This is a genomic window from Escherichia sp. WS338 (assembly GCF_046486405.1).
GTDB lineage: Bacteria > Pseudomonadota > Gammaproteobacteria > Enterobacterales > Enterobacteriaceae > Escherichia > Escherichia coli.
Genome location: NZ_JBJQLL010000009.1, coordinates 57,672 through 173,014, shown reverse-complemented (window position 1 = coordinate 173,014; position 115,343 = coordinate 57,672). Strand labels below are relative to the sequence as shown.

Annotated in this window: 111 protein-coding genes, 2 tRNA genes, 1 other RNA gene, 3 pseudogenes and 1 other annotated feature (2 of these 118 cut by a window edge); of the genes and pseudogenes, 56 read left to right on the top strand and 61 right to left on the bottom strand. The window is 50.1% G+C overall.

All coding sequences use genetic code 11. The features are described 5' to 3' along the window. Window positions 1-454 carry the end of a catabolic alanine racemase DadX gene (dadX, locus tag ACJHWT_RS11075; protein ID WP_000197840.1) on the top strand. The gene continues 617 nt to the left of window position 1, outside the view, so the window shows 454 of its 1,071 coding nt (coding positions 618-1,071); the start codon falls outside the window, past its left edge; it ends in the stop codon at window positions 452-454. A 56-nt stretch (window positions 455-510) separates the two neighbouring features. Here the strand turns inward: dadX and ACJHWT_RS11070 are convergent, their stop codons facing one another. Together ACJHWT_RS11070 and ldcA are read right to left on the bottom strand one after the other, a co-directional pair. Next, complete coding sequence (locus ACJHWT_RS11070) at window positions 511-2,247, bottom strand: potassium/proton antiporter (protein ID WP_000340206.1); 1,737 nt, start codon at window positions 2,245-2,247, stop codon at window positions 511-513. A gap of 94 nt (window positions 2,248-2,341) precedes the next feature. Then, window positions 2,342-3,256: a muramoyltetrapeptide carboxypeptidase gene (gene ldcA, locus ACJHWT_RS11065; protein ID WP_000051557.1), complete on the bottom strand. Its 915-nt coding sequence runs from the start codon at window positions 3,254-3,256 to the stop codon at window positions 2,342-2,344. A 99-nt stretch (window positions 3,257-3,355) separates the two neighbouring features. Here ldcA and emtA point away from each other — a divergent pair, with 99 nt between their 5' ends. Next, the gene (emtA, locus tag ACJHWT_RS11060) at window positions 3,356-3,967 is read left to right on the top strand and encodes a membrane-bound lytic murein transglycosylase EmtA (protein ID WP_001295616.1); all 612 of its coding nucleotides are present in this window, start codon (window positions 3,356-3,358) and stop codon (window positions 3,965-3,967) included. Between the two features lies 1 nt (window position 3,968). Here emtA and ACJHWT_RS11055 read toward each other — a convergent pair whose 3' ends face one another. Further along, window positions 3,969-4,703 (bottom strand): flagellar brake protein, encoded by a 735-nt coding sequence (locus ACJHWT_RS11055; protein WP_000020137.1) that lies wholly within the window; start codon window positions 4,701-4,703, stop codon window positions 3,969-3,971. A 200-nt stretch (window positions 4,704-4,903) separates the two neighbouring features. Between ACJHWT_RS11055 and ACJHWT_RS11050 the strand changes: the two genes are divergently transcribed. Beyond that, a complete protein-coding gene (locus tag ACJHWT_RS11050) occupies window positions 4,904-5,158 on the top strand; it encodes a GlsB/YeaQ/YmgE family stress response membrane protein (protein WP_000511315.1) in 255 nt (84 codons plus the stop codon). A gap of 49 nt (window positions 5,159-5,207) precedes the next feature. Here ACJHWT_RS11050 and ACJHWT_RS11045 read toward each other — a convergent pair whose 3' ends face one another. The 10 genes from ACJHWT_RS11045 to dhaK all read right to left on the bottom strand — a co-directional run bounded on the left by ACJHWT_RS11045 (window position 5,208) and on the right by dhaK (window position 17,131). Then, complete coding sequence (locus ACJHWT_RS11045; protein ID WP_001308595.1) at window positions 5,208-7,178, bottom strand: TonB-dependent receptor plug domain-containing protein; 1,971 nt, start codon at window positions 7,176-7,178, stop codon at window positions 5,208-5,210. Between the two features lie 25 nt (window positions 7,179-7,203). Further along, complete coding sequence (gene modD, locus ACJHWT_RS11040) at window positions 7,204-8,058, bottom strand: ModD protein (RefSeq protein WP_000576828.1); 855 nt, start codon at window positions 8,056-8,058, stop codon at window positions 7,204-7,206. Further along, entirely contained in the window at window positions 8,055-8,867 is an 813-nt protein-coding gene (locus ACJHWT_RS11035) for a class I SAM-dependent methyltransferase (RefSeq protein ID WP_000904015.1), read from the bottom strand. Before ACJHWT_RS11035 ends, modD begins: the two co-directional genes overlap by 4 nt. A gap of 9 nt (window positions 8,868-8,876) precedes the next feature. Further along, window positions 8,877-9,635 carry an ABC transporter ATP-binding protein gene (locus ACJHWT_RS11030; RefSeq protein ID WP_000173318.1) on the bottom strand — a complete coding sequence of 253 codons (759 nt, stop codon included), beginning with the start codon at window positions 9,633-9,635 and terminating at the stop codon, window positions 8,877-8,879. Then, window positions 9,632-10,612: a FecCD family ABC transporter permease gene (locus tag ACJHWT_RS11025; RefSeq protein WP_001261264.1), complete on the bottom strand. Its 981-nt coding sequence runs from the start codon at window positions 10,610-10,612 to the stop codon at window positions 9,632-9,634. The genes ACJHWT_RS11030 and ACJHWT_RS11025 overlap by 4 nt, the downstream gene beginning before the upstream one ends. Then, window positions 10,612-11,634 (bottom strand): iron ABC transporter substrate-binding protein, encoded by a 1,023-nt coding sequence (locus ACJHWT_RS11020; RefSeq protein WP_000060151.1) that lies wholly within the window; start codon window positions 11,632-11,634, stop codon window positions 10,612-10,614. The genes ACJHWT_RS11025 and ACJHWT_RS11020 overlap by 1 nt, the downstream gene beginning before the upstream one ends. Window positions 11,635-11,970: 336 nt before the next feature. Next, window positions 11,971-13,668: an alpha,alpha-trehalase gene (gene treA / locus ACJHWT_RS11015; protein ID WP_000841695.1), complete on the bottom strand. Its 1,698-nt coding sequence runs from the start codon at window positions 13,666-13,668 to the stop codon at window positions 11,971-11,973. A 320-nt stretch (window positions 13,669-13,988) separates the two neighbouring features. After that, window positions 13,989-15,407 (bottom strand): dihydroxyacetone kinase phosphoryl donor subunit DhaM, encoded by a 1,419-nt coding sequence (gene dhaM / locus ACJHWT_RS11010; protein WP_001317779.1) that lies wholly within the window; start codon window positions 15,405-15,407, stop codon window positions 13,989-13,991. A gap of 10 nt (window positions 15,408-15,417) precedes the next feature. Beyond that, window positions 15,418-16,050, bottom strand: a complete 633-nt coding sequence (dhaL, locus tag ACJHWT_RS11005) for a dihydroxyacetone kinase subunit DhaL (RefSeq protein WP_001317780.1) — start codon at window positions 16,048-16,050, stop codon at window positions 15,418-15,420. A 10-nt stretch (window positions 16,051-16,060) separates the two neighbouring features. Beyond that, the gene (gene dhaK / locus ACJHWT_RS11000) at window positions 16,061-17,131 is read right to left on the bottom strand and encodes a dihydroxyacetone kinase subunit DhaK (RefSeq protein ID WP_000733697.1); all 1,071 of its coding nucleotides are present in this window, start codon (window positions 17,129-17,131) and stop codon (window positions 16,061-16,063) included. Window positions 17,132-17,358: 227 nt separating this feature from the next. On the opposite strand from dhaK, the gene dhaR reads away from it, so the two are divergent. Further along, window positions 17,359-19,278, top strand: coding sequence for a dihydroxyacetone kinase operon transcriptional regulator DhaR (dhaR, locus tag ACJHWT_RS10995; RefSeq protein WP_000092838.1), 1,920 nt, complete (start codon window positions 17,359-17,361; stop codon window positions 19,276-19,278). 36 nt (window positions 19,279-19,314) lie between these two features. On the opposite strand, the gene ACJHWT_RS10990 is transcribed toward dhaR, so the two are convergent. From ACJHWT_RS10990 to pth, 3 genes are all read right to left on the bottom strand, one after another. Then, window positions 19,315-19,491 (bottom strand): hypothetical protein, encoded by a 177-nt coding sequence (locus ACJHWT_RS10990; protein WP_001311636.1) that lies wholly within the window; start codon window positions 19,489-19,491, stop codon window positions 19,315-19,317. A 191-nt stretch (window positions 19,492-19,682) separates the two neighbouring features. Further along, window positions 19,683-20,774: a redox-regulated ATPase YchF gene (gene ychF / locus ACJHWT_RS10985; RefSeq protein ID WP_000505872.1), complete on the bottom strand. Its 1,092-nt coding sequence runs from the start codon at window positions 20,772-20,774 to the stop codon at window positions 19,683-19,685. A gap of 116 nt (window positions 20,775-20,890) precedes the next feature. Continuing rightward, the gene (gene pth, locus ACJHWT_RS10980; protein WP_000152933.1) at window positions 20,891-21,475 is read right to left on the bottom strand and encodes an aminoacyl-tRNA hydrolase; all 585 of its coding nucleotides are present in this window, start codon (window positions 21,473-21,475) and stop codon (window positions 20,891-20,893) included. Between the two features lie 277 nt (window positions 21,476-21,752). On the opposite strand from pth, the gene ychH reads away from it, so the two are divergent. Next, on the top strand, window positions 21,753-22,031 hold the full coding sequence (gene ychH, locus ACJHWT_RS10975; RefSeq protein WP_000823885.1) for a stress-induced protein YchH: 279 nt from the start codon (window positions 21,753-21,755) through the stop codon (window positions 22,029-22,031). 54 nt (window positions 22,032-22,085) lie between these two features. On the opposite strand, the gene dauA is transcribed toward ychH, so the two are convergent. The 4 genes from dauA to lolB all read right to left on the bottom strand — a co-directional run bounded on the left by dauA (window position 22,086) and on the right by lolB (window position 26,462). Continuing rightward, entirely contained in the window at window positions 22,086-23,765 is a 1,680-nt protein-coding gene (dauA, locus tag ACJHWT_RS10970; protein ID WP_001033342.1) for a C4-dicarboxylic acid transporter DauA, read from the bottom strand. A gap of 124 nt (window positions 23,766-23,889) precedes the next feature. Further along, window positions 23,890-24,837: a ribose-phosphate diphosphokinase gene (gene prs, locus ACJHWT_RS10965; protein WP_001298109.1), complete on the bottom strand. Its 948-nt coding sequence runs from the start codon at window positions 24,835-24,837 to the stop codon at window positions 23,890-23,892. A gap of 150 nt (window positions 24,838-24,987) precedes the next feature. Further along, window positions 24,988-25,839 carry a 4-(cytidine 5'-diphospho)-2-C-methyl-D-erythritol kinase gene (gene ispE / locus ACJHWT_RS10960; RefSeq protein WP_001260346.1) on the bottom strand — a complete coding sequence of 284 codons (852 nt, stop codon included), beginning with the start codon at window positions 25,837-25,839 and terminating at the stop codon, window positions 24,988-24,990. Continuing rightward, the gene (lolB, locus tag ACJHWT_RS10955) at window positions 25,839-26,462 is read right to left on the bottom strand and encodes a lipoprotein insertase outer membrane protein LolB (RefSeq protein ID WP_001130698.1); all 624 of its coding nucleotides are present in this window, start codon (window positions 26,460-26,462) and stop codon (window positions 25,839-25,841) included. The genes ispE and lolB overlap by 1 nt, the downstream gene beginning before the upstream one ends. 213 nt (window positions 26,463-26,675) lie before the next feature. Here lolB and hemA point away from each other — a divergent pair, with 213 nt between their 5' ends. The 6 genes and pseudogenes from hemA (at window position 26,676) to kdsA (ending at window position 31,981) form a co-directional block, all read left to right on the top strand. Next, complete coding sequence (gene hemA, locus ACJHWT_RS10950; RefSeq protein ID WP_000173201.1) at window positions 26,676-27,932, top strand: glutamyl-tRNA reductase; 1,257 nt, start codon at window positions 26,676-26,678, stop codon at window positions 27,930-27,932. Window positions 27,933-27,973: 41 nt separating this feature from the next. Then, window positions 27,974-29,056: a peptide chain release factor 1 gene (prfA, locus tag ACJHWT_RS10945; protein ID WP_000804726.1), complete on the top strand. Its 1,083-nt coding sequence runs from the start codon at window positions 27,974-27,976 to the stop codon at window positions 29,054-29,056. Further along, window positions 29,056-29,889 carry a peptide chain release factor N(5)-glutamine methyltransferase gene (prmC, locus tag ACJHWT_RS10940; RefSeq protein WP_000456463.1) on the top strand — a complete coding sequence of 278 codons (834 nt, stop codon included), beginning with the start codon at window positions 29,056-29,058 and terminating at the stop codon, window positions 29,887-29,889. The genes prfA and prmC overlap by 1 nt, the downstream gene beginning before the upstream one ends. Continuing rightward, a complete protein-coding gene (gene sirB2, locus ACJHWT_RS10935; protein WP_000200378.1) occupies window positions 29,886-30,278 on the top strand; it encodes an invasion regulator SirB2 in 393 nt (130 codons plus the stop codon). Before prmC ends, sirB2 begins: the two co-directional genes overlap by 4 nt. A gap of 3 nt (window positions 30,279-30,281) precedes the next feature. Then, window positions 30,282-31,091: pseudogene (gene sirB1 / locus ACJHWT_RS10930) on the top strand (invasion regulator SirB1). Between the two features lie 35 nt (window positions 31,092-31,126). Then, window positions 31,127-31,981 (top strand): 3-deoxy-8-phosphooctulonate synthase, encoded by an 855-nt coding sequence (gene kdsA, locus ACJHWT_RS10925; protein ID WP_000811065.1) that lies wholly within the window; start codon window positions 31,127-31,129, stop codon window positions 31,979-31,981. Window positions 31,982-32,129: 148 nt separating this feature from the next. Here kdsA and ACJHWT_RS10920 read toward each other — a convergent pair whose 3' ends face one another. Both ACJHWT_RS10920 and chaA read right to left on the bottom strand, forming a co-directional pair. Continuing rightward, window positions 32,130-32,237: a type I toxin-antitoxin system toxin Ldr family protein gene (locus ACJHWT_RS10920; RefSeq protein ID WP_000170956.1), complete on the bottom strand. Its 108-nt coding sequence runs from the start codon at window positions 32,235-32,237 to the stop codon at window positions 32,130-32,132. 405 nt (window positions 32,238-32,642) lie between these two features. Further along, entirely contained in the window at window positions 32,643-33,743 is a 1,101-nt protein-coding gene (gene chaA, locus ACJHWT_RS10915; protein ID WP_410232331.1) for a sodium-potassium/proton antiporter ChaA, read from the bottom strand. 269 nt (window positions 33,744-34,012) lie between these two features. Between chaA and chaB the strand changes: the two genes are divergently transcribed. Next, window positions 34,013-34,243 carry a putative cation transport regulator ChaB gene (gene chaB / locus ACJHWT_RS10910; RefSeq protein ID WP_001146444.1) on the top strand — a complete coding sequence of 77 codons (231 nt, stop codon included), beginning with the start codon at window positions 34,013-34,015 and terminating at the stop codon, window positions 34,241-34,243. Window positions 34,244-34,400: 157 nt separating this feature from the next. Next, window positions 34,401-35,096: a glutathione-specific gamma-glutamylcyclotransferase gene (chaC, locus tag ACJHWT_RS10905; protein WP_001317784.1), complete on the top strand. Its 696-nt coding sequence runs from the start codon at window positions 34,401-34,403 to the stop codon at window positions 35,094-35,096. A gap of 43 nt (window positions 35,097-35,139) precedes the next feature. On the opposite strand, the gene ychN is transcribed toward chaC, so the two are convergent. Further along, window positions 35,140-35,493: a DsrE/F sulfur relay family protein YchN gene (gene ychN, locus ACJHWT_RS10900; RefSeq protein ID WP_001169669.1), complete on the bottom strand. Its 354-nt coding sequence runs from the start codon at window positions 35,491-35,493 to the stop codon at window positions 35,140-35,142. Between the two features lie 185 nt (window positions 35,494-35,678). On the opposite strand from ychN, the gene ychO reads away from it, so the two are divergent. Next, on the top strand, window positions 35,679-37,073 hold the full coding sequence (gene ychO, locus ACJHWT_RS10895) for an inverse autotransporter invasin YchO (RefSeq protein WP_024186174.1): 1,395 nt from the start codon (window positions 35,679-35,681) through the stop codon (window positions 37,071-37,073). Here ychO and narL read toward each other — a convergent pair whose 3' ends face one another. Both narL and narX read right to left on the bottom strand, forming a co-directional pair. Then, the gene (gene narL, locus ACJHWT_RS10890; protein ID WP_000070491.1) at window positions 37,074-37,724 is read right to left on the bottom strand and encodes a two-component system response regulator NarL; all 651 of its coding nucleotides are present in this window, start codon (window positions 37,722-37,724) and stop codon (window positions 37,074-37,076) included. After that, window positions 37,717-39,513, bottom strand: coding sequence for a nitrate/nitrite two-component system sensor histidine kinase NarX (gene narX, locus ACJHWT_RS10885; protein ID WP_000918078.1), 1,797 nt, complete (start codon window positions 39,511-39,513; stop codon window positions 37,717-37,719). The genes narL and narX overlap by 8 nt, the downstream gene beginning before the upstream one ends. A gap of 338 nt (window positions 39,514-39,851) precedes the next feature. Here narX and narK point away from each other — a divergent pair, with 338 nt between their 5' ends. From narK to narI, 5 genes are all read left to right on the top strand, one after another. Next, complete coding sequence (gene narK, locus ACJHWT_RS10880) at window positions 39,852-41,243, top strand: nitrate transporter NarK (RefSeq protein ID WP_000019827.1); 1,392 nt, start codon at window positions 39,852-39,854, stop codon at window positions 41,241-41,243. A 392-nt stretch (window positions 41,244-41,635) separates the two neighbouring features. Continuing rightward, a complete protein-coding gene (locus ACJHWT_RS10875) occupies window positions 41,636-45,379 on the top strand; it encodes a nitrate reductase subunit alpha (protein ID WP_000032919.1) in 3,744 nt (1,247 codons plus the stop codon). Continuing rightward, window positions 45,376-46,914, top strand: coding sequence for a nitrate reductase subunit beta (gene narH / locus ACJHWT_RS10870; protein ID WP_000702650.1), 1,539 nt, complete (start codon window positions 45,376-45,378; stop codon window positions 46,912-46,914). The genes ACJHWT_RS10875 and narH overlap by 4 nt, the downstream gene beginning before the upstream one ends. Continuing rightward, on the top strand, window positions 46,911-47,621 hold the full coding sequence (narJ, locus tag ACJHWT_RS10865; RefSeq protein WP_000571684.1) for a nitrate reductase molybdenum cofactor assembly chaperone: 711 nt from the start codon (window positions 46,911-46,913) through the stop codon (window positions 47,619-47,621). The genes narH and narJ overlap by 4 nt, the downstream gene beginning before the upstream one ends. Beyond that, window positions 47,621-48,298, top strand: coding sequence for a respiratory nitrate reductase subunit gamma (narI, locus tag ACJHWT_RS10860; RefSeq protein ID WP_001160110.1), 678 nt, complete (start codon window positions 47,621-47,623; stop codon window positions 48,296-48,298). Before narJ ends, narI begins: the two co-directional genes overlap by 1 nt. Before the next feature lie 183 nt (window positions 48,299-48,481). Here the strand turns inward: narI and ACJHWT_RS10855 are convergent. The 5 genes from ACJHWT_RS10855 to ACJHWT_RS10835 all read right to left on the bottom strand — a co-directional run bounded on the left by ACJHWT_RS10855 (window position 48,482) and on the right by ACJHWT_RS10835 (window position 50,373). Continuing rightward, a non-coding RNA gene (locus tag ACJHWT_RS10855) (RtT sRNA) lies at window positions 48,482-48,612 on the bottom strand. Between the two features lie 47 nt (window positions 48,613-48,659). Continuing rightward, window positions 48,660-48,744, bottom strand: a tRNA-Tyr gene (locus tag ACJHWT_RS10850). A gap of 34 nt (window positions 48,745-48,778) precedes the next feature. Next, window positions 48,779-48,863 (bottom strand) — tRNA-Tyr (locus ACJHWT_RS10845). Window positions 48,864-49,022: 159 nt separating this feature from the next. After that, on the bottom strand, window positions 49,023-49,865 hold the full coding sequence (purU, locus tag ACJHWT_RS10840) for a formyltetrahydrofolate deformylase (protein ID WP_000555858.1): 843 nt from the start codon (window positions 49,863-49,865) through the stop codon (window positions 49,023-49,025). A gap of 49 nt (window positions 49,866-49,914) precedes the next feature. After that, window positions 49,915-50,373, bottom strand: a complete 459-nt coding sequence (locus tag ACJHWT_RS10835) for a YchJ family protein (protein WP_001317785.1) — start codon at window positions 50,371-50,373, stop codon at window positions 49,915-49,917. Window positions 50,374-50,485: 112 nt separating this feature from the next. Between ACJHWT_RS10835 and rssA the strand changes: the two genes are divergently transcribed. The 3 genes from rssA (at window position 50,486) to galU (ending at window position 53,606) form a co-directional block, all read left to right on the top strand. Continuing rightward, window positions 50,486-51,391 (top strand): patatin-like phospholipase RssA, encoded by a 906-nt coding sequence (rssA, locus tag ACJHWT_RS10830; protein ID WP_001226476.1) that lies wholly within the window; start codon window positions 50,486-50,488, stop codon window positions 51,389-51,391. Window positions 51,392-51,482: 91 nt separating this feature from the next. After that, on the top strand, window positions 51,483-52,496 hold the full coding sequence (rssB, locus tag ACJHWT_RS10825) for a two-component system response regulator RssB (protein ID WP_000193447.1): 1,014 nt from the start codon (window positions 51,483-51,485) through the stop codon (window positions 52,494-52,496). 201 nt (window positions 52,497-52,697) lie between these two features. Next, the gene (gene galU, locus ACJHWT_RS10820; RefSeq protein WP_000718995.1) at window positions 52,698-53,606 is read left to right on the top strand and encodes a UTP--glucose-1-phosphate uridylyltransferase GalU; all 909 of its coding nucleotides are present in this window, start codon (window positions 52,698-52,700) and stop codon (window positions 53,604-53,606) included. A 144-nt stretch (window positions 53,607-53,750) separates the two neighbouring features. Here the strand turns inward: galU and hns are convergent, their stop codons facing one another. Beyond that, on the bottom strand, window positions 53,751-54,164 hold the full coding sequence (gene hns / locus ACJHWT_RS10815) for a histone-like nucleoid-structuring protein H-NS (RefSeq protein ID WP_001287378.1): 414 nt from the start codon (window positions 54,162-54,164) through the stop codon (window positions 53,751-53,753). 603 nt (window positions 54,165-54,767) lie between these two features. Between hns and tdk the strand changes: the two genes are divergently transcribed. Next, window positions 54,768-55,385, top strand: coding sequence for a thymidine kinase (gene tdk / locus ACJHWT_RS10810; RefSeq protein ID WP_000068076.1), 618 nt, complete (start codon window positions 54,768-54,770; stop codon window positions 55,383-55,385). A gap of 301 nt (window positions 55,386-55,686) precedes the next feature. On the opposite strand, the gene adhE is transcribed toward tdk, so the two are convergent. Then, a complete protein-coding gene (gene adhE / locus ACJHWT_RS10805; RefSeq protein WP_000301651.1) occupies window positions 55,687-58,362 on the bottom strand; it encodes a bifunctional acetaldehyde-CoA/alcohol dehydrogenase in 2,676 nt (891 codons plus the stop codon). Between the two features lie 392 nt (window positions 58,363-58,754). Here adhE and ychE (ACJHWT_RS10800) point away from each other — a divergent pair, with 392 nt between their 5' ends. Together ychE (ACJHWT_RS10800) and ychE (ACJHWT_RS10795) are read left to right on the top strand one after the other, a co-directional pair. Beyond that, window positions 58,755-58,808 (top strand): protein YchT, encoded by a 54-nt coding sequence (gene ychE / locus ACJHWT_RS10800; RefSeq protein ID WP_211180492.1) that lies wholly within the window; start codon window positions 58,755-58,757, stop codon window positions 58,806-58,808. 30 nt (window positions 58,809-58,838) lie between these two features. Further along, window positions 58,839-59,486, top strand: a complete 648-nt coding sequence (ychE, locus tag ACJHWT_RS10795; RefSeq protein WP_000616774.1) for an NAAT family transporter YchE — start codon at window positions 58,839-58,841, stop codon at window positions 59,484-59,486. Window positions 59,487-59,643: 157 nt separating this feature from the next. On the opposite strand, the gene ACJHWT_RS10790 is transcribed toward ychE (ACJHWT_RS10795), so the two are convergent. After that, window positions 59,644-59,940: a hypothetical protein gene (locus tag ACJHWT_RS10790; RefSeq protein WP_410232330.1), complete on the bottom strand. Its 297-nt coding sequence runs from the start codon at window positions 59,938-59,940 to the stop codon at window positions 59,644-59,646. A 283-nt stretch (window positions 59,941-60,223) separates the two neighbouring features. Between ACJHWT_RS10790 and oppA the strand changes: the two genes are divergently transcribed. From oppA to oppF, 5 genes are all read left to right on the top strand, one after another. Continuing rightward, window positions 60,224-61,855 (top strand): oligopeptide ABC transporter substrate-binding protein OppA, encoded by a 1,632-nt coding sequence (oppA, locus tag ACJHWT_RS10785; RefSeq protein ID WP_001317786.1) that lies wholly within the window; start codon window positions 60,224-60,226, stop codon window positions 61,853-61,855. Between the two features lie 85 nt (window positions 61,856-61,940). Beyond that, complete coding sequence (gene oppB, locus ACJHWT_RS10780) at window positions 61,941-62,861, top strand: oligopeptide ABC transporter permease OppB (protein ID WP_000911112.1); 921 nt, start codon at window positions 61,941-61,943, stop codon at window positions 62,859-62,861. 14 nt (window positions 62,862-62,875) lie between these two features. Then, window positions 62,876-63,784, top strand: a complete 909-nt coding sequence (gene oppC / locus ACJHWT_RS10775) for an oligopeptide ABC transporter permease OppC (RefSeq protein WP_000979661.1) — start codon at window positions 62,876-62,878, stop codon at window positions 63,782-63,784. A gap of 11 nt (window positions 63,785-63,795) precedes the next feature. Next, the gene (oppD, locus tag ACJHWT_RS10770) at window positions 63,796-64,809 is read left to right on the top strand and encodes a murein tripeptide/oligopeptide ABC transporter ATP-binding protein OppD (protein WP_000110961.1); all 1,014 of its coding nucleotides are present in this window, start codon (window positions 63,796-63,798) and stop codon (window positions 64,807-64,809) included. After that, window positions 64,806-65,810, top strand: coding sequence for a murein tripeptide/oligopeptide ABC transporter ATP-binding protein OppF (gene oppF, locus ACJHWT_RS10765; protein WP_000994905.1), 1,005 nt, complete (start codon window positions 64,806-64,808; stop codon window positions 65,808-65,810). The genes oppD and oppF overlap by 4 nt, the downstream gene beginning before the upstream one ends. Before the next feature lie 52 nt (window positions 65,811-65,862). On the opposite strand, the gene ACJHWT_RS10760 is transcribed toward oppF, so the two are convergent. After that, window positions 65,863-66,192, bottom strand: coding sequence for an HI1450 family dsDNA-mimic protein (locus tag ACJHWT_RS10760; protein ID WP_000366959.1), 330 nt, complete (start codon window positions 66,190-66,192; stop codon window positions 65,863-65,865). A gap of 34 nt (window positions 66,193-66,226) precedes the next feature. Then, a complete protein-coding gene (cls, locus tag ACJHWT_RS10755; protein ID WP_000214516.1) occupies window positions 66,227-67,687 on the bottom strand; it encodes a cardiolipin synthase in 1,461 nt (486 codons plus the stop codon). A 142-nt stretch (window positions 67,688-67,829) separates the two neighbouring features. Here cls and ACJHWT_RS10750 point away from each other — a divergent pair, with 142 nt between their 5' ends. Next, window positions 67,830-68,003 carry a YciY family protein gene (locus tag ACJHWT_RS10750; RefSeq protein ID WP_001309467.1) on the top strand — a complete coding sequence of 58 codons (174 nt, stop codon included), beginning with the start codon at window positions 67,830-67,832 and terminating at the stop codon, window positions 68,001-68,003. Window positions 68,004-68,057: 54 nt separating this feature from the next. Here the strand turns inward: ACJHWT_RS10750 and kch are convergent, their stop codons facing one another. Together kch and ACJHWT_RS10740 are read right to left on the bottom strand one after the other, a co-directional pair. Continuing rightward, window positions 68,058-69,311, bottom strand: a complete 1,254-nt coding sequence (kch, locus tag ACJHWT_RS10745; RefSeq protein WP_000020078.1) for a voltage-gated potassium channel protein — start codon at window positions 69,309-69,311, stop codon at window positions 68,058-68,060. 300 nt (window positions 69,312-69,611) lie between these two features. Continuing rightward, complete coding sequence (locus ACJHWT_RS10740) at window positions 69,612-69,908, bottom strand: YciI family protein (RefSeq protein ID WP_065203369.1); 297 nt, start codon at window positions 69,906-69,908, stop codon at window positions 69,612-69,614. A 223-nt stretch (window positions 69,909-70,131) separates the two neighbouring features. Between ACJHWT_RS10740 and tonB the strand changes: the two genes are divergently transcribed. Continuing rightward, on the top strand, window positions 70,132-70,851 hold the full coding sequence (tonB, locus tag ACJHWT_RS10735) for a TonB system transport protein TonB (RefSeq protein WP_000171276.1): 720 nt from the start codon (window positions 70,132-70,134) through the stop codon (window positions 70,849-70,851). Window positions 70,852-70,890: 39 nt separating this feature from the next. Here tonB and yciA read toward each other — a convergent pair whose 3' ends face one another. The 4 genes and pseudogenes from yciA to ACJHWT_RS10715 all read right to left on the bottom strand — a co-directional run. Further along, complete coding sequence (gene yciA, locus ACJHWT_RS10730; protein ID WP_000108160.1) at window positions 70,891-71,289, bottom strand: acyl-CoA thioester hydrolase YciA; 399 nt, start codon at window positions 71,287-71,289, stop codon at window positions 70,891-70,893. A gap of 104 nt (window positions 71,290-71,393) precedes the next feature. Next, a complete protein-coding gene (locus ACJHWT_RS10725) occupies window positions 71,394-71,933 on the bottom strand; it encodes a septation protein A (RefSeq protein ID WP_334281824.1) in 540 nt (179 codons plus the stop codon). Window positions 71,934-71,962: 29 nt separating this feature from the next. Next, window positions 71,963-72,706 carry a YciC family protein gene (locus tag ACJHWT_RS10720; protein WP_000028546.1) on the bottom strand — a complete coding sequence of 248 codons (744 nt, stop codon included), beginning with the start codon at window positions 72,704-72,706 and terminating at the stop codon, window positions 71,963-71,965. A 27-nt stretch (window positions 72,707-72,733) separates the two neighbouring features. Beyond that, window positions 72,734-72,823 (bottom strand): annotated as a pseudogene (locus ACJHWT_RS10715) (YkgJ family cysteine cluster protein); the annotation flags it as partial. A 239-nt stretch (window positions 72,824-73,062) separates the two neighbouring features. On the opposite strand from ACJHWT_RS10715, the gene ompW reads away from it, so the two are divergent. Beyond that, window positions 73,063-73,701, top strand: a complete 639-nt coding sequence (gene ompW / locus ACJHWT_RS10710; RefSeq protein ID WP_000737231.1) for an outer membrane protein OmpW — start codon at window positions 73,063-73,065, stop codon at window positions 73,699-73,701. Window positions 73,702-73,759: 58 nt separating this feature from the next. On the opposite strand, the gene ACJHWT_RS10705 is transcribed toward ompW, so the two are convergent. The 9 genes and pseudogenes from ACJHWT_RS10705 to trpL all read right to left on the bottom strand — a co-directional run bounded on the left by ACJHWT_RS10705 (window position 73,760) and on the right by trpL (window position 82,123). Further along, complete coding sequence (locus ACJHWT_RS10705; protein ID WP_001079498.1) at window positions 73,760-74,266, bottom strand: ferritin-like domain-containing protein; 507 nt, start codon at window positions 74,264-74,266, stop codon at window positions 73,760-73,762. A 45-nt stretch (window positions 74,267-74,311) separates the two neighbouring features. Next, window positions 74,312-74,811 (bottom strand): annotated as a pseudogene (locus tag ACJHWT_RS10700) (ferritin-like domain-containing protein). 85 nt (window positions 74,812-74,896) lie between these two features. Continuing rightward, on the bottom strand, window positions 74,897-75,076 hold the full coding sequence (locus ACJHWT_RS10695) for a general stress protein (protein ID WP_000807651.1): 180 nt from the start codon (window positions 75,074-75,076) through the stop codon (window positions 74,897-74,899). Window positions 75,077-75,456: 380 nt separating this feature from the next. Then, complete coding sequence (gene trpA, locus ACJHWT_RS10690; protein ID WP_000443063.1) at window positions 75,457-76,263, bottom strand: tryptophan synthase subunit alpha; 807 nt, start codon at window positions 76,261-76,263, stop codon at window positions 75,457-75,459. Next, a complete protein-coding gene (gene trpB, locus ACJHWT_RS10685; RefSeq protein WP_000209512.1) occupies window positions 76,263-77,456 on the bottom strand; it encodes a tryptophan synthase subunit beta in 1,194 nt (397 codons plus the stop codon). Before trpB ends, trpA begins: the two co-directional genes overlap by 1 nt. 11 nt (window positions 77,457-77,467) lie before the next feature. Then, the gene (gene trpCF / locus ACJHWT_RS10680) at window positions 77,468-78,829 is read right to left on the bottom strand and encodes a bifunctional indole-3-glycerol-phosphate synthase TrpC/phosphoribosylanthranilate isomerase TrpF (RefSeq protein WP_000983884.1); all 1,362 of its coding nucleotides are present in this window, start codon (window positions 78,827-78,829) and stop codon (window positions 77,468-77,470) included. Beyond that, window positions 78,830-80,425 carry a bifunctional anthranilate synthase glutamate amidotransferase component TrpG/anthranilate phosphoribosyltransferase TrpD gene (gene trpD / locus ACJHWT_RS10675; RefSeq protein ID WP_000763547.1) on the bottom strand — a complete coding sequence of 532 codons (1,596 nt, stop codon included), beginning with the start codon at window positions 80,423-80,425 and terminating at the stop codon, window positions 78,830-78,832. It abuts the gene before it with no gap. Then, window positions 80,425-81,987, bottom strand: coding sequence for an anthranilate synthase component I (trpE, locus tag ACJHWT_RS10670; protein WP_001194623.1), 1,563 nt, complete (start codon window positions 81,985-81,987; stop codon window positions 80,425-80,427). The genes trpD and trpE overlap by 1 nt, the downstream gene beginning before the upstream one ends. A gap of 21 nt (window positions 81,988-82,008) precedes the next feature. Next, window positions 82,009-82,102 (bottom strand) — a sequence feature (Trp leader region). Next, window positions 82,079-82,123 (bottom strand): trp operon leader peptide, encoded by a 45-nt coding sequence (trpL, locus tag ACJHWT_RS10665; protein WP_001700591.1) that lies wholly within the window; start codon window positions 82,121-82,123, stop codon window positions 82,079-82,081. (Overlaps the previous feature by 24 nt.) A gap of 137 nt (window positions 82,124-82,260) precedes the next feature. On the opposite strand from trpL, the gene rnm reads away from it, so the two are divergent. The 6 genes from rnm (at window position 82,261) to ACJHWT_RS10635 (ending at window position 88,258) form a co-directional block, all read left to right on the top strand. Next, the gene (gene rnm, locus ACJHWT_RS10660; RefSeq protein ID WP_001285692.1) at window positions 82,261-83,142 is read left to right on the top strand and encodes an RNase RNM; all 882 of its coding nucleotides are present in this window, start codon (window positions 82,261-82,263) and stop codon (window positions 83,140-83,142) included. After that, window positions 83,139-83,759 carry an L-threonylcarbamoyladenylate synthase gene (locus ACJHWT_RS10655; protein WP_001295575.1) on the top strand — a complete coding sequence of 207 codons (621 nt, stop codon included), beginning with the start codon at window positions 83,139-83,141 and terminating at the stop codon, window positions 83,757-83,759. Before rnm ends, ACJHWT_RS10655 begins: the two co-directional genes overlap by 4 nt. Window positions 83,760-83,786: 27 nt before the next feature. After that, the gene (locus ACJHWT_RS10650) at window positions 83,787-85,682 is read left to right on the top strand and encodes a DUF2207 domain-containing protein (protein ID WP_001317787.1); all 1,896 of its coding nucleotides are present in this window, start codon (window positions 83,787-83,789) and stop codon (window positions 85,680-85,682) included. A 210-nt stretch (window positions 85,683-85,892) separates the two neighbouring features. Continuing rightward, complete coding sequence (gene rluB, locus ACJHWT_RS10645; protein ID WP_001291206.1) at window positions 85,893-86,768, top strand: 23S rRNA pseudouridine(2605) synthase RluB; 876 nt, start codon at window positions 85,893-85,895, stop codon at window positions 86,766-86,768. Window positions 86,769-86,937: 169 nt separating this feature from the next. Then, window positions 86,938-87,939: a hypothetical protein gene (locus ACJHWT_RS10640; RefSeq protein WP_001317788.1), complete on the top strand. Its 1,002-nt coding sequence runs from the start codon at window positions 86,938-86,940 to the stop codon at window positions 87,937-87,939. Between the two features lie 10 nt (window positions 87,940-87,949). Beyond that, window positions 87,950-88,258, top strand: a complete 309-nt coding sequence (locus ACJHWT_RS10635) for a hypothetical protein (RefSeq protein WP_001000713.1) — start codon at window positions 87,950-87,952, stop codon at window positions 88,256-88,258. A 51-nt stretch (window positions 88,259-88,309) separates the two neighbouring features. On the opposite strand, the gene cobO is transcribed toward ACJHWT_RS10635, so the two are convergent. Both cobO and ACJHWT_RS10625 read right to left on the bottom strand, forming a co-directional pair. After that, window positions 88,310-88,900, bottom strand: a complete 591-nt coding sequence (gene cobO / locus ACJHWT_RS10630) for a cob(I)yrinic acid a,c-diamide adenosyltransferase (protein ID WP_001278883.1) — start codon at window positions 88,898-88,900, stop codon at window positions 88,310-88,312. After that, complete coding sequence (locus ACJHWT_RS10625; protein ID WP_000559276.1) at window positions 88,897-89,655, bottom strand: YciK family oxidoreductase; 759 nt, start codon at window positions 89,653-89,655, stop codon at window positions 88,897-88,899. Before ACJHWT_RS10625 ends, cobO begins: the two co-directional genes overlap by 4 nt. A gap of 219 nt (window positions 89,656-89,874) precedes the next feature. On the opposite strand from ACJHWT_RS10625, the gene sohB reads away from it, so the two are divergent. Further along, window positions 89,875-90,924 carry a protease SohB gene (gene sohB / locus ACJHWT_RS10620; protein WP_000422061.1) on the top strand — a complete coding sequence of 350 codons (1,050 nt, stop codon included), beginning with the start codon at window positions 89,875-89,877 and terminating at the stop codon, window positions 90,922-90,924. 35 nt (window positions 90,925-90,959) lie between these two features. Here the strand turns inward: sohB and ACJHWT_RS10615 are convergent, their stop codons facing one another. Continuing rightward, on the bottom strand, window positions 90,960-91,211 hold the full coding sequence (locus ACJHWT_RS10615; protein ID WP_001031530.1) for a YciN family protein: 252 nt from the start codon (window positions 91,209-91,211) through the stop codon (window positions 90,960-90,962). A 379-nt stretch (window positions 91,212-91,590) separates the two neighbouring features. Between ACJHWT_RS10615 and topA the strand changes: the two genes are divergently transcribed. The 6 genes from topA to acnA all read left to right on the top strand — a co-directional run bounded on the left by topA (window position 91,591) and on the right by acnA (window position 99,035). After that, window positions 91,591-94,188 (top strand): type I DNA topoisomerase, encoded by a 2,598-nt coding sequence (gene topA, locus ACJHWT_RS10610; RefSeq protein WP_001309471.1) that lies wholly within the window; start codon window positions 91,591-91,593, stop codon window positions 94,186-94,188. A gap of 209 nt (window positions 94,189-94,397) precedes the next feature. Further along, a complete protein-coding gene (gene cysB / locus ACJHWT_RS10605) occupies window positions 94,398-95,372 on the top strand; it encodes an HTH-type transcriptional regulator CysB (protein WP_000776253.1) in 975 nt (324 codons plus the stop codon). Between the two features lie 318 nt (window positions 95,373-95,690). Continuing rightward, window positions 95,691-95,831 (top strand): YmiA family putative membrane protein, encoded by a 141-nt coding sequence (locus ACJHWT_RS10600; protein WP_001300896.1) that lies wholly within the window; start codon window positions 95,691-95,693, stop codon window positions 95,829-95,831. 2 nt (window positions 95,832-95,833) lie between these two features. After that, window positions 95,834-96,001 carry a protein YciX gene (gene yciX, locus ACJHWT_RS10595; RefSeq protein WP_001563178.1) on the top strand — a complete coding sequence of 56 codons (168 nt, stop codon included), beginning with the start codon at window positions 95,834-95,836 and terminating at the stop codon, window positions 95,999-96,001. Between the two features lie 113 nt (window positions 96,002-96,114). Further along, complete coding sequence (ymiC, locus tag ACJHWT_RS10590) at window positions 96,115-96,210, top strand: small membrane protein YmiC (protein ID WP_001310756.1); 96 nt, start codon at window positions 96,115-96,117, stop codon at window positions 96,208-96,210. A gap of 149 nt (window positions 96,211-96,359) precedes the next feature. Beyond that, window positions 96,360-99,035, top strand: a complete 2,676-nt coding sequence (gene acnA / locus ACJHWT_RS10585; RefSeq protein ID WP_000099551.1) for an aconitate hydratase AcnA — start codon at window positions 96,360-96,362, stop codon at window positions 99,033-99,035. Window positions 99,036-99,098: 63 nt separating this feature from the next. On the opposite strand, the gene ribA is transcribed toward acnA, so the two are convergent. Continuing rightward, entirely contained in the window at window positions 99,099-99,689 is a 591-nt protein-coding gene (gene ribA, locus ACJHWT_RS10580) for a GTP cyclohydrolase II (protein ID WP_001176295.1), read from the bottom strand. Between the two features lie 169 nt (window positions 99,690-99,858). Here ribA and pgpB point away from each other — a divergent pair, with 169 nt between their 5' ends. From pgpB to yciH, 5 genes are all read left to right on the top strand, one after another. Further along, window positions 99,859-100,623, top strand: a complete 765-nt coding sequence (pgpB, locus tag ACJHWT_RS10575) for a phosphatidylglycerophosphatase B (protein ID WP_001256550.1) — start codon at window positions 99,859-99,861, stop codon at window positions 100,621-100,623. A 148-nt stretch (window positions 100,624-100,771) separates the two neighbouring features. Beyond that, window positions 100,772-101,080 carry a lipopolysaccharide assembly protein LapA gene (lapA, locus tag ACJHWT_RS10570; RefSeq protein WP_000876307.1) on the top strand — a complete coding sequence of 103 codons (309 nt, stop codon included), beginning with the start codon at window positions 100,772-100,774 and terminating at the stop codon, window positions 101,078-101,080. 6 nt (window positions 101,081-101,086) lie between these two features. Beyond that, window positions 101,087-102,256 carry a lipopolysaccharide assembly protein LapB gene (gene lapB / locus ACJHWT_RS10565; protein ID WP_000891341.1) on the top strand — a complete coding sequence of 390 codons (1,170 nt, stop codon included), beginning with the start codon at window positions 101,087-101,089 and terminating at the stop codon, window positions 102,254-102,256. A 190-nt stretch (window positions 102,257-102,446) separates the two neighbouring features. Beyond that, entirely contained in the window at window positions 102,447-103,184 is a 738-nt protein-coding gene (pyrF, locus tag ACJHWT_RS10560) for an orotidine-5'-phosphate decarboxylase (protein ID WP_000176255.1), read from the top strand. Beyond that, a complete protein-coding gene (gene yciH, locus ACJHWT_RS10555) occupies window positions 103,184-103,510 on the top strand; it encodes a stress response translation initiation inhibitor YciH (protein ID WP_001317791.1) in 327 nt (108 codons plus the stop codon). The genes pyrF and yciH overlap by 1 nt, the downstream gene beginning before the upstream one ends. A 125-nt stretch (window positions 103,511-103,635) precedes the next feature. Here yciH and osmB read toward each other — a convergent pair whose 3' ends face one another. From osmB to yciZ, 3 genes are all read right to left on the bottom strand, one after another. Then, window positions 103,636-103,854: an osmotically-inducible lipoprotein OsmB gene (gene osmB / locus ACJHWT_RS10550; protein ID WP_000498253.1), complete on the bottom strand. Its 219-nt coding sequence runs from the start codon at window positions 103,852-103,854 to the stop codon at window positions 103,636-103,638. Between the two features lie 268 nt (window positions 103,855-104,122). After that, complete coding sequence (locus ACJHWT_RS10545) at window positions 104,123-104,872, bottom strand: DNA-binding transcriptional regulator YciT (protein ID WP_001088621.1); 750 nt, start codon at window positions 104,870-104,872, stop codon at window positions 104,123-104,125. 89 nt (window positions 104,873-104,961) lie between these two features. Further along, a complete protein-coding gene (yciZ, locus tag ACJHWT_RS10540; RefSeq protein ID WP_001288368.1) occupies window positions 104,962-105,135 on the bottom strand; it encodes a protein YciZ in 174 nt (57 codons plus the stop codon). A 37-nt stretch (window positions 105,136-105,172) separates the two neighbouring features. Between yciZ and ymiD the strand changes: the two genes are divergently transcribed. Beyond that, complete coding sequence (ymiD, locus tag ACJHWT_RS10535) at window positions 105,173-105,301, top strand: protein YmiD (protein WP_212735859.1); 129 nt, start codon at window positions 105,173-105,175, stop codon at window positions 105,299-105,301. On the opposite strand, the gene pdeR is transcribed toward ymiD, so the two are convergent. Next, window positions 105,283-107,268, bottom strand: a complete 1,986-nt coding sequence (gene pdeR / locus ACJHWT_RS10530; RefSeq protein WP_000859965.1) for a cyclic di-GMP phosphodiesterase — start codon at window positions 107,266-107,268, stop codon at window positions 105,283-105,285. The genes ymiD and pdeR overlap by 19 nt on opposite strands. A gap of 53 nt (window positions 107,269-107,321) precedes the next feature. Here pdeR and ACJHWT_RS10525 point away from each other — a divergent pair, with 53 nt between their 5' ends. Then, window positions 107,322-107,426, top strand: coding sequence for a hypothetical protein (locus ACJHWT_RS10525; RefSeq protein WP_000221855.1), 105 nt, complete (start codon window positions 107,322-107,324; stop codon window positions 107,424-107,426). Between the two features lie 76 nt (window positions 107,427-107,502). Here ACJHWT_RS10525 and ACJHWT_RS10520 read toward each other — a convergent pair whose 3' ends face one another. The 3 genes from ACJHWT_RS10520 to fabI form a co-directional block, all read right to left on the bottom strand. Further along, entirely contained in the window at window positions 107,503-109,437 is a 1,935-nt protein-coding gene (locus ACJHWT_RS10520; RefSeq protein ID WP_000485061.1) for an exoribonuclease II, read from the bottom strand. A gap of 67 nt (window positions 109,438-109,504) precedes the next feature. Then, a complete protein-coding gene (locus ACJHWT_RS10515; protein WP_001296036.1) occupies window positions 109,505-110,632 on the bottom strand; it encodes a carboxymuconolactone decarboxylase family protein in 1,128 nt (375 codons plus the stop codon). A gap of 143 nt (window positions 110,633-110,775) precedes the next feature. Then, window positions 110,776-111,564, bottom strand: a complete 789-nt coding sequence (fabI, locus tag ACJHWT_RS10510; protein ID WP_000506492.1) for an enoyl-ACP reductase FabI — start codon at window positions 111,562-111,564, stop codon at window positions 110,776-110,778. Between the two features lie 477 nt (window positions 111,565-112,041). Between fabI and ACJHWT_RS10505 the strand changes: the two genes are divergently transcribed. The 3 genes from ACJHWT_RS10505 to ACJHWT_RS10495 form a co-directional block, all read left to right on the top strand. Continuing rightward, window positions 112,042-112,608: a TetR/AcrR family transcriptional regulator gene (locus ACJHWT_RS10505; protein ID WP_000202113.1), complete on the top strand. Its 567-nt coding sequence runs from the start codon at window positions 112,042-112,044 to the stop codon at window positions 112,606-112,608. Window positions 112,609-112,756: 148 nt separating this feature from the next. Then, entirely contained in the window at window positions 112,757-113,878 is a 1,122-nt protein-coding gene (locus ACJHWT_RS10500; RefSeq protein WP_000873802.1) for an efflux RND transporter periplasmic adaptor subunit, read from the top strand. Beyond that, a protein-coding gene (locus tag ACJHWT_RS10495) for an efflux RND transporter permease subunit (protein WP_000492814.1) crosses the window boundary here: on the top strand, window positions 113,878-115,343 show its start. Its footprint extends 1,642 nt past the window's final position; 1,466 of the gene's 3,108 nt are visible here — the first part of the coding sequence; the start codon lies at window positions 113,878-113,880; its stop codon lies off the right edge, out of view. The genes ACJHWT_RS10500 and ACJHWT_RS10495 overlap by 1 nt, the downstream gene beginning before the upstream one ends.

Sequence of the window (115,343 nt, the reverse complement as noted above, 5' to 3'; positions counted from 1 at the left end):
TCGGCCTGGCATTATTTTGTATGGCGCTTCGCCGTCCGGTCAGTGGCGTGATATCGCCAATACCGGATTACGTCCGGTGATGACGCTAAGCAGTGAGATTATTGGTGTCCAGACGCTAAAAGCGGGCGAGCGTGTGGGCTACGGCGGTCGCTATACTGCGCGCGATGAACAGCGAATCGGCATTGTCGCCGCAGGATACGCCGACGGTTATCCGCGCCATGCGCCTACCGGTACTCCTGTTTTAGTGGACGGCGTGCGCACCATGACGGTGGGGACCGTCTCGATGGATATGCTGGCGGTTGATTTAACGCCTTGCCCGCAGGCGGGGATTGGTACGCCGGTTGAGCTGTGGGGCAAGGAGATCAAAATTGATGATGTCGCCGCCGCTGCCGGAACGGTGGGCTATGAGTTGATGTGCGCGCTGGCGTTACGTGTCCCGGTTGTGACAGTGTAACTTGTTATCGCTGGATGCGACCAGCGTCGTATCCAGCGTTACAAAACACATTAAACTTAAGATTCGGCTTCTTCCTCCGCTACCCGAACACCAATCTTCAACACTTCATTATCCTCTTTCTCGGCCACCGTCCAGATCATTCCGGCAAATTCTACCTGATCACCGACAACCGGTGCCGCGCCTAACAACTGCTGGACAATTTCACCCAGCGTTTGCTGCTTATCACGATATTCTCGCCCGTCTTCCAGGCCATATATCAGCGCCACATCAGCATATTTGGCACTGGCTTCGAGAATGAAGTCACCAAAGAAGCGTTGATCTAGCGCGACCGGTGGCGACTGGCTGAACAGTTTACCGAGCGCCGGGAGATCGCGTTCCCGACCAATTACACACAACACATCGCCTTCGCGCAGTCGGGTGCTGCCGGTAGGATGAAGCAACTGGTTATCACGAAACAGTGCCGCAATACGCGTCTCTTTTGGCATATGCAGATCGCGCAGTGCCGCGCCCACGCACCATTTATCGGCACTCAACTGATAAACAAACTGCTCCCACGGATTTTCCGGATGAATATCCAGACCAACGCGTGACACCGGACGTCCCACTGGCGGAACGACCACTTTGGCTTTTTTCGCCGCCCACGAGAGTGATGTCCCCTGCAAGAGTAGTGAAACCAGAACCACAAAGAAGGCGACATTAAAGAACAGTCGCGCATTCTCCAGCCCCGCCATCATCGGGAACACGGCCAGGATGATTGGCACCGCGCCGCGTAATCCCACCCAGCTGATAAACACGCGCTCACGCAGATTAAAACCACGGAACGGTAGCAATCCGGCAAATACCGAAAGAGGACGAGCGAAGAATATCATCCATGCGGACAAAATGAGCGCCGGAATGGCAATAGGCAGCAGATCGCTTGGGTTAACCAACAGCCCCAGCACCAGGAACATGGCGATTTGCGCCAGCCAGGCGAGGCCGTCGAAATTTTGCAGGATGCCATAGCGGTTGCGAATCGGGCGATTACCCAGCAGAAAACCGCACAGATAAACAGCCAGAATACCGCTACCTTCCAGCGCCGTGGTTAAAGCAAAAATTAAAATACCGCCGCTTAATGCCAGCAATGGATATAATCCGGCGGGCAGGGCGATGCGATTAATCATTTGCAGCAGTAAATAACCACCGCCAAGACCGATGACAATCCCGAGGCCAAATTGCTGCAGAATATCAACCACGAACATCCAGCTGACACTGCTTTCATGCTGCTGGATCATCGCAATCAGGGTAATCGTCAGAAAGACCGCCATTGGATCATTACTGCCGGATTCAATTTCCAGCGTCGAGCCAACACGTTCGTTAAGCCCCTTACCACCCAGCAGAGAAAAGACCGCTGCAGCATCGGTGGAGCCGACGATAGCGCCGATTAATAAGCCTTCAATCAAATCAAGATTAAACAGCCACGCCGCCATCATGCCGGTTAAACCAGAGGTGATAAGTACGCCCAGCGTCGCCAGCGACAGCGCCGGTCCTAACGCCACACGAAAGGAACTGGCCTGAGTGCGCATCCCGCCGTCGAGCAAAATAATCGCCAGCGCCAGGTTACTTACCATGTAGGCGAAGGGGTAATTATCAAACGGGATACCGCCGACGCCATCAACCCCCGCCAGCATGCCGATCGCCAGAAAAATAACCAGAATAGGAATGCCAAGACGGGAAGAAAATGAACTAAGTAATATACTGCTGGTGACAAGGATGGATCCTAAGATGAAAAGGCTAATTATTGTTGTGGCATCCAACGGTCGGTTACTCCTGATTACGCTGTCTCTTATATAAACCCTACCATATTAGCGGCAGAGACAGCGTTTTACTTAGCCCTGAAGCGTGATTTTTTTACATTTTAAGAACAGGATGACCGCTAATCGTCAACTGAGTGCCTTCCTGGGTGTTATTAAGCATGGCTTGTGCGCCCAACGGCAGCGTAACCGTACGTTGTTCATGACCAAAATCGAGGCCGGTAATGAGTGGAATCGACAGGCGGGAACGCAAAAACGCGTACACTGACTCCAGGTTGTAACCTGCGTCATAATCATTGGGCGTGCTGCCGCTAAAGCTACCGAGAATAATCGCCTTCTGACGTGGCAAAATTCCAGCATGATAGAGCTGCAACAGCATACGTTCGACGCGGAAAGGATGCTCGTTAATATCTTCCAGCACCAGAATACCGTTTTCGATTTGCGGCATCCACGGTGTACCAATCAGTGAAATCAGCATCGCGAGATTGCCTCCCCATAACGTGCCTTCGGTCTGACATGTCGGGCCTTCCCCTTGCCATTCAATGGTGAAGGTTTCATTGCGTAACGCCAGCCAGAAATGGTGCTCGGTAAAGGCGTTCAGTTCATCCGCGCCAAAGTTTGCTACCAGCATGGGGCCGCTAAAGGTGATGACATTGCCATGCGCCAGAAGACCGCACTGAATGGCGGTAAAATCGCTATGTCCGCAAATGAGCAACGGGTCATGTTGTTGGCGAGCCACCAGTGCCTGCCAGTCAATATCTGCCAGTAAACGACTGGCACCGTAACCGCCGCGTACAGCCAGCACGATGGTGTTGGGGGTAGTCAGTCTGGCAAGAGAATTGAGATCTTCCAGACGCTCCGTTTCCGTACCCGCAAAACGCTCACAACGACGGGCAATAACCTCGACGTTATTGACCTGATGCCCCGCGTCGGTAAGGCGCTGGATACCACGCAGCGCGGCGTGCTGTTTAATGCAGTAACCCGATGGGGCAATTAAGTGAAACAGAGACATGGTAATTCCTTGCTGACAACAGAAACGAAATGTATATCATGCCGCTTAGGTGTGCCGTTGTCACCTCAACGGCGATTCCAGGCTATAAGGATAGAAGAAGTGAAATTGAGATGGTTTGCCTTTTTGATTGTGTTATTAGCGGGTTGTTCATCGAAGCATGACTATACGAACCCGCCGTGGAACGCGAAAGTTCCGGTGCAACGTGCGATGCAGTGGATGCCAATAAGCCAGAAAGCCGGTGCAGCCTGGGGCGTCGATCCACAATTGATCACGGCGATTATCGCTATCGAATCGGGTGGTAATCCGAACGCGGTGAGTAAATCGAATGCCATTGGTTTGATGCAGTTAAAAGCTTCAACCTCCGGACGTGATGTTTATCGCCGTATGGGCTGGAGTGGTGAGCCGACGACCAGCGAGCTGAAAAATCCGGAGCGTAATATTTCAATGGGGGCGGCTTACCTGAATATTCTGGAAACCGGCCCGCTGGCAGGCATTGAAGATCCGAAGGTACTGCAATATGCGCTGGTGGTGTCATATGCTAACGGGGCAGGTGCGCTGCTACGGACTTTCTCGTCAGATCGGAAAAAGGCGATCAGCAAAATCAACGATCTGGATGCTGACGAGTTCCTCGATCACGTAGCGCGAAATCATCCTGCGCCGCAGGCTCCGCGCTATATCTACAAACTTGAGCAGGCACTGGACGCGATGTAAATCAGTCGCGCACTTTGTCCGCTTTCTCCCGGGCTTCCCGCTCGAGAGAGAAAATAATCCGCTGTAATTGCCGCTCCACCGTCGGGCTGACGTTAAGAAAACGGAAGCTCAGACGGGGAGTGGTGATGGTTTCATTCTTCCCATCAATCACTTTGCGCTCGCTGATGGAGATTAACTGGGCGTCAAAGTGAAAAACACCCCATTGCCCCATGTTGACTTCAATCTGAGCGAAGCGCATGCCTTCGTGCAATCCGGTAGGCTTTGCTGTTTCCAGTAATGCGCCCATGCCGCCTAACGACAAATCATACAGGCGGAAACGTAACGTACTGTTATCCGCCAGTTTGGTCTGGCAAAAATAAGGCGGATGGAGTGGGGCGGTGATGCGGAAATATCGGCGTCGTTGTACAAACCATAAGGTGGGAGGCGGTACGGTAATAAATGCCGGAAGCTGCAAGTATTCACTCTGCTGTAGTTGTTCAACAGTAAACTCGACTTTCGCACCCTGAGTTTCGGCGGTAATGATAATGTGCTGCGCCTTTAGCACGGCGTTGTTATCTTCGGCCTGGCTGCCGAAATCCAGCACCAGTTTATCCGGAGTTATTGCCAGTATTTTGCTGATCAGCTGCCCGCCATTCCAGCTGATACGCAAAGGAATTGCGGCTTTGTGCAAATCGCGTAACACGCCCAGGACGGCTAACGGATTTTGTTTCAGGAACTGCTCATGGTAATGACTCACGCGGAAAAACTCCTGACTGACAAACTGTCTTTGGTTTATCGGTCACAGTTAACAAAACTTAATACAAATGCGTGAATATTTTTTACATGTTGTTCTTAAATCAGCCGACATACGCCCAGCATCGATTCCGCCCTTGCCTATACTTAGAGCGTTGACGTAAGCATTTCTTGCGTCCGATTCATCGAAACGAGGGCCTGAACATGGGAATTATTGCCTGGATTATTTTTGGCCTGATAGCCGGCATTATCGCCAAGCTAATCATGCCGGGGCGTGATGGTGGTGGATTTTTCCTGACCTGTATTCTCGGGATAGTCGGTGCGGTGGTCGGCGGCTGGCTGGCGACCATGTTTGGCATTGGCGGCTCCATTAGTGGTTTTAATCTGCACAGCTTCCTGGTGGCGGTGGTGGGCGCTATCCTGGTGCTGGGCGTATTCCGCCTCCTGCGAAGAGAATAAGATTTTCATAAGGCGGATAGCGATACAGATGCCGCTATCCGCTTTCACATCAGAACGTATACTCGATACCTGCCCAGAAATTGCGACCTTCTTCAATAAACCCTTCACTGTAGGCATATTTGGTATCAAACAGGTTATTGACCGACGCATTGACGCTGAAGCCATGACCTAAGGTGTAATCGGCTCGAATGTGGGTCACCGCAAAACCGGCGGCTTTTTGTGAACCGTCACTGTTGCTGTAGCTGGAGGAACGCGCCTCTTCCGACAGCGTTACGCTTAACGGCTCCCACGGTTTGAGAGTCATCCATGCGGTCATTGTCTGCGTTGGCAGATCGGTTATCTTGCCGATGTCTTTGCGTTTGGCATCAGCGTGGATCAGGGCGTAGCTCAATCCTACATCCAGTATATTGCTGATTTTCCCCTTAATACCGGCATCCAGACCGCTGTAATCCACCGTGCCGCTGTTCTGATTTTGAATGGTATCGGCATCGATATTGTGCGAGAGGATGGCATCACTCACTCGGTTATAGTAAACGCTGACCTCAAACCCCCAGTCGTGCGTGAAGGCACCATTCCAGGTTAAATCCACCCCGCGCGCGCGTTCCGGTTTGAGCTGCGGGTTAACAATCGCTATCTGGTTATACGCAGGTTTGGACGTGGTATAGCGTTCTTTCAGCGTCGGAAAGCGTGTGCGGTCATAGTACGAAAGCGCCAGCGTGTCTTCATTGGCAAAGTGGTATTTCCCCATCACCTGCCAGTTAAAAGCTGACTGATTGTTGTCGTCATAATGGGTGATGCTTCCATCTTTCTCATGTTTTTTCGCTTCTACGCTATCGCGCCAGTCATAGCTGATTCCAGCCACGACATCGACATTATCGGCAGCAGCCCATTGATATTCACTGGCGAGCGACCAGGTACGATCTTCATAGCGATCGTAAGCGGCGTGCGGCGCACCTTTTTCCCGGTGTACGTCATCTTTCCAGTTAACGGCAAACGACAGCAGATCGTTTTCACGCACATCGGCTGCCAGTTGTAACCCGGCACCGTCGCTGTAATCGGAATAATGGCTGTAGCTGCCTTTTTTATTTTTCAAATCAGCCAGCGAGTTGTACATCATCAGCGTATTTTCAAAGGTGTCGCGATATAGCCGACTTTTCAGGGTAAAACGATCGTTTAGTTGGGTCGTTCCCTGATAATAAAAACTTTCTTTGTCATACTCTGGCCACTGCCAGTAGCGTGATTTTTGACCACTATTTCCACTGTATGGCGGGTTATCTTTTTCACCATCCTGCTTAATGTAAGTCAATGTGTATTCATCGTTTTCGCGTGGTGTAAAACCGAGTTTCACAATGCCGCGTTTATCATCAGCCGATGAATTAATCATCTTGCCGTGTTTGCCTGCAATATCATTATTTACACCATGCGGCAGGCCGAGAAAATCCTGCTTTAGCTGGCTACCGCTGACTTGCAAATACCCCAGATCGCTGCTGGCGGCAAATGAAGCATGCATATCGTAGGCATTGTCCTGGCTACGGCTCCATCCCTGGCGATATCCCAGATTTGCTTCCAGAGGTTTTGTTGGCTTCTGGGTGGTGATATTAATGGCTCCGCCCATCTGATTAGGCCCCTGAAGCAGCGACGAATACCCTTTGGAAACTTCAACTGCCCCCAAATTGTTGGTCAGAATCCGCGCCAGATCGAGGTTGCCGTCATAGGGAACATAAATGGGCACACCGTCGAAATAGACCGGCACCTGACGACTATCAAAGCCACGAACTTTGACCTGTTCTTCGTTGCGGCTACCTGACTTTTGCAGCACCACGCCGGGGACGACACTTAATGCCTGAGCGACATTCTGTTTATCCAGGGCCTTCATGGTGGGTTGATCGAGAACGGTGGTCGTCGTCGATGATACCGGACTGGACCATACGGTCAGCGTGTCACTCTCCTGAGCCGCTACGGCCTGCTGGGTAAAGGCAAGTGATAATGCTGTGCAGAGATAACGTTTTTTGAGTCTCATAGAATAAATTCCGTTTAACAAAGAATTAAATAGAAGCTGCGGGTTGCAGACTGACTTTAATGTCAGCTGGTGTCGCGTAATAAGGCGCGGAGGTAATAAAAAGGCGAATGCCGCAGTCGAGGTAATTTTTGAGTGTTGTCAGATTAATTCCGCCGGTCAGAGCCAGCGTGCAGTGGGGAGCCAGCGACGGTGCTATTTGCGCAATTTCAGTTGCCTGTTGCGGACTAAATTTGTCGAGCTGAAGTACGTCTGGTTGCGCGCGTAACGCGGCGATTGCCTCTTTCGGCGTGTCGGCTTCAACAACTATTTTCTTCTCGGGTGCGTGGCGACGTAACTGATTGATTGCGCCTGACCAGTCCTGATTGTCATGAAGAAAATGGCGGTGGTTGGCAAACAATAATATGGTTTCCGCACATCCGGCACGATGAATCAGTCCTCCGGCAGCCAGAATTGCCTGCGAGGCCAGTAAGCGGGTGCCCGGAATTGCTTTTCGGGTGCAGGCGATATTGCCATCAGGGTAACGTTCACGAAGTAACGCCAGCATTTGAGCGAGATAATCAGAAACACCGCAACTCCACTCCAGCACATTCTGGACTGCCTTCCATCCCTGATGAAGTGCTGCGGCATTACCTTGCGCACGGATTAGCCGCTGACCCGCGTTCGCTTGAGAACCGTCGCTGACCGCGTCATCAATAGTTAATCCCAGCGTAGTTAACATCTTACACGCGACAGAAATTCCGCTGACGCAGCCGCCCTGACGGAGAAAAAACTCTATATAGCCATGCTGGTGTCCAATATTTAATGCTCGCGTGGTCAGGTCACCGCCCTGGATATCTTCCAGCAGTAACGCATCGATTTGTGCCTGAGAAAGGAAAATCATCGCAGTGTCTCCTGCGGTACGCTATCCCACCAGATGAGCGCCCAGTCGCGGCTGGCAGGGGCGAGGGCACGAGCATCTTGTTGTTGATACCAGCGATATAACCGCTCACGCTCATCGTCGTTAAGCGCGCCCAGACTCCAGCTGACGTTCTGCTCAAAACGTTCCCAGGTGCTGTTATCCTGTTGGCAATTTTGTCCGCGGATAAAATCAACGTGAGCATAAATTCCCATCTGATACAGGACGTTGAGCGCAAAGATATAGTTGGGTAATTCGACCACTTCCCGACCAGCCGCCCGCTGAATGGCTGGAGAGACGAACGAGGTGCTGACCAGATGAGTCGTATAGACGCGAAGCCGTGCCTGATTATTCAGTTTGCTCATTGCCTGGCGCATATCAGCCACCAGAGTGGAGCGGGAAGCCACGGCAATATCGCAGCGTGGCAGGTCACTCCAGTCCTCTTCCCAGGCGCGCTGGATCCAGTGGACATTGTCTGCCTTTAGCGCGGCGGCGCGACGGGCGGCAACGTTCAGCATCCCCTGACTGTAATCAACGCCATAAATCGTCGTGAGTTTGTCCGCCAGCGCCAGCGATACGGTACCCGGTCCGCAGCCCATATCGAATAAGGTTTGCGCGCCTTGCAGGTCAATTTTTGAGGTCAGTTGTTGCAGGTAGCTGTCCGTCGGCGAGGCGCAATTTTCCGCCATTTTTTCCGCCCGTTGATCCCAGTGATCCGGCGTTTTTTCTGTGCGATGGGCCAGCCTGAGTTGCTGAAGGTAAAGGTCTGCAAAATCAATATCGTCAATGAGCATGATTTTTCCTTAGTGCTTAATTGCAGAGAGGTGATGGTGAATCTGGTCGGCAGAAACCCGGTACAGGGCAGCCAGTTTTTTCGTTGTTAACTGTTCGGTCGGTAAGCCTTGTGTTACTCGTCCATCTGGCTCTACCTGGATAATGCTGTCGGCAATGGCGTTGGCATGGAGCGGATGATGAGTCGACATTAACATTGTCATGCCGTTATTTTTGAGCTGCGCCAGCGTGTCCAGAAGTTGGATCTGATGACCGAAATCGAGGCTGGAGGCAGGCTCATCCAGTAATAACAAGCGCGGTTGCTGGACGAGTGCACGGGCGATTAAAGCCAGCTGACGTTCACCGCCGCTAAGCGTATTCCAGCGTCGTGCCGCCAGATGCAAAATGCCCAGCTTTTCCAGTTGCTCCGTTGCTTTCAGGCGTTCTTGCTTACCGGGAACGGAAAAAGCGCCTATGGTGGGGGCCAGGCCCATCAACACCATATCCAGCACACTAAAAGCAAAAATGCCGTCGTGCGCCTGCGGCACCCAGGCAATAGCCTGCGCGCGCTGGCGATGGCTGAGTGTCTGCACAGAGAGGCTATCCAGTAAGATCTCGCCTTTTAATAACGGTATAACGCCAAGAATGGAGCGCATGAGTGTGGTTTTGCCGCAACCATTGGCTCCTAACAGACAACAAATTGTTCCTTGCGACAGGGTGAAGGACACGTCGCGTAGCACCGGATGGCGGGAGTAACCCAGAGACGCATGACGGACGGCAAGCAAAGTCACTGGCGACCTCCGCGTAACAACAAAAACAGGAAAAACGGTGCACCAACAAAAGCGGTCAGAATGCCAAGTGGGATTTCTGTTGTTCCAATGCTGCGTGCCAGCGTATCGGTAAGCAGGAGCAGAATCGCGCCAGTACACATTGCCATGGGCAACAGCTGCTGATGGTTATGACCGGTCAACAAGCGGGCAATGTGCGGAACGACCAGTCCGACCCAACCAATTATGCCCGCTATTGCTACCGTGCTGGCGGTGATGAGTGTGGCGCAGACAATCAATCCAAAGCGCAGACGTGTCACGTTCAGTCCCAGCGAACGGGCTTCGTCGTCGGAAAGCGTGAGTAAATTCATGCGCCAGCGGAGAAAAAACAGGGGCAAGGAGCCTATGAGAATGATCGGTGCAGCATAGCAGAGATCGCGTAAGGTCACGGTGGACAGCCCCCCCAGCAACCAGAAGGTAATTGACGGTAACTGGGTGTAAGGATCGGCCAGCGTTTTTATTAGCGATATCCCCGCTCCGCACAACGTGCCTAACGCAATACCTACCAGCACCAGGGTTAAGATCGGATCGTGGCGGGTCACCCGACGCGTAATCAACCAGACGCCCGCGACCACCATCAGCCCGCCGCAAAATGCGTACAGCTGGATGTAAACAATGGATAATCCCCACAGGATTGCCGCGCAGGCACCAAGTCCGGCACCGGCGGAGACGCCTAAAATATCCGGTGACACTAAGGGATTACGCAACATTCCCTGATAGGTGGTTCCGGCCCCTGCCAGCGCCGCGCCCAGAAACAGCGCAGCAAGAATACGCGGCACGCGGATTTGCCAGAAGACAATTTGTTCCTGCACAGGAACATTTTCTTGACGAAGAATGAGCGCCAGCAGTTGCTGCATATCGAGATGATAAGCCCCACTTACGGCGGCAAAAGTGATACTGATAGCTGCCAGCAGCAAAATACATCCGTTTACGGTTCTCATTAGCTCGCCACCAATTTTTGATAGTCGGCGTCACTGAGTGAACAATGCCAGAACAGTTGGGCGTAATGCTGTATGTCACTTTTAAACTGGCGATTGATGGCGGGATCCAGCCAGGCGTGAAGTCTGCGTAATCCCAGAAGACGGTTGATTCCCGGCGGGGCATCCAGCCAGCCAAAGGGCAGGCCACTTAAAAATAAGATGCGTTGTTCCGCAACGGCTTTCACGCCCTGCCAGAGAGGATCACGACGAATAAAATCTGCAGTAACGGCCTCCTGAACCAGAATAATATCCGGCTGCCAGCGCAGGAGATTTTCCATGGAAACCTGTGTCAGACCGTGGCGATCGGCTATTTGCGCGACGTTGTGCAAACCTAATAATTCCGCCGCCTCGGTATGCAACGAACCCTGTAAGCCCGTTTCCAGCCCTCGAGGACCGCGCGCAGCATAAAAGCTGAGATTAGCGGCGGGTGAGGTGGCGAATGCCTGAGCTTCACCAACGAAGCGGCTGGCGAGATTGGCTTGTTCTGCGGCGCGGTGCTCTTCGCCTAACGTTTTGCCAAGCGTTGTTAACTGTTCTGCTGATTGTTCCAGTTTCCCGTTAAGCAATAACCAGGGTATTTGTGTCTGTTCGCTAACCTGCCGTGCCTGGGAGATCCAGGTTTCATCCGTATTGCCGCAATCAACGACCAAATCGGGATGTAACGCCATAAGCCCTTCCAGCGAGAGTGTGCTGGCGCGCCCGGTGAGTCGTCCCAGCCTGGGGAACTGGCGAATGTGCTCTGGCAATGGAATTAATGCCTGACGGGCAAAATCAAAAGAGGAAAAACCGACCATTTTTTCTGGCGCGACAGCCAGCAATAGTAAATCGGCGGGCGCGCCTGCGCTGACGATGCGTGTAATGTTTTGGGCTTCGGGAAGCGTCCGTGAGGCCCAGAATTTGACTGATTGTGCAAAGGACGGCAGATGATGCAGGAACAATGTCGACGCAAGAATCTGTGTAAACCTCCGTCTGGTTAGTGACATAAGTAATATCCTGATAATTAAAACCGCTATATACTTACACATATAGCGAAAAGGATCATGTTTGATGTCAAAATTTGTCTAAAGAGACAGAATGATTTGCTTGTTTCTTAAATAACACTTTGTTCCACAAGAAAATTGTCAGGGAGAATGGGGAGTGGGGGAAAATATAAATAGAGGTGTAATGATTAACAAGTTGATAAAATAAAATTAAAATCTTCTCTAATAAAAGAAAATAAAGGCATAGACCGTAGAAAGAGTGGTATTTGGTATTTCGTGATGAAGAAAGAGCAATGCCAATTTTATGCACGTAATGGCATTGCTCGATATACAGTAAAGTTAAGGCGTAGGTTCCGCCTCTTTTTGTTTTAGCGGCTGTGTTGTTGATTCACTGAGTGGACGCGTCGCCGGAACATTGTCACACGGTTGCTCTTTCGGGCAGATCAAATCCAGCATTTTCAGCGTCACGCCATTGGTCCAGCCAAAGCCATCCTGTAATGGATATTCGCCACCGCCGCCCCCTGTTCCGGTGGTGCTGACATCATATTTTTCCACCAGCTTTTTCTCCCGGTCATAGGTGTGCTGAACATTGGTCAGGAAGTGCCAGCTAATGTCCATCGCCACCTCTTTTTGCCCGTAGTTTTGTAATCCTTCTGTCGCGACCCACTGCAACGGTGCCCAGCCGTTTGGCGCATCCCATTGTTGCCCACTTTTCACCGACGTGGTGTTCAGGCCGCCTGGTTGCAGCAGATGTGTTTTCGTCGCCGTCGCCATTTTGCTGGCGCGATCTTTCGCTGCCGCATTGACGTACAGCGGGAACAGGGCGGCCGCGGTTAACTGATTGCGCACTTTATGACTTTTCAGGTCGTAATCGGCATACCAGCCTTGTTGATCGTTCCACAGGTATTTTTCGATCCCTTTTTGACGGGCATTCGCCAGCGTTTCGTACTGGTTTGCCATCGCGTTATCTCCGGCAGCTTTGCTGGCGCGGGAGAGGATTTTTTCCATTTTGAACATCAAGCTGTTCAGATCGACCGGTACGATGCTGGTGGTGCGTAAGGTGTTTAACTGCTGCGGATTGTCCATCCAGCGCGAGCTGAAATCCCAGCCAGACGCAGCGGCAGAGCGCAGGTCGCGGTAAATTTCAGTGGCAGGTCGATTCGGATTGCTTTTGGCAGTGGCAATATCTTCCACCCATGACTCTGGTCGTGGCGTATCGCGATCGTCCCAGTAGCGGTTGAGAAGGGTACCATCCTGAAGTTTTACAACGCGTTTTTCCTGTTGTCCGGCTTGCAGGTTTTCAACACCGTCCATCCAGTAAGCATATTCTTTTTGCATTTGCGGCAGGTATTGTTTCAACGCGGCGTCGCCTTCATGCTGCGCCAGTAACTCTACCATCAGGGCAAAGAAGGGCGGCTGCGAGCGGCTTAAATAGTAACTGCGGTTGCCGTTGGGAATATGACCGTAAGTGTCTATTTCATGAGCAAAATTGGCCACCATATCCGCGACTTTATCCCAGTGACCGCTTTCGGCAAGTCCTAACATGGTGAAGTAACTGTCCCAGTAATATACCTCGCGAAAACGTCCGCCTGGCACGACATAAGGTTTTGGCAGCGGTAATAGAGAATCCCATTTTTCGGTGTTTTCGGTAGAACGCGTTAATACCGGCCAAAGTCCGTCAATATGTTCGCGCAGTGATTGCCCCTCTGGCGGAACATATTTCTCGCCCTCTTTCGGCAGGGTGAAATTGACGTTAACGAAATGGCGTAGATCAAATCCGCTCTGGTTTTGCTGCATCCGATAATCAGCAAGGATCATCAGCGGATCGCTGTTCGGCACGGCATCGGCAAAGGTTTTTTGGTCCGGAAAAAGTTTGGCGTTTTGCACATCATTAAACAGCGGCCCTAATAAAATATCAGGCGGCTGTGGCGTTACCGGTGTTTCTTCTGCCTGCACCGATAGCGCAGCGAAACACAAAAAGATGCAGGCTGGAATTAACGCCATTTTTAGCGGGCGAGAAGCTGCGGGGGATTTCATCAATCATTCTCCTTTGGCGAAACCGAATAAAACGGTATTCAAGTATCAGAAAACCTTAGTTCAGGATCGCACTAGCTGCATGATCGAAATCTCATTCTGCGAACGGTCAGGCATTTTAGAAAAGGGAATTAAAGGGATAAATAACGTCGAAATAGAGTGATCAAATAACGTCTGTTTGTTAGCCAGCCAGCGGCGTTGGGTTCGCGATTAGCGCAGAAAAAATCATCATGATTTGGTAAAAAATATAACAGGTAGTTAAAAATCATCCGTGCAGAGTAAATAGCCGGATGGCATCAGAACGATGCCATCCGAACGGTGGTTTAACCCTGACGGCTGAAACGTTGCGTTTTAACGTCCAGCGTTAGCGTTTCTTCTGGTTGTATCGCATACAGTTTCTCACCCTGCTGGCAAATCCAGCCAATCCCCAGTTCACGGGCGATCAGGGCGCTGTGGGATAGCGGACTTCCGGCGCTAAGGCAAATACCTTTTACAACCGCCGGATCCAGTTGCAGTATTGTGGAGGGATAGATGTTCTCCGCCAGTAGAATCGTTGGCGAGTTAAACTGCGGGAGTTCTTCTTTCGTTTGGGTCAGGTGGACCAGGGTGCGATGCAGAAGATCGTCCACATCAATATAGCGAGCCTGTAGATATTCATCATCCAGTTGCTGGTATTGCTGGCTAAGTTCTTTAAGAACTTGCTGCCAGGCATATTCTGCCGTGCAATGTTCATGCTGAAGGAGTTCGCTTGCCGCCGCCAGCAGTTCCGGATCATCTAACAGTGTATGGTGACCAGAAAAGATTGCGGCAATATCGTCAAGCCCGCTGGCTTCTGCTTTCGCTGTTAACGTCATCAGATCTAATAACGTGAAGTCAATGGCCTGGCGTAATCGTTCTTGTTCTTCATCCACGGTCAGGGTTGATTTTGCCTGTACCGTACATAAAACCGGTTGATAATAAAAGGCTTTACCCGAAACAGGCGGAACGGGACGCAGAATAGGTGGAGCAACTTCCTCCGTTTCACCAAAGTTATCTTCAGCCAGCTGACGGAAAGCGATCAGTGCCTCTTCAGCTTCTGGCCCTTTCGCAATCAGGCGCAGCGTATCGTTATAGCGAACTTGTAGTAACGCAATCTGGTTAATACTCTCCGGTGTGACGCATTTGCCGTTTTTCTCCAGCAACATATCGGCATTAAATGTCGATAAGGTATAAACCAGCCGGGAGGCCGGACGTACATGCAGGCCGTTACGGTTTTTTATGACCACCGCCAGAGAACGGGCTTCTTCATCGTACGAAGGACATGTGTCAGAGATTTCAGTGTTGGAGGAGGGTAAACCCAGTTGTTCACGTTTGGCTTCCAGCGCATGCATGGCGTCAAAGATCACTTTGTCGATCTCCGCCCCCGAGGCCGCGCTAACCGTTGCTGCCAGTGTACCTTCGACCAACGGCGCAGCACACAAACGTACTTTTGCGGCGATCTCGGGAGCCAGCAATTCCAGCGCAGTTTCAGCACTCAATAATGCGCTTCCTATATCCATCATGACCAGCACATGGTCGGTATCGGCAACAGATTCGATGGCCTCCATCACTTTGACGGCATCGGTACCAATGGGATTTTGTGGATCGTCAATTCCCGCGGCAATGGCGATTTTACAATTATCACTCATTAACATCTGACGGGCTAATTCACCGACGCCTTCTCCCAGTCGGCTGCTATGTGAAACTATGACCAGGTTTACCATCACCAATTCCTTACTCTTTTGCGGCTAACGCCAACATTTGCATCATAAACATCACCGAGGTCGCACCGGGGTCCTGGTGACCAATACTGCGTTCACCGAGATAACTGGCACGGCCTTTGCGAGCTTGCATCGTAATCGTACTTTGTGCAGCGGATTCGGCGACGCTACTGGCAGCTTCGAGCGCCGCCGGAATAGAGAGATTTTGCTCGCTGGACTGACGTAACGATTCCACCACCGGCACCCACACATCACACATGGTTTTATCGCCAGGTTCGGCTTTCCCGCGACTGATTACGCCGTCCGCGCCATCGCGGAACATCTGATAAAGCTCTTCCAGCGTCAGGCTTTGCCGTGCCTGGGTCGCCTGTGCGGCGCGGATAAAGAAGGTACCGAAAAGCGGACCACTGGCACCACCGACGCTGGAAAGTAGCGTCATACCGGTATTCTTGAGAATGAAACCGATATCTTTATCTGCGATAGCAGGGAGTTTTTCCACCACTTTGCTAAAGCCTCGGTTCATATTTAGCCCGTGGTCAGCGTCGCCAATTTCGCGATCCAGTCCGGTAAGATACTCGCTCTCGGTGCTGAAAATATCGCCACAACGAGTGAGCCAGTTAACAATTTGAGTTCTGCTCAGTGACATTGCTATCTCCTTATTTACCCCAGTTAAGGGCCGGGGTGTGGACCGGGGCGTCCCAGAGTGCCAGCGTTTCGTCATCAACTTTCAGTAAGGTGATTGAGAAACCGGTCATATCCAGTGAGGTGCAGTACGCGCCAATTAAATTACGCTCGATAGTCAATCCCGCTTGCTGGCAACGTGTGGTCAGGCGGTTATAGACGCCGTACAGCTCAGAAAGCGGAGTTGCGCCAAGATTGTTAACCAGCGCAATCACCCGATCGCCAGACTGGAGCGGTTGTTTAGTTTGTGATTCTTCCTGCCAGCTGCCTTGTTGATAATCCCAGAAACGCAAAGTGCGATGGTATGAGCCATTTTCCAGCAGGGTGTCGAACATTTCATCGACGGTTTGATCAAGGGAAGAGAAGGGGCGGCGGTCAATACCTGGCTCACCATGAATGCCGACGCCAAACTCCATCTCATTATCCGCCAGGGTAAAAGAAGGTTTGCCCGCGGCAGGAACGGTACAGGCACCGAGAGCGATACCTATTGAGTGGCCTTGATTATTCAACTTACGCCCCAGTTCCGCACAGGCGTCCAGTGAGTCGCCACGCTCCGCCGCTGCACCTACGAGTTTTTCAATTAATACGGTGTTGGCAACGCCGCGCCGCCCGGCGGTATAAAGACTGTCTTTTACTGCAACGTCGTCATCAATGACCACAGTGGTCACTTTTACGCCGCTATCGTGCAGTAACTCGGTTGCTGTTTCGAAGTTAAGAATATCGCCGGTGTAATTTTTGATAATCAACAGTACACCTTCGCCGCCATCAATTTGCATGGCGCATTCAAAGATTTTATCGGGCGTCGGTGAGGTGAAAATTTCGCCCGGACAGGCTCCCGAAAGCATCCCCTGACCGATATAGCCACAGTGCATCGGCTCGTGTCCGCTGCCGCCACCCGACAGCAGGGCGACTTTCCCTGCAACGGGGGCATCAGCTCGGGTGACATACACCGGATCCTGATGCAGTGTCAGCGATGGATGCGCCTTCGCTAGTCCTGCCAGTTGTTCGTCCAGTACGTCTTGCACATCATTGATCAATTTTTTCATTATTTTGCTCCAGCAATTACGGTAGGGCATGGATGATGTTCAACGACACGGCGACCACTGACTGCCGATGAATCCATTGTGCATCAGGCAAGGGAAAAGAAAATTAGCCCAAATTATGTTTCATAGTGAAACATATTCTTTAATGAATGTTCCATATTGAAACTTTTACGTGTATTAATACTTAAAATTGCGAGCCGGAACACCTTTTGTCATAAGGGATGCGGGATATGAGTAGCGCTTTTAACAACGATGGTCGGGACATATCTCCCTTAATTGCAACCTCCTGGGAGCGATGCATTAAGCTGATGAAACGGGAGACATGGAACGTACCACACCAGGCCCAGGGCGTGACATTTGCGTCTATTTATCGGCGTAAGAAAGCGATGCTGACGCTCGGGCAGGCTGCGCTGGAAGATGCCTGGGAATATATGGCACCGCGAGCGTGTGCGCTGCTTATCCTCGATGAAACCGCCTGCATTCTCAGCCGTAATGGCGATCCGCAAACCTTGCAGCAACTAAGTGCACTGGGATTCAATGACGGCACGTATTGCGCCGAGGGAATTATTGGTACTTGTGCGCTATCGTTAGCGGCTATCTCTGGTCAGGCCGTGAAAACGATGGCCGATCAACATTTCAAACAGGCACTCTGGAACTGGGCCTTTTGTGCAACGCCGTTGTTTGACAGCAAGGGCCGATTGACGGGAACAATAGCGCTGGCGTGTCCGGTTGAGCAAACTACCGCAGCTGATTTGCCGTTGACGTTGGCAATCGCACGCGAGGTCGGAAATTTACTGCTGACGGACAGTTTGCTCGCTGAAACTAACCGTCATTTAAATCAACTTAATGCCCTGTTAGAAAGTATGGATGATGGCGTGATTAGCTGGGACGAGCAGGGTAATTTGCAATTTATTAATGCCCAGGCGGCGCGGGTCTTACGCCTTGACGCGACGGCAAGTCAGGGACGGGCAATCACTGAACTCTTAACGTTACCCGCCGTATTGCAACAAGCAATAAAACAGGCACATCCGCTCAAACACGTAGAAGCAACCTTTGAAAGCCAGCACCAGTTTATTGATGCGGTGATAACCCTTAAACCGATAATAGAAACGCAGGGAACCAGCTTTATTTTGTTGCTCCATCCTGTGGAACAGATGCGGCAGTTAATGACCAGTCAATTAGGAAAAGTCAGCCATACCTTCGCTCATATGCCACAGGACGATCCGCAAACCCGCCGCTTGATTCATTTTGGTCGCCAGGCGGCGCGCAGTAGCTTTCCTGTCCTGCTTTGTGGAGAAGAGGGCGTGGGCAAGGCACTGCTAAGTCAGGCAATTCATAATGAAAGCGAGCGTGCAGCGGGGCCTTATATCGCCGTCAATTGTGAGTTATATGGTGATGCGGCGCTGGCGGAAGAATTTATTGGTGGCGATCGCACGGATAATGAAAATGGCCGTCTGAGTCGGCTGGAACTGGCGCACGGCGGCACGCTGTTTCTTGAAAAGATTGAATATCTGGCGGTGGAGTTACAGTCTGCTTTGCTTCAGGTTATCAAGCAGGGTGTTATCACGCGACTGGATGCGCGGCGTTTAATACCCATTGATGTCAAAGTGATTGCCACAACGACCGCGGACCTGGCAATGCTGGTGGAACAAAATCGTTTTAGTCGCCAGCTGTATTACGCGCTGCATGCATTTGAAATTACCATCCCGCCTCTGCGTATGCGGCGTGGCAGCATTCCGGCGCTGGTGAATAACAAATTACACAGTCTTGAAAAACGCTTCTCTACGCGGCTGAAAATTGATGACGATGCCCTCGCTCGCCTGGTTTCCTGTGCATGGCCTGGCAACGATTTTGAACTTTACAGCGTCATCGAGAATCTTGCTCTGAGTAGTGATAACGGGCGCATTCGCGTCAGTGATTTACCTGAACATCTCTTTACCGAGCAGGCGACAGATGATGTCAGCGCCACTCGCCTTTCCACCAGTCTGTCATTTGCGGAAGTTGAAAAAGAGGCAATTATTAACGCAGCCCAGGTCACAGGCGGTCGCATTCAGGAAATGTCGGCTTTACTTGGAATCGGCCGCACTACGCTGTGGCGGAAAATGAAGCAACATGGCATTGATGCAGGGCAGTTTAAGCGCCGTGGATAGCGGGAGAGTATGTACTTTCCCGCTATGAATTGCTAATTAATAGCGACCATGACTGCCGTGATTTGGCCCACCATTTGAAGGTGGCATTGGCTTACCGGAGGGCGCAGGACCACGAGGGCCATCGCTGTGGCGGTGATGATGGTGGGGAACACAAGCACTCAACAGGCTTGCAAAGACAATTGCTAACAGGCTGAAGGTAAATGTTTTTTTCATGACAAACTCTTGAACGGTTAATGCACTGTGATTGTTATCACATAAAAGCTGCATTGTTAATATTGTCAGGAGTCTGATTATGAGTTTTGGTAACTCAGAATTGAAAGAAGACGCGTAGCAGGCGTAAAAAAGCCATTACGTGCAACTCACATAATGGCTCGTTATTAACCGCCAGGGTAGTATTAGCGGAATTAGACGTTGAACAGGAAGTTCATCACATCGCCATCTTTAACGATGTAATCTTTGCCTTCTGCACGCATTTTGCCTGCTTCTTTCGCGCCTTGTTCACCTTTGTAAGTGATGAAATCTTCAAACGAGATGGTTTGTGCACGGATAAAGCCTTTTTCAAAATCAGTATGGATTTTGCCCGCTGCCTGCGGCGCGGTTGCACCAACCGGAATGGTCCATGCACGCACTTCTTTCACCCCAGCGGTGAAGTAAGTTTGCAGGTTCAGCAGCTTATAACCGGCACGGATCACACGGTTCAGGCCCGGCTCTTCCAGCCCAAGCTCCTGCATAAACTCGTCACGCTCTTCGTCGTCCAGTTCGGCAATGTCTGCTTCAACAGCAGCACAAACCGGAACTACAACAGAACCTTCTTTCGCTGCGATTTCACGCACCTGGTCAAGATACGGGTTGTTTTCAAAACCGTCTTCGTTGACGTTGGCGATGTACATTGTTGGTTTTAGCGTCAGGAAGCTCAGGTAACGAACAGCCGCTTTCTCTTCAGCGCTTAAATCCAGCGCACGCAGCATACCTGCGTTTTCCAGCTGGGGCAGGCATTTTTCCAGTACCGCCAGCTCGGCTTTCGCGTCTTTATCGCCACCTTTGGCTTTCTTCTGTACGCGATGAATCGCACGTTCACAGGTGTCGAGATCCGCCAGCGCCAGTTCGGTGTTGATAACTTCAATATCATCCGCCGGGTTAACTTTGCCGGAAACGTGAATGATGTTGTCATTTTCAAAGCAGCGAACAACGTGACCGATCGCTTCGGTTTCACGGATGTTGGTCAGGAACTGGTTACCCAGACCTTCGCCTTTCGATGCGCCTTTTACCAGACCGGCGATATCGACAAATTCCATGGTCGTGGGAAGTGTACGCTGCGGTTTTACGATTTCAGCCAGTTGATCCAGGCGAGGGTCAGGCATTGGTACGACGCCCGTGTTCGGCTCGATGGTGCAGAATGGAAAGTTGGCCGCTTCAATACCGGCTTTGGTCAGCGCGTTGAACAGGGTAGATTTCCCGACGTTGGGCAAACCGACGATACCGCATTTGAATCCCATGATTTAAATCACCTTAATATCTTAATAATCAACCTGTTATTGCTAACAGATTGCAGAAATGGAAATAACTTTGCCTATTATACACGGCACTCGGCAAAAATGCCGCAGACAACGACTTATTGCGCTTTAAAGGCGTGCAATCGGTTCGTTGCTTTGGTCAAGCCATCTGTAAACCACATTTCAGTACAACGCGCCGCTTCGTCGATGGCTTCATCAATTAACTTCTGTTCACTAACAGGCGGTTTGCCTAACACAAAACCGACAACTTTATTTTTATCGCCCGGATGACCGATTCCGATGCGTAAACGGTGAAAGTTAGGGTTATTACCCAATTTACTGATGATGTCTTTCAGTCCATTGTGACCACCATGACCGCCACCCAACTTAAATTTGGCGACGCCAGGAGGCAGATCCAGTTCGTCGTGGGCCACCAGAATTTCGTCCGGATTAATGCGGAAAAAACTGGCCATCGCCGCAACGGCTTTGCCGCTGAGATTCATAAATGTAGTCGGGACTAACAGGCGGACATCTTCGCCTCCAAGGGTGACTCGCGAAGTATAACCAAAGAATTTAGCCTCTTCGCGCAGCGGAGCGCGCAATCGCTCTGCCAGTAAGTCAACGAACCAGGCACCAGCATTATGTCGCGTTGCGGCGTATTCAGCACCGGGGTTCGCCAGGCCGACAATCAATTTAATCGTCACGTTTTTTTGTCCTGAGTGTGTACATAACTGGCGCGTAGTTTACTGGTTGCGGCCCCGCTTGACAAAAAACTGCGTATCAAATGCAGATAATGCAATTATTGCCTGAGTGGACTATTAGAAAGTCAAGGTGTTCAGGCGTTTATTTGTAAAGTTTTGTTGAAATAAGGGTTGTAATTGTGATCACACCCGCACATAACCTACAGGGTGTTGTCTATACTTTACACATAAGGAAGAGGGGTATTCCCTGTTACAACCCAGAAAGTTCCGGAGGTGACATATGAAACGCAAAAACGCTTCGTTACTCGGTAACGTGCTCATGGGGTTGGGTCTGGTGGTAATGGTGGTCGGCGTGGGGTATTCAATCCTCAACCAGTTACCACAGTTTAATATGCCCCAGTATTTCGCACATGGTGCTGTGCTAAGTATTTTCGTCGGTGCGATTCTCTGGCTGGCGGGTGCCCGTGTTGGCGGGCATGAACAGGTGTGCGACCGTTACTGGTGGGTTCGCCACTATGACAAACGTTGCCGCCGTAGCGACAATCGCCGTCATAGCTAACAAATAATGCAGTTTGCTGACCAGTCAGTTTGCGCTGACTGGTCAATCTCGTACTTATAAATCCGCCATCGCCGCGCGACGATTCGGGAAGAATGCGAGGCGTCCCAGGATCGGTTGAATGCCTGCGCGAGCCATAGTGCGCAGTGGCTGGAATTCCAGGTTGCACACGCGCAGTTCACATCCTTCGGGCAGACGCTTCACAAAACGCTGGAACGCATCAAGACCACCAGCATCAAGTACCGGAACGGCATCCCACTTCAGAATCACAATCCGTTTGCCTTCAAGACGTGACTCCAGGTCCGTGAATAAGCCTTCTGCGGCAGCAAAAAACAGCGGGCCAATAACGCGCAGAACCAGGACATCGTCTGGAACGTCTACGACTACCGGTGCCAGGCGAGTCATACGTGCGATACGACGCATAAACAGCAGCGATGCCAGCACGATCCCCACGCTGATGGCAATAACCATATCGAACAGCACGGTCAGCGACATGCACAGCAGCATGACGATGATGTCATCTTTCGGTGCATGACGCAGCAAGTCGACCACTTTGTGCGCTTCACTCATGTTCCACGCCACCATCAACAGCAGGGCTGCCATGGCGGAAAGCGGCAGCCAGGAGAGCAGCGGTGCCAGTACCAGCAGGGCAAGAATAACCAGAATAGAGTGGATCACCGCCGAGATAGGGGAAGTTGCCCCGGCACGGACGTTAGCGGCAGAACGCGCGATGGCAGCTGTAGCGGTAATACCACCAAAGAACGGAGCGATAATATTCCCCAGTCCCTGTCCAACCAGTTCGCTGTTCGCCTTGTGTTTCGTCCCGGTCATACCATCCAGCACCACGGCGCAGAGCAGAGATTCGATTGCGCCGAGCATTGCCATTGAGAATGCCGCAGGCAGCAGGGTGCGAATAGAATCCCAGGTTAGCGTGAATTCTGAATCAGGTAGATCCCACGGCAGCACCAGTTGTGGCAGCAATTGCGGAATACCGTTACCCTGAGAACCATCGGCCAGAACGTAGTGGAACTGCGAACCGATGGTAGCAACATGTCCGCCGAGCAGGTTAACAATCCCCATCACCGCGCAACCAGCCAGCAAGGCCGGAAGGTGACCAGGCAAACGAATGCCCAGACGCGGCCAGAAAACCAGAATGCCAAGCGTCACAATGCCAATGGCTGCATCACCCACATTAATGGTCGGCAGCGCCATAAATAATGCGCCGACTTTTTGTAGATAATGTTCCGGGACATGGGCCATTTGCAGACCGAGAAAATCTTTAATCTGCATGGTACCGATGGTGATCCCGATACCCGAGGTGAAACCTAAGGTGACGGAAACCGGAATATACTCAATCAGGCGACCAAAGCGTGCCAGCCCCATCAGAATCAAAAAGATCCCCGACAGCAAGGTCGCAACCAGCAGTCCTGCCAGTCCAAACTGTTGCGAAACGGGATAGAGAATTACCACAAATGCCGCAGTCGGACCGGAAACGCTAAAGCGTGACCCACCCGTCAGAGCAATGACAATCCCCGCAACAGCTGCGGTATATAAACCGTACTGGGGTGCCACACCACTACCAATAGCTAACGCCATTGCCAGCGGGATAGCAATAATCCCGACGGTTATCCCGGCAATCAGGTCACGGGTAAACCGTGCGGCAGTATATTTTTCTTTCCAGCAAGCGTCGATCAGAGCGCGGAAAGGCATCACATGTGAGGAAAATATTTTGTTCACAATAATGTTTCATCCGTGAGCGCATCATCTGTCAACTAAATGGCAGGTGAAGGAGGCATAGGTCATACAAATGGATATTACAGACAAAAAAACCCGCCGCAGCGGGTCTTTTAGCCGGGTTCGATTAGTGTTCGAACATGGCAGAGATCGATTCTTCGTTGCTGATACGACGAATCGCTTCGGCCAGCATACCTGACAGGGTCAGAGTACGCACGTTCGGCAGTGATTTGATTTCATCGCTCAGCGGAATGGTATCGCAGACAACGACTTCATCAATTACAGAGTTACGCAGGTTGTTCGCCGCGTTGCCAGAGAAGATCGGGTGAGTCGCGTACGCAAATACACGTTTAGCACCACGTTCTTTCAGAGCTTCAGCAGCTTTACACAGCGTACCGCCAGTGTCGATCATATCATCGACCAGTACGCAGTCACGACCTGCAACGTCACCGATGATATGCATCACCTGGGAAACGTTCGCACGCGGACGACGTTTGTCGATGATTGCCATATCGGTATCGTTCAGCAGCTTAGCGATAGCGCGGGCACGCACAACGCCGCCGATGTCCGGAGAAACCACAATTGGGTTATCCAGATTCAGCTGCAGCATGTCTTCCAGCAGGATCGGGCTACCAAATACGTTATCAACCGGAACGTCGAAGAAACCCTGAATCTGTTCAGCGTGCAGATCCACTGTCAGCACACGGTCAACACCGACGCTGGAGAGGAAGTCTGCAACCACTTTCGCAGTGATTGGTACACGAGCGGAACGGACGCGACGGTCCTGGCGCGCATAGCCAAAGTAGGGGATAACAGCGGTGATACGACCTGCGGAAGCACGACGCAGGGCATCAACCATAACGACTAATTCCATCAGGTTGTCGTTAGTAGGGGCACAAGTGGACTGGATGATGAAAATATCACCACCGCGTACATTTTCATTAATTTGTACACTGACTTCGCCGTCGCTAAAGCGACCTACAGCGGCGTCGCCGAGTGAAGTGTACAGGCGGTTGGCAATACGTTGTGCTAGTTCCGGGGTGGCGTTACCAGCAAAAAGCTTCATATCAGGCACGAGAAGAACCTCAGGCATGCGTCCATTGGTGGAAAGAATCTGCCGAAAACTGTGCGGGCCAGGCATGATTCTTTCCAGGCGGTGTATTAAAGAGCGCGATGCAACGTCTGGAACAAGGTGACGTTGTCACCGAAACTCAGCTTGCCCGGCTTAAAGCATGGCTCTGTGCAATGGGGAAAGATTAACGCCTTTCGCCACAAAGCCATTGAGCCATTCCGGGGCTTGCTCTAGCACCTGGCGGGCTTCAGACTCTGTATCAAATTCAGCAAAGACACAGGCCCCTGTCCCAGTCAGGCGCGACGGGGCGTATTCTAACAGCCAGGAAAGCACCGCATCAACCTCGCGAAAACGTTTTCTTGCGATAACCTCGCAATCATTGCTGAATTCACATTTTAGCAACGTTTCTATTGACCTTTTTGGCGTATTGCGCGGGAGTTCAGGATCTTTAAAAATCACCGGCGTCGGAATACTCACGCCAGGGTGTGCGACCAGATACCATTTCTCTGGCGGGTCTACCGGCGTTAATATTTCGCCAACACCTTCGGCAAAGGCGGCATGACCACGGACAAAGACAGGAACATCTGCGCCCAGCGTCAGCCCCATTTCCGCCAGCTCATCCATGCTTAGTCCGCATTGCCAGAGATGATTTAACGCCACCAGAACCGTCGCGGCATTGGATGAACCACCGCCGAGACCGCCGCCCATCGGCAAACGCTTGTCAATGCTGATATTCGCACCGCTTCCCGTCGAAAGACGCCCGCTGTCTGCCGCAGTTTTCATCAACAACCTCGCTGCGCGAACGATCAGGTTATCTTCATGTTCCACGCCTTCAACGGGCGTTAACAGACGAATATCCCCATCGTCACGAAGCTCAATGCTGATGGTGTCGCCGTAATCAAGAAACTGAAACAGCGTTTGCAGCGTGTGGTAACCATCCGCACGCTGACCGGTAATGTATAAAAACAGATTAAGTTTTGCCGGAGAGGGCCACTGTGTCCGCATTATTTCACTATCCAGTTATCCATTTTTAACTTGATGCGTTGACCACCGTCGGTGAGTTCCATATTGGCTGGCATCGCAGGTTGAGTTTTTGTGTCATAACCACCGTAAACAACTTTCCAGTTTTTGCCATTCTGGCTGTAGGTGATTTCGCTCAGGCGGTACTGGTCGTCAAGTTTGTAGTCAGTCGCATCACCCGGTAAACCTAAAATCCACTGGCGCAAGCTGTTGAGCGGAATTGGCATTCCGGTCAATTTGCCAATCATCTCTTCGGCGTCATCGGAGGTATAACGCTGACCTTTATTGTCGACTAACTGCACGTTACCCGGTTGAGCATTCAGCTCCAGTTCCGTGCTGCCCAATGGGTTAGTCAGCAGCAGACGGTAGCGATCCTGGCCAGTTTGTTGCCAGAAGAAACGGGCGTACACTTTTTGTTGGTCAGAAATATAAGCGAACGCGCCGCGAGTTTGATACTGATTAAGATTGCGCACGTCTTGCTGATGCTGACGCCATTGTGGCGAATCCGGGCTTTTGCCAGGACCTTTGGGCGTGGTAACGGAACAGGCAGTGAGCACAAGAGCAGCCAGCGGTAGCAGGCGGATAAGACGAAAATCGGGCAGGGGCATAATAATGACAAGTCCTTGAGATACGTTGCAGTTATAACCCTTAATGCTAGCGTTACCGTTAGCCATCGTCTATGTTCACGTTGTCTTAATTGCCAGAATCTAACGGCTTTCGGCAATTACTCCAAAAGGGGGCGCTCTCTTTTATTGATCTTACGCATCCTGTATGATGCAAGCAGACTAACCCTATCAACGTTGGTATTATTTCCCGCAGACATGACCCTTTTAGCACTCGGTATCAACCATAAAACGGCACCTGTATCGCTGCGAGAACGTGTATCGTTTTCGCCGGATAAGCTCGATCAGGCGCTTGACAGTCTGCTCGCGCAGCCGATGGTGCAGGGCGGTGTGGTGCTGTCGACGTGTAACCGCACAGAACTTTATCTCAGCGTTGAAGAACGGGATGACCTGCAAGAGGCGCTCATTCGCTGGTTGTGTGATTACCATAATCTCAACGAAGACGATCTGCGTAATAGCCTCTACTGGCATCAGGATAACGATGCGGTCAGTCATTTAATGCGCGTTGCCAGTGGGCTTGATTCTCTCGTCCTTGGCGAGCCGCAGATCCTCGGTCAGGTTAAAAAAGCGTTTGCCGATTCGCAAAAAGGTCATATGAAGGCCAGCGAACTGGAACGCATGTTTCAGAAATCTTTCTCTGTGGCGAAACGCGTTCGCACTGAAACAGATATCGGTGCCAGTGCTGTGTCTGTCGCTTTTGCGGCTTGTACGCTGGCGCGGCAGATCTTTGAATCGCTCTCTACGGTGACGGTACTGCTGGTTGGCGCGGGCGAAACCATCGAGCTGGTGGCACGTCATCTGCGCGAACACAAAGTACAGAAGATGATTATCGCCAACCGCACTCGCGAACGTGCCCAAATTCTGGCAGATGAGGTTGGCGCGGAAGTGATTGCCCTGAGTGATATCGACGAACGTCTGCGCGAAGCCGATATCATCATCAGTTCCACCGCCAGCCCGTTGCCGATTATCGGTAAAGGCATGGTGGAGCGCGCATTAAAAAGCCGTCGCAATCAACCAATGCTGCTGGTGGATATTGCCGTTCCGCGCGATGTTGAGCCGGAAGTTGGTAAACTGGCGAATGCTTATCTTTATAGCGTTGACGATCTGCAAAGCATTATTTCGCACAACCTGGCGCAACGGAAAGCCGCTGCTGTGGAGGCGGAAACTATCGTCGCCCAGGAGGCCAGTGAATTTATGGCATGGCTTCGAGCACAAAGCGCCAGCGAAACTATTCGCGATTATCGTAGCCAGGCAGAGCAGGTTCGTGATGAGTTAACTGCTAAAGCGTTAGCGGCCCTTGAACAGGGCGGTGATGCGCAAACCATTATGCAGGATCTGGCATGGAAACTGACTAACCGCCTGATCCATGCACCAACAAAATCACTTCAACAGGCCGCCCGTGACGGGGATAACGAACGCCTGAATATTCTGCGCGACAGCCTCGGGCTGGAGTAGCAGTACATCATTTTCTTTTTTTACAGGGTGCATTTACGCCTATGAAGCCTTCTATCGTTGCCAAACTGGAAGCCCTGCATGAACGCCATGAAGAAGTTCAGGCGCTGCTGGGTGATGCGCAAACCATCGCTGACCAGGAACGTTTTCGCGCATTATCTCGTGAATATGCGCAGTTAAGTGATGTTTCGCGCTGTTTTACCGACTGGCAACAGGTTCAGGAAGATATCGAAACCGCACAGATGATGCTCGACGATCCTGAAATGCGTGAGATGGCGCAGGATGAACTGCGCGAAGCTAAAGAAAAAAGCGAGCAACTGGAACAGCAATTACAGGTTCTGTTACTACCAAAAGATCCTGATGACGAACGTAACGCCTTCCTCGAAGTCCGTGCCGGAACCGGCGGCGACGAAGCGGCGCTGTTCGCTGGCGATCTGTTCCGTATGTACAGCCGTTACGCCGAAGCCCGCCGCTGGCGTGTAGAAATCATGAGCGCCAGCGAGGGTGAACATGGTGGTTATAAAGAGATCATCGCCAAAATTAGCGGTGATGGTGTATATGGTCGTTTGAAATTCGAATCTGGCGGTCATCGCGTGCAGCGTGTTCCTGCTACGGAATCGCAGGGTCGTATTCATACTTCTGCTTGTACCGTTGCGGTAATGCCAGAACTGCCTGATGCAGAACTGCCGGACATCAACCCAGCAGATTTACGCATTGATACTTTCCGCTCGTCAGGGGCGGGTGGTCAGCACGTTAACACCACCGATTCGGCAATTCGTATTACTCACTTGCCGACCGGAATTGTTGTTGAATGTCAGGACGAACGTTCACAACATAAAAACAAAGCTAAAGCACTTTCTGTACTCGGTGCTCGCATCCACGCTGCTGAAATGGCAAAACGGCAACAGGCCGAAGCGTCTACCCGTCGTAACCTGCTGGGGAGTGGCGATCGCAGCGACCGTAACCGTACTTACAACTTCCCGCAGGGGCGCGTTACCGATCACCGCATCAACCTGACGCTCTACCGCCTGGATGAAGTGATGGAAGGTAAGCTGGATATGCTGATTGAACCGATTATCCAGGAACATCAGGCCGACCAACTGGCGGCGTTGTCCGAGCAGGAATAATGGAATATCAACACTGGTTACGTGAAGCAATAAGCCAACTTCAGGCGAGCGAAAGCCCGCGGCGTGATGCTGAAATCCTGCTGGAGCATGTTACCGGCAGAGGGCGTACTTTTATTCTCGCCTTTGGTGAAACGCAGCTGACTGACGAACAATGTCAGCAACTTGATGCGCTACTGACACGTCGTCGCGATGGTGAACCCATTGCTCATTTAACCGGGGTGCGAGAATTCTGGTCGTTGCCGTTATTTGTTTCGCCAGCGACCTTAATTCCGCGCCCGGATACGGAGTGTCTGGTGGAGCAGGCACTGGCGCGGTTGCCTGAACAACCTTGCCGTATTCTCGATCTCGGGACGGGTACCGGGGCGATTGCGCTGGCGCTGGCTTGCGAGCGTCCGGACTGCGAAATTACCGCTGTAGATCGTATGCCAGATGCTGTCTCTCTGGCGCAACGTAATGCCCAGCATCTGGCTATCAAAAATATCCACATTCTGCAAAGCGACTGGTTTAGCGCGCTAGCCGGGCAGCAGTTTGCGATGATTGTCAGCAATCCGCCGTATATTGACGACCAGGACCCACATCTTCAACAAGGCGATGTCCGCTTTGAGCCGCTCACTGCGCTGGTTGCGGCAGACAGTGGAATGGCAGACATCGTGCATATCATCGAACAGTCGCGTAACGCGCTGGTATCCGGCGGCTTTCTGCTTCTGGAGCATGGCTGGCAGCAGGGTGAAGCGGTGCGACAGGCATTTATCCTCGCGGGGTATCATGACGTCGAAACCTGCCGTGACTATGGGGATAACGAGCGCGTAACGCTCGGCCGCTATTATCAATGACAAGTTTTTCTACGCTGCTTAGCGTTCATCTCATTAGTATCGCGCTTTCTGTTGGGCTATTGACCTTACGTTTCTGGCTACGTTATCAGAAGCATCCACAGGCATTTGCTCGTTGGACGCGCATTGTGCCGCCGGTTGTCGATACGGTGTTATTGTTAAGCGGCATTGCGTTGATGGCTAAAGCGCACATCCTGCCATTTTCCGGGCAGGCACAGTGGCTGACTGAAAAGCTGTTTGGAGTTATCATTTATATCGTTTTGGGTTTTATTGCACTCGATTATCGTCGTATGCACAGTCAGCAGGCGCGCATTATTGCCTTCCCGCTGGCGTTGGTGGTGCTGTACATCATCATTAAACTCGCCACCACAAAAGTACCGTTACTGGGGTAAGTCATGAGATCGTTAGCTGATTTCGAATTTAATAAAGCGCCATTGTGCGAAGGCATGATCCTGGCTTGCGAAGCAATCCGCCGCGATTTTCCCTCGCAAGATGTTTACGACGAACTGGAGCGTCTCGTTACTCTGGCGAAGGAAGAAATCAGCCAGCTTCTGCCTTTAGAAGAGCAGCTGGAAAAACTGATCGCGCTGTTTTACGGCGACTGGGGATTTAAAGCCTCACGCGGCGTTTATCGTCTTTCCGATGCATTATGGCTGGACCAGGTGTTATAGAATCGACAGGGCAGTGCGGTATCGTTAGGCGCCGTTTTATTATGGGTCGCGAATCGTCTCGATTTGCCGCTGCTGCCGGTGATTTTCCCTACGCAGCTGATATTGCGCATTGAATGTCCGGATGGCGAAATTTGGCTGATTAATCCTTTTAACGGTGAATCGTTAAGCGAACATATGCTGGATGTATGGTTAAAGGGAAATATCAGCCCGTCGGCGGAACTGTTTTATGAAGACCTTGATGAAGCTGATAACATTGAGGTAATCCGCAAATTGCTGGATACACTCAAAGCTTCGTTGATGGAAGAAAATCAGATGGAGCTGGCGTTACGCACCAGCGAAGCTTTATTACAATTCAACCCGGAAGATCCCTATGAAATTCGCGATCGCGGGTTGATTTATGCGCAACTGGATTGCGAACACGTTGCGTTGAACGATTTAAGTTATTTCGTTGAACAGTGTCCGGAAGACCCGATCAGCGAAATGATCCGTGCGCAAATAAATAACATCGCGCATAAACATATTGTGCTGCATTAATTAATCGACATTTTACTCAAGATTAAGGCGATCCTATGAAACAAAAAGTGGTTAGCATTGGCGACATCAACGTAGCAAATGACCTGCCGTTCGTACTGTTTGGCGGTATGAACGTGCTGGAATCTCGCGATCTGGCGATGCGCATTTGCGAGCACTACGTAACCGTGACCCAGAAACTGGGTATCCCTTACGTGTTCAAAGCCTCTTTTGACAAAGCCAACCGCTCCTCCATCCACTCTTATCGTGGACCGGGCCTGGAAGAAGGGATGAAAATCTTCCAGGAGTTGAAGCAGACTTTTGGTGTGAAAATTATCACCGACGTTCACGAACCAAGTCAGGCACAGCCCGTTGCGGATGTCGTGGATGTGATTCAGTTGCCGGCGTTTCTTGCTCGCCAGACTGACCTGGTGGAAGCCATGGCGAAAACCGGTGCGGTAATTAACGTCAAGAAACCGCAGTTTGTCAGCCCGGGACAGATGGGTAATATCGTTGATAAATTTAAAGAAGGCGGCAACGAAAAAGTGATTCTTTGCGATCGCGGTGCTAACTTCGGCTATGACAACCTGGTTGTCGATATGCTGGGCTTCAGCATAATGAAGAAAGTGTCTGGTAATTCGCCGGTGATTTTCGACGTGACCCACGCACTGCAATGCCGCGATCCGTTTGGCGCAGCTTCCGGCGGTCGTCGTGCTCAGGTGGCTGAGTTGGCACGTGCCGGTATGGCGGTAGGTCTGGCGGGGCTGTTTATTGAAGCGCATCCGGATCCGGAACATGCGAAATGTGATGGTCCATCCGCGCTGCCGCTGGCTAAACTGGAACCGTTCCTCAAGCAGATGAAAGCGATTGATGACTTGGTGAAAGGTTTCGAAGAACTGGATACCAGCAAGTAATCTTTTTTGCCTGAAAACTAAAGCCTTAGCGTTCTGCGTTAAGGCTTTTTTCATGGGGGCCGGATACAAAAAGGGCCGCAGGCTGTTACCCCTGCGGCCGGTTTCGGGCGCATATTGCCATCACGGCAGCCTGACGCCCGTTTTCACCTTACTTCCGGTTACGCCACCAGCTGACAATCACTGCGGTAATAATCCCCGCCAGGATCGGTGCCGCCAGGTCGTGCCAGAAAATCATGGCAAACTGCGCGAGCGTCATATAGCCGCCTTGTTGTAATGACAACATTTTGCGGCTATTCTTGAATTGTTGATGGTTCAAGATTAGCCCCCGTTCTGTTGTCAGGTTTTACCTCTCAACGTGCGGGGGTTTTCTCTTTCCAGCAACCAATGCCACCAGGGATAAAGCCCCCGCAACATTGCGCCTCACCGGATAACGCCGGCTTGGTGTGGATATTACGTCTCAATTCATCTTCACTTCATCCCTGAAATGTTTGCAATAAAGAGTACATTCCGGCTTTTCAACAGCTGTTGCAGTGGTTTCGTGCAGGTTGTGGTACAGGCTCGCAATTCTGATTAACGACCTGTTCAGGTAGTATGAAGAAATACAATAAGCAGGAATTTATATTATCTCCCCCGATTTCTGTCATCAGAGGAGATATAACTGTCAGGTAAATATCGTCATCAAATAGGCGGCAAACAGTGCCAGATGCGCTGCGCCATTGAGCACGTTAGTTCGTCCGGTGGAGAAGGAGATATGGCACAGTACTAAAGAGGCCACCATCACCACCATTTCTGGCGCACCAAGTGCAAACTGCAATTCGTTACCCGTCATAAAGGCAATTAACGTGACGACAGGTACGGTAAGCGAAATGGTTGCTAACACTGAACCAAAGAACAGATTCATCGCGCGCTGGACCTGGTTATTCAACACTGCTTTTAACGCACCTAAACCTTCCGGCGACAGAATCAACAGAGCCACCAGGAAGCCAGTAAAGGCGACAGGCGCATTCATGCTGTCGAGCAATGTCTCCAGCGAGCTGGCGTTCATTTTGGTCACCGCAATAACGGCAATCAGATGGATAATCAACCAGATAGCATGCCACAGGCTGCTATGGGCAGACGGTTTACCGTGATGCGGGTCGTCATCATCACTGTCATCTTCGTGCTCGTAGACAAACAAACTTTGATGCGTTTTGGTCTGGATCAGCAAAAATACGCCATACATTGCCGCAGAAATTAATGCTACCAGTAACGCCTGACCGGTTGAAAAATTCGCCGCAGGCAGAGCCATTGGAAATACCAGTACGATTATCGCCAGGGGGAACAGCGCAATTAAATACTGCTTGATACCAAACAGATTCATATATTGGGTGGCAAACTTGCGTCCGCCCAACAATAATGAAAAGCCAACCAGCCCACCGGTAACAATCATAATGATTGAATAGAGCGTATCACGCATTAGCGTTGGCGCGGCGTCGCCGGTTGCCATTAAAGCTGAAATCAAACTGACTTCAAGAATAACCACTGAAAGGCTAAGAATAAGCGAACCGTAAGGTTCTCCCAGGCGATGGGCTAATACGTCCGCATGACGGACAACACTAAAGGCGCTACTTAAAATACCAATAAGAGCAAGAAGATTGATGCCAATGACCACTGGTAGTGTCTGGCTGCTTCCCCACAGGAACAGCACTACCAGCGCCAGAACCGGGAAAATAAGCGAAGTCTCCTTGTGGCGGGTTTTTACCGCCTCTTGAGCATTTGACATTATGGTTATCCCTTTGCAGATGAATTTATCGAAAATGTAAAAAATAGGTAGGAAAAATAACAGAAAGTGTCTGGATATCGGTAACATTTTACGAATTTTTACCCCACTGTCGATTTTTTACTCATCGGGCCATAAAAATAAGCAATGCGTTTAGACAATGTTTGTTTTAGCACTCCTTAAGAAGAGTCTGACATGAAAATTCTTATGTTTTGGCAAGAGTAGATATTGTTGACCACACTTAATGTTCAACTTTGTAAAAGGAGTCAACGATGCCGTATAAAACGAAAAGCGATCTGCCGGAAAGCGTAAAGCACGTTCTACCGTCTCATGCCCAGGATATCTATAAAGAAGCGTTCAACAGCGCATGGGATCAATATAAAGATAAAGAAGATCGGCGTGATGACGCCAGTCGCGAAGAAACCGCGCATAAAGTGGCCTGGGCTGCTGTGAAGCATGAATATGCCAAAGGGGATGATGATAAATGGCATAAAAAATCGTAAAACCGGTAGCTTAGTTAAAGCTATTCGTGCGGTGTTGCCTTGCAAGTGGTCCGTGGATTGCATATTGTCCCGTTAGTGGTTTCAAAATGAGCAGTAAAAATGTCCGGAAGACACCAAAAAGTTGTCGCAGGGAAGTATGCAGTGGCGGAGGTGTAAGGTGATAACGCGTGATTTCTTGATGAATGCCGATTGTAAAACGGCATTTGGTGCCATTGAAGAATCACTCTTATGGTCAGCAGAGCAACGGGCGGCTTCGCTGGCGGCGACGCTGGCTTGTCGACCTGATGAGGGACCGGTGTGGATCTTCGGTTATGGATCGTTGATGTGGAATCCGGCACTGGAGTTTACCGAGTCGTGCACCGGTACACTGGTTGGATGGCATCGCGCGTTTTGCCTGCGCCTGACCGCCGGGCGCGGGACTGCGCACCAGCCGGGACGGATGCTTGCACTGAAAGAGGGCGGACGCACCACAGGCGTCGCCTATCGACTGCCAGAAGAGACGCTGGAGCAGGAACTAACCCTGTTGTGGAAGCGCGAGATGATTACCGGCTGTTATCTGCCAACCTGGTGTCAGCTTGATCTTGATGATGGACGCACAGTAAACGCCATTGTGTTTATTATGGACCCGCGACATCCAGAATATGAATCTGACACTCGCGCTCAGGTCATCGCGCCGTTGATTGCGGCGGCGAGCGGTCCACTGGGAACCAACGCACAATACCTGTTTTCACTGGAACAGGAGCTTATCAAACTGGGAATGCAGGACGATGGGCTGAATGATTTGCTGGTATCGGTAAAAAAACTGCTGGCGGAGAATTATCCGGATGGTGTGTTACGGCCGGGACTCGCCTGAGTAAACTTCCCTCATAGTGGGGCGTCAGACGCCCCCTCAAACATTAAAATGTGAGCACTTTATCGGCTGACAGCGTCCATTGCGCCAGTTCCACAAGCGTACCGATTTCCACCCCATCAATCAGAGGAAGTGTGCTAATCCCGCGTCCGTCAGTACAGGTTTTGCACAATTTCACCGGTACATTCTGAGCGGTAAGGATCTCCAGCATTTGCTGAATGTTGTAGCCTTCCCCTGGTTTTTGCCCGCGCAACCCGGCTGTGACCGCATCAGACATCAGGAACAGACGCAGATCCAGATTGCTCTCCTGCTCTCGTAACGCAATGGCCAGCCGCAAGCTGTTAAACAAGGATTCGCTCCCGTAAGGTGCGCCATTGGCAACGATCACGATTTTTTGCATTATTTACTCCTGTATTCAGGGAATTAGACACTCATCTTCTATCTTACTGCTTCTGCAGCGTCTGACCAATCGGTCACATTTTTAAGGATTTTCCTGAAAGCGCGAGAAAATACGACAAAAGTTGCCAGTAATCGTTATTCTTTAGGGCTATGGTTTTTCATTTTTTACCGGAAGTTACCGACGTTTTGAGCCGTTTCGTTCCTCGCATTATTCCGTTTTATTTACTCTTGCTGGCGGCAGGCGGTACAGCTAACGCACAATCTACCTTCGAGCAAAAAGCGGCAAATCCCTTTGATAATAACAATGATGGTCTGCCGGATTTAGGCATGGCACCTGAAAATCATGATGGGGAAAAACACTTTGCTGAAATTGTGAAAGATTTCGGCGAAACCAGTATGAATGATAACGGGCTGGATACTGGCGAGCAGGCAAAAGCTTTCGCATTGGGAAAAGTCCGCGACGCGTTTAGTCAACAGGTTAATCAGCACGTAGAGTCGTGGCTATCAGCGTGGGGAAATGCCAGTGTTGACGTCAAAGTGGATAACGAAGGACATTTCACCGGCAGTCGTGGAAGCTGGTTTGTGCCGTTACAAGATAATGATCGTTATCTCACCTGGAGCCAGCTTGGTCTTACTCAGCAGGATGATGGGCTGGTGAGCAATGTGGGCGTTGGGCAACGCTGGGCGCGCGGCAGCTGGCTGGTGGGTTATAACACTTTTTATGACAACTTGCTGGACGAAAATCTTCAGCGAGCGGGCTTCGGTGCCGAAGCGTGGGGCGAATATTTGCGACTATCGGCAAACTTTTATCAGCCGTTTGCTGCATGGCATGAACAGACAGCCACGCAGGAACAACGGATGGCGCGCGGGTACGACCTGACAGCCCGGATGCGCATGCCGTTCTATCAACACTTCAATACCAGTGTCAGCGTAGAACAGTATTTTGGTGATCGTGTCGATTTGTTTAACTCTGGTACGGGTTATCACAATCCCGTCGCGTTGAGTCTGGGATTAAATTACACCCCTGTGCCCTTAGTCACTGTGACGGCCCAGCATAAACAGGGTGAAAGTGGCGAGAATCAAAATAACCTCGGGCTGAATCTTAACTACCGCTTTGGTGTACCGCTCAAAAAACAACTTTCTGCGGGCGAGGTTGTCGAAAGTCAGTCGTTACGTGGTAGTCGCTATGACAATCCGCAGCGAAATAATCTTCCGACTCTTGAGTACCGACAGCGAAAAACGTTAACGGTGTTTCTGGCGACACCGCCGTGGGATCTAAAACCTGGCGAAACAGTGCCGCTGAAATTACAAATCCGCAGTCGTTACGGTATTCGGCAACTGATTTGGCAGGGCGATACGCAGATATTAAGTTTGACGCCGGGCGCACAAGCCAACAGTGAGGAGGGCTGGACGCTGATCATGCCTGACTGGCAAAACGGGGAAGGCGCAAGCAATCACTGGCGATTGTCAGTGGTGGTGGAAGATAACCAGGGGCAGCGTGTCTCCTCCAATGAGATCACGCTAACGCTTGTCGAACCGTTCGACGCATTGTCAAACGACGAACTGCGCTGGGAACCGTAATCAGAAAATGCGCTCCTGATGCACCCATACCGCAGCTTCCACGCGAGACTTTAGCTTCATTTTCTTCAGCATGTGCTTGACGTGAACTTTTACTGTGCTTTCGGTGATGTCCAGGCGGCGGGCAATCATCTTGTTCGGCAAACCCTGGGCAATCAGCTTGAGAATATCGCGCTCGCGTGGGGTTAACTGGTTAACATCGCGCTCAGTAGTGGCACGGTTAGCGCGCAAGCTGGCGGCCAGAACAGGCGTTAATGCTTCGCTCAATACCATTTCGCCAGCAGCTGCCTGATGTAACGCTTTCAGCAGATCTTCCGGTTCCATATCTTTTAACAGATAGCCATCCGCGCCGCGTTTCAGTGCGGTGACCACATCTTCTTCATGGTTAGAGACGCTGAATACCACAATGCGACCGGAGAGGGACTTTTCGCGCAGTTTATCCAGCGTTTCCAGACCGTTCATGCCGGGCATATTGAGATCTAACAGGATCAGATCGGGATCAAGAGACTCCGCCAGTTCAATACCCTGTTCGCCATTACTCGCTTCGCCAACCACAGTGATATCTGGTGCCATACTGATAAGCTGTTTTACGCCAGTTCGCAACATCGGGTGATCGTCGATCAGCAGGATAGTAGCCGGTTCCTGATTACTCATGGGTATCTCCTTGGACGTCTGTGAAAGTTTTTTCGGGAATAAAGGTGACCACCACTTCGGTGCCACCTGATTCACGACGGCGGACGCGGCAATCGCCTCGTAAACTTTGCGCACGGTCGCGCATTATTATCATGCCGTAGTGATTGCTGCGGATGGCATTTTCAGGCACGCCGCAGCCGTTATCCTGGACGGTCAGTTTGACCTGATTATCGTTTTGCGCCACCGTCACCACGACCTCACTCGCTTGCGAATGTTTGAGGGCGTTACTTAATGCCTCACGGGCAATTTGCAACAAGTGGATTGCCTGATGCGAAGGCACCAGACGAGGCGGCAATTGATAATCCAGCTTCACCGGGAAGCCAAATTTGGCGCTGTACTCTTCGCAACTCGCCTCCAGCGCCGGACGTAATCCAGGCTCGGTGAGCTGCAAACGGAATGTGGTGAGCAATTCACGCAACTGCACCCAGGATGCATTCAGTTCGTTACGGATCTGACTTAACAGTTCGCGGCTGCTTTCTGGCAGCGCATCGCCCTGCATCTGTAAGCAACTCACCTGCATCTTCATGCAAGAGAGAGATTGGGCAATAGAATCATGCAGTTCGCGCGCAATGGTGGCACGCTCTTCCATCACGATCAACTGTTGCTGACGTTCCTGATGGCGATCCAGCGCCAGCGTGGCGGTGAGTTGTTCAACCAGGGTATCCACCAGTTGTTGTTGATCATGGCTAAGATGACGCCCCTGCGGCAGGGTCGCCAGCAAAATACCGTACTGCGTATGAGTGTCAGCCAGCCGCCACTTCAGGGTTGTGCCGCGATCGCCAACGGGTAATACGCCGCGCGGGCAGAGCTGGCAGCCTTTATCATCACAAGTCATATCTGGCTGGCAGGTAAACTCCTGATGATTCTCTTCATCATCAGTGTCATACACCCGCAGTTCGATATCACGTAGCAGGGTTAAATTCTGTAATCCGTTGAGTACAGGTGACAGGCGTTCACACAGCGGGGCGCGGGAATGCAATCGGCGGTTGGCCTGCCATAAAAAAGAGAGGATCTGATTTTTATGCTCCAGCCCGGCGGTTTTCTCCTGAACCCGCTGCTCAAGTACGGCATAACTTTCGGCCAGTTCTGCAGACATATTGTTCAACGCAGTTCCAAGCATCGCCATTTCGTTGCGCCCGCTGATGTTTGCGCGTTGGGTAAAATCGCGATGGCTGACGGCACTCGCCATTGCCAGCAGTTGCCGCCACGGTTGTAGCAATCTCGCCCGCAACCAGATAATAGTGAATACCAGTAAAAGTGCCATAAATACCGCCATTACCCGATGGACCAGCACCACTGTCTCAATGCGCATTTCCGTGGTGCGATCAAAACCAGATACCAGCTGATCAAGCCCGGCAACAAACTGGCTGACATCCGCTGACACCGTTTCGCGGTTTTGTGCACGCATCAGCGCAGGGATCAGTTCATTACGCCAGTAATCTTGTAAACCCTGTAATTGCGCCAGTTGTCCGTCTCGTTCCGCTGCTCGAGTCAACTCGGCGCTAAATGCCGTTTGTTCCATTTCTTTAATTAAGGGCTTGTCTTTCTCGCTTAATGGCACTGCCGCCAACAGACGGTAACTTTGCATGCGCAGCGATCCCGCTTTGTTGATCGCATGGGCGCTGCCCTGAACGCCTTGCACCAGCCAGCCAGAAACTGCCATCCCTGCCAGTCCAATAGCAGTAGAAAGCAACACAATAAGCGCAACCTGATTAACCAGGGTGAGCGGAGAGAGACAACGTTTAAGCATGTAAACCTCTTCCTTCAGGCTTTAAATGAGCAATAACCTTAATGAATGTGACGATACATTCTGGAATGGCAGTATTCTCGGCTATTGGCTGAAGTATACCCATACCCGGAAAGAGTTACTCCTTATTTGCCGCGTGGTTAGTCGCTTTACATCGGTAAGGGTAGGGATTTTACAGCACCGTGAAAAATCTCATAATTTTTATGAAATCACTGTACTCACTATGGGTAATGATAAATATCAATGATAGATAAAGTTATCTTATCGTTTGATTTACATCAAATTGCCTTTAGCTACAGACACTAAGGTGGCAGACATCGAAACGAGTATCAGAGGTGTCTATGAGTCACTCATCCGCCCCCGAAAGGGCTACTGGAGCTGTCATTACAGATTGGCGACCGGAAGATCCTGCGTTCTGGCAACAACGCGGTCAACGTATTGCCAGCCGCAACCTGTGGATTTCCGTTCCCTGTCTGCTGCTGGCGTTTTGCGTATGGATGTTGTTCAGCGCTGTTGCGGTGAACTTACCGAAAGTCGGTTTTAATTTTACGACCGATCAGCTATTTATGTTGACTGCGCTGCCTTCGGTTTCTGGCGCGTTATTACGTGTTCCATACTCCTTTATGGTTCCTATCTTCGGTGGTCGTCGCTGGACGGCGTTCAGCACCGGTATTCTGATTATTCCTTGCGTCTGGCTGGGTTTTGCCGTGCAGGATACCTCCACGCCTTATAGCGTCTTCATCATCATTTCTCTGCTGTGCGGCTTTGCTGGCGCGAACTTCGCATCCAGTATGGCAAACATCAGCTTCTTCTTTCCGAAACAGAAGCAGGGTGGCGCGCTGGGTCTGAATGGTGGTCTGGGCAACATGGGCGTCAGCGTCATGCAGTTGGTTGCTCCGCTGGTGGTATCACTGTCGATTTTCGCAGTATTTGGTAGCCAGGGCGTCAAACAGCCGGATGGGACTGAGCTGTATCTGGCGAATGCGTCCTGGATATGGGTGCCGTTCCTTGCCATCTTCACCATTGCGGCGTGGTTTGGCATGAACGATCTTGCTACCTCGAAAGCCTCCATCAAGGAGCAGTTGCCGGTACTCAAACGGGGTCATCTGTGGATTATGAGCCTGCTGTATCTGGCAACCTTCGGCTCCTTCATCGGCTTCTCCGCGGGCTTTGCGATGCTGTCAAAAACGCAGTTCCCGGATGTTCAGATTCTGCAATACGCTTTCTTCGGGCCGTTTATTGGTGCGCTGGCGCGTTCTGCAGGTGGTGCATTATCTGACCGTCTGGGCGGAACTCGTGTCACGCTGGTGAACTTTATCCTGATGGCGATTTTCAGCGGCCTGCTGTTCCTGACCTTACCGACTGACGGACAGGGCGGAAGCTTCATGGCGTTCTTCGCAGTCTTCCTGGCGCTGTTCCTGACCGCTGGGCTGGGTAGTGGTTCCACTTTCCAGATGATTTCCGTGATCTTCCGTAAACTGACAATGGATCGTGTGAAAGCAGAAGGGGGTTCTGACGAACGTGCGATGCGTGAAGCGGCAACCGACACGGCGGCGGCGCTGGGTTTCATCTCTGCGATTGGCGCGATTGGTGGCTTCTTTATCCCGAAAGCGTTTGGTAGCTCGCTGGCATTAACGGGTTCGCCAGTCGGCGCAATGAAAGTATTTTTGATTTTCTATATCGCCTGCGTGGTGATTACCTGGGCGGTATATGGTCGGCATTCTAAAAAATAAATCGTAATATTTGATTATCCTTTGCGCGGCATGATGTCGCGCTTTTTTTATGCGTCATTTAGTTACAACATACTAATGTTGTATGGCTTATTTCGCTGGATTTCATTAAGAGTCATTAATATGTTACCCATGGGGAATACTCCTTAATACCCATCTGCATAAAAATCTTAATGGTTTAAATAACCACAGGTGTAAAACGTCTTAATTTACAGTCTGTTATGCTATAAATGTTAATTATCCTAAAGGGGTATTCCAGGAATTTACTTTATTTTTCATCCCCATCACTCTTGATCGTTATCAATTCCCACGCTGTTTCAGAGCGTTACCTTGCCCTTAAACATTAGCAATGTCGATTTATCAGAGGGCCGACAGGCTCCCACAGGAGAAAACCGATGAGTAAATTCCTGGACCGGTTTCGCTACTTCAAACAGAAGGGTGAAACCTTTGCCGATGGGCATGGCCAGCTTCTCAATACCAACCGTGACTGGGAGGATGGATATCGCCAGCGTTGGCAGCATGACAAAATCGTCCGCTCTACCCACGGGGTAAACTGCACCGGCTCCTGCAGCTGGAAAATCTACGTCAAAAACGGTCTGGTCACCTGGGAAACCCAGCAGACTGACTATCCGCGAACTCGCCCGGACCTGCCAAACCATGAACCTCGCGGCTGCCCGCGCGGTGCCAGCTACTCCTGGTATCTTTACAGCGCTAACCGCCTGAAATACCCGATGATGCGCAAACGCCTGATGAAAATGTGGCGTGAAGCGAAGGCGCTGCATAGCGATCCGGTTGAGGCATGGGCTTCTATCATTGAAGACGCCGATAAAGCGAAAAGCTTTAAGCAGGCGCGTGGACGCGGTGGTTTTGTTCGTTCTTCCTGGCAGGAAGTGAACGAACTGATCGCCGCATCTAACGTTTACACCATCAAAAATTACGGTCCGGACCGTGTCGCTGGCTTCTCGCCAATTCCGGCAATGTCGATGGTTTCTTACGCATCGGGTGCGCGCTATCTCTCGCTGATTGGCGGTACTTGCTTAAGCTTCTACGACTGGTACTGCGACCTGCCTCCTGCGTCTCCGCAAACCTGGGGTGAGCAAACTGACGTACCGGAATCTGCTGACTGGTACAACTCCAGCTACATCATCGCCTGGGGTTCAAACGTGCCGCAGACGCGTACCCCGGATGCTCACTTCTTTACTGAAGTGCGTTACAAAGGAACCAAAACTGTTGCCGTCACACCAGACTACGCTGAAATCGCCAAACTGTGCGATCTGTGGCTGGCACCGAAACAGGGCACCGATGCGGCAATGGCGCTGGCGATGGGCCACGTAATGCTGCGTGAATTCCACCTCGACAACCCAAGCCAGTATTTCACCGACTATGTGCGTCGCTACACCGACATGCCGATGCTGGTGATGCTGGAAGAGCGCGACGGTTACTACGCTGCGGGTCGTATGCTGCGCGCTGCCGATCTGGTGGATGCGCTGGGCCAGGAAAACAATCCGGAATGGAAAACTGTCGCCTTTAATACCAATGGCGAAATGGTTGCGCCGAACGGTTCTATTGGCTTCCGCTGGGGCGAGAAGGGCAAATGGAATCTTGAGCAGCGCGACGGCAAAACTGGCGAAGAAACCGAGCTGCAACTGAGCCTGCTGGGTAGCCAGGATGAGATCGCTGAGGTGGGCTTCCCGTACTTTGGTGGCGACGGCACGGAACACTTCAACAAAGTGGAACTGGAAAACGTGCTGCTGCACAAGCTGCCGGTGAAACGCTTGCAACTGGCTGATGGCAGCACCGCCCTGGTGACCACCGTTTATGATCTGACGCTGGCAAACTATGGTCTGGAACGTGGCCTGAACGACGTTAACTGTGCAACCAGCTATGACGATGTGAAAGCTTACACCCCTGCCTGGGCAGAGCAGATTACCGGCGTTTCTCGCAGCCAGATTATTCGCATCGCCCGTGAATTTGCCGATAACGCTGATAAAACGCACGGTCGTTCGATGATTATCGTCGGTGCGGGACTGAACCACTGGTATCACCTCGATATGAACTATCGTGGTCTGATCAACATGCTGATTTTCTGCGGCTGTGTCGGTCAGAGCGGGGGGGGCTGGGCGCACTATGTAGGTCAGGAAAAACTGCGTCCGCAAACCGGCTGGCAGCCGCTGGCGTTTGCTCTTGACTGGCAGCGTCCGGCGCGTCACATGAACAGCACCTCTTATTTCTATAACCACTCCAGCCAGTGGCGTTATGAAACCGTGACCGCAGACGAGTTGCTGTCGCCGATGGCGGATAAATCCCGTTATACCGGACACCTGATCGACTTTAACGTCCGTGCGGAACGCATGGGCTGGCTGCCGTCTGCGCCGCAGTTAGGCACTAACCCGCTGACTATCGCTCGCGAAGCAGAAAAAGCCGGGATGAATCCGGTGGACTATACGGTGAAATCCCTGAAAGAGGGTTCTATCCGTTTCGCTGCGGAACAGCCGGAAAACGGTAAAAACCACCCGCGTAATCTGTTCATCTGGCGTTCTAACCTGCTCGGTTCTTCCGGTAAAGGTCATGAGTTTATGCTCAAGTACCTGCTGGGGACGGAGCACGGTATCCAGGGCAAAGACCTGGGGCAGCAGGGCGGCGTGAAGCCGGAAGAAGTGGACTGGCAGGACAACGGTCTGGAAGGCAAGCTGGATCTGGTGGTGACGCTGGACTTCCGTCTGTCGAGCACCTGTCTCTATTCCGACATCATTTTGCCGACGGCGACCTGGTACGAAAAAGACGACATGAATACTTCGGATATGCATCCGTTTATTCACCCGCTGTCTGCGGCGGTCGATCCGGCCTGGGAAGCGAAAAGCGACTGGGAAATCTACAAAGCCATCGCGAAGAAATTCTCCGAAGTGTGCGTCGGCCATCTGGGTAAAGAAACCGACATCGTCACGCTGCCTATCCAGCACGACTCTGCCGCTGAACTGGCGCAGCCGCTGGATGTGAAAGACTGGAAAAAAGGCGAATGCGACCTGATCCCAGGCAAAACTGCACCGCACATTATGGTCGTAGAGCGCGATTATCCGGCAACTTACGAACGCTTTACCTCTATCGGCCCGCTGATGGAGAAAATCGGTAACGGCGGTAAAGGGATTGCCTGGAACACCCAGAGCGAGATGGATCTGCTGCGTAAGCTCAATTACACCAAAGCAGAAGGTCCGGCGAAAGGCCAGCCGATGCTGAACACCGCAATTGATGCGGCAGAGATGATCCTGACACTGGCACCGGAAACCAACGGTCAGGTAGCCGTGAAAGCCTGGGCTGCCCTGAGCGAATTTACCGGTCGTGACCATACGCATCTGGCGCTGAATAAAGAAGACGAGAAGATCCGCTTCCGCGATATTCAGGCACAGCCGCGCAAAATTATCTCCAGCCCGACCTGGTCTGGTCTGGAAGATGAACACGTTTCTTACAACGCCGGTTACACCAACGTTCACGAGCTGATCCCATGGCGTACGCTCTCTGGTCGTCAGCAACTGTATCAGGATCACCAGTGGATGCGTGATTTCGGTGAAAGCCTGCTGGTTTATCGTCCGCCGATCGACACCCGTTCGGTGAAAGAAGTGATGGGGCAGAAATCCAACGGCAACCCGGAAAAAGCGCTCAACTTCCTGACGCCGCACCAGAAGTGGGGTATCCACTCCACCTACAGCGACAACCTGCTGATGCTGACTTTAGGTCGCGGTGGTCCGGTGGTCTGGCTGAGTGAAGCCGATGCCAAAGATCTGGGCATTGCTGATAACGACTGGATTGAAGTCTTCAACAGCAACGGTGCTCTGACTGCCCGTGCGGTTGTCAGCCAGCGTGTTCCGGCAGGGATGACCATGATGTACCACGCGCAGGAACGTATCGTTAACCTGCCTGGTTCGGAAATTACCCAACAGCGTGGTGGTATCCATAACTCGGTCACCCGTATCACGCCGAAACCGACGCATATGATCGGCGGCTATGCCCATCTGGCATACGGCTTTAACTACTACGGCACCGTAGGTTCTAACCGCGATGAGTTTGTTGTAGTGCGTAAGATGAAGAACATTGACTGGTTAGATGGCGAAGGCAATGACCAGGTACAGGAGAGCGTAAAATGAAAATTCGTTCACAAGTCGGCATGGTGCTGAATCTCGATAAGTGCATCGGCTGCCACACCTGTTCAGTTACCTGTAAAAACGTCTGGACCAGCCGCGAAGGCGTGGAATACGCGTGGTTCAACAACGTGGAAACCAAGCCGGGCCAGGGCTTCCCGACTGACTGGGAAAACCAGGAAAAATACAAAGGCGGCTGGATCCGTAAAATCAACGGCAAACTGCAGCCGCGCATGGGTAACCGCGCCATGCTGCTGGGTAAAATCTTCGCTAACCCGCATCTGCCGGGGATCGACGATTATTACGAACCGTTCGATTTTGACTATCAGAACCTGCATACCGCGCCGGAAGGCAGCAAGTCGCAGCCGATTGCCCGTCCGCGTTCGCTGATTACCGGCGAACGGATGGCGAAAATCGAAAAAGGGCCGAACTGGGAAGATGACCTGGGCGGTGAGTTCGACAAGCTGGCGAAAGACAAGAACTTCGACAACATCCAGAAGGCGATGTATAGCCAGTTCGAAAACACCTTCATGATGTATTTGCCGCGCCTGTGCGAACACTGCCTGAACCCGGCATGTGTGGCGACCTGCCCGAGCGGTGCGATTTACAAGCGTGAAGAAGATGGCATCGTCCTGATCGACCAGGATAAATGCCGTGGCTGGCGTATGTGCATCACCGGATGCCCGTACAAAAAAATCTATTTCAACTGGAAGAGCGGTAAGTCTGAGAAGTGCATCTTCTGCTATCCGCGTATTGAAGCGGGTCAGCCGACCGTGTGCTCAGAAACCTGTGTCGGTCGTATCCGTTATCTCGGCGTGCTGTTGTACGATGCCGACGCTATTGAACGTGCAGCCAGCACTGAGAACGAGAAAGATCTTTACCAGCGTCAGCTGGACGTGTTCCTCGATCCGAACGATCCGAAAGTCATCGAGCAGGCGATTAAAGACGGTATTCCGCTGAGCGTTATTGAAGCCGCACAGCAGTCGCCGGTTTATAAAATGGCAATGGAATGGAAACTAGCGCTGCCGCTGCATCCGGAATATCGCACACTGCCGATGGTCTGGTACGTGCCGCCTCTGTCGCCGATTCAGTCTGCGGCAGACGCGGGTGAACTGGGCAGCAACGGCATTCTGCCAGACGTCGAAAGCCTGCGTATTCCGGTACAGTATCTGGCGAATCTGCTGACCGCCGGTGATACCAAACCGGTACTGCGCGCGCTGAAACGTATGCTGGCGATGCGTCATTACAAACGTGCTGAAACCGTTGACGGTAAAGTCGATACCCGTGCGCTGGAAGAGGTCGGTCTGACCGAAGCCCAGGCACAGGAGATGTATCGTTATCTGGCTATTGCCAACTACGAAGATCGCTTTGTGGTGCCGAGCAGTCATCGTGAACTGGCGCGGGAAGCCTTCCCGGAGAAAAATGGCTGCGGCTTTACCTTTGGTGATGGCTGCCACGGTTCAGATACCAAATTCAATCTGTTCAACAGCCGCCGTATCGATGCCATCGACGTAACCAGCAAAACGGAGCCGCACCCATGATCGAACTCGTGATTGTATCGCGTCTCCTTGAATATCCGGATGCTGCCTTATGGCAGCATCAACAAGAGATGTTTGAGGCGATTGCCGCGTCGAAAAATCTGCCAAAAGAGGATGCCCATGCGCTGGGCATTTTCCTGCGCGATTTAACGACGATGGATCCGCTCGATGCCCAGGCGCAGTACAGCGAACTGTTCGACCGTGGCCGCGCCACGTCACTGTTGCTATTTGAACATGTTCACGGTGAATCCCGTGACCGCGGCCAGGCGATGGTGGATCTGCTGGCGCAGTACGAGCAGCACGGCTTGCAGTTAAACAGCCGCGAATTGCCCGACCATCTGCCGCTGTATCTGGAGTACCTGGCGCAGCTGCCGCAAAGCGAAGCCGTGGAGGGTTTGAAAGATATTGCGCCGATTCTGGCATTGCTGAGCGCGCGTCTGCAACAGCGTGAAAGCCGTTATGCCGTGCTGTTTGATCTGCTGCTGAAACTGGCGAATACCGCCATCGACAGCGACAAAGTGGCGGAAAAAATTGCCGATGAAGCGCGCGACGATACGCCGCAGGCGCTGGATGCAGTCTGGGAAGAAGAGCAGGTTAAATTCTTTGCTGAAAAAGGCTGCGGTGATTCAGCAATCACTGCTCATCAGCGTCGCTTTGCCGGTGCCGTCGCGCCGCAATATCTGAATATCACCACCGGAGGACAGCACTAATGCAATTCCTGAATATGTTCTTCTTTGATATCTACCCGTACATAGCCGGGGCGGTCTTCCTGATTGGTAGCTGGCTGCGTTATGACTACGGGCAGTACACCTGGCGCGCGGCGTCCAGCCAGATGCTGGATCGCAAAGGGATGAACCTGGCGTCGAACCTGTTCCATATCGGTATTCTGGGGATTTTTGTTGGTCACTTCTTCGGTATGCTGACGCCGCACTGGATGTATGAAGCCTGGCTGCCGATTGAAGTGAAACAGAAAATGGCGATGTTTGCTGGTGGTGCCAGCGGTGTGCTGTGTCTGATTGGCGGCGTGCTGTTGCTGAAGCGTCGTCTGTTCAGCCCACGCGTGCGTGCAACCACTACCGGAGCGGATATCCTGATCCTGTCGCTGCTCGTTATCCAGTGCGCGCTGGGCTTGCTGACCATTCCGTTCTCAGCCCAGCATATGGACGGTAGCGAGATGATGAAACTGGTTGGCTGGGCGCAGTCGGTAGTGACCTTCCACGGTGGTGCTTCTCAACACCTTGATGGTGTGGCATTTATCTTCCGTCTGCACCTGGTGTTGGGGATGACGTTATTCCTGCTGTTCCCGTTCTCGCGTCTGGTGCACATCTGGAGCGTACCGGTGGAGTATCTGACACGTAAGTATCAGCTGGTGCGCGCCCGTCACTAAGCGAATTTTAGTTCACATAGACCCTGCTTCGGCGGGGTTTTTTTATGGGCACGGTGCGGGGTGAGTTGTCGGATGCGCTTCGCTTATCCGAACTTCAGGGGAGGATATTTTAGGTCCGGTAAACGCGGTGCCATCGGGCAGAATTAGCTCGGAGTAACAGGTTTTGAGTATTTCAGGAAGTAATGGTGGTGGGGGAAGGATTACTAGCGCTGCGCGCTTCACCCTTCGGGTCGTTGCCTGCGGCAACGCTTTCTCGCTGGCGTTCGAGTCGCACCTTGGACGAAGCTTCTCATCCCTCCCCGTATGGGCAGAATATTTAATTGCGGATTCGTTTGAGAGTTCACGGACTTTTGAAAAGTGATGGTGGTGGGGGAAGGATTCGAACCTTCGAAGTCGATGACGGCAGATTTACAGTCTGCTCCCTTTGGCCGCTCGGGAACCCCACCAGGGGTAATTCAAATTTTGAGGTAATGCTTGAGATGGTGGTGGGGGAAGGATTCGAACCTTCGAAGTCGATGACGGCAGATTTACAGTCTGCTCCCTTTGGCCGCTCGGGAACCCCACCACGGGGTAATGCTTTTTACTGGCCTGCTCCCTTATCGGGAAGCGGGGCGCATCATATCAAATGACGCGCCGCTGTAAAGTGTTACGTTGAGAAAAATGAACTGGTTGCGTAATTTTCACCCGTAACGGATTAAAGGTAACCAGTTATTTTTGCTGGCGATTAAAGAATAATCGTCCGATTACCGTAAACAAAGACGCGCTGCGCCAGTACTTTGTAGAGTGCGCGACTTAAGACGTTTTTCTCGACGTCACGACCTGCGCGCATCATATCTTCAGCTGTGTAGGTATGATCGACATGAATAACGTCCTGCATGATGATTGGACCTTCGTCCAGATTGTCATTCACATAGTGAGCGGTAGCGCCAATAATCTTCACGCCACGTTCATAGGCCTGGTGATAAGGACGTGCGCCGATAAACGCTGGCAGGAATGAATGGTGAATATTGATGATCTTATTCGGGAAGCGTGCCACAAATTCTGGCGTTAATACCCGCATATACTTCGCCAGCACCACGTAGTCAGGCTGATAAGCATCAATGGCATCCGCCATCTTTTGATCGTGCTCGTTGCGGCTTAACCTTTCATGGCTTACCAGCTCAAACGGAATATCAAAACGCTCAACCAGAGAACGTAAAGTATCGTGGTTACCAATAACTGCCGCGATTTCGACATCCAGGCCGCCGTAATTGGCTTTCATCAACAAATCGCCAAGGCAATGCGCCTCTTTAGTGACCAGAATCACTATCCGGCGACGACCGGCAGGATTCAGCTCACGTACGGAGCCTTCTGGCAATGCGCTGTCGAGATCCGCCAGCAGGGTGGAATCATTAAAAATTCCTTCCAGTTCCGTGCGCATAAAAAAGCGCCCGGTACGGTGATCAACAAATTCATTGTTCTGTACGATATTTAACTCGTGCTTGTAGCAAATATTGGTAATACGTGCGATCAGACCTTTTTGGTCCGGACAAATAGTACGCAGAACTTTACGTTGGAGTGAATGCATTGCTGGAAAAACCTTGTTGAGAGTGTTTGCTAAACCGTACCGTCAACCATTATTGGCCGCAGCACTTTTTAAATTTTTTACCTGAACCACAAGGGCAGGGATCGTTGCGGCCAAACTGCGGACGTGTACCGTCAATATAGTACCATTGACCGTTTTCTTTCAAAAATCGCGAACGTTCAATTATTGCACCTGTTTTGCTACCTTCGGTAAATCGCGCAACAAAACTGACAAATCCGATATTGTCGACGTCCTGCCAACAATGTTCAAATACGGTCAATCCCAACCATTCAGTATGCGCAAATCCGGCAATCAATTCGGCACGTAACGTCGCCGCTCCACAAGATGGATGCCAGGTCTTTATTAAATAATCCGCGTCTTTCATCACAAAAGCGCAGTAACGCGAACGCATGAGATGTTCTGGATCAGGTGCAACCTTTTCACCAGACACATAAGGGTGGCAACATAGGCTATACTCGACAGCACTACCACAGGGACAAAGCTGAGACACAAATAATCTCCCTGGAAACAATAACGGCGTATTAACCGCCTGAGTAGCACTATGTTAACCGAGCAGTAGCGATGTTGCTACGATTGCATTCCAGGGGAATCTTGCGGGAATAATGAGAAAGATAAAAATAGGGCTGGCGCTGGGATCTGGCGCGGCGAGAGGTTGGTCGCATATTGGCGTTATTAATGCGCTAAAAAAAGTGGGTATTGAAATTGATATCGTTGCAGGATGTTCAATTGGTTCGCTGGTGGGCGCTGCCTATGCATGCGATCGACTATCTGCGCTGGAAGATTGGGTGACCTCTTTCAGTTATTGGGATGTTTTACGCCTGATGGATCTCTCCTGGCAGCGCGGTGGGTTACTGCGCGGCGAGCGTGTCTTCAATCAATATCGCGAAATAATGCCGGAAACAGAGATCGAAAATTGTTCCCGTCGCTTCGCGGCTGTTGCCACCAATTTAAGTACTGGGCGCGAATTATGGTTTACTGAAGGCGATCTCCATCTTGCTATTCGTGCATCATGCAGTATTCCAGGACTAATGGCACCCGTTGCGCATAACGGCTACTGGCTGGTTGATGGCGCTGTAGTTAACCCAATTCCTATTTCGCTCACGCGTGCATTGGGTGCTGATATTGTGATAGCGGTCGACCTGCAGCACGATGCTCATTTGATGCAACAAGATCTGCTCTCCTTTAATGTCAGTGAAGAAAATAGCGAGAATGGTGATTCTCTGCCGTGGCATGCGCGTCTGAAAGAAAGGTTGGGCAGCATAACGACACGTCGGGCGGTGACAGCGCCAACGGCAACAGAGATTATGACCACTTCTATCCAGGTGCTGGAGAACCGCCTTAAAAGGAACCGCATGGCAGGTGATCCGCCCGATATTCTGATTCAACCTGTTTGCCCGCAAATATCTACGCTTGATTTCCATCGCGCGCACGCTGCCATTGCGGCCGGGCAGCTGGCAGTGGAAAAGAAAATGGACGAACTTTTGCCGTTGGTACGCACCAACATTTGACCAGAATTTTTATCTACACTTAAGTTAATTCTGACAGGCGCAGGTGGCAATAGCATGCCACTATTGAGTAAAGCCAGTCAGGGGAGAGAACATGACGCAGCCATTGGTCGGAAAACAGATTCTCATTGTTGAAGATGAGCAGGTATTTCGCTCGCTTCTGGATTCGTGGTTTTCCTCATTGGGAGCGACAACGGTACTGGCGGCTGATGGGGTGGATGCCCTTGAGTTGCTGGGAGGTTTCACTCCAGACCTGATGATATGTGATATCGCGATGCCACGAATGAACGGGCTTAAACTGCTGGAGCATATACGTAACAGAGGCGACCAGACCCCAGTTCTGGTGATATCTGCCACTGAAAATATGGCAGATATTGCCAAAGCGTTACGTCTGGGCGTTGAAGATGTTTTGCTGAAACCAGTTAAAGATCTGAATCGCTTGCGCGAGATGGTTTTTGCCTGTCTCTATCCCAGCATGTTTAATTCCCGCGTTGAAGAAGAGGAAAGGCTTTTTCGCGACTGGGATGCAATGGTTGATAACCCTGCCGCAGCGGCGAAATTATTACAGGAACTACAACCGCCGGTTCAGCAGGTGATTTCCCATTGCCGGGTTAATTATCGTCAATTGGTTGCCGCGGACAAACCCGGCCTGGTGCTTGATATTGCCGCACTTTCGGAAAACGATCTGGCATTTTATTGCCTTGATGTCACCCGAGCTGGACATAATGGCGTACTTGCTGCCTTGTTATTACGCGCATTGTTTAACGGATTATTACAGGAACAGCTTGCACACCAAAATCAACGGTTGCCAGAGTTGGGCGCGTTATTGAAGCAGGTAAACCATTTACTCCGTCAGGCCAATCTGCCGGGGCAATTTCCGCTATTAGTTGGCTATTATCATCGCGAACTGAAAAATCTCATTCTGGTTTCTGCGGGTCTGAATGCGACGTTAAATACCGGCGAACACCAGGTACAAATCAGTAATGGTGTTCCGTTAGGCACTTTAGGTAACGCTTATTTGAATCAATTGAGCCAGCGATGCGATGCCTGGCAATGCCAAATATGGGGAACCGGTGGTCGACTGCGCTTGATGTTGTCTGCAGAATGAGCAAACGATAACGCGGGCTAAATTTGCATTACCTGCTAATGTCGGCTGGTGGTACTATCGTCGCCATTCGTATAAGTAATTGTCTTAATTATGCTAACTCGCCTCCTTTTCAGAACTTAGCCCCTTCGGGGTGCTGATATACTGGGATGCGATACAGAAATATGAACACGTTCAAAACACGAACAGTCCAGGAGAATTTAAATGGCTGCCATTAATACGAAAGTCAAAAAAGCCGTTATCCCCGTTGCGGGATTAGGAACCAGGATGTTGCCGGCGACGAAAGCCATCCCGAAAGAGATGCTGCCACTTGTCGATAAGCCATTAATTCAATACGTCGTGAATGAATGTATTGCGGCTGGCATTACTGAAATTGTGCTGGTTACTCACTCATCTAAAAACTCTATTGAAAACCACTTTGATACCAGTTTTGAACTGGAAGCAATGCTGGAAAAACGTGTAAAACGTCAACTGCTTGATGAAGTGCAGTCTATTTGTCCGCCGCACGTGACTATTATGCAAGTTCGTCAGGGGCTGGCGAAAGGCCTGGGACACGCGGTATTGTGTGCTCACCCGGTAGTGGGTGATGAACCTGTGGCTGTTATTTTGCCTGACGTTATTCTGGATGAATATGAATCCGATTTGTCACAGGATAACCTGGCAGAGATGATCCGCCGCTTTGATGAAACGGGTCATAGCCAGATCATGGTTGAACCGGTTGCTGATGTGACCGCATATGGCGTTGTGGATTGCAAAGGCGTTGAATTAGCACCGGGTGAAAGCGTACCGATGGTTGGCGTGGTTGAAAAACCAAAAGCGGATGTTGCGCCGTCTAATCTCGCTATTGTGGGGCGTTACGTACTTAGCGCGGATATTTGGCCGTTGCTGGCAAAAACCCCTCCGGGAGCTGGTGATGAAATTCAGCTCACCGACGCAATTGATATGCTGATCGAAAAAGAAACGGTGGAAGCCTATCATATGAAAGGGAAGAGCCATGACTGCGGTAATAAATTAGGTTACATGCAGGCCTTCGTTGAATACGGTATTCGTCATAACACCCTTGGCACGGAATTTAAAGCCTGGCTTGAAGAAGAGATGGGCATTAAGAAGTAACATCCGTATCGGTGTTATCCACGAAACGGCGTTGAGCAATCGACGCCGTTTTTTTATAGCTTATTCTTATTAAATTGTCTTAAACCGGACAATAAAAAATCCCGCCGATGGCGGGATTTTTAAGCAAGTGCAATCTACAAAAGATTATTGCTTGATCAGGAAATCGTCGAGGGATTTACCTTGCTCATCCATTGCTTTTTTGATTACAGCTGGAGTACGGCCCTGGCCAGTCCAGGTTTTAGTTTCGCCGTTTTCGTCAACGTAGCTATATTTTGCCGGACGCTGAGCACGTTTAGCTTTGGTGCCAGATTTAACGGCAGCAAGGCTATTCAGCAGTTCGTTCGGGTCAATACCGTCAGCGATCAGCATTTCGCGATATTGCTGCAGTTTACGAGTGCGCTCTTCAACTTCAGCAGCAGCCGCGCTTTCTTCTTCGCGACGTTCGTTAACAACAACTTCTAATTTTTCCAGCATTTCTTCCAGCGTTTCAAGTGTACATTCTCTTGCCTGCGCACGAAGAGTACGGATGTTGTTCAGAATTTTAAGTGCTTCGCTCATTGTAGTAATCTCAAACTTATATTGGGGTGGTTTGTTGAGGTAATAATAGAGCCTTAAATTCAGTTGTGCAATAGCCAGGAATGTAAGGAATTCAAAATTGTTCTTTATTTTGTGCCGCCAATAAATATCTTTTCATAAAATTAGCCAGAAAAGACGCGGCATATAGCCCTATTTGCACCGATGATTTCGCAGCACGTGAGGTTAAAACTTCCTGATTCATGTCACATTTTATGGGGAGATTATCGTAGGCTGACGACCTTTCAGTCTTCTGTATTAGTCGTGTTTACGAGAATTCCCTATTAAGCGAATGATGAAAAGTAGAACAGTCGCAATAAGAGCAGGGACTTAGTATTGCACTATCTCCAGGAGGTCAACAGAGGGCTATTACTTGCGCAACGGGTTAAAGATTGTGAATAGTTACCAGCAGTCATTTACCCGCTTATAACAAGCGAGGCAGTTGTAATGATAGCTCAGAAGGATTATGCAAGGCTTCGTAAGGGAGAACGCATATACCACTTCTGTGCATACTGTTGAGCTGAAAAACTGACGAATTATGATAAACTCCAGCCAACTTTAATTCATATCATTGAGGGCCTGTGGCTGATGGCACAGCTATATTTCTACTATTCCGCAATGAATGCGGGTAAGTCTACAGCATTGTTGCAATCTTCATACAATTACCAGGAACGCGGCATGCGCACTGTCGTATATACGGCAGAAATTGACGATCGCTTTGGTGCCGGGAAAGTCAGTTCGCGTATAGGTTTGTCATCGCCTGCAAAATTATTTAACCAAAATTCATCATTATTTGATGAGATTCGTGCGGAACATGAACAGCAGGCAATTCATTGCGTACTGGTTGATGAATGCCAGTTTTTAACCAGACAACAAGTATATGAATTATCGGAGGTTGTCGATCAGCTCGATATACCCGTACTTTGTTATGGTTTACGTACCGATTTTCGAGGTGAGTTATTTATTGGCAGCCAATACTTACTGGCATGGTCCGACAAACTGGTTGAATTAAAAACCATCTGTTTTTGTGGCCGCAAAGCAAGCATGGTGCTGCGTCTTGATCAAGCAGGCAGACCTTATAACGAAGGTGAGCAGGTGGTTATTGGTGGTAATGAACGCTACGTTTCTGTATGCCGTAAACACTATAAAGAAGCGTTAGAAGTCGGCTCATTAACGGCTATTCAGGAAAGGCATCGCCACGATTAATAAGAATTTCTTTACTGACAGGGTGAGCAGGGCGCTTTTATCCTGTCAGTTCGTTTTACTCACTTCATCCGGTGTATATACCCTTCTCGACAGTTCTTTAACGCCACTATACCCCTCACAGAGCGCTTTTACAGTGACGTTGACTTGTGACCTGTAAAGTACAATATCGCTGTGTGTAGGCGTTATACATCGCCGTAAATATGATGAAGGCAAATGCTGTCGGTTTATGGGAAAGTTGCTTTGGGTAAAACAAAAAACGGCCCCAGAAGGGACCGTTTATGTTGCCAGACAGCGCTACTGATTAAGCGGATTTCTTCGCTTTTTTCTCAGCTTTAGCCGGAGCGGCTTCTTTTTTCGCTGCAGTTTCACCTTCTACATAATCACGACCGTAGTAGGTATCCAGCAGAATCTGTTTCAGCTCGGAGATCAGTGGGTAACGCGGGTTAGCGCCGGTGCACTGGTCATCGAATGCATCTTCAGACAGTTTATCCACGTTCGCCAGGAAGTCTGCTTCCTGAACGCCAGCTTCACGGATAGATTTCGGAATACCCAGTTCAGCTTTCAGCGTTTCCAGCCATGCCAGCAGTTTCTCGATCTTAGCAGCAGTACGGTCGCCCGGTGCGCTCAGACCCAGGTGGTCAGCAATTTCAGCATAACGACGGCGAGCTTGCGGACGGTCATACTGGCTGAATGCAGTCTGCTTGGTCGGGTTGTCGTTCGCGTTGTAGCGAATAACGTTACAAATCAGCAGGGCGTTTGCCAGACCGTGCGGAATATGGAACTGGGAACCCAGTTTGTGCGCCATTGAGTGACATACACCCAGGAAGGCGTTCGCAAACGCGATACCCGCGATAGTTGCTGCACTGTGAACACGTTCACGCGCTACCGGATTTTTAGATCCTTCGTGGTAGGACGCTGGCAGATATTCTTTCAGCAGTTTCAGCGCCTGCAGAGCCTGACCATCAGAGAACTCAGATGCCAGTACAGAAACATAAGCTTCCATGGCGTGAGTTACTGCGTCCAGACCACCGAAAGCACACAGGGACTTCGGCATGTCCATAACCAGGTTGGCATCGACAATCGCCATATCCGGGGTCAGCGCATAGTCTGCCAGCGGATATTTCTGACCAGTAGCGTCGTCAGTTACAACCGCAAACGGAGTGACTTCAGAACCTGTACCAGAAGTGGTGGTGACAGCGATCATTTTCGCTTTCACACCCATTTTCGGGAACTTGTAGATACGTTTACGGATATCCATAAAGCGCAGCGCCAGTTCTTCGAAGTGAGTTTCCGGATGTTCGTACATAACCCACATGATCTTCGCAGCGTCCATCGGGGAACCACCACCCAGCGCGATAATCACGTCTGGTTTGAAGGAGTTTGCCAGTTCTGCACCTTTACGAACGATGCTCAGGGTCGGGTCAGCTTCTACTTCGAAGAAGACTTCAGTTTCAACGCCTGCTGCTTTCAATACGGAAGTGATCTGATCAGCATAGCCATTGTTGAACAGGAAGCGGTCAGTCACGATGAGCGCACGTTTGTGGCCATCAGTAATCACTTCATCCAGCGCGATTGGCAGGGAGCCACGGCGGAAGTAGATAGATTTCGGAAGTTTGTGCCACAACATGTTTTCAGCTCGCTTAGCAACGGTTTTCTTGTTGATCAGGTGTTTCGGACCAACGTTTTCAGAGATGGAGTTACCACCCCAGGAACCACAACCCAGAGTCAGGGAAGGTGCGAGTTTGAAGTTATACAGGTCACCGATACCACCCTGAGAAGCCGGGGTGTTAATCAGGATACGAGCCGTTTTCATTTTCTGACCGAAGTAAGAAACGCGAGCCGGTTGGTTATCCTGGTCAGTGTACAGGCAAGAGGTATGACCGATACCGCCCATAGCAACCAGTTTCTCTGCTTTTTCTACCGCGTCTTCGAAATCTTTAGCACGGTACATTGCCAGAGTCGGGGACAGTTTTTCATGTGCGAACGGTTCGCTTTCATCAACAACGGTCACTTCACCGATCAGAATCTTGGTGTTTTCTGGTACAGAGAAGCCTGCCAGTTCAGCAATTTTATAGGCTGGCTGACCAACGATAGCCGCGTTCAGCGCACCGTTTTTCAGGATAACGTCCTGAACAGCTTTCAGCTCTTTACCCTGCAACAGATAGCCGCCGTGGGTTGCGAAACGTTCACGTACTGCGTCATAAACAGAGTCAACAACAACAACAGACTGTTCAGAAGCACAGATTACGCCGTTGTCGAAGGTTTTGGACATCAGTACAGATGCAACTGCACGTTTGATATCAGCAGTTTCATCGATAACAACTGGAGTGTTGCCCGCGCCTACGCCGATAGCTGGTTTACCGGAGCTGTATGCGGCTTTAACCATGCCCGGACCACCAGTCGCGAGGATCAGGTTGATGTCTGGGTGGTGCATCAGTGCGTTAGACAGTTCAACAGAAGGTTGATCGATCCAGCCGATCAGATCTTTCGGAGCACCGGCAGCGATAGCAGCCTGCAGAACGATATCAGCCGCTTTGTTGGTAGCATCTTTTGCACGCGGGTGCGGGGAGAAGATAATGGCGTTACGGGTCTTCAGGCTGATCAGCGATTTGAAGATAGCAGTTGAAGTCGGGTTAGTGGTCGGAACGATACCGCAAATAATACCGATTGGTTCAGCGATAGTGATGGTACCAAAAGTGTCGTCTTCAGACAGAACACCACAGGTTTTTTCATCTTTATAGGCGTTATAGATATATTCAGAAGCAAAGTGGTTTTTGATCACTTTATCTTCGACGATACCCATGCCGGATTCGGCAACGGCCATTTTCGCGAGTGGGATTCGAGCATCTGCAGCAGCCAGAGCGGCGGCGCGGAAGATTTTGTCTACTTGCTCTTGAGTGAAACTGGCATATTCACGCTGGGCTTTTTTTACACGCTCTACGAGTGCGTTAAGTTCAGCGACATTAGTAACAGCCATAATGCTCTCCTGATAATGTTAAACTTTTTTAGTAAATCATCTGCTCGAATACGAGAGTATAGTCAGTGCGGTGATGATTTGCTTAACCGATGAAAATCAAAAGCTTACTCGCGCTCACACTCACTGTGATTTACTAAAAGAGTTTAAACATTAGAGTTATTATCTCTAATGCGTCACTTCCAGGTGGCGTAAGCAAGATTACTCACTTCTGGGTACTGATTACGTGATCCAAATCAAATTTTTGCAAAGCTGACACCTTTCAGCATCGCTTTTCGCCATTATAGCTAACAGTTAATAAATTGTAGTATGATTTGTTGGCTGCATTAGCATGTTTTGCACAACCAGATAACAATAACGAATGATAGCAATTTTAAGTAGTTAGGAGGTGAAAAATGCTGTCAAAAGGCGTATTGTCAGCGCGTCTTTTTAACCTTATTTATGGCTAACATTATCCGGCTTTTGCTTCGGAGCTAACCGTGATTCAGACCCTTTTTGATTTTCCCGTTTACTTCAAATTTTTCATCGGGTTATTTGCGCTGGTCAACCCGGTAGGGATTATTCCCGTCTTTATCAGCATGACCAGTTATCAGACAGCGGCAGCGCGAAACAAAACGAACCTTACAGCCAACCTGTCTGTGGCCATTATCTTGTGGATCTCGCTTTTTCTCGGCGACACGATTCTACAACTTTTTGGTATATCAATTGATTCATTCCGTATCGCCGGTGGCATCCTGGTGGTGACGATAGCGATGTCGATGATCAGCGGCAAGCTTGGCGAGGATAAACAGAACAAGCAAGAAAAATCAGAAACCGCGGTGCGTGAAAGCATTGGTGTGGTGCCATTGGCGTTGCCGTTGATGGCGGGGCCAGGGGCGATCAGTTCTACCATCGTCTGGGGGACGCGTTATCACAGCATTAGCTATCTGTTTGGTTTCTTTGTGACTATTGCATTGTTCGCTTTATGTTGCTGGGGATTGTTCCGCATGGCACCGTGGCTGGTACGGGTTTTACGCCAGACCGGCATCAACGTGATTACGCGTATTATGGGGCTATTGCTGATGGCATTGGGGATTGAATTTATCGTTACTGGTATTAAGGGGATTTTCCCCGGCCTGCTTAATTAATTCCTTTCAAATGAAACGGAGCTGTCATGCTCCGTTTACTTCGTCATTATTTTTACTTTGTTCCCGCGCAGTTATCAAAAGCAAAAGGAATGGGTGAAAATATTCTTCTCAAATTACAGTTAGTTATAAGGATTTCCTTAACTGCTTCTCCTCACCATCATGTTATTTTCGCCACATCATAATCCTGGGCTTGCTGAAGAATAATTGAAATGATATTAGTAATTCCACTGCCTTTGGTAGAGGAAAGTGCTAAATAATAATCAATTGTTAAATTATTGTGCATTTCACTACTGGAACTGTAATCAGAAAAGAGAGACATGCTTAACCAATCTCTATTTGATTGAATTGAAAGATGTTTGTTAAGACATGGATGCAAGCTATAGATTCTGATGCGGTCAATAAAAGAGAATTGCTTAACAATTTTGCAAAATGTATTGGCGATTAAGAAGCGCATTTGGTACTTTCCGGGCAACCGCCAGGCGATTCTTTATTGGTAATGAGAATAATTAACAATTAAAGAGCGTCGCGAAAGAATAATGTGTCTCGACAGGGGAGACACAGTACGAATCGACATAAGGTGATCGTCTGAATCACCAGAATAAATAAAGTCGGTGATAGCAATCCGTAACGATAAAGTAACCTGACAGCAGAAAGTCTCCGAGCCTGTGCAGGGTCCCAATCCGGGATTACACATGCTGGTTAATACCAGTAATTATAATGAGGGAGTCCAAAAAACAATGACCAACATCACCAAGAGAAGTTTAGTAGCAGCTGGCGTTCTGGCTGCACTAATGGCAGGGAATGTCGCGCTGGCAGCTGATGTACCCGCAGGCGTCACACTGGCGGAAAAACAAACGCTGGTACGTAACAATGGTTCAGAAGTTCAGTCATTAGATCCGCATAAAATTGAAGGTGTTCCGGAGTCTAATATCAGCCGAGACCTGTTTGAAGGCTTACTGGTCAGCGATCTTGACGGTCATCCGGCACCTGGCGTCGCTGAATCCTGGGATAATAAAGACGCGAAAGTCTGGACCTTCCATTTGCGTAAAGATGCGAAATGGTCTGATGGCACGCCAGTCACAGCACAAGACTTTGTGTATAGCTGGCAACGTTCTGTTGATCCAAACACCGCTTCTCCGTATGCCAGTTATCTGCAATATGGGCATATCGCCGGTATTGATGAAATTCTTGAAGGGAAAAAACCGATTACCGATCTCGGCGTGAAAGCAATTGATGATCACACATTAGAAGTCACCTTAAGTGAACCTGTTCCGTACTTCTATAAATTACTTGTTCACCCATCAACTTCACCGGTGCCAAAAGCCGCTATCGAGAAATTCGGCGAAAAATGGACCCAGCCTGGTAATATCATCACCAACGGTGCCTATACCTTAAAAGATTGGGTCGTAAACGAACGAATCGTTCTTGAACGCAGCCCAACCTACTGGAACAACGCGAAAACCGTTATTAACCAGGTAACCTATTTGCCTATTGCTTCTGAAGTTACCGATGTCAACCGCTACCGTAGTGGTGAAATCGACATGACGTATAACAACATGCCGATCGAATTGTTCCAGAAGCTGAAAAAAGAGATCCCGGACGAAGTTCACGTTGATCCATACCTGTGCACTTATTATTACGAAATTAACAACCAGAAACCGCCATTCAACGATGTACGTGTGCGTACCGCACTGAAACTGGGTATGGACCGCGATATCATTGTTAATAAAGTGAAAGCGCAGGGCGACATGCCCGCCTATGGTTACACTCCACCGTATACTGATGGCGCAAAATTGACTCAGCCGGAATGGTTTGGCTGGAGCCAGGAAAAACGTAACGAAGAAGCGAAAAAACTGCTGGCTGAAGCGGGTTATACCGCAGACAAACCGTTGACCATCAACCTGTTGTATAACACCTCCGATCTGCATAAAAAGCTGGCGATTGCTGCCTCTTCATTGTGGAAGAAAAACATTGGTGTAAACGTCAAACTGGTTAACCAGGAGTGGAAAACGTTCCTCGACACCCGTCACCAGGGCACTTTTGATGTGGCCCGTGCAGGCTGGTGTGCAGACTACAACGAACCAACTTCCTTCCTGAACACCATGCTGTCGAACAGCTCAATGAATACCGCGCATTATAAGAGCCCGGCCTTTGACAGCATTATGGCGGAAACGCTGAAAGCGACTGACGAGGCGCAGCGCACAGCTCTGTACACTAAAGCAGAACAACAGCTGGATAAGGATTCGGCCATTGTTCCTGTTTATTACTACGTGAATGCGCGTCTGGTGAAACCGTGGGTTGGTGGCTATACCGGCAAAGATCCGCTGGATAATACCTACACCCGGAATATGTACATTGTGAAGCACTAATGGCAATACGTGGGGCAGGCGTGTACTGCTCCACGGTGTCTGATTTTTATCGCATTACAGAAGGCACAGGCCAGAAGGTAGGGCAATGTTAAAATTTATTCTACGTCGCTGTCTGGAAGCGATTCCGACGCTATTTATTCTTATTACTATTTCGTTCTTCATGATGCGCCTCGCGCCGGGAAGCCCTTTTACCGGCGAACGTACTTTACCGCCAGAAGTGATGGCCAATATCGAAGCGAAATATCATCTTAATGATCCGATCATGACACAGTATTTCAGCTACCTGAAACAACTGGCGCATGGCGATTTCGGTCCATCGTTTAAATATAAAGATTATTCGGTCAACGACCTGGTTGCATCCAGTTTTCCCGTTTCTGCCAAACTGGGAGCCGCAGCATTTTTCCTTGCGGTAATACTGGGTGTTAGTGCTGGCGTTATTGCCGCATTAAAACAAAACACCAAATGGGACTATACCGTGATGGGGCTGGCAATGACCGGGGTTGTTATCCCCAGTTTTGTGGTTGCGCCATTATTAGTCATGATATTTGCGATCATTTTGCATTGGCTGCCGGGCGGTGGCTGGAATGGTGGTGCGCTTAAATTCATGATACTGCCAATGGTGGCGTTGTCACTCGCCTATATCGCCAGTATTGCGCGTATTACCCGTGGCTCTATGATTGAAGTATTACACTCCAACTTTATTCGTACTGCCCGGGCGAAAGGGTTACCTATGCGGCGGATCATTTTACGCCACGCATTAAAACCTGCTCTGTTACCCGTGCTCTCCTATATGGGCCCCGCATTTGTCGGCATTATTACCGGTTCTATGGTCATCGAAACCATTTATGGTTTGCCGGGGATTGGGCAACTGTTCGTTAATGGCGCATTGAACCGTGACTATTCCTTAGTGTTAAGCCTGACTATCCTGGTTGGTGCGTTAACCATTTTGTTTAATGCCATTGTCGATGTGCTATATGCGGTTATCGACCCGAAAATCCGTTACTGATACTGGAGCTCGCGATGATGTTAAGTAAGAAAAACAGCGAGACGCTGGAAAATTTCAGTGAAAAGCTGGAGGTCGAAGGGCGCAGCTTGTGGCAGGACGCACGTCGACGTTTTATGCATAACCGTGCGGCGGTTGCCAGTCTGATAGTGCTGGTGCTAATCGCGTTATTTGTAATCCTGGCACCGATGCTTTCGCAGTTTGCCTATGACGATACTGACTGGGCGATGATGTCCAGCGCCCCGGATATGGAGTCCGGTCACTACTTTGGTACTGACTCATCCGGTCGCGACCTGCTTGTGCGTGTTGCGATTGGCGGGCGTATCTCACTCATGGTCGGTGTTGCTGCGGCACTGGTGGCAGTGGTCGTGGGGACACTTTATGGTTCGCTTTCCGGTTATCTGGGCGGTAAAGTGGATTCGGTAATGATGCGTCTGCTGGAAATCCTCAACTCCTTCCCATTCATGTTCTTCGTCATTTTGCTGGTGACCTTTTTCGGTCAAAACATCCTGCTGATTTTCGTGGCGATTGGCATGGTTTCCTGGCTGGATATGGCTCGTATTGTGCGTGGGCAAACCCTGAGTCTGAAGCGCAAAGAGTTTATTGAGGCGGCACAAGTTGGCGGTGTATCGACGTCGGGCATTGTTATTCGCCACATTGTGCCGAATGTACTCGGTGTGGTGGTGGTCTACGCATCACTTCTGGTGCCCAGCATGATCCTCTTTGAATCTTTCCTTAGCTTCCTGGGGTTGGGGACGCAAGAGCCGTTAAGCAGCTGGGGCGCATTGCTGAGTGATGGCGCGAACTCGATGGAAGTCTCTCCATGGTTACTGTTGTTCCCAGCGGGATTCCTCGTGGTGACGCTATTTTGTTTCAACTTTATAGGCGATGGCTTGCGTGATGCCCTCGACCCGAAAGATCGTTAAGGAGTGCAGCCATGAGCGTAATTGAAACTGCAACTGTGCCGCTCGCACAACAACAGGCTGACGCACTGCTGAACGTGAAAGATTTGCGTGTCACCTTTAGTACCCCGGACGGCGACGTCACGGCGGTCAATGATTTGAATTTTTCCCTACGTGCCGGAGAAACGCTGGGCATTGTAGGTGAGTCTGGTTCGGGTAAATCGCAAACTGCATTTGCGTTGATGGGCCTGCTGGCTGCCAACGGACGTATTGGCGGATCGGCAACCTTCAATGGGCGTGAAATCCTCAATTTGCCAGAGCGTGAACTCAATAGACTGCGCGCTGAACAAATCTCAATGATTTTTCAGGACCCAATGACTTCGTTGAATCCCTATATGCGCGTCGGTGAGCAGTTGATGGAAGTGCTGATGCTGCATAAGAACATGAGCAAAGCTGAGGCGTTTGAAGAGTCGGTGCGGATGCTCGATGCGGTAAAAATGCCGGAAGCGCGTAAACGCATGAAAATGTACCCGCACGAATTTTCTGGTGGCATGCGTCAGCGAGTTATGATTGCGATGGCATTGCTATGTCGACCTAAGCTGCTGATTGCGGATGAACCCACTACTGCGCTGGACGTCACCGTACAGGCGCAGATCATGACGCTATTGAATGAACTGAAGCGGGAATTTAATACCGCCATCATTATGATTACCCACGATCTTGGCGTGGTGGCGGGGATCTGCGACAAAGTGCTGGTAATGTACGCCGGGCGCACGATGGAATATGGCAACGCGCGCGATGTCTTTTATCAACCCGTTCATCCTTATTCTATCGGTTTGCTCAACGCGGTGCCGCGTCTCGATGCGGAAGGTGAAACAATGTTGACCATCCCTGGTAATCCGCCAAACCTGCTGCGATTACCGAAAGGTTGCCCGTTCCAGCCACGTTGTCCGCATGCGATGGAAATTTGTAGTAGCGCACCGCCGCTGGAAGAGTTTACGCCTGGCCGTCTGCGTGCTTGCTTTAAACCGGTGGAGGAACTGTTATGAATGCTGTAACCGAAGGAAGAAAAGTCCTCCTCGAAATCGCCGATCTGAAAGTGCACTTTGAAATCAAAGATGGCAAACAGTGGTTCTGGCAACCTCCGAAAACGCTCAAAGCCGTAGATGGTGTCACTCTTCGCCTGTATGAAGGGGAAACATTAGGTGTGGTAGGGGAATCGGGATGCGGTAAGTCCACCTTTGCTCGCGCCATCATCGGTTTGGTCAAGGCGACCGACGGTCATGTTGCCTGGTTAGGTAAAGAGTTGCTGGGCATGAAGCCCGATGAATGGCGTGCCGTTCGCAGTGATATTCAGATGATTTTCCAGGATCCGTTGGCATCGCTTAACCCGCGTATGACCATCGGCGAGATCATCGCTGAACCACTGCGTACTTATCATCCGAAAATGTCACGCCAGGAAGTTCGCGAGCGCGTGAAGGCGATGATGCTGAAAGTCGGTTTGTTGCCTAATCTGATTAACCGCTATCCGCATGAGTTCTCCGGTGGGCAGTGCCAGCGTATCGGGATTGCTCGTGCTCTTATTCTTGAACCGAAGCTGATTATCTGTGATGAGCCGGTGTCGGCGCTGGACGTGTCAATTCAGGCGCAGGTGGTCAACCTGCTCCAGCAGTTGCAACGTGAGATGGGATTGTCGTTAATTTTTATCGCTCACGACCTGGCCGTGGTAAAACACATTTCCGATCGTGTGCTGGTGATGTATCTCGGCCATGCGGTAGAACTGGGGACCTATGATGAGGTCTACCACAATCCGCTACATCCTTACACCAGGGCATTGATGTCGGCAGTCCCCATACCTGATCCGGATCTGGAGAAGAACAAAACCATCCAGTTACTGGAAGGGGAATTACCGTCGCCGATCAACCCGCCTTCCGGTTGTGTTTTCCGTACCCGTTGTCCGATTGCCGGTCCGGAGTGCGCCAAAACACGTCCTGTGCTGGAAGGGAGTTTCAGACACGCCGTTTCTTGCCTGAAAGTCGATCCGCTTTAAAAGCAATAAGGGCTGACAGTTGTCAGCCCTTATTCACGCCAAAAGCGATTATTTATTCCCGCCAGATGATATGGCAAAGTTTGTGATCTTTTTCGCGGCATAACAGAATGCGCGCGAAAACATCGTTGATTTCACCATCTTCACTGTCCGCCAGACCAATCACCACTTCGGCAAAAAAGTCCGGGTTCAAATCGAAATCAACATGTTCCTGCCAGTCTTCCGCCGGATCGAATAACTCCGCGCCGCCGCGCTCTTCAAACTGAAGATTGAACAGCAGAACATCAGCTGGATCGAGATTGTCGGCAGCCAGTTCGAGAAAAATATCGTAGGCCTGCTCAAGCGTTTCATCTTCAGTCAGGCGATTGTTTAGATCCATATCCATAGTCACTACCTGTTTAACCTCTGTTGGCGACGTTTTACAGCAACGGGCTGAAGAAGTAAAACAGTCGCTCGGCGACACGTTGCCATAATGGACGTTTTAGCCATAAACGGGCATCGAGCAGACGTGAACGCGAAATATAATCGTCCTGAACGGCGGCAAGGTCTGCACCAAAACCTTTATCGTCGATTGCCAGGGTAATCTCGAAATTTAGCCACAGACTCCGCATATCAAGGTTAACGGTGCCAACCAGACTTAGTTCACCATCGACCAGCACGCTCTTGGTATGCAGTAACCCGCCTTCAAACTGATAAATTTTAACCCCAGCAGCCAGCAGTTCCGTAAAGAATGCGCGACTGGCCCAGCCGACCAGCATCGAGTCATTTTTTCGCGGAAGGATAATACTGACATCCACCCCGCGCTGCGCCGCCGTGCAAATCGCATGAAGTAAATCATCGCTGGGCACAAAGTAGGGCGTTGTCATGATCAAATATTCACGCGCCGAATAAGCAGCAGTCAATAATGCCTGGTGAATGAGATCTTCCGGAAAGCCGGGGCCAGAAGCAATTGTGTGAATGGTGTGACCGCTGGCCTGCTCAAACGGCATAATATTGACATCTGGTGGTGGCGGCAGAATACGTTTTCCGGTTTCAATCTCCCAGTCGCAGGAATAAATAATCCCCATCGCGGTAGCGATGGGACCTTCCATACGCGCCATCAGATCAATCCATTGCCCTACGCCCGCATCTTGTTTGAAGTAGCGAGGGTCGACCATATTCATGCTGCCGGTGTACGCGATGTAATTATCGATCATGATCATCTTGCGATGTTGGCGCAGGTCCATACGGCGTAAAAACACACGCATCAGATTGACCTTTAAGGCTTCGACAACTTCAATACCGGCATTACGCATTAGCTCGGGCCACGGGCTGCGGAAAAAAGCCACACTCCCGGCGGAGTCGAGCATCAATCGGCAATGAATGCCGCGTCGCGCAGCCGCCATTAATGATTCAGCCACCTGGTCCGCCATGCCGCCGGGCTGCCAGATATAAAACACCATCTCAATATTATGGCGAGCGAGCTGGATGTCGCGGATTAACGCCTGCATCACATCATCTGACTCGGTCATCAGTTGCAGCTGATTCCCTTTGACCCCAGCGATCCCCTGACGACGCTCGCAAAGCTTGAATAATGGCGCAGCGACACTGCTATTTTCTTCGGCGAAGATATGCTTACAGGCTTTAAGGTCGTTAAGCCATTTTGCGGTGGAAGGCCACATCGCTCTGGCGCGCTCAGCGCGGCGTTTGCCTAAATGGAGCTCGCCAACGGCAAGATAGGCAATAATTCCGACTAACGGCAGAATGTAAATAATCAACAGCCAGGCCATCGCGGAGGGAACTGCGCGTCGTTTCATTAGAATGCGTAAAGTTACGCCTGCAATGAGCAACCAGTATCCCAGAATGGCCAACCAACTCACCAACGTATAAACGGTTGTCATAGATTAGAAATCCTTTTGAAAGCGCATTGTTATGAGTTTACGCATATGGATTCATCTGGCAAATAAAAACGCGGGAAAAGCACTGGTCAGCGTCGGGGGCGGGGGTATAATGACCATTCTGTTATTGCATAGAGTAGTTAACATGAAGCGGAGTAGAACGGAAGTGGGGCGCTGGCGCATGCAGCGTCAGGCTAGCCGACGTAAATCGCGTTGGCTTGAGGGGCAGTCGCGCCGAAATATGCGTATCCACAGCATCAGGAAGTGCATTCTAAACAAACAGCGTAACTCGTTATTGTTTGCGATCTACAATATCTAAATGTACTGGGCACCATTGCGGTGCCCAATAAGTTTACTCTTCCCTCTTTAAACTCTATTTTTGCGCCGATTCTTTACTGTCAGCTTTCGTTTCTTGTTCATCGTTATCGCTGAAAATGCCATGACCGGAGTTCAACAACATTGAAACGAGCATATCATTATTAATCTCTTCACCATTTAAAACTCGCGCCAGAATTTCGCTGCCAAACAGTTGCGGCGAGAGAATGATATCCGGATGTACCATCTTAATCTTATTCAGGTTTTTGCTATCACTGACGGCGAGAACTGTTTTGACATCACTGCTCATATCTTTTGCCGAGAGTACAACAAACGCGTTATCTGCATCGTTATCACTCAGCGCCAGAATGGCCCGGCATCGATCAATTCCTGCTTTCTTTAATACTGAACTGTCATTACTGTCACCGGGGATAACATCAGCGTTATCGCCTAAGCGTTGCTCAAGTTGCTTGATATCATCTTCAGGCAAGTTGCTGATAACCGTTACGTTTTGTCCGCGTTGATTCAGTTGCAGGATCGTATTGATGGCGAGAATCGAATGTCCGCAAACAATAAAATGATCTTTACGATGCATTGTATGATTGTTTCCTTTTACAAGTTTGTTGAATCCCCCGCGGATAAGCGGACCAAAAATTGAGGTCATAGATGTGGCAAAAACGGTAATGCCGGAAATAATGACCGAAATAGTGAACAATCGTGCTGATTCAGAAACAGGGACAATATCGCCATAGCCGACGGTTGACATGGTTTCTATCGAAAAATAGAACGCGGTCATCAAACTTTCTATTCGCGGATTAAAACCTTCGCTTAAATAAAGCGCACCGTAGGTGGAGTAAAACAGTAACGTCGTGAAACTAATAAATGCGAAAATTGTCCCGGCTGCGGCGCTACTGTGGGAGAAGTCTTTGCGCAGTATCAGCAAAAACACCAGCGTAAAAATGCAAAATCCAATACTAAATTTCAGCCAGGGATAAAAATGCAGGGTGTAAATTAGCGCTATCAACAACAAAATGATACTGATTGCCCATGCGAGCTTTGCCCGGAACAGTAAGCCAATGGAGTTCAGGACAAGAAAGACGCCGAGCATAAAGAGTGGGGCGTTTGCCAGCAAGGAGAGATCCAACTCTGAAAATGCTTTGATATGGAAAATATCTAGCAAATTGACCGACATACCATAGATTGTTTTAAAAATAAGCAATCCATTTAAAAAGACGGCCAGCGCGAGAATGTCGTGCCGTAGGGTCACCCATAAATTAGTTGCTGTTTGTTTGAATGTAGCCCAGTGACTCACTGATACCTCTGTAACCACAATTTTGTTTAATTATCTTAGCGTGCACATTTTCTGAACATACATGCAGCGCGTGAATGTGTTAAACAATAGTAGATGACTTTATCCGCAGTAATCAAAGGTTTTGAGTGAGCAACTCTGCGTCAGGAAAGGGCATTTTTCCTGAATATGCTCACATCATATAAAGAAATACAGATAAAGTTATTATCTGCTTGTGGTGGTAAATGCAATGACTGACCTATAAGGAAAGGCCAAACAAGAACACGGTTGCTAAAACCGTGCCCTTAAATATTGAATTTCTATTCAGAACACTTTCTTAAATGGTTTCACTGAAACGTGTTCATAGACTCCTGCCGCTACGTACGGGTCAGCATCGGCCCAGGCCTGAGCTGCTTCCAGCAATTCAAATTCAGCAATAACGGTTGAGCCAGTAAATCCCGCAGCCCCTGGATCGTTACTGTCTACTGCTGGCATTGGACCGGCGGTCAACAATCGACCTTCATCATGCAGTAACTGTAAACGTGCTAAATGTGCCGGACGAACGGAAAGGCGTTTTTCGAGGCTATCAGCTTTGTCTTGAGCGTAAATAACATACAACACGGGCACAACTCCTTGTTCGGGAAAGTTGTAAAGTACGTTATTTGAAAGGGCGAAGATCTGCAACGGAAAGATGATGTCTTTGTTAAGACCATTTAAAAAGTAAGGTCAATTACGCCAAAAATGACATTTTCACTGATCCTGATCGTCTTGCCTTATTGAATATGATTGCTATTTGCATTTAAAATCGAGGCCTGGTTTTTCTACTGAAATGATTATGACTTCAATGACCCTTGATTTACCTCGCCGCTTCCCCTGGCCGACGTTACTTTCGGTCTGCATTCATGGTGCTGTTGTGGCGGGTCTGCTCTATACCTCGGTACATCAGGTTATTGAACTACCTGCGCCTGCGCAGCCAATTTCTGTCACGATGGTTGCGCCTGCGGATCTCGAACCGCCACAAGCCGTTCAGCCGCCACCGGAGCCGGTGGTAGAGCCAGAACCGGAACCTGAGCCGATCCCCGAACCGCCAAAAGAAGCACCGGTGGTCATTGAAAAGCCGAAGCCGAAACCTAAGCCAAAACCGAAGCCGGTGAAAAAGGTACAGGAGCAGCCAAAACGCGATGTCAAACCCGTAGAGTCGCGTCCGGCATCACCGTTTGAAAATACTGCACCCGCGCGCCCTACATCAAGTACGGCAACGGCTGCAACCAGCAAGCCGGTTACCAGTGTGGCTTCAGGACCACGCGCATTAAGCCGCAATCAGCCGCAGTATCCGGCACGAGCACAGGCATTGCGCATTGAAGGGCAGGTTAAAGTTAAATTTGATGTCACGCCGGATGGTCGCGTGGATAACGTACAAATCCTCTCAGCCAAGCCTGCGAACATGTTTGAGCGTGAGGTGAAAAATGCGATGCGCAGATGGCGTTATGAGCCGGGTAAGCCAGGCAGTGGGATTGTGGTGAACATCCTGTTTAAAATTAACGGCACCACCGAAATTCAGTAAGCAGAAAGTCAAAAGCCTCCGACCGGAGGCTTTTGATTATTACTCAACAGGTAAGGCGCGAGGTTTTCCTTCAGGATCAACCGCGACATACTTAAATAATGCTTCTGTCGCTTTATAGCGTTGCCCGATGGGTTCAGACGCGACTTTTTTCACCCACACTTCAATATTAATGCTAACCGATGTCGTCCCTTTCTGGACACAGCGTGCATAGCAGCACACCACATCGCCGACCGCAACCGGTCGTAAGAAAGTCATTCCTTCAACCCGCACGGTCACTACGCGACCGTGGGCAATTTCTTTCGCCAGAATAGCGCCGCCAATATCCATTTGTGACATTAACCAACCACCAAAGATGTCACCATTGGCATTGGTATCGGCGGGCATGGCTAAAGTACGTAAAACAAGATCGCCCTGAGGGACGTTATGTGTTGTAGACATGGTAAAACCGACTTAAAAGGAAAATCACAGGCGCGATGCTACTATGATTTTCCTGAGGAGAACAGAGGAGATACAGCGCCAGCCCCGAAGGACTGGCAGTCTGGTTAGGATTTATCTTCCTGCGGCATGTGGCGGTAGATATAGATACCGCTTAACAATGTGAAGATTAAGGTAAGGGCGGTCAGGCCAAAGACTTTAAAGTTGACCCAAATATTTTGCGGCAGCCAGAATGCGATGTAGATGTTTGCCAGACCGCAAAGGATAAAGAAAACAGCCCAGGCCAGATTCAGCTTCGACCATACCGGTTGCGGCAGCGTGAGTTCTTTACCCAGCATCCGCTGAATTAGCGGCTTTTTCATCACCCATTGGCTGACTAACAGGGCACCCGCAAACAGGGCATAAATGACAGTAACCTTCCATTTAATAAACTCATCATTGTGGAAGAACAGGGTCAAGCCACCGAAGACGACCACCAGAACAAAAGTGATCAGGGCCATCTTCTCAACCTTACGAAAGCGAACCCAGCCATATATAAGCACAATCGCCGTGGCGACGATCAGCGCCGCAGTAGCCGCATAGATGTCATAAATCTTGTAAAACGCGAAAAAGACAACCAGCGGTAAAAAATCAAGAAACTGCTTCATTTTACGATTCCGTAATCAAATGCTTAAGGTTATTGGCGAATCAACATATACAGGCGGAACAGATAGATGAGCAGTACGGCTGAAATCAGGTTGCTCAAGGTGTTCGCCAGTACGGCACCAATTTCCGGGGTTAATGCGGCAAAAGAAGAGGCAAAAAGCAGCAACAGTGTCTTTGCCAGCAACCAGCTCAGCACTGCGGGTGCCACCAGACGCATATTCGCCCAAGTCAGCCGCATACTGCTACGCATCGAGGCAAAAACGCCCATTTTGTCCTGTACCAACATCACCGGTGCCAGGGCCAGTAAAATGGCCATGATAATTCCCGGAACGACCACCAGCATGATGCCAATCTGTACTAAAAGGGTAGTCAGAAAAATCAGAATAAATAACTTTGGCAATATCGGCGCACTGGCACCAATAGCTCGCAGCGCACTGACTCTCTGACCCGCAGACACCAGCTGGATAATTAATATTACGCCTCCGGCGAGAATGGCGTTACCGATTAATCCTGAAAAAGTGGACGCCGCTGAAGCCTGCAGCAAAATTTGTTGCTGTTCCGGTGACATATTCTGAACCAGGTCGAACAACCCACTACTGCCGCTAACGGGCACGCCGTCATTGAGCTGCGCAAGCTGTGCATCACTGGGTGAGAAAACATGCCCTAACACCACTGTGATAAACGCACATAGCAACGATACCAACAGAATGGTCATAAATTGATTACGGAAGAAATTTCCGGTGTCACGGTATACGGACTGCGCCGTGATAGACATGCACTCTCCTTGAGTTTTATGCAGGTGTTAATTAGCGAGCAATTGTACCCTGGTTAAGCCTCGGGTGGCAGCATCAGGTCTTGTATGGAAAAGCATATCTTTGTAAAGCGGAGGTAATTGCTGGCCTTCAGACGTGGGCAAATCGCGGCAAGTGGCGATCGAGTTAATATTTGCGTAGCGAAAATATTTAAAAATTGATTTAAATCACATTAACCAGGATTCTCAATGCAACTTCTAAATTAATCCAGATCAATAAATGGTGAATTATCATATGTAATGTGATCTATGTAGGATCATTTGTTACTCCAATGTAGGTATATTCGTCACGTTTTTATAACCATAACGACGGAGCGGATATGAAAAAGTTAACAGTGGCGGCTTTGGCAGTAACAACTCTTCTCTCTGGCAGTGCCTTTGCGCATGAAGCAGGCGAATTTTTTATGCGTGCAGGTTCTGCAACCGTACGTCCAACAGAAGGTGCTGGTGGTACGTTAGGAAGTCTGGGTGGATTCAGCGTGACCAATAATACGCAACTGGGCCTGACGTTTACTTATATGGCGACCGATAACATTGGTGTGGAATTGCTGGCAGCGACGCCGTTCCGCCATAAAATCGGCACCCGGGCGACCGGCGATATTGCAACCGTTCATCATCTGCCGCCAACACTGATGGCGCAGTGGTATTTTGGTGATGCCAGCAGCAAATTCCGTCCTTACGTTGGGGCAGGTATTAACTACACCACCTTCTTTGATAATGGATTTAACGATCATGGCAAAGAGACGGGGCTTTCCGATCTCAGTCTGAAAGATTCCTGGGGAGCTGCCGGGCAGGTGGGGGTTGATTATCTGATTAACCGTGACTGGTTGGTTAACATGTCAGTCTGGTACATGGATATTGATACCACTGCCAATTATAAACTGGGCGGTGCACAGCAACACGATAGCGTACGCCTCGATCCGTGGGTGTTTATGTTCTCAGCAGGATATCGTTTTTAATTCCGCACAAAAATGACCCCGTAATTACGGGGTCAATAAGGACATGGTATAAAGGGTATTATTTCTTCGCTTCTACGCCATCAGTTTCAGAGCGAATTAAGAATTTCTCAGTTGTTTGCGGAATATGCTGAATTAGCCAGTCGGCCATGTGCTTTTCATCATTTAAAATCGCTTCGATAATCGGAATTGAGGCTGTATCACCGGCATTTTTTGCTGCTGCTAAGAGTGAGGTATAACAGGCGATTTCAAATTGCTCGAAGACATATCCGCTAATAGAGCCTTTGACTATTTCATCAGAAGGGAATATACCACCGATTGACTGCCCAAGTGCAGCCATTTTACTCATGGAATCTTTAATGACTGAACGTGAAATGTCATTACGATCAAGAATAGTTTCCAGTTGAACAATCTGGTTTTTGGTTTCACTAAGATGTTGTTCAATACGAGCGCGTAGTTCAGGATAATTATCTATACGACTGGCCATGGACTCAAGCATAGATTCGGCTTGCTTTTCCATTGCGTGGGCGTCACGTAACCAGTCATGATAATGTTCAATACGATTCATGAAAATGTCCTCTTTATAAAATGACTAAAAGTTAAAGTTCATATTTCAGGCTTTATTTTCGGCTTTCTTATTTACGTTATTAAGGGCCAGATCAGTCAATTTGATGTCGGTGGCCTTTTCTTCTTCCAGGGTCTCTTTCAGAAGCTTCGCTGCTTTACGATAACCTAATTGTTCAGCCAGCGTCGATAAAGTCCCGTAACTGGCGATCTCATAGTGCTCGACTTTCTGTGCAGCGGCAATCAGTGCGGCACCACGCACTTCGTTTTTCTCGGTGCTTTCGATGACCTCATTAGCTTCTTCAATGAGACCTTCCATTGCCACACATTTCATGCGCTTAATTTTCAGGTTCGATTCAGATTCCATAACTTGATCAATTCGTTCAATCTGTCCATGAGTTTCCTCGAGGTGCGCATGAAAAGCCTGACTTAATTTTTCGCTTGATGTTGCTCTAGCGAGTTTTGCCAGTGCACGGGTTAATTGTTTTTCTGCGCTGTAGGTATCTGAAAGCAGGTGAGTAATACATCTTCAATGGTCTTCATATTCATATTTTTCTCCAGTGAAATCACTGCGAGCCATACGGCCCGCAGATGCAATTATCTTTATCAGCTGATATTAATAATTAACGGTGAATCAGGATTTTCCTGATTTATTACCACCGCTTTGTTGACCGCCTTTTTTACCCGCTTCAGATGCGCGTTGCGGATCATTTTTAAAATTACCGCCGCTATGCTGACCGCCTTTACGGCCTGCGTCGGATGCCTTCTCACGATCTTCGGCGAAATTTCCTGAACCACCACGATGTTCGGCCATGTTATTTCTCCCGTTGCGTTGCATTGTTTCATTAATATGAGTGTTGTGTGTCGACACTCATTAAAATTAGTCGCTAATGAAAATTAGTCAAATTAAGCGCAACGAGAAGAAAGAGGGAAAATATATTTTGAGGAACATTCTGGATATATTAACAATTGCCTGAGGAATAAGCGACTTAGAGAAAATTATTGATTTTACTGGTGTTATGTTGCGGGATTAATTTGTTTGATTATATTACTGTTGGGCGGAAAAATGACGTAAGTTGACGTTCGACAGGGGTAAGCGAAACGGTAAAAAGATAAATAATAAATGAATTTAGGATTTTTCCGGCTTCGTTAAAGAAAGTTAAAATGCCGCCAGCGGAACTGGCGGCTGTGGGATTAACTGCGCGTCGCCGCTTTCATCGGTTGTACAAAAACTTTCAGTGCCACCAGCATTTTCTCTGGCTCATTAATATGTTGCTCGATGATTTTAACAATGGCTGAACCTGAAATCGCGCCTGCAGCTCCTGCATCAATCGCTGCTTTGACCTGATCCGGGGCGGAAATACCAAATCCCTGCAATGGAGGTGCAGCGTTGTACTCTTTCAGCTTCGCAACCAGATGATCGAGGGGTAACGCGGCGCGGTTTTCTGCGCCGGTCACGCCCGCACGTGACAATAAATAGGTGTATCCACGACCGTAGGAGGCTATCTGGCGCAGCAAATCATCGTCGGCATTCGGCGGGCAAATAAAGATAGGTGCGACATTATGACGCAACGCGGCCTGGCGGAAGGGAGCGGACTCTTCCACTGGCACATCGGCAACCAGCACCGAATCGACGCCGACTTTCTCGCACTGGGCATAAAACTCATCAATGCCTTTGTTAAACACCAGGTTGGCATACATCAAAAGGCCGATGGGAATGGTCGGGTGCTTCTGGCGAATCAGTGCCAGCATCTCAAAGCACTGTGCCGGGGTCACACCTGCCGCAAAGGCACGCAGTGTGGCGTTTTGAATCGTCGGGCCATCCGCCAGTGGGTCGGAGAAGGGGATACCTAACTCCAGCGCGTCAGCACCGGCTTCAATTAGCGTGTCGATAATTTTCAGCGACTGCTCAATGCCCGGATCACCGAGCGTGACGAAAGGAACGAATGCGCCTTCTTTGCGCTCCTTCAACTGGGCAAACAGAGATTCGTAGCGTTCCATCAGATTTCCCCTCGTGCTTTCAAAATATCGTGAACGGTGAAGATGTCTTTATCGCCGCGACCGGAAAGGTTAACCACCAGTAGCTGCTCTTTTTCCGGGTTTTCGTGCATCATTTTCAGCGCATGGGCCAGGGCGTGGGAGGACTCCAGCGCCGGGATAATCCCTTCGTGCAGGCACAGCGTTTTGAAGGCTTCCAGTGCTTCATCATCGGTAATTGACACGTAATCAGCGCGTCCAGTGCTGTTAAGATACGCGTGTTGTGGGCCGACAGACGGGAAATCCAGTCCGGCGGAGATGGAGTAAGATTCTTCAATCTGTCCGTCTTCGGTTTGCATCATCGGCGCTTTCATACCGAAATAGATGCCCACGCGACCGTGTTTTAACGGTGCGCCGTGCTCGCCAGTTTCGATACCGTGACCGCCTGGTTCGACACCAATCAGGCCGACGTCGGTTTCGTTGATAAAATCAGCAAACATGCCGATGGCATTCGAACCGCCGCCAACACAGGCGATAACCGCATCCGGCAGGCGACCTTCTCTTTCCAGAATCTGCGCTTTCGTTTCTTCGCCAATCATTCGCTGAAACTCACGCACAATGGTCGGGTAAGGATGCGGGCCAGCCGCGGTGCCCAGCATATAGTGCGCGGTTTCATAACTGCCGGACCAGTCGCGTAGCGCCTCATTACAGGCATCTTTCAGCGTCGCGGAACCGCTATGCACCGGGATCACTTCCGCACCCATTAAACGCATACGAAAAACGTTAGGCGACTGGCGTTCAACGTCTTTGGCACCCATATAAATGCGACATTTCAGGCCGAGCAGGGCGCTGGCAAGGGCCGACGCCACGCCATGCTGACCGGCTCCGGTTTCGGCGATGATTTCCGTTTTACCCATCCGCTTCGCCAGCAACGCCTGGCCGAGCACCTGGTTGGTTTTATGCGCGCCGCCGTGCAGCAAATCTTCGCGCTTGAGATACAGCGTGGTGTTAGTGCCAGCCGTAATGTTCTGGCATTTGGTGAGTGCGGTTGGACGCCCGGCATAGTTTTTCAGCAGGTCGTTGAACTGAGCCTGAAATTCAGGATCTTTTTGCGCGCTAACAAAAGCTTCTTCCAGCTGGCGCAGAGCAGGCATCAGGATTTGTGGCACGTACATGCCGCCAAACTCACCAAAATACGGGTTAAGTAATGTTGTCATTGTTCCTTTCCTTAATATGCGCGCAGCGTCTGGAAAACCGAGGCCAAAAGACGTGCGTCTTTGATGCCCGGTTGCGACTCTACAGCAGAATTAAAATCAAGTCCGGCGCAGCCGGTTTGTGCCGCTTCCACGCAGTTATCTGCGCCTAAGCCCCCCGCCAGCAGAACGTTGCCAAGCGATTGACCGTTTAACAGTGACCAGTCGAAACGTTGACCGCTTCCACCCTGGCCGTTGTCTAAAACATATTTATCAACGTGCTGAAGCTCGCGGGCGGGCAGGGTTTCACCGACGCTTAATGCTTTCCAGATGGCAACGTGTGCTGGCAGAGCTTCACGCAGCGTATCGATATACAGCTGATCTTCATTACCATGCAGTTGCACTGCCGCCAGCGATAACACCTTAGCTTTGTCCACCACATCGGCAATATCGTGATTGCGGAACACGCCAACATACTGCAACGGTGCCGCAGCCATCACTTCCTGCGCCTGTTCAACGTTGACGCAACGCGGTGATGTCGCAACAAAAATCAACCCACCGTAAATCGCGCCCGCGTCATAAGCTGCTTTAGCATCTTGCCCACGCGTCAGGCCACATACTTTATTCTCACCCAGCAACACTCGGCGCACGGCGGCGTTCAAATCGTCATGGGCCATCAACGCCGAGCCAATTAAAAAGCCGTTAGCGAAGTGGCTTAACTCGCGCACCTGAGCGTAAGTATTGATGCCGGATTCGCTGATTACCGTCACGTTGTGCCCCAGTTTCGGCGCAAGCTCGCGGGTACGGTTGAGATCAATCGACAAATCGCGCAGATCGCGGTTGTTGATGCCAACGACCTTTGCCCCCAATGCAATGGCGCGCTCCAGTTCCTCTTCATTACTGGCTTCGGTCAGCACGCCCATCTCCAGACTGTGGGCGACGGCGGCAAGCTGGCGGTATTGTTCGTCATCCAGTACTGAAAGCATTAATAAGCAGGCATCGGCCTGGTAATAGCGCGCCAGATAGATCTGGTAAGGGTCGATAATAAAGTCTTTACATAAAATCGGCTGCGGGGCGATTTGGCTGACGATGGAGAGGAAATCAAAGCTCCCCTGAAAATATTTCTCATCAGTCAGCACCGAAATTGCCGAAGCGTAATGTTTATAAATGGCGGCAATGCGTGCCGGATCGAAATCATCACGGATCACGCCTTTTGACGGCGACGCTTTTTTACACTCCAGAATAAACGCCGTGCGTGCACCCTGAAGTGCATCATAAAAATGTCGCGTGCTCGGCTGAACCTCATTCTGAAAACTGGCCAGCGGTTGCTGCTCTTTGCGGGTTTCTACCCAAATCGCCTTGTCTGCGACGATTTTCGCTAAAACGGTTTGCATCATTTACCCTCGTGCCGCCAGTGCGGTGACTCTGTCGTAAGCGGAACCACTGCGCAGTACCTCAAGAACGGTTTGCGCATTGGCTTGCAGATCTTCATGGCCATGCAGGCGCATTAACATGGCGACGTTCGCCGCGACGGCTGCTTCATGGGCGGCGTCGCCTTTACCTTGTAACAAGCGTGTTAAAATGTCACGGTTTTCTTCCGGTGTTCCGCCTGCCAGTTGCTCCTGGTGGTAGGGTGTCAGGCCAAAATCTTCTGCAGTTAGCTGATAGCTCTTAATTTCACCGTCATGCAGTTCGGCAACGATTGTCGGCGCGTGTAATGAAACTTCATCCATCCCGCCGCTGTGCACTACCGCAGCGCGTTGATACCCCAGCACGCGCAAGGTTTCGGCAATCGGCAGCACCAGTTCCGGACTATAAACACCAATTAGCGCCAGCGGCGGATGCGCCGGGTTAATCAATGGCCCCAACACGTTGAACAGGGTGCGGGTTTTCAGTTGCTGGCGAACCGGCATCGCGTGGCGGAATCCGGTGTGATATTTCGGCGCAAAGAGGAAACAGACGCCTAACTCATCCAGCGCCTGGCGCGATTTATCGGCGTTCATATCAAGATTAATACCGAACGCCGCCAGCAGATCGGACGAGCCGGATTTACTGGAGACGCTGCGGTTACCGTGTTTCGCCACTTTCAGCCCACAGGCCGCGGCGACAAACGCACTGGCGGTAGAAATATTGATGCTGTTGCTGCCGTCACCGCCAGTACCGACGATATCGGCAAACAGATAATCCGGGCGCGGGAACGGCGCGGCGTTTTCCAGTAGCGCGGTTGCTGCTCCGGCGATCTCGTTCGGGTGCTCGCCGCGAATTTTCATGCTCACCAGCGCCGCCGCCAGTTGTTCCGGCTTCAGCTCGCCACGCACCACCGCTGAAAACAGCTGGTGACTTTCTTGTTGGCTAAGCGTCTGTGCCTGATACAGTTTTTCCAGAATCGGTTGCAGCGTGTTGGTTGGCTCAAGTTTCTGCTGCGCCCAGGCCAGCGTTTGTTCCAGCAGGCGAGCGCCCTGGGTAGTAAGAATGGATTCCGGATGGAACTGGAAACCGCAAACGCGATCTGCATCGTGACGCACCGCCATCACCATGCCATTAAAATGGGCGTTGATGGTTAAACCTGCCGGGATATTACTGCCAACCAGCGAGTGATAACGCGCCACCGGCAATGGGTTTGTTAATCCGGCAAACATCGCCTGACTGTCATGTTCAATGCTCGACGCTTTACCGTGAAGAATTTCGCCCGCCTGACCGACATAGCCCCCGTAAGCTTCGACAATCGCCTGATGACCGAGGCAAATGCCAATAATTGGCAGCTTGCCGCGCAGGCGGGTGAGGAGTTCTGGCATACAACCGGCTTCGCTTGGCACACCGGGGCCAGGAGAAAGCATCAGCACCGGATTGCTCATTGTCGCCAGGCGTTCAATTAAGGTCTGCGCCGGAATATGGTTGCGGTAAATCACCACGTTATGACCATTGCTGCGCAACTGATCTGCCAGGTTGTAAGTAAAAGAGTCGATATTATCGAGCAGCAGAATGTCAGCCATCAGAACGTCTCCTGTGCATGATGCGCGGTGGCAATAGCGCGCAGTACAGCGCGGGCTTTATTACGGGTTTCGTCGGCTTCCGACTGCGGAACAGAATCAAGTACCACGCCAGCACCGGCTTGCACGGTGGCGATACCGTTTTCCACCAGTGCCGAGCGGATCACAATGCAGGTGTCGAGATCGCCATGCGCGGTGAAATAACCTACCGCGCCGCCGTAGCTGCCGCGGCGACGACCTTCCGCCTCGGCAATTAACTGCATAGCGCGTACTTTCGGTGCACCGCTTAACGTCCCCATATTCATACAGGCGCGGTAAGCGTGCAGGGCGTCGAGATCGTGGCGCAGCTCACCGACCACGCGGGAGACCAGGTGCATCACGTAAGAGTAACGGTCAACTTTGGTGAGATCGGCGACGTAGCGGCTGCCGGGGGTGCAAATGCGTGCCAGATCATTACGGGCGAGATCCACCAGCATCAGATGTTCAGAAAGCTCTTTATGATCGGTACGCATTTCCAGTTCGATGCGGCTGTCGAGGTCTCTGTCCAGCGAACCATCGGCACGACGACCGCGTGGACGTGTTCCGGCAATCGGGTAGATCTCAATCTGGCGGCTGGTGGCGTCATACTTGAGCGAGCTCTCCGGCGACGCGCCAAACAGGGTGAAATCATTATCCTGCATAAAAAACATATACGGGCTGGGATTACTCTTTTTCAGCACGTAATAGGCCGCCAGCGGTGACGGGCAGGGCAGAGAGAAACGGCGAGATGGCACCACCTGGAAAATTTCTCCGGCGCGAATCGCTTTTTGCAACAAACGCACTACGCCACCGAACTCTTCATCGCTCTGGTTACATTCACAATGCATATGCGGCACGGAAACCACCGGCAGCGGTGGCGCGGTTTCGGTCAGCTGCTGGCGAAGATCGTTCAGGCGAGCAGTGAGACGTTGTTTTTCTTCTTCATTCGGAGCAAAAAGACTGGCCTGAATGCGGGTGCTTTTTTTCTGATGGTCAATCACCATCAGCGTTTCAGCGAGATAAAAACAGAAATCAGGGCAGTTATTTTCCGCTGCCAGTTGCGGTAAATCTTCAAACCCCGCCACAAGGTCATAAGAGAACAGGCCGCCGAAGAACATTGCTTCTCGTTCTTCCTTCGGTACATTCAACAGATTCTGCAATAAGCGGAAAGCGTCAAAAACCGAAAGGGAGCATAAGCGGGCGTCTTCATCCAGCAGTGGACTGACAGGGGGGAAGCGCAGCACACGGCAGTTTGGTGATTGTTCATTTTCCACACCCGCAGGCAGGGCGTTATCCAGTAGTGCCAACAGGGCTTCGCCGTTGCCGGAAAGTGCCTGAATTGTGACAGTGTCACCTAATGCTGTAATGCGCAGCGCACTGTCTACCAGCAGCAGGCTTTTTAAATCATCTTTGCTGTCGATATCTGCGGATTCCAGCAGCAGCGTTGCTGGACGATTCCCACACAACTGGTGAAAAAGCGCAGTCGGGTTGTCGCGATAAGCGCCTTCGCAGGTTAGCAGTTCAAGAGTCGGTTTTTGTGTTTGCATTGTTATTCTCTAATTTTGTTCAAAAAAAAGCCCGCTCATCAGGCGGGCTGGGTATCTGATTGCTTTACGCATGGTGAATACACTGCCCGTTTCAGGAAGTGCGCCACCAACCTTTCAGTACGAAAATTGCTTTCATTGTCGATACCCTTTTTACGTGAACTTGCGTACTAGTTAACTAGTTCGATGATTAATTGTCAACAGCTCATTTCAGAATATTTGCCAGAACCGTTATGATGTCGGCGCAAAAAACATTATCCAGAACGGGAGTGCGCCTTGAGCGACACGAATTACGCAGTGATTTACGACCTGCACAGCCATACCACAGCTTCCGATGGCTGCCTGACGCCAGAAGCATTGGTGCACCGTGCAGTCGAGATGCGCGTCGGCACCCTGGCGATCACCGACCATGACACCACAGCTGCAATCTCACCAGCAAGAGAGGAAATTTCACGTTCGGGACTGGCGCTGAATCTTATTCCCGGCGTGGAAATCTCCACGGTCTGGGAAAATCATGAAATTCATATTGTCGGGCTGAATATTGATATTACTCATCCGCTAATGTGTGAGTTCCTCGCGCAGCAGACAGAACGGCGCAATCAGCGGGCGCAGCTGATTGCCGAAAGACTTGAAAAAGCGCAGATACCAGGTGCGCTGGAAGGCGCGCAACGACTGGCGCAGGGCGGTGCGGTGACGCGCGGTCATTTTGCTCGTTTCCTTGTGGAGTGCGGCAAAGCCAGTTCAATGGCGGATGTCTTTAAAAAATATCTGGCGCGCGGGAAAACCGGATACGTTCCGCCACAGTGGTGTACAATAGAACAAGCTATTGATGTCATTCATCATTCTGGCGGTAAGGCGGTGCTAGCTCATCCTGGGCGGTACAATCTTAGTGCTAAATGGCTGAAAAGATTGGTTGCGCATTTTGCTGAACACCACGGCGACGCGATGGAAGTCGCGCAGTGCCAGCAATCGCCCAATGAACGCACCCAGCTGGCGACACTTGCGCGTCAGCATCATTTATGGGCATCACAAGGATCTGATTTTCATCAGCCGTGCCCGTGGATTGAACTGGGTCGTAAACTCTGGCTGCCTGCAGGCGTTGAAGGCGTCTGGCAGCTATGGGAACAGCCGCAGAACACCACAGAGAGGGAATTATGAGCCAGTTTTTTTATATTCATCCTGATAACCCGCAGCAACGTCTGATCAACCAAGCGGTGGAGATCGTGCGTAAAGGCGGGGTGATTGTTTATCCAACCGATTCCGGCTATGCGCTCGGCTGTAAAATTGAAGATAAAAACGCCATGGAGCGTATTTGTCGAATTCGCCAGCTGCCGGACGGTCACAACTTTACCCTGATGTGTCGCGATCTTTCTGAGCTCTCGACCTATTCATTCGTGGATAACGTTGCGTTTCGTTTGATGAAAAACAACACGCCGGGCAACTACACCTTCATCCTGAAAGGGACGAAGGAGGTGCCACGCCGTCTGTTGCAGGAAAAACGCAAAACCATCGGTATGCGTGTGCCTTCTAACCCGATTGCGCAGGCGTTGCTTGAAGCACTGGGCGAACCGATGCTTTCCACTTCGCTAATGCTGCCAGGCAGCGAATTTACCGAATCCGATCCGGAAGAAATTAAAGACCGTCTGGAAAAACAGGTGGACTTGATTATTCACGGCGGCTATCTCGGGCAGAAACCAACAACGGTTATTGATCTTACTGATGATACGCCGGTCGTGGTGCGTGAAGGCGTAGGTGATGTGAAGCCTTTCTTATAACAAATTGCGTTCCACGGATGGAAGACTATGGCAGGGATATATCGCTGCATTTTGCTGTTGATAGTTGGGCTTTTTTTCTCTTCGTTGAGTTATCCGAAAAACACGGAGATCCCTTTTTATGAAGAAGGGATCTCGCTCTTTGATGTTGAAGCCACTCTGCAACCGGATGGGGTGCTCGACATCAAAGAAAATATTCATTTTCAGGCGCGAAATCAGCAGATTAAGCACGGATTTTATCGTGATTTACCACGACTCTGGATGCAGCCTGATGGGGACGCTGCACTGCTGAACTATCATATTGTTGGCGTCACCCGTGATGGTATTCCTGAACCCTGGCATCTTGACTGGCATATCGGGTTAATGAGTATTGTCGTGGGCGATAAACAACGTTTCTTGCCTCAAGGCGACTATCATTATCAAATTCATTATCAGGTTAAAAATGCTTTCCTGCGTGAGGGAGATTCTGATCTGTTAATCTGGAACGTGACCGGTAACAAGTGGCCGTTTGAAATCTATAAGACCCGATTTTCACTCAAGTTCCCTGATATCGCGGGTAATCCATTTAGCGAAATCGATCTCTTTACTGGAGAAGAGGGCGACACATATCGAAATGGCCGCATCCTTGAGGACGGAAGAATTGAATCCCGCGATCCGTTTTATCGTGAAGACTTCACGGTCCTCTACCGCTGGCCTCACGCTTTACTTGGTAATGCCCCGGCACCACAAACGACGAATATTTTCAGCCATCTTCTTTTACCCTCTACGTCATCGTTGTTAATTTGGTTTCCGTGTCTGTTCCTGGCGTGTGGCTGGTTATATCTCTGGAAGCGCAGGCCACAATTTACGCCGGTAGATGTGATTGAAACCGATGTCATTCCGCCAGATTACACGCCCGGCATGTTACGTCTCGATGCGAAACTGGTTTACGACGATAAAGGTTTTTGTGCCGATATCGTAAATCTGATTGTGAAAGGAAAAATTCATCTGGAAGATCAGTATGATAAGAACCAGCAAATCCTGATTCGTGTTAATGAAGGCGCGACCAGAAATAATGCGGTATTACTGCCCGCAGAGCAGTTATTACTGGAAGCGTTATTTCGTAAAGGCGATAAGGTCGTTCTTACGGGGAGACGCAACAGAGTCTTACGCAGGGCATTTTTACGGATGCAGAAATTTTATCTGCCGCGTAAAAAGTCTTCGTTTTACCGGCCTGATACGTTTTTGCAATGGGGCGGAATGGCGATATTGGCGGTCATTCTCTATGGTAACCTGAGTCCCGTAGGTTGGGCAGGAATGAGTCTGGTTGGCGATATGTTTATTATGATCTGCTGGCTTCTTCCTTTTTTATTTTGTTCCCTTGAGCTTTTGTTTGCCCGCGATGATGACAAGCCTTGCGTTAATCGTGTAATCATCACTTTGTTTTTACCGCTGATTTGTTCAGGCGTGGCCTTTTACTCTCTCTATATCAATGTCGGAGATGTATTCTTTTACTGGTATATGCCAGCGGGTTATTTTAGCGCTGTTTTCCTGACCGGTTATCTCACTGGCATAGGGTATATTTTTCTGCCAAAGTTTACCCAAACTGGGCAGCAACGTTATGCCCACGGTGAAGCTATCGTTAACTATCTTGCGGGTAAAGAGGCAGCAACACACAGTGGGCGGCGGCGGAAAGGGGAAACACGGAAACTGGATTACGCGTTGTTAGGTTGGGCGGTCTCGGCAAACCTTGGCAGAGAATGGGCAGCACGTATCACCCCATCACTCACAGCGGCTGTTCGCGCCCCGGAAATTGCCCGTAGTGGCGTTTTATTCTCATTGCAGATGCACCTGAGTCTGGGGGCCAATACCAGTTTGTTGGGGCGAAGTTATTCCGGTGGTGGTGCTGGCGGCGGGGCGGGTGGCGGAGGCGGTGGTGGCTGGTAATTAAGCTGATGTTAATCGAAACAAGCTTTAACCATAAAGATAGTGTAGTATGTTGCGCCTCAAAGCCAGGCCGATAAACGTCGAGTCGTTTACTTAAGGCCTGAAGAGTTCAAACAGACTTTACTATCAGTGAGTCAGATGTAAATTCTGACTCACTGTTGCACAAAAGCATATCAGACGCCTGGGAAGGCGACACCAAAAGGAAGCTCTATGAGCGAAAAGCTACAGAAAGTGCTGGCGCGTGCCGGCCACGGTTCTCGCCGTGAAATCGAATCTATTATTGAAGCCGGTCGTGTGAGTGTTGATGGCAAAATTGCTAAACTCGGCGATCGCGTTGAAATTACCCCTGGACTGAAAATCCGTATCGATGGTCACCTGATTTCGGTACGTGAGTCCGCTGAACAAATTTGTCGCGTTCTGGCCTATTACAAACCGGAAGGTGAGTTGTGTACCCGTAACGATCCGGAAGGACGTCCAACGGTGTTTGACCGTCTGCCAAAACTGCGTGGCGCACGCTGGATTGCCGTAGGTCGTCTGGACGTTAACACCTGTGGTCTGCTGCTGTTCACTACCGACGGTGAACTGGCAAACCGTTTAATGCATCCAAGCCGTGAAGTTGAACGTGAATACGCCGTGCGCGTATTTGGTCAGGTTGACGACGCGAAACTGCGTGATTTGAGTCGTGGCGTGCAGCTGGAAGATGGTCCGGCAGCCTTTAAAACCATCAAGTTCAGCGGCGGCGAAGGGATCAACCAGTGGTACAACGTTACTCTGACCGAAGGCCGTAACCGTGAAGTTCGTCGTCTGTGGGAAGCGGTTGGTGTGCAGGTAAGCCGCCTGATCCGTGTTCGTTACGGTGATATCCCACTGCCGAAAGGTCTGCCACGCGGTGGCTGGACGGAGCTGGACCTCGCCCAGACTAACTATCTGCGCGAACTGGTGGAGCTACCGCCAGAAACCAGCTCTAAAGTCGCTGTAGAAAAAGACCGTCGTCGTATGAAGGCGAATCAGATTCGTCGTGCGGTGAAACGTCACAGTCAGGTGAGCGGCGGTCGTCGTTCTGGTGGACGTAATAATAACGGTTAATTTAAGTTAAGTATAAAATAAAGGCCCTGCGGGGCCTTTTCTTCATTTGAAGTATGATAAATAGTCGCAGTATTTTAATTTAATTTCATACTTGCTTATGAATATTACCAGGAAATAGCCACATTACTATTTAATTATCTGAGATAAACTCAACGTCAAGAGGTGGGTTATGATTAGATATAGTGGAATATTTCTATCGCTGTTAATGCTTTCAGGTTGTGCAACTGAAGCATTGAAAAACGAACAAGCTGAAACTGTTATTACTGCGGGTAACAAAGCAGTAGCGGCGAATGCAAGTTTCATTAAACAATACTATGCTTCTCGTGAAAACTTCCTTGTTAATTTCTACGCGACTAATCCGGATTGTGCCCTGCGACCTGATTATACCATTGATATAGGCGGTGATGGGAATGGCGGAAAATTATGCCAGCGTTCAGGGCCAAATACAAAACAAGTACAATTAGTCCCTTTCGAGAAAGAAAAATTACTGGCTTCAATGGAAGTCATTAATAGCATGAGCGCTTATGTGGAACTTCTGACAAAGGATATGGCAACTACGGAAAGTCAGCAAGTGGCATTACTTAAACAGGCTCTGGATCACGCAAACAACGCACAAACACTACTTGGTGTTTTACATAGCAAAGATTTAGCTCAATCTGCAGCAGCGGTTAAAGATTTGGTAAATTATTTCAATGAGTTATATATAATTAAAGTCAATTCTGGAAAAATAGGCAAAACGGTAGATGAAAACTGGGTAAGACTTATAAAAAACATGACTGTTTTGCGTAATGATATTTATACAAAAGGCGATAAGATTGAAAATTATACCTTTGCGAATGTACATAATAATATGATTTATTATAATGCGGTATCTAAAAACTCTAAGAATACAGAGTTTAACACTCTGAAAAACAGGAAGGAGTTTCTAAGTTCAGTAATCAATGTGAATGAAACCAGACTACAGGCATCGGCACCTGCCATGCCTGCGATTGAGGCTTTGAATGCCTTTATAGATAAGGGTGATTATCTGAAAAGCTTATACGTTAATAAAACACGCACGGCAGCTGAACAAAAAAGATTAAATGAAATATTACGCGCACAGGTCATTAGTGGGTTAAAGGCGTCTGAGGGGCTGGCAAAATTACTTATTGCCAGCGGAATAATGTTATAGGAGGCTTTTTATGAACGATGTGCAAAACCGTAGAATACTGGCATTACTTGATATGCTGTATAATACTTTGGGTAATAAAACCACATGTAATGTTTGTCATAAATATTTTATCCTTATCCTCACGGTGATGAACAATCTGACGATTAACTACGGTACTGAAACTTCGCCAGAGTTAAGCAGAATCAGTTATGAAGATGCCAATGCGTTAATTACTGAACTGATATTATTTATTGAAGATGTTGACGCTGAGAATCATGAAGCATATCAGGGACATTTGAATGAGATTACACGTATTCTGAATTTCGCTATTGCCGCTTGAATATAATCATGATTAAAGCACCTCAAGAGGCTTCTTTTGAGGTGCTTTCACTTAGTAGTCAATCCCTATCTGCGCTTTTACACCGGCATCAAACGCATGTTTCACGGGGCGTAATTCACTCACCGTATCCGCCAGTTCAAGAATATCCCGATGACAGCCTCGACCCGTGATAATCACCGTCTGTTGATGTGGACGTTCATTTAACGCCTGCACCACTTCTTCCAGTGGCAAATAGTCATACGCCACCATATAAGTCAGCTCATCGAGCAAAACCATATCCAGTGAAGGATCGGCCAGCATTCGTTTGGCATGTTGCCAGACTTCACGGCAGGCCGCGGTATCAGATTCGCGATTTTGTGTATCCCAGGTAAAGCCCGTTGCCATCACCTGAAACTCAACGCCATGTGGCTCCAGTAGATTGCGCTCGCCATTAGGCCAGGTGCCTTTAATAAACTGCACGATACCCACTTTTTTGCCATGGCCTACTGCACGAGTTGCCGTACCAAATGCCGCGGTGGTTTTGCCTTTTCCATTGCCGGTAAAGACGATGATAATACCGCGCTCATCCTGGGCCTGGGCCACACGAGCATCGACTTTTTCTTTCACTCGCTGCTGACGCTGTTGGTAGCGTTCATCACTCATTGGGAAATTCCTGGTTTACGGCCCGGTTGGGCGTCAAAGGTCATGCCGGTTTTACGGCGGCTGTCATCGCCCATCAGCCAGAGGTAGAGCGGCATGATATCAGCGGGTGTTTTAAGTTTCTGTGGATCTTCGGTTGGGAAGGCGCTGGCACGCATTGCGGTGCGCGTACCGCCTGGGTTAATGCAGTTGACGCGCAGGCGCTGCTGATATTCATCGGCCAGTACCTGCATCATCCCTTCGGTGGCAAATTTCGACGCTGCATATGCGCCCCAGTTGGCTCGTCCCTGACGTCCAACGTTTGATGAAGTAAAGACCAGTGAACCGGCGTCCGATTTGAGTAATAAAGGAAGCAGTGCCTGGGTGAGCATAAAGGTGGCATTAACGTTGACCTGCATGACGTCCTGCCAGACCTGCGGATTTTGTTCGCTCATAGGGCAAACATCGCCGAGCAATCCGGCATTATGCAAAACACCATCCAGACGCGGATAATTAACGGCAATGCGCTGTGCCAGTTGTTGGCAATCTTCGGACGTGCAGGTCAGCAAATCGAGAATAAACCACTGTGGCTGACGTCCAGTTTCTTCGTTTATGTGGCTGGCTACCTGACGTAATTTTTCTTCATTACGGCCCAACAGAATCACTGTCGCACCATAGCGTGCATACGTCATCGCGGCTTCACGGCCAATACCATCGCTGGCTCCCGTCACCAGGATAATGCGATCATTGAGTAAATCTTGTTTTGGCTGGTAATGCATGGCTACTCCTCAACGACGTTGTCTGTCGCGCTGCCAGTGTACTTTATGACTTTGGGGCTTTATGCCTGAAACAGAAGGGCATTTCAATCAGCCTGGGGCGATAACACCGCAAAATGGATACTTTGTCATACTTTCGCTGCAATAACATCTCTGCGAGACGGCTTAACATGCCTGTTGTAAACTGTGAGCCAAAGCGTTGTTTAACCAAGGTGGGGACTCGTGGAATTGTTGTCTGAATATGGTTTGTTTTTGGCGAAAATCGTTACCGTTGTGCTAGCGATTGCGGCGATTGCCGCCATTATTGTCAATGTTGCTCAACGTAATAAACGCCAGCGTGGCGAGTTACGGGTCAACAATCTCAGCGAACAGTATAAGGAGATGAAAGAAGAACTGGCCGCGGCGCTGATGGACACTCATCAGCAAAAACAGTGGCATAAAGCGCAGAAGAAAAAGCACAAGCAAGAAGCGAAAGCAGCAAAAGCGAAAGCCAAACTGGGCGAGGTGGCAACTGACAGTAAACCCCGCGTCTGGGTGCTGGATTTTAAAGGCAGCATGGACGCCCATGAAGTGAACTCGCTACGTGAAGAGATAACGGCGGTACTCGCAGCATTCAAACCGCAGGATCAGGTTGTGCTACGTCTGGAAAGCCCTGGTGGCATGGTGCATGGTTACGGGTTGGCGGCTTCGCAGCTGCAGCGTCTGCGTGATAAAAACATTCCTTTAACTGTTACGGTAGACAAAGTCGCTGCCAGCGGCGGTTACATGATGGCCTGTGTGGCGGACAAAATTGTTTCCGCACCGTTTGCTATTGTGGGTTCCATTGGCGTGGTGGCGCAAATGCCCAACTTTAACCGCTTCCTGAAAAGCAAAGATATTGATATCGAACTGCACACCGCTGGGCAGTATAAGCGCACGCTGACCTTGCTGGGTGAAAACACCGAAGAAGGGCGGGAGAAATTCCGCGAAGAGCTGAACGAAACGCATCAGTTATTTAAAGATTTTGTGAAGCGTATGCGTCCGTCTCTGAATATTGATCAGGTGGCAACGGGTGAACACTGGTACGGACAACAGGCGGTAGAGAAAGGCCTGGTTGATGAAATCAACACCAGTGATGAAGTTATTCTTAGCCTGATGGAAGGCCGTGAAGTGGTCAATGTACGCTATATGCAGCGTAAACGACTCATTGACCGATTCACCGGCAGCGCGGCAGAGAGCGCCGATCGATTGTTGTTACGCTGGTGGCAGCGGGGGCAAAAGCCATTGATGTAAAAGACAAACGCGAGGGTAAGACCTCGCGTTTTGCTTTAATCAACCAGGTGATATTTTTCTGAAAGCACATGGGCCAGGTGTTTGAACATATTAAACACCGCGGTGCTTTTGGCTGTTGGCAATCCTTGTTCATCTAAAAAGTAGTCGCCGGTAAATACCAGCACGCCATTACGCTGCGTGACGCCGGTGGCTTCAATCCCTGCGAGCGTATCCTCATGCTCACGAATGATTTTGTTGGCCTCTTTCAACAGCGTCTCGCGGTCGATGGGTTGTGTCTCTTTGTTCATTATTTACTCCTTAAACAAGGACATTAGTCTACGCCAGGCATGGCTTGCAGACAAATATACCACGCTGGTGGCAAGAGCGCCTTACTGGCAACTTTGGATTTCGCATGCTAATAAAGTTGCGTATCGGATTTTATCAGGTACAGTGTGACGCTTTCGTCAATCTGGCAATAGATTTGCTTGACATTCGACCAAAATTCCGTCGTGCTATAGCGCCTGTAGGCCAAGACCTGTTAACTCAGTCACCTGAATTTTCGTGAACAGAGTCACGACAAGGGGTTGATATCCGCAGAGAGCGAGTCCATATCGGTAACTCGTTGCCAGTGGAAGGTTTATCAACGTGCGACGCATTCCTGGAAGAATCAAATTAGGTAAGGTGAATATGGGTAAAGCTCTTGTCATCGTTGAGTCCCCGGCAAAAGCCAAAACGATCAACAAGTATCTGGGTAGTGACTACGTGGTGAAATCCAGCGTCGGTCACATCCGCGATTTGCCGACCAGTGGCTCAGCTGCCAAAAAGAGTGCCGACTCTACCTCCACCAAGACGGCTAAAAAGCCTAAAAAGGATGAACGTGGCGCTCTCGTCAACCGTATGGGGGTTGACCCGTGGCACAATTGGGAGGCGCACTATGAAGTGTTGCCTGGTAAAGAGAAGGTCGTCTCTGAACTGAAACAACTGGCTGAAAAAGCCGACCACATCTATCTCGCAACCGACCTTGACCGCGAAGGGGAAGCCATTGCATGGCACCTGCGGGAAGTGATTGGTGGTGATGATGCGCGCTATAGCCGAGTGGTGTTTAACGAAATTACTAAAAACGCGATCCGCCAGGCATTTAACAAACCAGGTGAGCTGAATATTGATCGTGTTAATGCCCAGCAGGCGCGTCGCTTTATGGACCGCGTGGTGGGATATATGGTTTCGCCGCTGCTGTGGAAAAAGATCGCTCGTGGTCTGTCTGCCGGTCGTGTGCAGTCGGTGGCGGTCCGCCTGGTGGTCGAGCGTGAGCGTGAAATTAAAGCGTTCGTACCGGAAGAGTTCTGGGAAGTCGATGCCAGCACGACCACGCCATCTGGTGATGCGTTGGCGTTGCAGGTGACTCATCAGAACGACAAACCGTTCCGCCCGGTCAACAAAGAACAAACTCAGGCTGCGGTAAGTCTGCTGGAAAAAGCGCGCTACAGCGTGCTGGAACGTGAAGACAAACCGACAACCAGTAAACCTGGCGCTCCTTTTATTACCTCTACGTTGCAACAAGCTGCCAGCACCCGTCTTGGATTTGGCGTGAAAAAAACCATGATGATGGCTCAGCGTTTGTATGAAGCAGGCTATATCACTTACATGCGTACCGACTCCACTAACCTGAGTCAGGACGCGGTAAATATGGTTCGCGGTTATATCAGCGATAATTTTGGTAAGAAATATCTGCCGGAAAGTCCGAATCAGTACGCCAGCAAAGAAAACTCACAGGAAGCGCACGAAGCGATTCGTCCTTCTGACGTCAATGTGATGGCGGAATCGCTGAAGGATATGGAAGCAGATGCGCAGAAACTGTACCAGTTAATCTGGCGTCAGTTCGTTGCCTGCCAGATGACCCCAGCGAAATATGACTCCACGACGCTGACCGTTGGTGCGGGCGATTTCCGCCTGAAAGCACGCGGTCGTATTTTGCGCTTTGATGGCTGGACAAAAGTGATGCCTGCACTGCGTAAAGGCGATGAAGATCGTATCTTACCGGCAGTCGATAAAGGCGATGCTCTGACGCTCGTTGAACTGACACCAGCCCAGCACTTTACTAAGCCGCCAGCCCGTTTCAGTGAAGCATCGCTGGTTAAAGAACTGGAAAAACGTGGTATCGGTCGTCCGTCTACCTATGCGTCGATCATTTCGACCATTCAGGATCGTGGCTATGTGCGAGTAGAAAATCGTCGTTTCTATGCGGAAAAAATGGGCGAAATCGTCACCGATCGCCTGGAAGAGAATTTCCGCGAGTTAATGAACTACGACTTCACCGCGCAGATGGAAAACAGCCTCGACCAGGTGGCAAATCACGAAGCAGAGTGGAAAGCTGTACTGGATCACTTCTTCTCGGATTTCACCCAGCAGTTAGATAAAGCTGAAAAAGATCCGGAAGAGGGTGGTATGCGCCCGAACCAGATGGTTCTGACCAGCATTGACTGCCCGACTTGTGGTCGCAAAATGGGGATTCGCACAGCGAGCACCGGGGTATTCCTTGGCTGTTCTGGCTATGCGCTGCCGCCGAAAGAGCGTTGCAAAACCACCATTAACCTGGTGCCGGAAAACGAAGTGCTGAACGTGCTGGAAGGCGAAGACGCTGAAACCAACGCGCTGCGCGCAAAACGTCGTTGCCCGAAATGCGGCACGGCGATGGACAGCTATCTCATCGATCCGAAACGTAAGTTGCATGTCTGTGGTAATAACCCAACCTGCGACGGTTACGAGATCGAAGAGGGCGAATTCCGCATTAAAGGTTATGACGGCCCGATCGTTGAGTGTGAAAAATGTGGCTCTGAAATGCACCTGAAAATGGGGCGTTTCGGTAAATACATGGCCTGCACTAACGAAGAGTGTAAAAACACACGTAAGATTTTACGTAACGGCGAAGTGGCACCACCGAAGGAAGATCCGGTGCCATTACCGGAGCTGCCGTGCGAAAAATCAGATGCCTATTTCGTGCTGCGTGACGGTGCTGCCGGTGTGTTCCTGGCTGCCAACACTTTCCCGAAATCGCGTGAAACACGTGCGCCACTGGTGGAAGAGCTTTATCGCTTCCGCGACCGTCTGCCGGAAAAACTGCGTTATCTGGCCGATGCGCCACAGCAGGATCCGGAAGGTAATAAGACCATGGTTCGCTTTAGCCGTAAAACCAAACAGCAATATGTCTCTTCGGAAAAAGACGGAAAGGCGACTGGCTGGTCAGCATTTTATGTTGATGGCAAATGGGTTGAAGGGAAAAAATAACCTTTAATTTTGTCAGGTTTTTATAAACAAAGGGTCGCGAAAGCGGCCCTTTTTTATTGCATATTATTTTTTCTTCACACCTATACACTAAGGCTATAAATGATATAGTGGTTATAGTTAGCCCCTTTTTTATTATTAAATCGTATTAGTCACCCGCCTGGCGTGACGAAAAAACGATGTTCTGATGGCATCTAAGTGGATGGTTTAACATGAAATTACAACAACTTCGCTATATTGTTGAGGTGGTCAATCATAACCTGAATGTCTCATCAACAGCGGAAGGACTTTACACATCACAACCCGGGATCAGTAAACAAGTCAGAATGCTGGAAGACGAGCTAGGCATTCAAATTTTTTCCCGAAGCGGCAAGCACCTGACGCAGGTAACGCCAGCAGGACAAGAAATAATTCGTATCGCTCGTGAAGTCCTGTCGAAAGTCGATGCCATAAAATCGGTCGCCGGAGAGCACACCTGGCCGGATAAAGGCTCGCTGTATATCGCCACCACGCATACCCAGGCACGCTATGCGTTACCAAACGTCATCAAAGGCTTTATTGAGCGTTATCCTCGCGTTTCTTTGCATATGCACCAGGGCTCGCCGACACAAATTGCTGATGCTGTCTCTAAAGGCAATGCCGATTTCGCTATCGCCACAGAAGCGCTGCATCTGTATGAAGATTTAGTGATGTTACCGTGCTACCACTGGAATCGGGCTATTGTAGTCACTCCGGATCACCCGCTGGCAGGCAAAAAAGCCATTACCATTGAAGAACTGGCGCAATATCCGTTGGTGACATATACCTTCGGCTTTACCGGACGCTCAGAACTGGATACTGCCTTTAACCGCGCAGGGTTAACGCCACGTATCGTCTTCACGGCAACGGATGCTGACGTCATTAAAACTTACGTCCGGTTAGGGTTGGGGGTAGGGGTCATTGCCAGCATGGCGGTGGATCCGGTCGCCGATCCCGACCTGGTGCGCGTTGATGCTCACGATATCTTCAGCCACAGTACAACCAAAATTGGTTTTCGCCGTAGTACTTTTTTGCGCAGTTATATGTATGATTTCATTCAGCGTTTTGCACCGCATTTAACGCGTGATGTCGTTGATGCGGCTGTCGCATTGCGCTCTAATGAAGAAATTGAGGTCATGTTTAAAGATATAAAACTGCCGGAAAAATAATTTCTTGCGTTATTTTCGGCACCTTTTATGTAGCGAAGGTGCCGGAATATATTCTCTTTTGTTGCTTATTTGTATACCGTGCACAATATTTTTATCCCTCATATTTATAGGGTAAATTACCTGTAAAGTAGTGTCTAATTACCCGCCTCGCAAACTCGAGTTTTCAAATATCTATTTCAGGTCAAAAGATTGAATTATTCACTGGAGACGATTCGTAAATTCGCTGGATTTTTGACTAAAGTTTCTTTAGGATTTGTCTCATCGTATGATTAATTACACCAATCGTTCAACGTCTTGCTGATAAGTGATGGCGATTATATGAGGTTAGCAATGCCTTCTGGAAATCAGGAACCCCGCCGGGACCCTGAATTAAAACGCAAAGCCTGGCTGGCAGTATTTCTTGGTTCTGCTCTTTTCTGGGTGGTTGTCGCACTGCTGATTTGGAAAGTGTGGGGATAACTATGGTCGGTCAGGAGCAACTGGAGTCGTCACCATTATGTCAGCATAGTGACAATGAAACAGAAACGAAACGGGAATGTTCCGTCGTTATTCCAGACGACTGGCAACTAACATCGCAGCAGCAAGCCTTTATAGAACTGTTTGCTGAAGATGATCAGCAGAAACAATAATTATCATCATTCTTATTACCCATTTTTAATGAATTAAAGGGCTTTTAATACACCGCAGCAATAACAGGTTGAGTTATCTCAACACAAAGTAATAACCGTTAAAGGTGTAGCCTATGATCAACACAAATATGAAATATTGGTCCTGGATGGGCGCATTTTCTCTGTCGATGCTCTTCTGGGCCGAACTCCTCTGGATCATTACTCACTGATCCCTGACCCCGCTGTTTGCTTTGTCTCAAGGTTTCTCCTCTTTTATCAATTTGGGTTGTTATCAAATCGTTACGCGATGTTTGTGTTATCTTTAATATTCACCCTGAAGAGAATCAGGGCTTCGCAACCCTGTCATTAAGGAGGAGCTATGTCGTCAACCCTACGAGAAGCCAGTAAGGACACGTTGCAGGCCAAAGATAAAACTTACCACTACTACAGCTTGCCGCTTGCTGCCAAATCACTAGGCGATATCACCCGTCTGCCCAAGTCACTCAAAGTTTTGCTCGAAAACCTGCTGCGCTGGCAGGATGGTAACTCGGTTACCGAAGAGGATATCTACGCGCTGGCGGGATGGCTGAAAAATGCCCATGCTGACCGTGAAATTGCCTACCGCCCGGCAAGGGTGCTGATGCAGGACTTTACCGGCGTACCTGCCGTTGTTGATCTGGCGGCAATGCGCGAAGCGGTTAAACGCCTCGGCGGCGATACTGCAAAGGTTAACCCGCTCTCACCGGTCGACCTGGTCATTGACCACTCGGTGACCGTCGATCGTTTTGGTGATGATGAGGCATTTGAAGAAAACGTGCGCCTGGAAATGGAGCGCAACCACGAACGTTATGTGTTCCTGAAATGGGGAAAGCAGGCGTTCAGTCGTTTTAGCGTCGTGCCGCCAGGCACAGGCATTTGCCATCAGGTTAACCTCGAATATCTCGGCAAAGCAGTGTGGAGCGAATTGCAGGACGGTGAATGGATTGCTTATCCGGATACACTCGTTGGTACTGACTCGCACACCACCATGATCAACGGCCTTGGCGTGCTGGGGTGGGGCGTTGGTGGGATCGAAGCCGAAGCCGCAATGTTAGGCCAGCCGGTTTCCATGCTTATCCCGGACGTAGTGGGCTTTAAACTCACCGGAAAATTACGTGAAGGTATTACCGCCACAGACCTGGTTCTCACCGTTACCCAAATGCTGCGCAAACATGGCGTGGTGGGGAAATTCGTCGAATTTTATGGTGATGGGCTGGATTCACTACCGCTGGCGGATCGCGCCACCATTGCCAATATGTCGCCAGAATATGGTGCCACCTGTGGCTTCTTCCCAATCGATGCTGTCACCCTCGATTACATGCGTTTAAGCGGGCGCAGCGAAGATCAGGTCGAGTTGGTCGAAAAATATGCCAAAGCGCAGGGCATGTGGCGTAACCCGGGCGATGAACCAATTTTTACCAGTACGTTAGAACTGGATATGAATGACGTTGAAGCGAGCCTGGCAGGGCCTAAACGCCCACAGGATCGCGTTGCACTGCCCGATGTACCAAAAGCATTTGCCGCCAGTAACGAACTGGAAGTGAATGCCACGCATAAAGATCGCCAGCCGGTCGATTATGTTATGAACGGACATCAGTATCAGTTACCTGATGGCGCGGTGGTCATTGCTGCGATAACCTCGTGCACCAACACCTCTAACCCAAGTGTGCTGATGGCCGCAGGCTTGCTGGCGAAAAAAGCTGTAACTCTGGGCCTCAAGCGGCAACCGTGGGTCAAAGCGTCGCTGGCACCAGGCTCGAAAGTTGTTTCTGACTATCTGGCAAAAGCGAAATTGACACCGTATCTCGACGAACTGGGGTTTAACCTTGTGGGGTACGGTTGTACCACCTGTATTGGTAACTCTGGGCCGCTGCCCGATCCTATCGAAACGGCAATCAAAAAAGGCGATTTAACCGTCGGTGCGGTGCTGTCCGGCAACCGTAACTTTGAAGGCCGTATCCATCCGCTGGTTAAAACTAACTGGCTGGCCTCGCCGCCGCTGGTGGTTGCCTATGCGCTGGCGGGAAATATGAATATTAACCTCGCTTCTGAGCCTATTGGTCACGATCGTAAAGGCGACCCGGTATATCTGAAAGATATCTGGCCCTCGGCACAAGAAATTGCCCGTGCGGTAGAACAAGTCTCCACAGAAATGTTCCGCAAAGAGTACGCAGAAGTTTTTGAAGGCACAGCAGAGTGGAAGGAAATTAACGTCACACGATCCGATACCTACGGTTGGCAGGAAGATTCAACCTATATTCGCTTATCGCCATTCTTTGATGAAATGCAGGCAACACCAGCACCTGTGGAAGATATTCACGGTGCGCGGATCCTCGCAATGCTGGGGGATTCAGTCACCACTGACCATATCTCTCCGGCGGGCAGTATTAAGCCCGACAGCCCGGCGGGTCGATATCTACAAGGTCGGGGTGTTGAGCGAAAAGACTTTAACTCCTACGGTTCGCGGCGTGGTAACCATGAAGTGATGATGCGCGGCACCTTCGCCAATATTCGCATCCGTAATGAAATGGTGCCTGGCGTTGAAGGGGGGATGACGCGGCATTTACCTGACAGCGATGTTGTCTCTATCTATGATGCCGCGATGCGCTATAAGCAGGAGCAAACGCCGCTGGCGGTGATTGCCGGGAAAGAGTATGGATCAGGCTCCAGCCGTGACTGGGCGGCAAAAGGTCCGCGTCTGCTTGGTATTCGTGTGGTGATTGCCGAATCGTTTGAACGAATTCACCGTTCGAATTTAATTGGCATGGGCATCCTGCCGCTGGAATTTCCGCAAGGCGTAACGCGTAAAACGTTAGGGCTAACCGGGGAAGAGAAGATTGATATTGGCGATCTGCAAAACCTACAACCCGGCGCGACGGTTCCGGTGACGCTTACGCGCGCGGATGGTAGCCAGGAAGTCGTACCCTGCCGTTGTCGTATCGACACCGCGACGGAGTTGACCTACTACCAGAACGACGGCATTTTGCATTATGTCATTCGTAATATGTTGAAGTAACAAGTATTTGCTTGCCGGTTATTTTGCTTCCGGCAAGCAAATGAATTACACAATGCAAGAGGGTTATTTGTTCAGCAAATGGCCCATTTTCTCGGCTTTGGTATCGAGATAATGTTCGTTATTGGGGTTACGACCTACAATCAATGGTACGCGTTCAACAATATTAATCCCTGCTTCGGTCAGAATTTCGACTTTTTTCGGGTTATTGGTTAACAAGCGGACTTCATTGACGCCAAGGAGTTTGAACATATCAGCGCAAAGAGTGAAGTCGCGCTCATCAGCGGCGAAGCCTAACTGGTGGTTAGCCTCTACAGTATCGTAACCTTGATCCTGCAGTGCATAAGCGCGGATTTTATTCAGCAGACCAATGTTACGACCTTCCTGACGGTGATACAGCAAAATACCACGGCCTTCTTCGGCAATTTGCGTCAGTGCCGCTTCGAGCTGGAAGCCACAATCGCAGCGCAAGCTGAACAGGGCGTCACCGGTCAGACATTCGGAATGGACGCGCGCAAGTACCGGGGTATGCCCGGAGATATCGCCATAGACTAGCGCGACATGATCGTGTCCGGTTGCCAGTTCTTCAAATCCCACCATCAGGAAATCGCCCCATGGGGTTGGCAGTTTGGCTTCTGCCACACGTTTAAGCTGCATGAAATTCTCCAGATAATGCTGGTTCTGTATTGGCTTATTTTGCCATAACGAGAAGGGGTTCACCTAATCACGACGCGTCGATCGTTCACGGAATGGCACAAATCTGTCAATTTTTCCTGGAACTGGCATTTTCAGTTATGATTGTGGGACTTATCAAAAAGGAGAGGCCATGCGTTCGATTGCCAGACGTACCGCAGTGGGAGCTGCACTATTGCTTGTTATGCCAGTAGCCGTATGGATTTCTGGCTGGCGTTGGCAACCTGGAGAACAAAGTTGGCTACTAAAAGCGGCTTTTTGGGTTACTGAAACTGTCACCCAGCCCTGGGGCGTCATTACACATTTGATTTTATTCGGTTGGTTTCTCTGGTGTCTGCGTTTTCGCATTAAGGCTGCCATTATGTTATTTGCCATTCTGGCGGCGGCAATTCTTGTGGGACAAGGCGTTAAATCATGGATCAAAGACAAAGTCCAGGAACCACGACCTTTTGTTATCTGGCTGGAAAAAACACATCATATTCCGGTTGATGAGTTCTACACTTTAAAGCGAGCAGAACGCGGAAATCTGGTGAAAGAACAGTTGGCTGAAGAGAAAAATATCCCACAATATTTGCGTTCACACTGGCAGAAAGAGACGGGGTTTGCCTTTCCTTCCGGTCACACGATGTTTGCTGCCAGTTGGGCGCTGCTGGCCGTTGGTTTGCTGTGGCCGCGTCGGCGAACGTTAACCATTGCTATCTTGTTGGTCTGGGCAACGGGAGTCATGGGAAGCCGCCTGCTGCTCGGGATGCATTGGCCACGCGATCTGGTGGTAGCTACGTTGATTTCGTGGGCGCTGGTGGCGGTGGCAACGTGGCTTGCGCAACGAATTTGTGGGCCATTAACACCACCTGCGGAAGAAAATCGCGAAATTGCACAACGAGAACAAGAAAGTTAACGCTGGTTGATTTTCCGAATTTAGCCCTTAAATCATCATCAATGCGCGTGGATGCCATTTCGCAGACGGCGCGAAAATGGTACTTTAAAGGGCTATTGCGGTAAGTTGACCATAATTTATTCGCTCTAACCACATAACGGGAAGTAATGTGAAATATTTACTCATTTTCTCACTGGTGTTAGCGATCTTCGTGATTTCGGTCACGTTAGGTGCGCAGAACGATCAACAGGTGACGTTTAATTATCTGTTAGCGCAAGGGGAGTACCGTATTTCCACATTGCTGGCGGTATTGTTTGCTGCGGGGTTTGCTATCGGTTGGCTGATTTGCGGTCTGTTCTGGCTGCGAGTTCGTGTTTCCCTGGCGCGCGCTGAACGTAAAATAAAGCGACTGGAAAACCAGCTTTCACCCGCGACTGACGTGGCTGTAGCGCCGCATTCGTCAGCGGCGAAGGAATAACTTTCTATGCTGGAGTTGTTGTTTCTGCTTTTGCCTGTAGCCGCTGCCTATGGCTGGTATATGGGCCGCAGAAGTGCGCAACAAAACAAGCAAGATGAAGCCAACCGCTTGTCGCGTGATTACGTAGCGGGGGTTAACTTCCTGCTTAGTAATCAACAGGATAAAGCGGTAGACCTGTTTCTCGATATGCTTAAAGAGGATACGGGTACCGTTGAAGCCCACCTTACGCTAGGAAACCTGTTCCGTTCGCGTGGCGAAGTTGATCGCGCTATTCGCATCCATCAGACCCTAATGGAAAGCGCCTCGCTGACCTATGAACAGCGTCTGTTGGCGATTCAACAACTGGGGCGTGATTACATGGCCGCCGGGTTATACGACCGCGCGGAAGACATGTTCAATCAGCTGACCGATGAAACTGACTTCCGCATTGGCGCGCTGCAACAGTTGCTACAAATCTACCAGGCTACCAGCGAGTGGCAGAAAGCAATTGATGTTGCCGAACGTCTGGTGAAGTTGGGTAAAGATAAGCAGCGCGTCGAAATTGCCCATTTCTACTGTGAGTTAGCCCTGCAGCATATGGCCAGCGACGATCTCGATCGCGCCATGGCCTTGTTAAAAAAAGGTGCGGCGGCAGATAAAAACAGCGCCCGCGTATCCATCATGATGGGACGCGTATTTATGGCGAAAGGAGAATACGCCAAAGCCGTCGAAAGTATGCAACGCGTGATATCTCAGGACAGAGAACTGGTCAGCGAAACGCTGGAAATGTTGCAAACCTGCTATCAGCAGTTGGGTAAAACTGCCGAATGGGCAGAATTCCTGCAGCGCGCGGTGGAAGAGAACACCGGTGCCGATGCTGAATTGATGCTTGCGGATATTATTGAAGCGCGCGACGGTAGTGAGGCCGCACAGGTCTATATTACGCGTCAGCTTCAGCGTCATCCGACCATGCGTGTGTTCCATAAGCTAATGGATTACCACTTAAATGAAGCGGAAGAAGGGCGTGCCAAAGAGAGTCTGATGGTGCTGCGTGACATGGTTGGCGAGAAGGTGCGTAGTAAGCCTCGTTATCGCTGCCAGAAATGTGGTTTTACCGCATACACCCTCTACTGGCATTGTCCGTCTTGTCGGGCCTGGTCAACCATTAAACCGATTCGCGGTCTTGATGGCCTGTAATTTTTAAAAAAATCCGACTTTAGTTACAACATGCTAATAATTGATGTTCATTGTGCTCCGGGAACTCCGGCGCAGAAAAGCCTGCCAGGGGAGAAATCGCAACTGTTAATTTTTTATTTCCACGGGTAGAATGCTCGCCGTTTACCTGTTTCGCGCCACTTCCGGTGCCCATCATCAAGAAGGTCTGGTCATGACGTTAACTGCTTCATCTTCTTCCCGCGCTGTTACGAAATCTCCTGTGGTTGTTGCCCTTGATTATCATAATCGTGATGCCGCGCTGGCCTTTGTCGACAAGATCGACCCACGCGATTGTCGTCTGAAAGTCGGCAAAGAGATGTTTACGCTGTTTGGACCTCAATTTGTACGCGAACTTCAACAGCGTGGTTTTGATATCTTCCTCGACCTGAAATTTCACGATATTCCCAACACTGCAGCGCACGCTGTCGCTGCTGCAGCTGACTTAGGCGTGTGGATGGTGAATGTTCACGCCTCCGGTGGGGCGCGTATGATGACCGCAGCGCGTGAGGCACTGGTGCCGTTTGGCAAAGATGCACCGCTTTTGATTGCTGTGACAGTATTGACCAGCATGGAAGCCAGCGACCTGGCCGATCTTGGCGTGACACTGTCACCTGCAGATTATGCAGAACGTCTGGCGGCACTGACGCAAAAATGTGGCCTTGATGGTGTGGTGTGTTCTGCTCAGGAAGCTGCGCGCTTTAAACAGGTATTTGGTCAGGAGTTCAAACTGGTTACGCCGGGCATTCGTCCGCAGGGGAGTGAAGCTGGTGACCAGCGCCGCATTATGACGCCAGAACAGGCGTTGGCGGCTGGTGTTGATTATATGGTGATTGGTCGCCCGGTAACGCAATCGGTAGATCCAGCGCAGACGCTGAAAGCGATCAACGCCTCTTTACAGCGGAGTGCATGATGAGTGATTCCAACAGCCGTCTGGTCTACTCAACGGAAACCGGACGTATTGATGAGCCAAAAGCGGCCCCTGTACGCCCTAAAGGCGACGGTGTGGTGCGTATTCAGCGTCAGACCAGTGGACGTAAAGGTAAGGGCGTTTGCCTGATTACCGGTGTCGATCTCGATGATGCCGAACTGACAAAACTGGCAGCGGAACTGAAGAAAAAATGCGGCTGCGGCGGGGCAGTTAAAGATGGAATTATTGAAATCCAGGGTGATAAGCGCGATTTATTAAAATCACTGCTTGAAGAGAAAGGGATGAAGGTAAAACTCGCTGGCGGTTAACATAAAAAGCCACGGATATATCCGTGGCTTTCGAATATTTTACTGTGTGTATTATTCAGTTATTTCGTACTGAACAGAATCAAGCGTATTATAATTGCGAGTCGATAATCGACATTTATTTACGATTATTTACCGACCTGGTGACCAATAACACCACCGACAGCTGCGCCACCTAATGTACCCAACGTACTGCCATCGGTTAGTACTGCACCGCCTAATGCACCTGCACCCGCGCCAATTGCGGTGTTACGGTCTCGTTTAGACCAGTTAGAACAGGCACTCAGAGACATTGCCAGGGTAATTGCCAGAACAGCCGCGGTCATTTTTTTGCTCGTTACAAACATAATACTCTCTCCTGAATTTATGATTCACGGAAGTAAGCTCTCTATAACTATAATAGCTAAGAATAAGCCTGGTGAAATTATTCCGTGAAATCCGCTCGCGCGCAGGGTTATATCACGCAGGTGATAATGACTTCCTGTTATATCGCTGATAATAATTTTATATCTTGAGAGTGTTAATAACAGGTAAATAGTCTTAATTATCAACCAGGAATCATCTTAGAGCGGATGATTTGCCAAACTGCAAATCATCCGTAGAGAAGGGAAATGGTTAAATGTCAACGACGTGAACGGTGAGTTTACTGTGCTCAAGATGCATCAGATCGCTGGCGCGTATTTTCGAATCGGTAATCACGCGATTGAATCGCTCAACGGGACCGATGGAGTATGAATGTACAGCACCAAATTTCGAGCTGTCAGTCAGGACTATTGCTTCGCACTCTTTTTCCAGCACGGCATTGACCACATCGGTACGCATCATATCGCGACCGGTGAATCCAGTTTCAGGTTGCCAGCCATCAATACCAATAAATGCTTTGCTGAAATGTACCTGTTGGATGCACTGGCGTGTCAACGGGCCAACCATACTTTCGCTTTTTTTCTGGTACACGCCACCGAGCAAAATAACTTCACAAGGCGCGTCTTTCAGCAAATGCGCGATGTAGCTGCTGACCGTGATGATAGTGACATTTTTCTTCTGCTCGCCCAGAGTCCGGGCGAGCAGGGCATTGCTGCTGCCATTTTCGATAAAGATGGTTTCGCCCGGTTGAACCAGTGACGCGGCAAACTCGGCGAGTTCACGCTTCAGCGTATAGTTGCTCATCATACGAGTTTCGACGTCATCACTATCAAGCGATACTGCAAAGCCATGTGCACGGCGGAGGTAACTCAGTTTTTCGAGGGTGTTGAGATCCTGGCGAATGGTAACTTCAGAAACTCCAGTGGCTTTTGCCAGATCGGTTACGCTAACCTGACCCTGGTCAATGACCATCTGTAGAATAGTTTGTTGTCGGGAATTCATCGCTGTAATTCTTATAACGTTATAATACTAAATAAAAAAATACTGACGCGCCGGGCATCCTCAAATAGGAAAACCTGAAGGCACGATTGTTAAATCTCCCACGGTGCCTTCGGGATGTCTGGCGTAGATTCAGCAACCTGGCGCAAGAGTTCTGCTTTAAGTATCTCGAGATTATGTATCGCAGAGTGGTAATCGCCTGCCACAAGGATATCTAACACAATATCAATACGTTCGGCAACGCGCTGGGCATCAAATTCAGACATCAAGGACATCCTTATAGCAAAAGGGGGAAAATGAATAATGCAAAAATTGCCGCTAAAAGAGAAGTGTTTAACAGCAACGGCTAATTATCATCCGGGAATACGATATATAATTACGGAATATATCGCTAAGTATATATATTCATCTACTTATGCGCGCTTCAGATAGCGTTTATACCAACGTTCGAAGGCGACGGCGGGCATCGGTTTGGCAAACAAAAATCCTTGCCGCTCATTGATCCCGTTCTTGGTTAAAAAAGCATCTTCCTTTGCACTCTCTACACCTTCGGCGATCACCTGAAGATTCAATGCCTGGGCCACAGCGACGATCGCCCGGACCAGTGACTGCGAGACAGGTTGTTTGTGAATATCTCGAACAAAAACCTGGTCAAGTTTGATGGCATCGATCGGAAAGCGCGCCAGTTGCGAAAGTGAAGAGTAGCCGGTACCAAAATCGTCCAGATGCACTTGCGCACCTAGTTGGCTAAATTGTTGAATAACAGAAAGTGCCAGTTCATCATTCTCAATCAGGCAGCTCTCCGTCAGTTCAACATCAATAGGGCAGTATTCAAAATTGAGTTCCTGGAGAACCTGTTTCAGGGCGGTGAAAATGGTTTGATCGGCGAGCTGACGTGCAGAAATGTTTACCGCCACTCGCAGGTTAATGCCTTTATCCCGCCACTTCGCCACCTGGCGTACGACATCGAGAATCACCCAACGGCCTAAAGGCACAATTAGCCCTGACTCTTCGGCGTAGGAAATAAAGTCCAACGGTGGAATTAACCCACGTTCAGGTGACTGCCAACGTACTAAAGCTTCCAGACTGCGTACTTCGCCACGCCAGGTGATTTTCGGTTGATAGTGAATAACCAACTGATCGTTTTCCAGTGCTTTACGCAAGTTGGTATCCAGCCAGAGATATTCAAATACCCGCTGATTCATTTCTGGAGTAAAAACGCAAAATTGTCCTCGTCCGCCTTCCTTCGCTGTGTACATTGCTGTGTCGGCGTGACGAATAATAGCCGCGCTGTCCGAACCATGTTCGGGAGAGAGTGAAATACCCACTGAACAGCTGGTATAAACTTCAATTAAACCAATGCGGAAGGGGAGTCGTAAGCGGGTCAAAATTCGTGATGCCATTGCTTCCAGCGCGCTTTGTGAGGTATTGGATGCCAGTACCAGAAACTCATCGCCACCTGGACGCGCCAACACCTGATCATGTTCGAGACAGCTTAAAATGGCCAATGACACGTCGCGTAATAGCTGGTCACCAAACAAATGCCCATAAGCGTCGTTGACCTTTTTAAAATTATCCAAATCAAGATACACAACCCCAACTTTATTGTTATCTGCCTGATTAATGGCGTGATCGATTAACTCCTGCATTGCGTTACGATTCGGCAGTCCGGTGATACTGTCGGTATTTGCCAGAATACGCAGTCGCTCCTGAGCGCGGCGCTCTTCGGTAATGTCGGTGCCGGAACAGATTAAAAAAATTTCGTTCTTGCCACTGCCGCTGTGGACAAATTTATTGCGAAACAGAAACAGCCGCTGGCCTTTACGTGTTGGTATCCACAGTTCGACTTCATATGCATTGCCGCTTCGAAAAAATACACGGTTATTGCGCCTGGATGCCGCAGCTTCACGACGGCTCATAAACAGTTTAAACACGCTTTGGCCAATGACGTCGTGTTCTTTCAACCCAGTGTAATCTTCACATAACCGATTGAAGCGTTGGATATTCCCCCGGCTGTCGAGAATCACTATTGCGGAATGTGCTTCAGAAACTACCTGCTCAGCAAAGGAAAGTCCGTGTGATAAATCACGAGCAACTGCTGGTGTGTCATGCCATGCAGACGCGTTGCCAGCCCATTCCCGTTTATTGATTTTTCGTCCTACCAGATGCACAGAAAGATCGCTTTCATCGACGGTCAGACTCATCATCAGGCTGGAGGTGATGACCGTCATTTCCCTGATGCGAGCAGCCTGTTCGGCAGATAACTGCAACGTACGTTCAGGTTCTGTGGTTTCGGTGGTAGAAAAGCGCAAAACATCGCTGCTTTCCGTTAACCGCCAGTATGGATTGTGCGATCCGAGAAAGTTGTACAACGTTGTGGACTCCCTAACGGTTTTCATGATGCATATCCTCCGGTTAACAGCGGAGTCCGCGGTTAAATAAAAGGAACAACATGACTTACATGAAATTAACGGCGGCTAAACGCATTGTTTTTTTTATATATTTATTTGTAATCCAGTTTTGGAAAAACGCCAGTTTTCAAACGAAAGTCAGTTAAAAAACTGCCGGGATATGATGAAGGTAGAGCGGGGAAATAAACGGCCCATTCATAAGGAATGGGCCGTGAAAGGAGATTACGCGACCGGGCGCGCAATAATGCTGCGGGTTTCCATGCGGACTTCGGCAATGGTGACGTCAATAACGTCAGTCACTTTGTAAGCCGTTTCACCTTTAATTTGTACAGTGCCGTTTTCCTGGCTGCAAACCAGTTCATCGCGCACAGCGTGTAAGAAAGGTGCCGGAATAAAGGCGATAGCGCCGTTATCAACCAAACGCACACGCATGCCGCCACGGCTGATATCGACAATTTCCGCCGCGAAACGGGTGTCGGTCCCGGCTTTGTCTTTCAGGAAGCGTGCGTATAACCAGTCGCCAACATCACGTTCTGCCATTCGGTTGAGACGGCGACGCTCGGCCATTTGGACAGTGATTTCATCCTGCGGACGCGTCGCAGTTTCGCCTTTGATAACCGCTTTCAGCAGACGGTGGTTGATCATGTCGCCATATTTACGGATCGGCGAAGTCCAGGTGGCGTATGCTTCCAGACCGAGGCCAAAGTGAGGACCGGGTTCAGTGCTAATTTCAGCAAATGACTGGAAGCGACGAATGCGGCTGTCGAGGAAACCAGTTGGTTGCGCATCCAGTTCACGACGCAGTTTGCAGAAACCGTCCAGCGTGAGCACTTCTTCAGCATCGACATGCAGACCGTGCGTTTTCAGCAACGCTGCCAGCGCGTCGGCATTCGCCGGATCAAAGCCCATATGCACGTTATAGATGCCAAAACCGAGCTTATCGCGCAGTACGCGGGCCGCACAAATATTAGCGGCAATCATCGCTTCTTCGACGATACGGTTGGCAATGCGACGAGGCTCGGCGACGATATCCAGCACTTCACCTTTTTCACCGAGAATAAAGCGGTAATCCGGGCGATCTTTAAACACCAGTGCGTGGTTATGACGCCACTCGCCGCGGCGTTGGCAAATTTGCGCTAGCAAACGGACTTGTTCGGCAATTGCTTCACTTTCGGGCTGCCAGTCACCGGTATTTTCCAGCCAGTCAGAAACCTGGTCATACACCAGCTTCGCTTTGGATTCGATGGTGGCGGCAAAGAATTCGATATTATCTTCAATGGTGCCATCAGTGGAGAGCGTCATGCGGCATGCCAGTACCGGGCGGACTTCATTGGCGCGCAGTGAGCAGAGATCGTCAGAAAGCTCGCGAGGCAGCATAGGGATGTTGAAGCCAGGCAGATAGTTGGTGAATGCGCGAATTTTCGCGGCTTTGTCCAGCTTGCTGCCTTCAGCAATCCACGCGGTTGGATCGGCAATCGCCACAATCAGCTGAAGTTTGCCATCCGGTAACGCCTTGGCGAAAAGGGCGTCATCCATATCTTCTGTGCTGGCACTGTCGATGGTGACAAAATCCAGCTCAGTCAGATCTTCACGAACCAGACCTTCATCGAGCATTTCGGTAGCGACGCCGTCTGGTGCTTCTTTTTCCAGATTATGACGCGCAAGGGTAACCCACCACGGTACAAAGTGATCGTCACCAAAAGTGATGTATTGTGTCAGTTCAGCATAGAAAGAACGATCGCCTTTCAGCGGATGACGGCGCATTTCGGCAACCGCCCAGTCGCCTTCTTTAAACTCGTGGTTCAGGCCACGGGCTGCGCGGCAAGGAATGGCGTCTTTTAAGAGTGGATGATCAGGAACGATGGCCAGACGGTCATTTTTGCCCTGAACTTTACCCACGAAACGAGTCAGGAACGGTTCAACCAGTTCTTCTGGCTCTGCGGATTCACGTTCTTTTTCACTGTGGATAACCGCGATAATTCGGTCGCCATGCATGACTTTTTTCATCTGCGGCGGCGGAATGAAATAACTTTTTTGCGCGTCGACTTCCAGGAAGCCAAAGCCTTTTTCTGTGGCTTTTACCACCCCTTCAACGCGTGGCGTCTGGGAATGCAGTTGCTGTTTAAGCTGCGCTAGCAGCGGGTTGTCCTGAAACATAATTGTCTATTTTGATGGCCATTAGAGCGGCTGACAGTTTTACGCGAATCTGTCTGACGCGGCAAGGTTAATATGTCTCACCCAACGCGATTTTTAAGCGATTTATCCAGCCACACAGCCCGCTCCATACCAGCAGATTAATAATCTGCGTTGATGATTTTTCGTGTTCGAGTAATGGGCTGAACTGGGCGGCGCTAAAGCGATCGGGTGCTCGGGTCAGCCATTGTATCGCCTGAACGGTAGCGCGCTCAACAGAATGACGGTCAGCCCATCGGTTAATTTCATTTTCGCCCTTGCGCAGAAGGGGGCTGATTTTTTTATATTCATTTGATGAATTCATACAGGCGGCAAAACAAGCAGGACTGCCATTTATCCGCGCGCATAACAACGCCGCAAGCTGATTATCCGGCTGTGTATTGACCCGTGTGCTGTTTAACAACTTTTCGAGAAGGGAAAGTGAAATAGGGTGGAGAGAGAGTGTGTTGGCCAGTTGGCAAAGTTCTGCAGTTGAACTTTTTGTGTGCTCTTCAGGGAGTTTTTCCACCTCATAGCTGCTTCGCCAGCGTAATGATTCATCAGCAAACAGTGACGCGTCGGCGTAGTTTTGTATCTCCAGACCGGGTAACCAGCGTACCGGATGCCCGAGATAAGCCTGAAATGTCGCAATTGTCCGCGCCTGAAAGCCAATAAAACCAATGATTTGGTTAATGATCACACAGTCACAGACAGTAAGACCAACGTCATTCAGATGCTGGCGCGATCGGTTGTCGATAATAGAAGGCGAGCTAGCCAGTTGGCGGGCATATTGCGTGATTTGTGCCAACCGATGATTACTTTCCCTGGAGGAATCAGGCCCGGGGAGCGGCGTAAGTCGCGCCGAATAGTAGTTACATAACCGTTGGACGCCGCAAACCTGAGCAACCGTCAGGGCCGTCGACAAGCGTTCATAAGCGGTGAAGGTCTGTGAACGGGTCACGGTAAGCGGGTCAGGGAACAACTCTACTGCAAGAACGCGCGCAGGGACCAGCCATGAAAGGAAGGGTGCCAGCGTTTCTTCATCAAGGATCACGTCGAGCAGAAAGGGATCGCTGACCTTTGCGGCTTCCGGGACCAGAGGCAGAACGTCATACTCCGCAGTACTGGATTGCGTTTCATGATACCAGTGGCTTTTGCCGGTGATGTGGCGTTGTTCCATGGGCGCTCCTTGGTCGTAAAGGAAATCGTTATCCTGACGCAAGGCGGGAAGGGGAGAAAGACGGATCGGCGATAACAAATATCAGAAAGGTATAACAGAGATAACGGGCGGCAGAACGCCGCCCATCTTTACCAACAGAACGATTATTTCAGTTCGAGTTCGTTCATTGCAGCGATGCTGAAACCGCCGTCAACGTGGACCACTTCACCGGAGATACCGGCAGAGAGATCGGAGCACAGGAATGCCGCGGAGTTACCCACATCTTCAATAGTAACGGTACGGCGAATCGGGGTAACGGCTTCGCAATGAGCCAGCATTTTGCGGAAGTCTTTGATACCGGAAGCCGCCAGAGTACGGATCGGACCCGCAGAGATGGCGTTAACACGCACACCTTCCGGACCCATCGCGTTCGCCATATAGCGCACGTTCGCTTCCAGAGACGCTTTTGCCAGACCCATAACGTTGTAGTTCGGGATAGCGCGCTCAGCGCCAAGGTAGGAAAGGGTCAGCAGGGCAGAACCCGGATTCAGCATGGAGCGGCAAGCTTTTGCCATTGCAACGAAGCTGTAGGAGCTGATGTCGTGGGCAATTTTGAAGCCTTCACGAGTAACGGCGTTAACATAGTCACCATCCAGCTGATCGCCAGGTGCAAAACCAATAGAGTGTACGAAACCGTCAAATTTCGGCCAAACTTTCCCCAGTTCAGCGAACATGGTGTCGATGCTGGTATCTTCGGCAACATCGCACTGCAGAACGATGTCAGAACCCAATTGAGCGGCAAATTCTTCTACGCGGCCTTTCAGTTTGTCGTTCTGGTAGGTGAATGCCAGTTCAGCTCCTTCGCGGTGCATCGCCTGAGCGATACCGTAGGCGATGGACAGTTTGCTGGCAACACCGGTTACCAGAATGCGCTTACCGGAAAGAAAACCCATAGCTTTAATCCTTATTGTTGATGCTTGTTGTGCCTGAAAATCAGGCGATTCGTCGTTTTAGTAAACAGTACGAACAGATAAACGGTTATTATAATCAACCTGGCTGTGGGTGGCTATAGTTGCGCTTTCTGTAGCGGAGAGAAGCTGCGGTACAGAGCATTTTGCGTTATCTACTCCTGACGCCTGCAAGGGGGAGGTTGGGGAAATATCTTATAGAATCTGACTTTGAAACTATTCGTATTAGCTCCGATAAGTTTGATGATGAAAACAGAACTGGCGACAACAAGTCGCTGTCTTTCTGATGAATTGACCCCAACTTAATATTGTCAACTATCTTCACAGAATCTCCACAATCTCTTCATTATCAGAATATGCATCATGAATAAGATAAAAATACTTTCCATTACTTTGGAGAAACGTATAATTAGCAAAAATGAGAATGATCATTCTCACCAAGTGATAGGCCAGGAGACAGAAATGACCAGCAAGCTGGAGATACGCCACAAACAGCGTCAGGATGAAATCATTAACGCCGCCCGTCGGTGTTTTCGTCGCTGCGGATTTCATGCCGCCAGTATGTCGCAAATTGCCAGCGAAGCTCAGCTTAGCGTGGGTCAGATATATCGTTACTTCGCCAACAAAGACGCCATTATTGAAGAGATGGTTCGCCGTATCATCGACTTTCGTATTGCCCAAATGGACATTGACGCGCGTACCGATCACTTTCCGGAAGTTCTTGCCTTGCGTAAATCCTTAAATGAGGACGACGACGCGCTGATGCTGGAAGTGGCTGCAGAAGCCACACGCAACCCGCGGGTGATGGCAATGCTTGAAGAAGCTGACGCCAGAATGTTCGCTAACGGTTGTGCTCATATGAAAAGAATGCATCCCCATCTTAGCGACGAGCACATTCGTTGCTGCGTTGAAGTGTTTGCTACCATGATGGAAGGTACGGTTTATCGTCGTTTAACACCGCAAAAAAGCGATCCACAACATCTGCAGGAAATATATCAGGATATTGTTAGTATGTTGATAAATAAATAAGAACAGAATTAACCAATAGCGGGGGATATTAATCCCCCTTATTTCATTGCGAAATTCATTTCGCGATGCGGGTTCGTTATAACTGAATATCCCTGACATATCCTCATTAATTTCAATGAGGAGGGTATTTCTCACCCTGGAGAAAATAATGAAGTATATAGCAACATCTGTAGTGGCAATGCTGCTCTTATCGGGTTGTGATAATACGCAAAGTAACAATTCATCCCCGTCAGAAACAGAAGTCGGCGTTGTTACGCTCAAATCTCAACCGGTTTCGGTAGTCAGTGAATTAACCGGACGCACCAGTGCTGCGCTCAGTGCTGAAGTACGTCCGCAGGTTGGGGGAATTATCCAGAAACGCTTATTTAAGGAAGGTGATCTGGTCAAGGCTGGACAGCCGCTCTACCAGATTGATGCGGCCAGTTATCAGGCTGCATGGAATGAAGCTCGGGCAGCATTACAACAAGCACAGGCACTGGTAAAAGCCGATTGCCAGAAAGCGCAGCGTTATGCCCGACTGGTGAAAGAGAACGGTGTTTCACAACAGGATGCTGATGATGCTCAGTCTACCTGTGCACAAGATAAAGCCAGTGTAGAGGCGAAAAAAGCCGCACTGGAAACTGCGCGCATTAATCTTGACTGGACCACGGTAACCGCACCGATTTCGGGGCGTATTGGTATTTCGTCGGTAACCCCTGGCGCACTGGTGACCGCGTCGCAGGATACAGCGTTAACGACTATTCGTGGTCTGGATACAATGTATGTCGACCTCACTCGCTCTAGTGTCGATTTATTACGTCTGCGTAAACAGTCACTGGCGACCAACAGTGACACCATGAGCGTCTCACTTATTCTGGAAGATGGCACAACTTACAGCGAAAAAGGGCGTCTGGAACTCACCGAAGTCGCTGTAGATGAGTCTACCGGTTCGGTGACATTACGGGCGATTTTTCCCAATCCACAACAGCAGTTATTACCGGGAATGTTTGTTCGCGCTCGTGTCGATGAAGGCGTGATGGAAGACGCTATTCTCGCGCCGCAACAGGGCGTCACGCGCGATGCTAAAGGCAATGCAACTGCGCTGGTGGTGAATAAAGACAATAAAGTAGAGCAGCGAACGCTCGAAACGGGAGAAACGTATGGTGATAAATGGCTGGTGCTGAACGGCCTGCACAACGGCGACCGACTGATTGTTGAAGGTTCTGCCAAAGTCACTTCAGGGCAGACCGTCAAGGCTGTTGAAGTTCAGGCTAATGGAGGCAACGCCTGATGTTTTCGCGCTTTTTTGTTCGCCGCCCGGTCTTTGCCTGGGTTATCGCCATTTTGATTATGTTGGCGGGGATTCTGGCTATTCGCACATTGCCCGTCGCGCAATATCCTGACGTTGCGCCACCGACCATTAAAATTTCAGCCACTTATACTGGTGCTTCTGCCGAAACGCTGGAGAACAGCGTGACTCAGGTTATCGAGCAACAACTCACTGGGCTTGATAATTTACTCTATTTCAGCTCAACCAGCAGCTCTGATGGTTCGGTCAGTATTAATGTGACCTTTGAACAAGGTACCGATCCAGATACTGCACAGGTTCAGGTGCAGAATAAAATTCAGCAGGCGGAGTCGCGCCTACCCAGCGAAGTGCAGCAAACGGGTGTTACGGTGGAGAAATCACAAAGCAACTTTTTGCTGATTGCTGCCGTGTATGACACCACTGACAAAGCCTCCAGTTCGGATATCGCCGACTGGTTGGTTAGTAACGTTCAGGACCCGCTGGCGCGTGTTGAAGGTGTGGGGAGTCTGCAAGTCTTTGGCGCGGAATACGCTATGCGCATCTGGCTTGACCCGGCCAAACTGGCGTCTTACTCGCTAATGCCTTCAGACGTGCAAAGTGCTATTGAAGCGCAAAACGTGCAGGTTACTGCCGGGAAAATAGGGGCATTGCCTTCACCGAATACTCAGCAACTGACCGCAACGGTACGTGCGCAGTCTCGTTTGCAGACGGTGGATCAGTTCAAAAATATTATCGTGAAAAGCCAGTCAGACGGCGCAGTTGTTCGTATAAAAGATGTGGCTCGCGTTGAGATGGGCAGTGAAGATTATACCGCTATCGGCAAACTTAACGGTCACCCGTCTGCCGGGGTTGCTGTAATGCTTTCGCCCGGTGCGAATGCGCTGAATACGGCGACGCTGGTCAAGGATAAGATTGCCGAATTCCAGCGGAACATGCCGCAGGGATACGACATCGCATACCCGAAAGACAGCACTGAATTTATTAAAATCTCCGTAGAGGACGTAATTCAGACGCTGTTTGAAGCCATCGTATTGGTGGTTTGCGTGATGTATTTATTCCTGCAAAACCTGCGTGCCACACTGATTCCGGCGTTAGCTGTCCCCGTCGTTTTGCTGGGCACATTCGGCGTTCTTGCGTTGTTTGGCTATTCGATTAATACCCTGACGTTGTTTGCAATGGTGCTGGCGATCGGCTTGCTGGTGGACGATGCCATTGTGGTGGTAGAGAACGTCGAACGCATTATGCGTGACGAAGGGTTGCCCGCGCGTGAAGCCACGGAAAAATCAATGGGCGAGATTTCTGGCGCACTGGTTGCCATTGCGCTGGTGTTGTCAGCCGTATTCCTGCCGATGGCCTTCTTTGGGGGATCTACGGGCGTAATTTATCGTCAGTTCTCCATCACCATCATCTCCGCAATGCTGCTTTCCGTGGTGGTGGCATTGACCTT

Bases quoted from the DNA above. Each gene is read 5' to 3' on its own strand.
- ldcA (WP_000051557.1), bottom strand. From the start codon at position 3,256: ATGTCTCTGTTTCACTTAATTGCCCCATCGGGTTACTGCATTAAACAG.
- ACJHWT_RS11050 (WP_000511315.1), top strand. From the start codon at position 4,904: ATGGGAATTATTGCCTGGATTATTTTTGGCCTGATAGCCGGCATTATC.
- ACJHWT_RS11045 (WP_001308595.1), bottom strand. From the start codon at position 7,178: ATGAGACTCAAAAAACGTTATCTCTGCACAGCATTATCACTTGCCTTT.
- modD (WP_000576828.1), bottom strand. From the start codon at position 8,058: ATGATTTTCCTTTCTCAGGCACAAATCGATGCGTTACTGCTGGAAGAT.
- ACJHWT_RS11035 (WP_000904015.1), bottom strand. From the start codon at position 8,867: ATGCTCATTGACGATATTGATTTTGCAGACCTTTACCTTCAGCAACTC.
- ACJHWT_RS11025 (WP_001261264.1), bottom strand. From the start codon at position 10,612: ATGAGAACCGTAAACGGATGTATTTTGCTGCTGGCAGCTATCAGTATC.
- ACJHWT_RS11020 (WP_000060151.1), bottom strand. From the start codon at position 11,634: ATGTCACTAACCAGACGGAGGTTTACACAGATTCTTGCGTCGACATTG.
- treA (WP_000841695.1), bottom strand. From the start codon at position 13,668: ATGAAATCCCCCGCAGCTTCTCGCCCGCTAAAAATGGCGTTAATTCCA.
- dhaM (WP_001317779.1), bottom strand. From the start codon at position 15,407: ATGGTAAACCTGGTCATAGTTTCACATAGCAGCCGACTGGGAGAAGGC.
- dhaL (WP_001317780.1), bottom strand. From the start codon at position 16,050: ATGTCACTGAGCAGAACTCAAATTGTTAACTGGCTCACTCGTTGTGGC.
- dhaK (WP_000733697.1), bottom strand. From the start codon at position 17,131: ATGAAAAAATTGATCAATGATGTGCAAGACGTACTGGACGAACAACTG.
- dhaR (WP_000092838.1), top strand. From the start codon at position 17,359: ATGAGTAGCGCTTTTAACAACGATGGTCGGGACATATCTCCCTTAATT.
- ACJHWT_RS10990 (WP_001311636.1), bottom strand. From the start codon at position 19,491: ATGAAAAAAACATTTACCTTCAGCCTGTTAGCAATTGTCTTTGCAAGC.
- ychF (WP_000505872.1), bottom strand. From the start codon at position 20,774: ATGGGATTCAAATGCGGTATCGTCGGTTTGCCCAACGTCGGGAAATCT.
- ychH (WP_000823885.1), top strand. From the start codon at position 21,753: ATGAAACGCAAAAACGCTTCGTTACTCGGTAACGTGCTCATGGGGTTG.
- ispE (WP_001260346.1), bottom strand. From the start codon at position 25,839: ATGCGGACACAGTGGCCCTCTCCGGCAAAACTTAATCTGTTTTTATAC.
- lolB (WP_001130698.1), bottom strand. From the start codon at position 26,462: ATGCCCCTGCCCGATTTTCGTCTTATCCGCCTGCTACCGCTGGCTGCT.
- hemA (WP_000173201.1), top strand. From the start codon at position 26,676: ATGACCCTTTTAGCACTCGGTATCAACCATAAAACGGCACCTGTATCG.
- prfA (WP_000804726.1), top strand. From the start codon at position 27,974: ATGAAGCCTTCTATCGTTGCCAAACTGGAAGCCCTGCATGAACGCCAT.
- prmC (WP_000456463.1), top strand. From the start codon at position 29,056: ATGGAATATCAACACTGGTTACGTGAAGCAATAAGCCAACTTCAGGCG.
- sirB2 (WP_000200378.1), top strand. From the start codon at position 29,886: ATGACAAGTTTTTCTACGCTGCTTAGCGTTCATCTCATTAGTATCGCG.
- kdsA (WP_000811065.1), top strand. From the start codon at position 31,127: ATGAAACAAAAAGTGGTTAGCATTGGCGACATCAACGTAGCAAATGAC.
- ACJHWT_RS10920 (WP_000170956.1), bottom strand. From the start codon at position 32,237: ATGACGCTCGCGCAGTTTGCCATGATTTTCTGGCACGACCTGGCGGCA.
- chaA (WP_410232331.1), bottom strand. From the start codon at position 33,743: ATGTCAAATGCTCAAGAGGCGGTAAAAACCCGCCACAAGGAGACTTCG.
- chaB (WP_001146444.1), top strand. From the start codon at position 34,013: ATGCCGTATAAAACGAAAAGCGATCTGCCGGAAAGCGTAAAGCACGTT.
- ychN (WP_001169669.1), bottom strand. From the start codon at position 35,493: ATGCAAAAAATCGTGATCGTTGCCAATGGCGCACCTTACGGGAGCGAA.
- narL (WP_000070491.1), bottom strand. From the start codon at position 37,724: ATGAGTAATCAGGAACCGGCTACTATCCTGCTGATCGACGATCACCCG.
- narX (WP_000918078.1), bottom strand. From the start codon at position 39,513: ATGCTTAAACGTTGTCTCTCTCCGCTCACCCTGGTTAATCAGGTTGCG.
- narK (WP_000019827.1), top strand. From the start codon at position 39,852: ATGAGTCACTCATCCGCCCCCGAAAGGGCTACTGGAGCTGTCATTACA.
- ACJHWT_RS10875 (WP_000032919.1), top strand. From the start codon at position 41,636: ATGAGTAAATTCCTGGACCGGTTTCGCTACTTCAAACAGAAGGGTGAA.
- narH (WP_000702650.1), top strand. From the start codon at position 45,376: ATGAAAATTCGTTCACAAGTCGGCATGGTGCTGAATCTCGATAAGTGC.
- narJ (WP_000571684.1), top strand. From the start codon at position 46,911: ATGATCGAACTCGTGATTGTATCGCGTCTCCTTGAATATCCGGATGCT.
- narI (WP_001160110.1), top strand. From the start codon at position 47,621: ATGCAATTCCTGAATATGTTCTTCTTTGATATCTACCCGTACATAGCC.
- purU (WP_000555858.1), bottom strand. From the start codon at position 49,865: ATGCATTCACTCCAACGTAAAGTTCTGCGTACTATTTGTCCGGACCAA.
- rssA (WP_001226476.1), top strand. From the start codon at position 50,486: ATGAGAAAGATAAAAATAGGGCTGGCGCTGGGATCTGGCGCGGCGAGA.
- rssB (WP_000193447.1), top strand. From the start codon at position 51,483: ATGACGCAGCCATTGGTCGGAAAACAGATTCTCATTGTTGAAGATGAG.
- galU (WP_000718995.1), top strand. From the start codon at position 52,698: ATGGCTGCCATTAATACGAAAGTCAAAAAAGCCGTTATCCCCGTTGCG.
- hns (WP_001287378.1), bottom strand. From the start codon at position 54,164: ATGAGCGAAGCACTTAAAATTCTGAACAACATCCGTACTCTTCGTGCG.
- tdk (WP_000068076.1), top strand. From the start codon at position 54,768: ATGGCACAGCTATATTTCTACTATTCCGCAATGAATGCGGGTAAGTCT.
- adhE (WP_000301651.1), bottom strand. From the start codon at position 58,362: ATGGCTGTTACTAATGTCGCTGAACTTAACGCACTCGTAGAGCGTGTA.
- ACJHWT_RS10790 (WP_410232330.1), bottom strand. From the start codon at position 59,940: ATGCGCTTCTTAATCGCCAATACATTTTGCAAAATTGTTAAGCAATTC.
- oppA (WP_001317786.1), top strand. From the start codon at position 60,224: ATGACCAACATCACCAAGAGAAGTTTAGTAGCAGCTGGCGTTCTGGCT.
- oppB (WP_000911112.1), top strand. From the start codon at position 61,941: ATGTTAAAATTTATTCTACGTCGCTGTCTGGAAGCGATTCCGACGCTA.
- oppC (WP_000979661.1), top strand. From the start codon at position 62,876: ATGATGTTAAGTAAGAAAAACAGCGAGACGCTGGAAAATTTCAGTGAA.
- oppD (WP_000110961.1), top strand. From the start codon at position 63,796: ATGAGCGTAATTGAAACTGCAACTGTGCCGCTCGCACAACAACAGGCT.
- oppF (WP_000994905.1), top strand. From the start codon at position 64,806: ATGAATGCTGTAACCGAAGGAAGAAAAGTCCTCCTCGAAATCGCCGAT.
- ACJHWT_RS10760 (WP_000366959.1), bottom strand. From the start codon at position 66,192: ATGGATATGGATCTAAACAATCGCCTGACTGAAGATGAAACGCTTGAG.
- cls (WP_000214516.1), bottom strand. From the start codon at position 67,687: ATGACAACCGTTTATACGTTGGTGAGTTGGTTGGCCATTCTGGGATAC.
- ACJHWT_RS10750 (WP_001309467.1), top strand. From the start codon at position 67,830: ATGAAGCGGAGTAGAACGGAAGTGGGGCGCTGGCGCATGCAGCGTCAG.
- tonB (WP_000171276.1), top strand. From the start codon at position 70,132: ATGACCCTTGATTTACCTCGCCGCTTCCCCTGGCCGACGTTACTTTCG.
- yciA (WP_000108160.1), bottom strand. From the start codon at position 71,289: ATGTCTACAACACATAACGTCCCTCAGGGCGATCTTGTTTTACGTACT.
- ACJHWT_RS10725 (WP_334281824.1), bottom strand. From the start codon at position 71,933: ATGAAGCAGTTTCTTGATTTTTTACCGCTGGTTGTCTTTTTCGCGTTT.
- ACJHWT_RS10720 (WP_000028546.1), bottom strand. From the start codon at position 72,706: ATGTCTATCACGGCGCAGTCCGTATACCGTGACACCGGAAATTTCTTC.
- ompW (WP_000737231.1), top strand. From the start codon at position 73,063: ATGAAAAAGTTAACAGTGGCGGCTTTGGCAGTAACAACTCTTCTCTCT.
- ACJHWT_RS10705 (WP_001079498.1), bottom strand. From the start codon at position 74,266: ATGAATCGTATTGAACATTATCATGACTGGTTACGTGACGCCCACGCA.
- ACJHWT_RS10695 (WP_000807651.1), bottom strand. From the start codon at position 75,076: ATGGCCGAACATCGTGGTGGTTCAGGAAATTTCGCCGAAGATCGTGAG.
- trpA (WP_000443063.1), bottom strand. From the start codon at position 76,263: ATGGAACGCTACGAATCTCTGTTTGCCCAGTTGAAGGAGCGCAAAGAA.
- trpB (WP_000209512.1), bottom strand. From the start codon at position 77,456: ATGACAACATTACTTAACCCGTATTTTGGTGAGTTTGGCGGCATGTAC.
- trpCF (WP_000983884.1), bottom strand. From the start codon at position 78,829: ATGATGCAAACCGTTTTAGCGAAAATCGTCGCAGACAAGGCGATTTGG.
- trpD (WP_000763547.1), bottom strand. From the start codon at position 80,425: ATGGCTGACATTCTGCTGCTCGATAATATCGACTCTTTTACTTACAAC.
- trpE (WP_001194623.1), bottom strand. From the start codon at position 81,987: ATGCAAACACAAAAACCGACTCTTGAACTGCTAACCTGCGAAGGCGCT.
- ACJHWT_RS10655 (WP_001295575.1), top strand. From the start codon at position 83,139: ATGAGCCAGTTTTTTTATATTCATCCTGATAACCCGCAGCAACGTCTG.
- ACJHWT_RS10650 (WP_001317787.1), top strand. From the start codon at position 83,787: ATGGCAGGGATATATCGCTGCATTTTGCTGTTGATAGTTGGGCTTTTT.
- rluB (WP_001291206.1), top strand. From the start codon at position 85,893: ATGAGCGAAAAGCTACAGAAAGTGCTGGCGCGTGCCGGCCACGGTTCT.
- ACJHWT_RS10640 (WP_001317788.1), top strand. From the start codon at position 86,938: ATGATTAGATATAGTGGAATATTTCTATCGCTGTTAATGCTTTCAGGT.
- ACJHWT_RS10635 (WP_001000713.1), top strand. From the start codon at position 87,950: ATGAACGATGTGCAAAACCGTAGAATACTGGCATTACTTGATATGCTG.
- cobO (WP_001278883.1), bottom strand. From the start codon at position 88,900: ATGAGTGATGAACGCTACCAACAGCGTCAGCAGCGAGTGAAAGAAAAA.
- ACJHWT_RS10625 (WP_000559276.1), bottom strand. From the start codon at position 89,655: ATGCATTACCAGCCAAAACAAGATTTACTCAATGATCGCATTATCCTG.
- ACJHWT_RS10615 (WP_001031530.1), bottom strand. From the start codon at position 91,211: ATGAACAAAGAGACACAACCCATCGACCGCGAGACGCTGTTGAAAGAG.
- topA (WP_001309471.1), top strand. From the start codon at position 91,591: ATGGGTAAAGCTCTTGTCATCGTTGAGTCCCCGGCAAAAGCCAAAACG.
- cysB (WP_000776253.1), top strand. From the start codon at position 94,398: ATGAAATTACAACAACTTCGCTATATTGTTGAGGTGGTCAATCATAAC.
- ACJHWT_RS10600 (WP_001300896.1), top strand. From the start codon at position 95,691: ATGAGGTTAGCAATGCCTTCTGGAAATCAGGAACCCCGCCGGGACCCT.
- yciX (WP_001563178.1), top strand. From the start codon at position 95,834: ATGGTCGGTCAGGAGCAACTGGAGTCGTCACCATTATGTCAGCATAGT.
- ymiC (WP_001310756.1), top strand. From the start codon at position 96,115: ATGATCAACACAAATATGAAATATTGGTCCTGGATGGGCGCATTTTCT.
- acnA (WP_000099551.1), top strand. From the start codon at position 96,360: ATGTCGTCAACCCTACGAGAAGCCAGTAAGGACACGTTGCAGGCCAAA.
- ribA (WP_001176295.1), bottom strand. From the start codon at position 99,689: ATGCAGCTTAAACGTGTGGCAGAAGCCAAACTGCCAACCCCATGGGGC.
- pgpB (WP_001256550.1), top strand. From the start codon at position 99,859: ATGCGTTCGATTGCCAGACGTACCGCAGTGGGAGCTGCACTATTGCTT.
- lapB (WP_000891341.1), top strand. From the start codon at position 101,087: ATGCTGGAGTTGTTGTTTCTGCTTTTGCCTGTAGCCGCTGCCTATGGC.
- pyrF (WP_000176255.1), top strand. From the start codon at position 102,447: ATGACGTTAACTGCTTCATCTTCTTCCCGCGCTGTTACGAAATCTCCT.
- yciH (WP_001317791.1), top strand. From the start codon at position 103,184: ATGAGTGATTCCAACAGCCGTCTGGTCTACTCAACGGAAACCGGACGT.
- osmB (WP_000498253.1), bottom strand. From the start codon at position 103,854: ATGTTTGTAACGAGCAAAAAAATGACCGCGGCTGTTCTGGCAATTACC.
- ACJHWT_RS10545 (WP_001088621.1), bottom strand. From the start codon at position 104,872: ATGAATTCCCGACAACAAACTATTCTACAGATGGTCATTGACCAGGGT.
- yciZ (WP_001288368.1), bottom strand. From the start codon at position 105,135: ATGTCTGAATTTGATGCCCAGCGCGTTGCCGAACGTATTGATATTGTG.
- ymiD (WP_212735859.1), top strand. From the start codon at position 105,173: ATGCAAAAATTGCCGCTAAAAGAGAAGTGTTTAACAGCAACGGCTAAT.
- pdeR (WP_000859965.1), bottom strand. From the start codon at position 107,268: ATGAAAACCGTTAGGGAGTCCACAACGTTGTACAACTTTCTCGGATCG.
- ACJHWT_RS10525 (WP_000221855.1), top strand. From the start codon at position 107,322: ATGACTTACATGAAATTAACGGCGGCTAAACGCATTGTTTTTTTTATA.
- ACJHWT_RS10520 (WP_000485061.1), bottom strand. From the start codon at position 109,437: ATGTTTCAGGACAACCCGCTGCTAGCGCAGCTTAAACAGCAACTGCAT.
- ACJHWT_RS10515 (WP_001296036.1), bottom strand. From the start codon at position 110,632: ATGGAACAACGCCACATCACCGGCAAAAGCCACTGGTATCATGAAACG.
- fabI (WP_000506492.1), bottom strand. From the start codon at position 111,564: ATGGGTTTTCTTTCCGGTAAGCGCATTCTGGTAACCGGTGTTGCCAGC.
- ACJHWT_RS10505 (WP_000202113.1), top strand. From the start codon at position 112,042: ATGACCAGCAAGCTGGAGATACGCCACAAACAGCGTCAGGATGAAATC.
- ACJHWT_RS10500 (WP_000873802.1), top strand. From the start codon at position 112,757: ATGAAGTATATAGCAACATCTGTAGTGGCAATGCTGCTCTTATCGGGT.